Here is a 114252-nt window from a genome sequence, read left to right on the forward strand (position 1 = left end):
CCGCATAACGCGGTGCGTGGGAGATCGGCATGGTTACAAGACCGCTCGCTAGCGCCTCGCCTAGCGCGAATGATCTAGGCACCAGTGTGATCGCATCGCCGTCTGCGGCAAGCGAAAGGCACGCTGCGGTATTGAGCACGCGGTAGTGGGGGAACCCTGCCTTACGAAATGCTTCCTCCCGATCCGGTGCCATCGCTGACTGGTACAGCCGATCGAAGCCGGGCACGGCCCAGCGATATTGCAGCAGGTCGTCCATCGATCCGCCGTGGCGGTAAGCCGGGTGATCGCTCCGGAGCGCGACGACATAGGGCTCGTCAATAATTTCCCGGACCTTGAGTTGGCCGCGCGATGGAAGGCTGGCTACTGTCATCGAGTGATAGAACAGTGCGTGGACCTCGCGCCGGAGCAGTCGGACCGTGGCAACGTCGGGCGGCATCGTTTCGACCGTCACCCGGGCTTCGGGCTGCGATCGCTGCAAAGCAACCAAAGCAGGGGCGAGCGGCCCGTCGATCACTGCCGGGCCGGCGATCAGGCGCAGATGAGGATGGTGCGACAGTGTTTCCTCGCGAACCTGGTCGGAAAATGCCAGCAGCTCCTGCGCTTTCGCGGCGAGACGGTGGCCGGCTTCGGTCGCGACGACCTGCCGGGTCGATCGTTCGAACAGCGCCGTTCCGATCTCTGTCTCGAGTGCCTGGATCGACTTGGTCAGCGCCGAATGAGTCATCGCCAGATCCTCCGCCGCCGGCGAGAAGCTTTCGTTGCGATAGACCGAGAGGAAACGTCGCAAGCGGGTGAGGTTCAGTTCCATGTTCCAAAAACTACATAATATAGCCTAATTATTCAATTCAGAATTGAATTCTGTGACGGTAGCCAGCGGTCTGAAGGAGAGAGCCGCGATGCACGTTGATGAACTGATTGGAGTGAACATGGTGCCGATCATGCTCGGAGCGTTCGCGGCGGCTGCCGTACTGGAGCTGGCGGCGATCCGGTTTTTCAAGGCCCGCGGCGCGGTGCCGCTCAAGGATTCGCTGGTCTCGATCTTCCTCGGGTTGGCAAGCAACCCGGCCAATGCAGCGTTCGCGTTCATCACCTGGGGTGCCCTGTTCGCCGCACAGCCTTTCGCGATTGCCAAGATACCCAACACCTGGGCGGCATTCGCGCTGTGCTTCGTCTTCGACGACCTGCGGTTCTACCTCCACCACCGAATCGCGCACCGCGTGCGCTGGGGGTGGGCAATGCATGTCACCCACCATTCCAGCACCAACTTCAACCTCCCGATTGCGCTGCGCCAGTCGTGGATGAAGCATTTTACGGGCACGATGATGCTCAAGGTCCCATTGGTCCTGATCGGGTTCGATCCATACCTGGTGGTGTTCTGCGGGGTGCTCAATGCGACCTACCAGTTCTTCCTCCACACCCAGTCGATCGATCGACTGCCGCGATGGATCGAGTTTATCTTCAACACGCCGAGCCATCACCGCGTCCACCACGGTCGCAATGCGAAGTACCTCGACGCCAACTACGCCGGGACATTGATCATCTGGGACCGCATGTTCGGAACTTTCGTCGCGGAGGACCGCGGAGAGCCGGTCGATTTCGGGCTCGTCAAGAACCTCGAGACGCTCAACCCGGTGACGATCCTGACGCACGAATATGTCGGCATCGCGCGTGATGCGAGCCAGCGCGGGATCAGCCTGTGGCAGCGCTTGTGCTATATCTTCGCCCCGCCGGGCTGGAGTCACGACGGATCGCGCCAGACCTCCGAGGATATCAAGCGCGAAGCCGGGCTGCTCGGACCGCTCGTTGAACCGGGCAACGGGTTGAGCCGAACCTGATGCCCATGCACTACGCGTTTAGCGATGCCGCCGTGCTGGCGGCGGGAGCCTGGGGTGCCATCCGTCTATGGCCGCACGGCCACCGCCTCGCGGCGCTGGGCATGGCGGGGTTTTCTCTCGCGGCGGCGATTGGCGTGATCCGTTTCGGTAGCGGGGAGGTCGAGAGTTTCGCCGCGCTTCATACAACCGCTTCGCAGGTTCTCGGTCTTGCCGGATCAGCGGCGCTCGTCGGGTGTCTATCTATCGACTCGACGACGGGGCGTGCAGCAGGAGCCTTCGCCGCAGCCGTTGTAACGGCGACAGTGATCCATCGTTTCGCGCCGTTACTCATGGCTCCACTGGTGGTCGGGGCGATAACCGCTGGCGTGTTGTTGGGCACCTGGCGCGCCGCCCGCCGGAAGCAGCAGTGGTTCGTGCCGCTCGGTTTTGCAATCCTGCTGGTCGATATGCTGCTGGTCCGCCGCAATCCCATGTTGGGTGCGGACGTAGCATGGCACGGCTATCACCTGCTGATTGCGCTGGGTCTGTTACTGATCGCGCGCGGAATCGAGGGCGAGGCGCGCTCCATTTGACCTAGCGGTTCAGCCGTCCCTCGATCAGCCCGTCGACCAGGCTTGGATCGGCCAGCGTCGAGGTGTCGCCCAGCGACCCAAAGTCGTTCTCGGCGATCTTGCGCAGGATCCGGCGCATGATCTTGCCCGAGCGTGTCTTGGGCAGGGCAGGCGTGAAGTGGATGTGGTCGGGGGTTGCGATCGGGCCGATTTCCTTGCGCACCCATTGGCGCAGCTCTGCGGCGAGCTCGTCGCTGCCCTCCTCGCCTTCCATCAGCGTGACGTAGCAGTAGATGCCCTGTCCCTTGATGTCGTGCGGGAAGCCGACGACCGCCGCTTCGGACACCTTGGGGTGCAGCACCAGGGCGCTTTCGACTTCGGCGGTGCCCATGCGGTGGCCAGAGACGTTGATCACGTCATCGACCCGGCCTGTAATCCAGTAGTATCCGTCGGCATCGCGGCGACACCCGTCTCCGGTGAAGTACTTGCCCTCGTAGGTGCTGAAATAGGTCTGCACGAACCGGTCGTGGTCGCCGTAGACGGTGCGCGCCTGCCCTGGCCAGCTGCGGGTGATGCACAAGTTGCCTTCGGCCGCTCCTTCGAGGACCTTACCGTCGCCATCGACCAGCTGGGGGCAAACCCCGAAGAACGGCTTGCCCGCGCTGCCCGGCTTCATGTCGTGCGCGCCGGGCAGGGTGGTGATCATCACGCCGCCGGTTTCGGTCTGCCACCAGGTGTCGATGATTGGCAGCACGCCCTTGCCCACAGTGTCATGATACCAGCGCCAGGCTTCCGGGTTGATCGGCTCGCCCACGCTGCCCAGCAGCCGCAGCGATGAAAGGTCGTGCCGGGTCACGTAATCGGGGCCTTCGCGCATCAGTGCGCGGATCGCGGTCGGCGCGGTGTAGAACACGTTGACCTTGTGCTTGTCGCACACCTGCCAGAACCGGTCGTGGTCAGGGTAGTTCGGCACACTTTCGAACATCAGCGCGGTCGCGCCGTTCTGCAGCGGACCGTAGACGATATAGCTGTGCCCGGTGACCCAGCCGATATCGGCGGTGCACCAGAACACTTCGCCGGGGCGATAGTCGAACACATAGCGGAAGGTGGTCTCGGTCCACACTGCGTACCCTCCGCAGGTGTGCAGCACGCCCTTGGGTTTGCCGGTCGAACCCGAGGTGTAGAGGATGAACAATGGGTCTTCCGCGTTCATCGGTTCGCATGGGCAATCGCTGCCGACGCCTTGCGAGAATTCGTGATACCAGTGGTCGCGCCCTTCGGTCATCGACACCTCGCCGCCGGTGTGGCGGAACACCAGCACCCCTTTGACCGGCACTTTGGCGCACGCCGCATCGACGTTGGTCTTGAGCGGCACCTTCTTCGAACCGCGCAAGCCCTCGTCGGCGGTGAGGATCCAGTCGCTCTGGCAATCTTCCACCCGTCCGGCGATCGCATCGGGGCTGAATCCGCCGAACACCACCGAATGGATCGCGCCGATCCGCGCGCACGCGAGCATCGCCATCGCGCCTTCGGGGATCATCGGCATGTAGATCGTGACGCGATCGCCCTTGGCTACACCGAGCTTTTTCAGCGTATTGGCCATCGTCGCTACCGCTTCCTGCAGCTCGGCATAAGAGATCGTGCGAACTTCGCCATCGGGGCTGTCGGGTTCGAAGATCAGCGCGGCGCGTTCGCCATGTCCCGCGGCGACGTGGCGGTCGAGGGCGTTGTGGCAGATGTTGAGCACCCCGTCCTCGAACCACTTGATCGAAACCGGGTCGTAGCTCCAGTCCCCGATCTTCGTGGGCGCCTTTACCCAGTCGAGACGCTTTGCCTGCTCAGCCCAGAAGCCATCGGGATCGTCAATCGAGCGGGCATAGAGAGCTTGGTATTCGGCGAGGGTGCAGTTGGTCCCTTCGGCTGCTGCTGCGGGACGGGCAACGATGCTGTCATGCGCCGTGTGTTCTACGCTCATTTCCTGCTCCACTGTCAAACCGCTTATTGCAGCCACCGACCTTTGGCCGGGGCCCTTGTTCGATGCGCTGCCATCCCGTGCGCCCGGCACAGCTTATCGCACCATATAAGCGCCTCTCCGAAGAAATCGCCAGAGCGCAGTTGCGCGGCGCGAGCAAAGAAAATTCCTTTGACGGGAAAGGGAACGGGGCTGGCCAAACCCAGCCTCACCGCATTAAGAATGCAATCCGGTGGCGGGTCGTTCGCCATTTCAAAGCGCGTTCCGTCCCCAGTTCCCGAAAGAGGTCCGATGTTCTCCAGAACGATACGCTGCGTCTGTGCGATCCGCGCGATCGTTACTTTGGCTCTGGTTGCCGGTCTCGCGGCCCCGGCGATGGCGCAATACGATCCGCGCGCGGCGTTTGCGCCGTTCGACATGCACCAGGCGGTCAACGTCTATCGTTCGTCGAACGGATTGCCGGGGCCCGGCTACTGGCAGAACGAAGCCGATTACACGATACACGCGACGCTCGATCCCGATACCAAGGCTCCGTCGCTGGCCGGGTCGGAAGTGATCACCTACACCAACAACAGTCCAGACCAGCTGGCCAACCTGTGGCTCCAGCTCGACCAGAACGTCTATCGCGCGGACAGCCGCGGCACTTATGCCGGAGGGCGCGCGCGCCCTGCTTCGACCGATGGGTTCGTGATCGATTCGGTCGAGATCGAAGTTGGCGGCAAGTTCGTTTCCGCGCCGTTCCTGGTCAGCGACACACGTATGCGGGTGACCCTGCCGCAGCTGCTCGATGGCCACGGCACGCAAACAAAGCTGCGGATCGTGTGGCACTTCGACCTGCCGGGCAAGTGGGGCGGCCGGATGGGTTGGGGCACCGCCAAGGGCGGCACGTTCTATGACCTTGCGCAATGGCATCCGCGCATGGCTGTCTACGACGACATCCGCGGATGGGACACCGCACCCTACCTGGCGCAGGAATTCTACCTCGAATACGGCAATTTCGATTACTTCGTGACCGTGCCGAGCAACATGATAGTTGCCGGAGCGGGCGAGCTGGTCAATCCGCAGGAGGTGCTCACCGCCACCCAGCGTGCACGACTGGCCAAGGCGCGGACCAGCGATGCCACCGTGATGATCCGCACACCCGGTGAAGTGAGCGAGCCGTCGTCTCGACCCAAACAGGGCGGCACGCTGACCTGGCACTTCCACATGGCGCACACCCGCGATGTCGCGTTTTCGGCCTCGGCGGACTACGCCTGGGACGCGGCGCGGATCAACCTGCCGGGCGGAAAGTCGGCGCTGGCGATGTCGGTCTATCCGCCCGAAGCGGCTGGGCCGGACGGCTGGGCGCGCTCGACCGAATACCTCAAGGATACGATCGAGAACTTCTCGCGCCGCTGGTATCCGTTCCCCTGGCCCGTCGCGGTCAACGTCGGCGGCGTGCAGAGCGGGATGGAATACCCGGGTCTCGCGTTCGATGGTGCTGCCACGTCGAACAAGTCGCTGTTCTGGCTGACCGCGCACGAACTTGGCCACAGCTGGTTCCCGATGATCGTCGGCTCCAACGAGCGGCGCAACGCGTGGATGGATGAAGGCTTCAACACCTTCATCGACGTCTACGAATCGGAAGATTTCAACCACGGCGAATTCGCACCCAAGCGCGATGCCGAATATGCGCCCGGCGGTGGCAACCCGGTCGACGAGATCCTGCCGATCATCGAGGATCCCGACGCTCCGCCGATCCTGAGCCGGGCGGATACGATCGTCGAGAAGTATCGCCACCCGGTGACGTACTTCAAGACTGCGCTCGGCATGGTGCTGCTGCGCGAGCAGATCCTCGGCCCCAAGCGTTTCGATCCGGCGTTCCGCCGCTACATCGCCGCATGGGCGTTCAAGCATCCCAAGCCGGCGGATTTCTTCCGCGCGATGGAAAGCGGGGCGGGAGAGGACCTGTCGTATTTCTGGCGCGGCTGGTTCGCGCACAACTGGACGCTTGACCTGGGCGTCGATTCGATCGCCCCGGTCGATGGCGATGCGGCCAAGGGCACGCAGATCGTGGTCGGCAGCCACGACAAGCTGGTGTTGCCCGCTACGCTGCGGGTCGATTTCACCGACGGTACGCACACCGACTATCGCCTGCCGGCCGACAGCTGGATCAGGAACGATACGACCAGCGTGACGATCGCGTCCGGCAAGACCGTGACCAGCGCCACGGTCGACCCCGATCACAAGCTGCCGGACAAGGATCGCGGCAACAACACGTTCACTGTGAAGGGGAACTAGCCCCGTTCGGACTAGTATCCGGCGGCCAGCCCTGCCGGTCTGCGCCGGTCGTTGGCGCCTTCGAGCATCCCGGTCACGGGATCGATGCGGATCGCTTCGTCGGCGCCCCACGCGCTCACGTCGTGGAACTTGTAACCCATCGCCTCAAGCGCTGTGCGGGTCTTGTCGGTCAGGTAGCCGGGTTCGACCATCACGTTATCCGGCAGCCACTGGTGGTGGATGCGCGGTGCGTTGACCGATTGCTGCATATTCATGCCGAAATCGATCACGTTGATGATGCTTTCCATCGTGGTCGAGATGATCGTCGCGCCGCCCGGGCTGCCGGTCACAATGTAGGGCTTGCCGTCCTTGAGCACGATCGTAGGCGACATCGAGCTGAGCGGCCGCTTGCCCGGCGCGACGGCATTGGCCTTGCCTTGCACCAGCCCGAAGCCGTTGGGCACGCCGGGCTTGGAGGTGAAGTCGTCCATCTCGTTGTTGAGGAAGAACCCGGTGTCGCCCGCGATCTGGCCGATCCCGAACAGGTAGTTGAGCGTGTAGGTCACGCTGACCGCGTTGCGCTGGGCGTCGACGATCGAGAAGTGGGTGGTGTGGGTGCCTTCGACCGGTCCGGAGAGCCCTTTGACCTCGCTCGATGGGGTCGCCTTGTCGGGCTGGATCTCGGCGCGGATCAGCGCCGCGTGCTGCGGTGAAATCAGCTGCGCCACCGGGTTGTCGATGAACGCCGGGTCGCCCAAGTCGGTGTTGCGATCGGCGAAGGCATGGCGCTCAGCCTCGATCAGGTAATGCGAACCCTCGACCGAGGCGTACCCCAGCTTGCCCATCGGATAGCCCGACAGCACTTGCAGGATCTCGCACACTGTCGTCCCGCCCGAGCTCGGCGGCGGGGCCGATACGACGGTGTAGCCGCGATAGTCGCACTGGACCGGCTTTTCCCACCCGACCGTGTAGTCGGCAAAGTCCTCCATCTTGAACAGCCCGCCATTGGCCTTGCTGGCGGCAACCACGCGCTGCGCGATCGACCCCTTGTAGAACGCGTCGGTGCCGCCGTTGGCGATCAGCTTGAGCGTGGCGGCAAGTTGCGGCTGCACCAGTCGGTCGCCGACTTTGTATCGCTGGCCGTGGTTGAGGAAGATCGCCGCGACGTTGGGATACTTGGCGAAATCGTCCGCCCGCCGGTCCATGATCGCAACATCGCCTTTGGTCAGGACGAAGCCCTTTTCAGCCAGCTCGATCGCCGGGGCGATGACCTTGGAGAGCGGCATCGTCCCGAATTTCGCCAGCGCCGTATCGAGGCCCATCACGGTGCCGGGGGTGCCGACGCCGAGATAAGTGTTGATGCTGCGTCCGCGTACCACATTGCCGTTGGCGTCCTGGAAGATCGTGGCGGTCGCGGCGAGCGGCGCGCGCTCGCGAAAATCGAGGAACAGGTTGCGCCCGTCGGCCAGGTGCAGGGTCATGAACCCGCCTCCACCGATGTTGCCGCAACACGGGTGGACCACTGCCAGCGCATAGCCGACTGCGACCGCGGCATCGACTGCGTTGCCGCCTTGCTTGAGGATGTTCACGCCGACCTGCGTCGCAAGGTGCTGGGCGGAAACGACCATCGCCTTGGGGGCGGTGACCGGTTTGGCGGTGCGCCAGTCATCCGGATTGCCTTCGACCGCCGTGGTATCGAGCGCCGTGCTGGAAATCTGCTGGCCTTGTTGGGGCGCAGGTGCCGGGGCGGGGGCGACTGCCTGCTGGGCCGGCATGGAGGCGCATCCAGCCAGCAGGAAGGGCAGCACGAGGCTGCGAACGATCGATTTAGGCAATGTGCGACTCCACTCTAGGCTTGTTGGATCGCCTATTGCCGCGCCAGTGCAGCGATGTCCAACTGCTGCCATCGCAAAATTTGCTTTCGCCCGATTGCCTGCGAAGGGGTTGACGGCGCCGTTATGCGTGGCATCGCGCAACTGATCGGTCTTTGCACCGAATGACAGGCCGAACGGGCCGGAGAGAGGAATCGATCGATGAGCGCTGCGCAAAGCAACCCCGGTATGGACCCCGAGCTGTTCGAGCAGTTCATCGACCAGCTTGAGCGCTATGTCCGCGAGCGGCTGATCCCGGCGGAAAAGGACGTGATCGCCAACGATCGCATCCCCGACGAGATCGTAACCGAGATGAAGGACATGGGCCTGTTCGGGCTGACCGTGCCGGAAGAATTCGGCGGCGCGGGCCTCAATGTCTCGCAATATGCCCGCGTGGTGAAGACGATGGCCTATGCCGCGCCGGCCTATCGCTCGATCTTCTCGATCAACGTCGGGATGTTCAACTCGGCGATCAAGAACGGCGGGACCGAGGCGCAGCAGGCCGAGTGGTGGCCGCGCATCGCGGCGGGCGAAATCGCCTGTTTCGGGCTGACCGAGCCGGGCTCGGGCAGTGACAGCGCCGCGATGGCGACCACCGCGAAGCCCGATCCCAGCGGCAACGGCTGGATCCTCAACGGCACCAAGCGCTATATCACCAACGCGCCGCACGCTTCGGTCGGCCTGATCATGGCTCGCACCGAGAAGGAGAACCTGCCCAAGAACGCGCACGTATCCGCGTTTATCGTGCCGATGGATACGCCCGGCGTGTCGGTCGGGTCGCCCGATCACAAGATGGGCCAGTCGGGCAGCCACATCGCCGATATCATGCTCGACGACGTCCACGTGCCGGGCGAGGCGCTGCTCGGCGGCGAGACCGGCAAGGGCTTCGTGTTCGCGATGAAGAGCCTCGACAACGGGCGCATCTCGGTCGGTGCGGCGAGCACCGGCTACGCCCGCCGCGCGCTCGATTCCGCGCTGCGCTACGCGACCGAGCGCAAGGCGTTCGGCGAGCCGATCGCCAATTTCCAGCTGATCCAGCAGATGCTCGCCGAAAGCGAGACCGAGATCTATGCCGCCGAAGCGATGATGGCCGATGTGACCGCGCGCGCCGATCGCGGCGAGAACATCCTGCGCAAGGCGGCCGCGTTCAAGGTCTTCGCTTCCGAGATGTGTGGCCGGGTGGTCGACCGGGTGGTGCAGATATACGGCGGCGCGGGATACCTTGCGGAATACGACGCCGAGCGGTTCTTCCGCGATGCGCGCATTTACCGCATCTACGAAGGCACCACGCAGATCCTCCAGCTGCAGATCGCCAAGCACATGCTGCGCGACTTCGCGGCGCAGGCCTGAGCCAATGTACCAATTGCTCAGCGACCTCTCGATCATCGAGGTGTCGAGCTTCGTCGCGTCGCCCACCGCGGGCCTCTATTGTGCGCAAATGGGCGCGGAAGTCATCCGCGTCGACCACAAGGCCGGCGGGCTCGACTACGACCGATACATGCTCACCAAGGAGGGCTGGTCGCTCGCATGGGAGAACCTCAACCGGGCGAAGAAGTCGGTCGCGCTCGACCTGCGCAGCGGCGAAGGGCGCGAGCTGCTGCTCGAGCTCACCCGCAAGACGGGTCAAGCGATCACCAACCTTCCCGAACAGAGCTTCCTCAGCCATGCGGCGATGAGCGAAGGGCGGCCAGACATGGTCTCGGTGCGGATCATGGGTTGGCATGACGGTCGCCAGGCGATGGATTTCACCGTCAACGCGGCCAGCGGATACCCGCTGATGACCGGGCCGGCCGAGTGGGACCAGGAAACCGCGCCCCCGGTCAACCAGGTGCTGCCGGCGTGGGATTTCATTACCGGGGCGTATTGCGCGTTCGCGATGATGGCGGCGATCCATCACCGGACGATGACCGGGGAGGGCAGCGAAGTTCGCGTGCCATTGGGCGACGTCGGGATGGGCACGCTCGGCAACTCCGGCTCGCTCGCCGAAATGCTCTATCGCGGCGGCGATCGTCCGCGGCTCGGCAACGCGATCTGGGGCGCGCTGGGCCGCGACTTCATCAGCAAGGACGGCAAGCGGTTCATGGTCGCTGTGCTGACCACCAAGCAATGGCACGCAATGGTCGAGGCGTTCGATATCGCCGAGCCGATCGCTGCGCTGGAACGCGAGACGGGGGTCGAGTTCCCCCATTCGGACCACAACCGCTTCGTGCACCGCGACGCGCTGTTCGCGATCGTGCAGGGCGCGGCGGGCGCGCTCGACTATGCGGCGATTGCCGAGCGGCTGGCGGCTGCTGGCGCAACCTTCGAGCGTTACCGGACGATGTACGAAGCTTCGACCGATCCGGACCTCGTGACCAACAATCCGCTGTTCGGTCCGTCACCGAAAAACCCGAGCGGGTTCGCGTATCCGGCGACCCGCAGTTTCGCCAATATCCCGGGCCGTGAGGCTGGCGACCCGCTCCCCGCGCCGCTGCTGGGGCAGCATAGCGAGGAAGTGCTGGCCGAGCGGCTGGCGCTGTCGTCTGGCGCGATCGGCAAGCTGATCGATGCCGGAATCGTGGCGACGGCGCGAGCGTGAGGCTCTCCGGCGCGGCCTAACCGCCTGCGTGGCGCTCGACCAGCGCCGTCACCATCAAGGCAAACTGGCGTTGCAGGTCGTCGCGCAAGCGGCGTTCCTGCGCCAAGGCCAGCCGCGCGACGTGGCCGCTGATCTCGACCACCAGCATGGCGACCGCGAGCGCGGTGTGCCGGTCGAGCCCGCCAGCCAGTTGCGCGACATAGGGCGCGAGCAAATCGGCCAGCCGGCGGTTGTCGGCGACGTCGAGCGCGCGCAAGTCGTCGTCGGCCTGTGCCCCGGCCCACACCGCGATCGCTTCAGGGTGACCTTCGTAATGCGCGAAGAACGCCGCCACGAGCCGGTCCACCACCGGAGCGATGTCGTGCGCGCCTTCCCGCTCCGCCAGCGCCCGTTCCAGTTCCCCGACAAGCATCCTCCGCACCCGATCCTGGTTGCGCTCGACGAGATGACGCAGGATCACTGCCTTGGAGGGGAAATACTGGTAGATCGACGCGATCGGAACATCGGCCTGGCGGGCGATCTCACGCATCGAAAGATCGTCCGGATTGCTGGTGACAAGCAACCGCTCGGCCGCTTCGAGGATCGCTTCCACCCGTTTGCGGCTGCGGTCCTGCTGCGGCTTGCGCCGGGGGGCGATGGCATTGGTCATCGGCTTCAGGCGCCGGGCGTGTCGATGCCGAACACGCGCGCGCAACTGGCGTTGACGAACTTGCCAGCCGGATCGACCTGCTGCCGGACCGCGAGGAACCTGGCGGCGTCGGGATAGAGCGCGTGGACGTCGTCCGGCCCCAGCGTGTGCCGCTTGCCCCAGTGCGGTCGAGCGCCGTGGTCGCGCAGAACGGCTTCGAGCTCGGCGAAGATATGCTGCCATGCCATCGGCGCGTACTGGTGCACGCTGAGCGAAATGCACGGCCCGGCATGGAACGGGCTGAGCCAGATGTCGTCGCCCGCAACCGTACGGAATTCGAACGGGAACGCAAACGGCAGGCGGTGCTTGCGGACGTGGGCGATCGCTGCCTTGAGCGCGTCGATCCCGTTGGCGTAGGGGATCTCGTACTCCATCTCTTCGAACCGCACGGTGCGGTCCTGCGGGAAGATGCGCCACGCGGGCCCGGTGCGCGGCGGCTCGTCACTCACTGCCAGCGTCATCGCTTTTTGCAGCACCGGAATCGCGAACGGCAATGCCTTTGCGATATTGCAGGCGACGCGGAAGGCGGTCTCGTCGACGTCTGGGCGGTGGACATAAGGGCCATCGGGCTCGGCGAGGTCGAGCGTCTTGAGCAACACCTTGTCCGCCCACGGAAACACCCAGAATTCGATGTGGCGATGCGCCGCTACCAGTTCGTCCCACGCCTCCAAAACTTCGCCGAGCGACTTCTTCTCGATCTTTTCCGACAGGTGGTAGGCGGGCAGGACTTTCATCCGCACTGCGCTCGCCACCCCGACCATGCCGAGCGATAGTCGCGCGGCGTTGAACAGGTCCGGCCGGGCGTCCGCGTCGCAGGTCGTAACTTCACCGTTGGGCTTGACCAGCCGCATCCCGGTGACTTGCGACGACAGGCTGCCGAGCGTGATCCCGGTGCCGTGCGTGCCGGTGCCGACCGCGCCGGCGATAGACTGCGGGTTCACATCGCCCTGGTTGGCGAGCGAGAGGCCCATGTCCCACAGTTGCTCGGTTGCCTTGGCGATGCTCATCCCTGCCGGGATCCAGGCCGACTGGCGATCGGGTTCGACCTTGATCGCGCCTTCCATCCGGTCGAGCCGCAGCAAGGTGCCATCGGTCTCGCACAGCGGCATGAACGAGTGTCCTGCACCGGTGACGCGCACTTTTGCGGATTCGGCAACGATCTGCGCGAGCTCGGCTTCGTCGCGTGGTTCGGCAATGCGGCCAGGGGCGGCCGAGACGCTGCCCGACCAGTTGTGCCATGCGGTCATCGTCGCAGCCTCACATGAAGCACTGGCTATCGCCGCGATAGGTCGGCACGCGGTCGACGACCTGGCCGTTGCGGATCAGTGCCAGGGTGGAAAATCGCTCGCACAGTTCGCCTGCCTTCGCGTGACGGAATATCACCATTGCACCGATGGGCAGGTCGGTTCCCTGTGGCAGTACGACCGGGGTCTGGACCTCGCCGGAGCCTTCGTCGCGGACCAGCGAGCAACCCTCGGGCAGCCACGGCTGCGGCAGGCGGTCGGGGCCGTAGGGGCCTGAAGCGACGTAACCGCCCCCGGCGCAAGTCACCATCCCGGCTTTCGGGCGGCGCACCACGGGGAGCGCGAACCCGGCTGCCGGTTCGAGTTTGAAATTGCGGAAGTGATCGAATGTCGTCGGAGCATAGATGCCCGACCCCGCCGCGAGTTCGGTGACGCTGGGATCGGCTCCGGTGCTTTCGAAACTACCGGTGCCGCCACCATTGACGAAGCGCAGTTCGTGCCCCGCCGCGCGCAAGGCGTCCACCACCGCGCCGCGCCGCTGCGCGACTTCGGCGATCGAGCGCTTCTTCATCGCCCGGATCAGGTTGTTGCGCACGGTATTGCCCGGCACGGCATCCATCAGCCCGGCGATCTGCCCTTCGTAGCCCATCAGCCCGTCGAGCCGGAGATGGGGGTTGGCAGCGATCGCATCGGCCAGTGCAACTGCAGCGTCGGCGGACTTTATGGGCGAGCGGAAGACTCCGAAATACTGCTTGGGAAACTGCGAGCTGACGTCGAGGTCGATCGCTAGCGGGATGACCGTTCCGGCCGCTTCCGCCGCTTGCGCGATGAATGGCAATTGCCCGGTGTCGTCGACCATCAGGGTGATCGCACGGCCCATCGCCACTTGCTCGGCCACCAGCGCCAGATCGCTCGGTTCGACCGACGGATAGGCGACGACGATGTCTTCGAAGCCGAGATTGGCAAGCCACGCCGCTTCGGAGGGGGAGAAGCACAGCAACCCGCGAAACGCATCGTTGGCGAGCACGTAGCGAAGCATGGCGGTGCAGCGGATCGACTTCGACACCAGCCGGATCGGCATGCCCTTTGCGCGCGAGACCAGCCCGGCGATGTTGGCATCGACCCGGTCGAGATCGACGAACGCCGCCGGGAGCCGCTCCGGCGCAAGCGCATTGGCGTAGGTTTCGTAGAGGCTGAGCGTCGCTCGCTTGCGATCGGTATGGCTGGACACGGGGCTCGGCTCCTCTCGTTCGGTCGGACGGCGCGACTCGCCGCCCGCCAACCCGAAGGCTACCAGTCGATCAAAACATGATCAATGCTCAGCTTTTGCTATTGGCTGTTGAACTTCTCGCCCCGTTCGGCCTTTCCGCGCAGGTAGTCGCACACCGGCAAGCCGTACTTCTCGAGCCCGGCAACGATCGTATCGAGCCCGATGGTGTCGGCCCAGAACATCGGCCCGCCGGTGTAGAGCGGCCAGCCGTAGCCGTTGATCCACACAACATCGATGTCGCTCGCACGCTGGGCCATCTTCTCCTCGAGGATCTTCGCGCCTTCGTTGACCATCGGATACAGCAGCCGCTCGCGGATCTCGTCTTTCGAGATTTCGCGCTGCGCGGTGCCTTCCTTGGCGGCGAAGTCGGCGATGATCGCCTTAACATCGTCGGACGGCGTGCGGTTGCGAGCCGCATCGTAATCGTAGAAGCCCTTGCCGTTCTTCTGGCCGAAGCGGCCCGCGGCGCACAGCGCTTCGCGTACAGTGGTCACCTTGGTCGGGTCGCGATGCCAGCCGATATCGATACCCGCGAGGTCGGCCATCTGGAACGGGCCCATCGGGAAACCGAAGTCGAGCAGCACGTCGTCGACGTCCCAGTAGTTCGCGCCTTCCATGATCAGCGCATTGGCCTGCTGCTGGCGCGGGCTGAGCATGCGATTGCCGATAAAGCCCGGGCACACGCCGCTGACCGCCGCAATCTTGCCGATCGTCTTGGCGAGCTTCATGCACGTGGCGAGGACATCGTCGCGAGTCTTCTCGCCGCGCACGATCTCGAGCAATTTCATGACGTTGGCTGGCGAGAAGAAGTGTAGCCCGAGGACATATCCGGGACGCTTCGTCGCCAGCGCAATCTCGTCGACGTTGAGGTAGCTGGTGTTCGACGCGAGGATCGCGCCCTGCTTCACGACGCTGTCGAGCTTGGCGAACACCTCTTTCTTGACGTCCATGTTCTCATAGACCGCCTCGATCACCAGGTCGCAATCGGCAAGGTCGTCATACGAAAGCGTCGGCGTCAGCAGCCCCATCGCCTGGTCGACCTGCTCCATCGTCATGCGACCACGCTTGGCGGTATTTTCGTAATTCTTGCGCATCACGCCAGTGCCGCGATCGAGCGCGTCCTGCTGCATCTCGAGGATGGTCACCGGGATCCCGGCGCTGAGGAAGTTCATCGTGATCCCGCCGCCCATCGTACCGGCACCGATCACACCGACCTTCTTGATCGGGATCAGCGGAGTGTCGGCGGGAATGTCGTCGATCTTGTTCGCGGCGCGCTCGGCGAAGAAGTAGTGCCGCATGGCTGCGCTTTGCGTGCCCGTGACGAGTTTCAGGAACATCTCGCGTTCCTTCTTCACCCCTTCGGCGAACGGCATCTCGCCAGCCAGCTTCACTGCCTCGATCGCGGCGTTCGGCGCATCGAACCCGCGCATCTTGCGCCCGTTCTTGGCCCGGAACTGATCGAAGATGTCTGGGTTCTTGACCCCGTCCTGGTTGGCCGTCCCTTCCGACGAGCGAGGGACCGGCTGGCCGATCTTGCTGCGTGCAAACACAATCGCGTCGGCGGCAAGGCTTTCCTCGCTCACGATCTCGTCGACCAGCCCGATCGCTTGCGCCTTCCTTGCGGGGATCGGGTTGCCGATAGCGACCATCGGTAGCGCGGCTTCGGCGCCGATCACGCGCGGCAGGCGCTGGGTGCCTCCAGCGCCGGGGATCAGCCCCAGCTTGACTTCGGGAAGGCCCATCTTCGCGCTCGGCACGGCCACGCGATAGTGGCACGCGAGGGCGACTTCGCACCCGCCGCCGAGCGCAGTACCGTGGATCGCCGCGACGACCGGCTTATCGCCCGCTTCCATCGCGTCGAGCACTTCGGGCAGGCTCGGGCCAACCGGGGGCTTGCCGAACTCGGTGATGTCGGCACCGGCGAAGAAGGTGCGTCCGTCGCAGCGGATCACGATCGCTTCCACGCTGTCGTCTGCCAACCCCGCTTCGATCGCTTCTTTCAGGCCTGCGCGCACCGCCTGGCCGAGCGCATTGACCGGCGGGTTGTTCGAGATGACGACGAGCACTTCGCCGTCGCGCTGGGTGGAAATCGGGTTGGTCATCGGTCTTGCTCCTCAGGCGCGGCTGTCGGCCACGGCGGAATATACCAGGGTCTTGAGCTGGCGGCGGATCGGATAGACGCTGGAGGGATAGACCTGCGTCATGAAAACACACGTGATCTTCTCGACCGGATCGACGAAGAACGCGGTCGAATAGGCGCCGCCCCAATAGAACTCGCCCTTGCTGCCCGGCATCAGCGTTTTCGCCGGTTCGATCACGGTCGCAAAGCCAAGCCCGAAGCCGACCCCGGCATTCTGGCTTTCGGAGAACATGCTCTTTGAAAGCGCAGTCAGGTCCGCGCCGCCGGGCAAGTGGTTCGAAGTCATGAGTGCCAGCGTCTTGGGGCCGACGATCCGATTGCCGCCCAGCTCACCGCCGTTGACCAGCATCGTGCAGAACTTCTGGTAATCGGCGAGGGTGCTGACGAGACCGCCGCCGCCGCTGTCGAACCGGCCCTCCTTCGCGAGGCTGCTGGTCAACCCGGCGTCGAACATCTCAGGCGACTTGCCGGGGACATAGCGGAACGCGTCGACCAGCCGCTCGGCCTCGTCCGGGGCAATCCCGAACCCGGAATCTGTCATGCCCAGCGGTTTGAAGATATGCTCGGCGAAATAGTCGCCCAGCCGCTGGCCCGAAATGCGCTCGACCGCAATGCCGAGCACGTCGGTCGAGACCGAGTAGTTCCAGCTGTCGCCGGGCGCGAATTCGAGCGGCAGCTTGGCCAGCTCGGTGACGAATTCGTCGCTGTCGAGGTGGCGGCGCGCAAAGTCGAAATTGGTTTCGCGATAGACCGCATCGATGTTGGTGCGGTTCTGCAGCCCGTAAGTGAACCCGGACATGTGGGTGATCAGGTCGATGAAGCGCATCGGCGGGGCCGGAGTCCCGGGCATGAAAGGAACCGAGCCGCCGCCGCCGGCATAGACTTTGAGGTTCGCGAATTCGGGAAACACCTTGGTCACCGGATCCTCGAGCGCGATCTTGCACCGTTCGACCAGTTGCATGAACGCGATCGAAGTGACCGGCTTGGTCATTGAAGCGATCCGGAACAGCGCGTCGTCGCGCAACGCTTCGCGGTCGCGGCCCATCGTGCCGAGCTTGCTGTAGTAGGCCGGAGTCCCGTCGCGCGCGACCAGCAGCTGGGTCATCGGCAAGCGTCCGCTGTCGATATAGGCTTGCTTGACGAACGGCTCGATCCTCGCGAGGCGATCGGGGTCGAATCCCAGCTTGGCGGGATCGGTCAGCTCGAACACGTGGGGCAATTCCTTCCCTTGCTTGGGTGCACGTCGGGTGCATCGCGCGTTGCTGCGCAGTCCCATACCGATAATTCCGAAATTGGTGCAAGCGCAAGCGAGCAATGAACGCAAATCGCACATACCACACGTTCCGTTTCGGCGATTCGTCGCTTGCGCCGAGCGCTCGGGGCGATAGAGTCGGCGGCAAACAGAACGCGAGGATGCTGCAATGAACGACCAGGCGAGCGATCTCTCTGCCGAGAGCGGATGGAGCTTGCCTGACGGCTGGCCGGCGTGTTCGCGCGATGACTGCCGTGAGAGACTGACCGCGCCGGGCGAGCGGTTCGAGATGGAAACCGTTTCGATCCGCGGAGTTCCGACACGGGTATGGAAAAGCGCGCCGGCGAACCTGCGCGTACTGCTCGCGGTGGGTCGTAGCCACGGACAGCGCGAATTCACGATCTACGAGAGCGAGCGGGTTACTTACGACGCGTTCCATCGCGCGGTCGCGAAGCTCGCGCGCGAGCTGCAGGTGCGCGGGGTGCGCAAGGGCGACCGCGTGGCGCTGGCAATGCGCAACCTGCCCGAATGGCCGGTGGCGTTTTTCGCCGCAGTGTCGCTCGGAGCGATCTGTGTGCCGCTCAATGCGTGGTGGACCGGGCCGGAACTGGCCTACGGCCTCGCCGATTCGGGCACCCGGTTGCTGATCTGCGATGACGAACGGTGGGAACGGATTTCACCGCACCTTGCCGAAATTCCTTCGCTCGAACACATCCTCGTCTCACGATCTCCCGACGGTGGACCGGCTGCTCCGGCGGAAGCGCTTGAAAGCGTGATCGGTGCGCCGCCCAGCTGGAAGGGCCTGCCCGACGATGACTTGCCCGACGCAGACATCGTGCCCGATGACGAAGCAACGATCTTCTACACCAGCGGCACGACCGGCAATCCCAAGGGCGCGCTGGGCACGCACCGCAACCTTGCCACCAATATCCTGTCGAGCGGCTATTCGGCTGCCTGCGCGGCATTGCGGCGTGGGGAAACACCTCCGCAGCCGGTCCAGAAGGTCGGCCTGATGGTTATCCCGCTGTTCCACGTCACGGCCTGCTCGGCCAACCTGATGGGCAGCCTGGTGGCCGGCAACACGCTGGTGTTCATGCACAAGTGGGATCCGATCCGCGCGTTCGAGATCATCGAGCGCGAGAAGGTCAACGTCACCGGCGGGGTGCCGACGATCGCCTGGCAGCTGATCGAGCATCCCGAGCGAGGCAACTACGACCTCTCGAGCATCGAAGCGATTGCCTACGGCGGTGCGCCCTCGGCGCCCGAGTTGGTCCGCCGGATTTACAGCGAGTTCGGTGCGCTGCCCGGTAACGGCTGGGGCATGACCGAAACGATGGCAACGGTCACCAGCCATTCGAGCGAGGATTACCTCAACCGGCCGACCAGCTGCGGGCCGCCGGTCGCGGTCGCCGATCTCAAGATCATGAGCGAGGATGGGGCGCGCGAACTGCCCATCGGCGAAGTCGGCGAGCTGTGGGCACGCGGGCCGATGGTGGTGAAGGGATACTGGAACAAGCCTGAAGCGACGGCCGAGACCTTCGTAGACGGCTGGGTGCGCACCGGCGACCTCGCGCGGCTCGACGAGGAAGGGTTCTGCTACATCGTCGATCGGGCGAAAGACATGATCCTGCGCGGGGGCGAGAATATCTACTCGTCCGAAGTCGAAAATGTCCTCTATGACCATCCGGCGGTAACCGATGCGGCGCTCATCGGCATCCCGCATCGCACGCTTGGGGAGGAACCGGCAGCGGTTGTCCACCTTGCTCCCGGCACCAGCGCAAGCGAGGCCGAGCTCCAGGCATGGGTTGCCGCCCGACTTGCGAAGTTCAAGGTGCCGGTCCGGGTGTTGTTCAGCGACGAGACCTTGCCGCGCAACGCAAATGGCAAGATACTGAAAAAGGACTTGAAAGACCTATTCGCGACCTAGCGACAGGCGACAGGGAGAGGTAGGGGACGCTATGGCAACGGCAAGGCGGACGGGCGCGCACGCCGGCGGCGAGACCGCCCGGTTCGGCCAACGCCGCGACGACGTGATCCATGCCGCCTCGACGCTGATCAACGTCGTCGGCGTGAAGGGCACGACCTTTGCCGAGCTGGCGCGCGCGATCGGCCTCAACGCGACCAGCATCACCTATTATTTCGATCGCAAGGACAAGCTGGTCAGCGCGGTTTACGAGGCGACGCTCGACTGGCTGGAAGAAGCCGCGCGCGATGCCGCCGAAATGCCCGATCCCGCCGCACGGGTGCGCGCGTTCCTGCACGCGCATATCGCGCTGCGCTTGCGGGTCCGGGCGGGTGAACGCGGGCTGGTTACGGCGCTGTCGGAAATCCGCACCCTGGACGAAGACGTGCAGGCTCCGCTCCTTGCACAGTATGCGCGTATCGTGGAGATCGTGCGCGGGTTCTTCGGAGCCGAACGGTCCGGCTGGCGCAAGTCGCTCGATACCGCGCGTGCGCATATCCTGCTCGAGGCGATGTTCTGGTGGCCGGTGTGGTCGCCCAATTTCTCGACCCGGGACTTCGACAGGATCGAGGGTCGGATTTTCGATATTTTCGCGCATGGCCTGTCGGCGCGGGCTGGCGAATGGGAACCGGTCGCGCTCGACCGCAATGCCTGGCGCACCAGCAGCGGCGATGATGCCGATACGCTCGATGCGTTCATGCGCGCGGCCACGGTGCTCATCAACCAGCGCGGCTATCGCGGCGCGTCGGTCAATCGCATCGCTGCCGAGCTCAACCTGACCAAGGGCAGCTTCTACCACCATCACGAAGCCAAGGACGACCTCGTCGGCGAATGCTTTACCCGCAGCTACGATCGCCTGTCCGCGATCCAGCTCGCGGCAAGCAGGGCTGCCGGAAGCGGCTGGCAACGCATCGCCGGGGCGCTTGCCGAAGCGATCGACCTGCAGTTCCACGATCCGATGCCGCTGCTTCGCACCACCGCGCTGCAGGCACTGCCGGGGGAAGCGCGCGCAGGGGTCGTGCTGCGGTCGAACCGCCTGGCGAACCGGTTTGCCGGGATGCTGGCCGATGGCATCGCCGATGGATCGGTGCGGGCGGTCGATCCGCTGGTCGCCAGCCAGATTTTCATGCCCGCGATCAACGCCGCTTACGAAGCGCGCGGCTGGGCCGCGCGACATGGCGATCCGGCGTTCGCCACCCGGCTCTATGCGTGGACGTTGTGCGCCGGGTTCATGTCGGACCCGCCGGGAATCGACTGAGACCTGTCGCCGCAGCGCCAGCAGTAGACCGGCCAAGCAAAGGGCCCGGCGTCGCGAAACGCCGGGCCTTTGTGTTCGACCGATCAGGCCGAAGGATCAGTACTTGACCTTCAGGCCGAGCTGGAAGTTCCGCCCGATCCCGTTGCCGATGTACGGGTTGTAACCCAGCGGCAGGTAGGCCTGCGCCGGTGCCCGGTCGAAGATATTGCGCACCCCGCCGGTGATCTGCACGTCGGCAAAGGTGAACGGCAGCGTGTAGTTGGCGATCAGGTCCTGCTGGACGAATGAGCCACTGTTCTTGCCGTAGCTGCTGCCAGCAGGGACATCTGCGATTGCGAAGCACGGATCGGACGTACAGCGCTCGTCAAACACACTGGAGATGTAGGTGAGCGAATACCGCAGGTTGAGGCCACCACTGTTGAGGTTGACGTAACCGTTGGCACGCCACCGCGGCAGAGTGCCCGGATCGCGGAAGTAGTTGCCGTATCCGACGGCGTCGTACTTCGGCGACACAGGGTCCGTAATACCCGGAATATAGAAGGCATCGGTTTCGTACTTGAGGTTGAGCGACGCGTTGCCGCCGACCGAAACCCGACCGAAGTTCGTGTCGATGTCGTAATTGACGGCAAAGTCGATGCCGTGGATCTTGACCTTGGGCCCGTTGACCCATTCCGTATGGACACGAGCAATATCGAGGCCGGTGGTCGTGGCGTCGCACGTATTGCCTGAGAACGTAATCAGGCTGACCAGAGGTGCCGAGCAGTTGGCGAATCCCTTACCGTCAGAGCCTGGGACCACAGAGCTGGCGATCGCGTCAGCCGGGGTCAGCGTGATCTGGTCCTTGAAGTCAAACGACCAGTAGTCGACGCTTGCGGTCAGTCCGCCGGTCTCGAGGACGACACCGAGGTTGTAGGCCAGCGCGGTTTCCGGCTTGAGGTTCGGGTTGCCGTAGATATCGACCGACTTGTAGTTGCCGCCCGCTGCAGTGAGGCCCTGCAGCGCAGTGACGTAGTTCGGATCGACATTGCCGGCTAGCGGCCCGCGGAAGGTCGTGCCGATCGATCCGCGGAAGGTCAGGAAATCGGTCGCCTGGAAGCGCAGCGATGCCTTGGGATTGATCGTCGAACCGATCGGTTGGCCATAATCCTCGAATCGGATCGCGCCATCGAGCTCGAGATTGTCGAGGATCGGCAGCTGGAGTTCCGCGAACACCGCCCAGACCTTTTGCGACTGGTTCACCGGACGGGTGCCGCCAAGGAAGATGAACGGACCAACACCGTCGGTGGCCGTACCGACGCAGCTCGTATCCCCTTCGATGAAGCAGGGATTGACGTCGAGGTTCGATTCCTTGTTGATCGGCGTACTGGTGTACTTGTTCTTGCGGTACTGCGCGCCGAGCGCGAATTGCACCTCGCCGCCCGGCAATTCGAAGCCGGTGCCGCCGCTCAGGACGGCATCGAGCACGTATTGCTCTTCGCGCTGGAACGTGCCGTTGGGCACTTGGACCCAGTTCACCAGTTCGGGCGAGTTTTCGAGGCCAGGTACGTAATACGGGTTCAACGCTCCGTTTGCCGGATTGGTGGGCGAAGCAGAAGTGAACGGGTTGAACCACAGGCAGCCGCCCGAACCCGGGGTGGTCCCGCCGCAGTTCGGTCCGCCCAGACCGTTGAGCGCAGCCTGCATGCGCGACCCGATGACGCCGGGGGCATAGAATTCGCGCCAGTGCCGCCAGTATGTCCCGTCGATGTCCAGGGTCAGCTTGTCGTTGAGTTCGACCGTAAAGCCGTTGGTTACGCGCCAAGCGTTGTCATGCGCCGCACCGGTGCCCGCACCGCGCGGATCGGTCGGGTTGCCGGTGAAGCCAAACGGTCGCCAGTAGAGCGCAGCGATCGCGAGGATCGGGTCGGCCGTCGAACTTTGCGGCAAGCCCTGGCTTGTCAGGAATGCCGGGACGGCGGGGTTGTTCGGAGAAACCGAGAACGCCGCAACATAACCCGAGCCCTTCGGGCCCTGAGTCGGCGGGAAAGCCGGCGAATAGTTCAGGCTGGGCAGGTCGGTCTTGGCCCACAGCGCGCTGGCGTGCCATTGGACGGTATCGCTCAGGTCGGCTTCGGCCTGGGCATAGACCTGGTAGCGGTCCTCTTCCTCGGTGATGTTGTCGTAAGGAATGTAAGTGAAGCGACAGACCACCCCTGTCTGGTACCCGCCGAGGTCGTTACAGCCCTTGTCAGGTGCGTACTTGAAGGCCGGATAGGTGCTGCCATAAAACACACCGAACAGGCCAGGCGTCGCGAGCGCGGAATAACCTGACGCATTCACGTCATAGCTCTGAGAAGTATAGCTGCGATCGGTCGTCGCCAGTTCGGAGCGGTGCTGCCATCCGCCGCCGATCATGATGTTGACGTCGCCGAAGTTGTGACCCCACAGAACGCTCGCGTTGTGGTTCCCGCCCGAACCCTTGATAAAGGTCCAGTCGCCCGACACTTCGAGGCCTGTGAAGTTCTTGCGGGTGATGAAGTTCGCCACACCCGCGATCGCGTCGGAGCCATAGGTCGCTGCCGCGCCGTCCTTGAGGATTTCGACCCGCTGGAGCGCGAACATCGGGATGAGGTTGGTGTCGGCGAACCCGTCACCCGGCGACAGGATCGTACGCTTGCCGTTGAGCAGCACCAGCGTGCGGGTCGGGCCGAGGCCGCGCAAGTTGATCGAGCCGGCACCCTGGTAGGCCTGCGCGGTCGCGGAGAACTGGTTGGTGTCGCCCAGCACCGATCCGACCGAAGGCAGGTCCTTGATGAAATCGAGCGGTGACGTGATGCCCTTCTTGGTCAGATCGTCCGCCGTGGTGACGTCGACTGGCAGCGCGGCGTCTTCGGGAGTGCCGCGGATCAAGGTGCCGGTCACGACGATTTCCTCGCCGGCCTTGTTCGCCGGCTCGGTCGTGGCGTTTGCCTGGGTTGTCGAGTCAGTGGAGTCCTGAGCGAAAGCGTTGCTGGCTCCGAACAGGCCGACGGCGATTGCAAGGCCCGCGCACGAGCGGCGAAGTGTCGATTTGGTCATTGGTTCCCTCTCCTGTCCCAATGTCTATGTCTGTGATGGGCCCCGCGTCCATCGGGATACCCATTCCTCGAAAGTGGACGTTTGTTACGCTCTCAAGTCAACCCCGATCCTGCAAATCGGGGGGCAAATTTTGTCGATTTCCTCCGGCTCTGGCCAAAATGCCACGGTTTCGGGCTCGGAACCGGACCCGATTCCCGAAAACCGAATCGCGAGCGTTTGATCAGTAGCCTGAAAGCGAGGCGAAGCGATCGCGCATCTGGCTGCTCGATCCCCAGCTTGCTTCCAGGACACGGGCGCGCTTGAGATAGAAGCCGACATCGTATTCGTCGGTCATCCCGATCCCGCCGTGGAGCTGGATGCCTTCGCGGCTCATCCGGTGGAGCACGTCGTTGGCGGTCGCTTTGGCGATCGCCGCCGCGCGCGCCACGCCGAAACCGCTGTCGAGCGCTTCCAGCCCGGCTTCCACCGCCGAGCGCATTGTCGCAAGGTCGGCGAACAGGTCGGCCATGCGGTGCTGCAGCGCCTGGAAGGTCGCCAACACCTGGTTGAACTGGACGCGCTGTTTCAGGTAGTCGAGCGAGACGTCGAACACCTGCTGCGCCATGCCGAGCATCTCGCACGATGTCAGGATCCGCGCCCGGTCGAGCACGTCGTCGAGCAGGCTGTCACCGCCATCGGCAAGCCTTTCCGCCGCCGCGCCGTCGAAGGTCACTTGTGCATGGCTGCGCTGGTCGGTCAGCTCACGCCGCGAGAGGGCGACCCCGTCGCCCTTTTCGACCACGTAGAGCCCGTCGGCTGCGGCGACCACGAACAGGTCCGCTCCGTGCGCCTCGTGGACGAACGCCTTGGTCCCGCTGAGCTTGCCGCCTGAAACGGTCGTGGCGATCTTGCCGGGCGCATGGTGGGCGCCTTCATCGATCGCCAGCGTGCCGACCTTTTCGCCCGAAGCGAGCGCCGGGAGCCACTTGGCCTTCTGCTCGTCGCTGCCGCCCAGCACGATCGCGCTTGCAGCCAGCGTGGTCGCGATCAGCGGGCTCGCCGCGAGCGTCTTGCCCAGTTCCTCGACCACGAGTCCGACGGACATCCAGCCAAAGTCGCTGCCGCCGTAGGCTTCGGGCACGATGATCCCGGCCCAGCCCATTCCGGCCATCGCCGACCACGCATCGGCGAGATAACGCTCGTCCGGGTGGCTGTCGCGCATCTTGCGGAATTCGGTGACCGGGCTTTCGTTGGTTGCCCACTCGCGCGCCATGTCGCGCAGCATTTCCTGTTCTTCGTTGAGAACGGCCATTGTCGCGCCTCCCCCTTACTGGTGATCGAGCATACCAAGCACGCGCTTGGCGATGATGTTGTTCTGAATCTCGGTCGAGCCGCCGTAGATCGTGAAGGCCTTTCCGAACAGCCAGCCGCGCACGCCTGCGAGCTCTGCTTCGGTGAACCCTTCGCCTTCCCAGCCAAGGCCCTGCAGACCCATGATCTCGATCGTCAGCTCGGCACGCTCCTGGCCGAGCTTGGTGCCGAGCTTCTTGAGCACTGAGCTGATTTCGGACACGCCGCCCGAGGCTTTCGATTCCTCCGCCGCGCGTCGCGCGGTGAGCAGGAAGGTGTTCCAGCGGATTTCGTAGTCGGCGATCCTATCGCGCAGGACCGGGTCGGCGAGCTTTCCGTCGGCATCGAGCTCGCCATACTTGCGGGCGATATCGCTCACCGTGGGGCCCATCATCCGTGCCATCGAGCCGCCGCCGGAGATGTTGGTGCGCTCGTGCTGGAGCAGGCGCTTACCGATCGTCCAGCCCTGGCCTTCCGCGCCCACGAGGTTCTTCTTGGGCACCTTCACGTCGGTGAAGAAGGTTTCGCAGAACGGGCTGAGGCCGCTGATCATGCGGATCGGGCGTACTTCTACGCCGGGGCTGGTCATGTCGATCAGCAGGAAGCTGATGCCATTGTGCTTGTCGCTGCGGTCGGTCCGCACGAGGCAGAAGCACTTGTCCGCCCACTGGCCGCCGCTGGTCCAGGTCTTCTGGCCGTTGACCACGTAGTGATCGCCCTTGTCTTCGGCGAAAGTCTGCAGGTTGGCGAGGTCGGAGCCGGCGTTGGGCTCGGAGTATCCCTGGCACCAGCGGATTTCACCGCGACAGATCGGCGGGATATGTTCGTGCTTCTGCTCCTCGCTGCCGTATTCGAGCAGGGTCGGGCCGAACATCATCACGCCCATGCCGCCGATCGGGTTCCATGCGTTGGCCTTGGCGAGCTCTTCATTGAGGATCTTCGCCTGCTTGCGGGTCAGCCCGCCGCCGCCGTATTCCCTGGGCCAAGTCGGCGTGCCCCAGCCGCGCTCGCCCACCGCTTCGCGCCATGCTTTCTGTGCCGGGGTTTCATTGGTCGGCCCTTCGACCGACGCGAGGGCGTTGTTGTTGCCCTTGAGTTCGTCGGCGAAGTTCGCAGCGATGAACGCGCGCACTTCCTCGCGAAACGCGTCGTCGGTGGTTGCATCTTGCGGTTCGGCCAGGGTCGCCATGTCTTCTCTCCTCGTTTTGTCAGCGCACTGGGGCGCCGAATGTTCCATCGCGCTCGATCTGTTCGAGCGCCTCTGCTTCCAGCGCGCGCAGGCGGGCTACGTTCTCGCGGTGCATTGCTTCCGTGATAGGGTAGAACAACAAAAGCAGGCCGCCAATGGTCCACAAGGCCAGCGAAGTGGGCACATAATGTGCCAGCAGGCTTTGCGTCATCGCATGGGTTACTTGGGCCGGATCGACCTTGTGCGGGAATCCTGACCATTCGAGCACCATGCCGGCGGAAAAGATACCCATCGCCGCTGAAGCTTGCTGCATGAAGCTGTGTGCCGAGAAAAAGACACCTGCGGTGTGCTTGCCGGTCTTCACTGCGTGGTCCTCGACGATGTCGGCGATCATCGAACTGGTGTTGATCAGCGAGATCGCGACCATCGAACCGTAAACTGCGCCGATCACGAACAAAGTCGGGACGAGGGCAGGGTGCCCCGGAGGGAAGAACAGCCCGAAATAGGTGAGAACCAGTGACGAAGTACCCAGCGATACTCCGCCCAGCGCCATGATGATCGAGGTGTTGCGCTTGCCCATGCGCCGCGAAACCATCGGCGCGAGCGGAGCGGCGATCACCGCCGCGATCAGCGAATCGAACGTCAGCAGCGCCAGTTGCGGCGATGTCAGCTTGAACACGTAAGTTCCGATATACAGCGTCACCGCGCTGTAGAGCCCGATCGCGCTGTACTTGAAGACCCCAAATCCGAACACCGCGAGGAACGCCCGGTGGCGGAATGCCTCGAACATCTCGCTCACGTGCGCGGAAAGCGACATCTTGCCCGAATCGCCATCGACCTGGCGCATGTGCGGGATCCGATTGGCGGTCCCGAAACCGAATGTGAGAATGGCGATCAGGATAATCAGCGCGCCCGCGATTGCGAAGCGGGTATAGCCGGCAGGGTTGAGCTGGCCTTGCGGATAATCGGCGGTTGCGACGAAGAAGAACGCCAGGCTGAACGCGGTGAACCCGAAATTGCCAAGGTAACCGAACATGTAGCGCAGCGAAAACAGCCTGGTGCGCTCGTTATAGTCGCTGGTCAGCTCCGGGTTCATCGCCGATGCTGGGATTTCGAACATGCTGATCGAAATGCGGGTGAGCGATGCGACCGCGAAGATCCACAGCCCGCTTTGCAAGTGGCTCATGCCCGCCGGGGGAAACCATGTGAGTGCGAAGAAAAACGCGGTGGGGAGGGCGGACCCGAAGACAAACGGGTGGCGGCGCCCCCAGCGGCTGCGCGTCCGGTCCGACCAGCGGCCGATCAGTGGATCGACAACGGCATCGACCAGCAGGGTCAGCGCCACGGCGGCCGATACGATCGCCGCGGGCACCCCGATGACCTGATTGTAGTAGAGCAGCAGGTAGGCCGAGAACGCCGCGTTCTTGATCCCGACTGCTACTGCGCCGAAGCCATACGCGGCCTTCGTGCCGACTCCGATCGGCGGTGCCTGCGATGCAGATACGGTCAAGCGTCGGCCTCCGCCAAGGCAGCAATGTCCTCTACCGGATCACCGTAGAGCTCGATTGCCTGCGCGCGTCGGTTGAGCAGCGAGTAGTCGGGAAACACCGGGTCCTTCACGTCGCGATAGGCGCGCAAGTGCTGCTTCGCGACAGTGACCTTGTGGACCTCTGTCGGACCGTCGGCGATGCCCATCACCATCGATGCGATCAGGCTGCCGACGAACGGCATTTCGTTCGACACGCCGAGCGAGCCGTGGATGTGGATGCAGCGACTGGCGATGTCGTGGTAGATCTTCGGCGTCAGCGCCTTGATCGCGGCGATGTCCTTTCGGACCTTGCGATAGTCCTGGTACTTGTCGATTGCCCACGCGGTCTTGAGCACGAAAAGCTTGAACTGTTCGAGCTCGATGTAGCTGTCGGCGATGTCGAACTGCACGCCCTGGAAATCGGCGAGCGTGCCGGTGCGGGTCTCGCGGCTCACCGCGCGGCGGCTCATCCTGTCGAGCAACTTCTTGCAATTGCCGACCGTCCGCATTGCGTGGTGGACGCGGCCACCGCCGAGGCGGGTCTGCGAAATCGCGAAAGCACTGCCCTGTTCGCCGAGCAGGTGATCGGCGGGAACCCGCACGTTGGTGTAGCGGATATAGCTTTCCGCCCCTTCGCGCTGCTGGCCATAGACCCCGACGTTGCGGGCGATTTCGACCCCCGGCGTATCGACCGGCACGATGAACATGCTCATGCGCTGGTGCCGCGGTGCGTCAGGGTCGGTGACCGCCATCACGATCAGGAAGTCGGCGAACTTGCCGTTGGTCGAAAACCACTTCTCGCCGTTGATCTTCCAGTGGTTGCCGTCGAGCTCGGCGCGGGTGACGAAGTTGGTCGGGTCCGATCCGCCTTGCGGCTCGGTCATCGAGAACGCCGAGACGATCTCGTTTTCGAGCAGCGGCTGGAGATACCGTTCCTTCTGTTCGGGAGTGCCGTAGTGCGCGATGATCTCGGCGTTGCCGGTGTCGGGCGCCTGGCATCCGAACACGATCGGCGCGAACGTCGCCCCGCCGAGAATTTCGTTCATCAGGCCGAGCTTGACCTGGCCATAACCCTGCCCGCCGAGCTCGGGGCCCAGGTGGCAGGCCCACAGGCCCTGGTCCTTCACTTCTTGCTGCAGCGGGCGAACCAGCGCATTGCGCCGCTCGTTGGTCACGTCGTAGGGGTGGATGCCGAGATGGCCGAGCGGTTCGACCTTGTCCTCTACGAAGCTTTCCATCCAGTCGAGTTTCGCCTGGAATTCGGGATCGGTCTCGAAATCCCACGCCATTGATGTCTCTCCCGCATGGACGCTTTGTCGCGCCTCAGCGAATCGACCATACCCGTTTTCCGAAAAGCCTCAAGATCAGACGGTCGAGCCGCCGTCGACCACCACCGTTTGCCCGGTCATCCAGCTTGCCGCAGGGCTGCACAGGAACACCGCCATGCCGGCGATGTCGTCGGGCTCGCCCAGCCGGCCCATCGGGGTGCGCGCGATCGCGGCCTTTTCCGCCTCGGGGTTCTCGTAGAGGGCACGGGCGAATTCGGTCTTCACCAGCCCTGGCGCGATGCCGTTGACGCGGATGCCGTGCTTGCCGTTCTCGACCGCGTAGTTGCGCACCAGCTGGATGTCGGCCGCCTTGGTGATGGCATATGCGCCGAGAATCGGGGTGCCGCGAAGCGCGCCGATCGAACTGATTACCACGATTGCTCCGTCGCCCTTTGCGCGCATGTCGGGCAGCGCGAGCTGGATCAGCCAATGGTTCGAGATGATGTTGTTCGAAAGCGTCTTCTGGAACACCCCGTCGTCGATGGTATCGAGCGAACCGTAGTGCGGGTTCGAGGCGGCATTGCACACGAGGATGTCGATCGGGCCGAAGGCACCGTGGGTCTTCTCGACCAGCGATGCGAGTGCTTCCTTCGACGAAATGCTGGCGGCAATGGCGATCGCGCTGCCTTCGCCGCATTCGGCGTTGATCGCGCTGGCGACTTCCTCGCAGGTGTCCTGGTTCCGGCTCGAGATGACGACTTTCGCGCCGCGCTGCGCGAGCCGTTCGGCAATTGCTCGGCCGATCCCGCGCGAGGACCCGGTAACGATAGCGACTTTGCCGGTGAGATCGAACGGATCGGACATCATGGCTCTCCCTGTTGTTTGGAAGATACCATGTGTTCGAAACGGGTCGAGCGCAAGCCCGTCAGGCGGCGACGACTTCCTGCTCGATCTTGCCGAAGATCGAATGGCCGTGTTCGTCGCGCATCTCGATCGCCACGGTATCGCCGGGAGACATGAACGGTGTGCTCGGCTTTCCGTCGCGGATCGTCTCGATCATGCGGATTTCGGCGATGCACGAATAGCCCGCGCCGCCTTCGGCCACCGGCTTGCCCGGGCCGCCATCGGCACCCTTGTTGCTGACCGTGCCGGAGCCGACGATTGAGCCGGCGGTAAGGTTGCGGGTCTTGGCTGCATGGGCGACGAGCTGGGCGAGGTTGAAGGTTGCTTCCTGCGCGGCATTGGCGCGGCCGAACGGTGCGCCGTTGTAATCGACCAGCAGCGGCAGGTCGATCACGCTGCCTTTCCACGCATCGCCCAGTTCGTCGGGTGTCACAGCAACGGGTGAAAATGCGCTCGCGGGTTTTGACTGGAAGAACCCGAAGCCCTTGGCGAGTTCCCCGGGAATGAGGCCGCGCAGCGACACGTCGTTGACCAGCATCAGCAGCTTGATGTGCCCGGCGGCATCCTCGGCCGAAACGCCCATCGGCACGTCGTCGACGATACAGGCGATCTCGCCTTCCATGTCGCAACCCCACGCGGAGTCTTTCAGCGGGATCGGATCGCGCGGATTGAGGAAGCCGTCGCTGCCGCCCTGGTACATCAGCGGGTCGTGGTAGAAACTTTCGGGCACTTCCGCACCGCGTGCCTGCCGCACCAGCTCGACGTGGTTGATATACGCCGATCCGTCAGCCCACTGGTAGGCGCGGGGGAGCGGGCTGGCCGCGTCATGCTCGTGGAACCGTTCGCACGGCACGGTCTGGTGTTCGACGTCGCGATAGAGCGCTTCGAGCTGCGGAGCGAGCTGCGCCCAGTTGTCGAGCGCGTGCTGCATGGTCGGAGCGATGTTGTCTGCCGCGCAGTAGCGGGTCACGTCTTTCGAGACGACCACCAGCTTCCCGTCGCGTCCGTGCTTGAGCGATGCGAGTTTCATGACGTCTTGTCTCCGGCTTAGGTTTCTGGGGGAGTGTCGGGCTGGTTGGCTGGGTGCGCACGCGCGAATTCAGGCCGCGCAAGGCAGGCCTGCTCGATCGCTTCGATCCGCGGCATCGCCGAGAAATCGAACCCGAAGCGGCGAGCATTATAGACTTGTGGCAGCAGCACGACTTCGAAGAAGCCGGGCGCGTCGAACAGGAAATCGCCGGTGCCCAGCTGTTCCAGCCGGGTTTCGACCGGCACCAGCGTCTTCGCCAGCCAGTGCAGGTACCACGCAGTGATCGCGTCCTGGTCCCGCCCGTATTCGTTCTTGAGATATTGCAGCACCGGCAGGTTGAGCGGGGCGTGCAGTTCGGTGGCGATGGCGTATGCCAGTTCGCGCGCGGTGAAACGATCCTCGACTTCGGAAGGCAGCAGCGGCCGGTCGGGATAGGCTTCGTCGAGCCATTCGAGGATCGCCATCGATTGCGCCCGGTCGCGCCCGTCGGCTTCGAGCATCGGCACCCCGCCGAACGGATTGCGCGCGCGGAACGCTTCGCCCTTCTGCTCCGACTGGAGCAGGTTCACCGGCACGACTTCGTAGTCGAGCCCTTTAAGGTTGAGCGCGATCCGCAGGCGATAGCTGGTCGAGCTGCGGAAGTAGGCGTGGAGCTTCATGTCCTCTCCCTTAGCAATGGTTTCAAATGAAACCAACCCGCTCTTGCATAGCGCGTGTCAGAAGGCTGCGATGCCCGTGATCGCTCTCCCGAGGATCAGCGCGTGGACGTCGTGCGTGCCTTCGTAGGTGTTGACCGTCTCGAGGTTCACCATGTGGCGGATCACCTGGTACTCGCCCGAAATGCCGTTGCCGCCGTGCATGTCGCGCGCCATCCGCGCGATATCGAGCGCCTTGCCGACATTGTTGCGCTTGACGATGCTGATCATCTCCGGCGCGAACGCGTGCTCGTCCATCAGCCGCCCGACGCGCAGCGATGACTGCAGGCCCAGCGCGATCTCGCTGGTCATGTTGGCGAGCTTGAGCTGGTAGATCTGTTTCGAAGCCAGCGGCACGCCGAATTGCTTGCGATCGAGGCCGTACTGGCGCGCGGCGGCAAGGCAGAACTCCGCCGCGCCCATCGCGCCCCAGCTGATGCCGTAGCGCGCGCGGTTGAGGCAGCCGAACGGCCCCTTTAGCCCCTGGACCTCGGGCAGCAGCGCGTCGGCGGGCAGCTTGACCTCGTCCATCACGATCATCCCGGTGGTGCTGGCGCGCAAGCTGAGCTTGTGGCCGATCTTGGGCGCGGACAGACCCGGCATCCCCTTTTCGAGGATGAACCCGCGAATGCCGCCGCCGTGCGCTTCGCTCTTGGCCCAGACGACGAACACATCGGCGAACGGGGCGTTGGAGATCCACGTCTTCGAACCGGAAATGACGTATCCGTCGCCGTCCTTCTTCGCGATCGTCTTCATCGATCCGGGATCGGAGCCGGCGTCCGGCTCGGTCAGGCCGAAGCAGCCGATCAGCTTGCCGCTGGCGAGGCCGGGCAAGTATTTGCGCTTCTGCTCTTCCGAGCCGTATGCATGGATCGGATACATCACGAGGCTCGACTGGACCGAGGCCATCGAGCGATAGCCAGAATCGACCCGCTCGATCTCGCGCGCGATCAGCCCGTAAGCCACGTAGCTCGCACCCGCGCCGCCATATTCCTCGGGCACGGTCGCACCGAGCAACCCCGCCTGGCCCATCAGCGGGAACAGTTCGGGGGCATCGAGCTCCTGTTCGAACGCTTCGATCACGCGCGGCTGGAGTTCGGATTGCGCGAAGGCATGTGCCGCGTCGCGGATCATGCGTTCGTCTTCTGTCAATTGCCCATCGAGTGCGAACGGGTCTTCCCAGTTGAACGGTGTCATGGCGCGGCCTTTGGCACGGCAAAGGAACCCGGCGCAAGCAGGGAACGCGCAAATCGCGCGAGCGGCTGGTCAATTGTCAGGGTGGGCCGGTCAGGCCGGTGCGTGCTGGAGCACCTCGTGCATGATCGAGATGATGCGGTTCGGCGGGCACGGCTTGGAACACGCAATCGCTTGCGGATAGCGCGCGGATACTTCGGCAGGCGAGACCTGCCCGGAATGGAAAATCACCGGGACGTCGGCCGCGATCAGGTCTTCTGCTAGCGCATATGATTCGCCGTCCTGCAGTCGCACGTCGAGGATCGCGAGGTCCGGCTTGTGCTGGGCGATCGAGGCGCGCGCCGACTGGAGCGACACGAACGGGCCTTCGACCTTGAAACCCGCTTCTTCGACCGTGTTGCACAGGTCCACGCCGACGATCAGTTCGTCTTCGGCAACGAGCACACACGGTTGGGTCATCTGATACTCCTGCGAACGGTCTTCCTTTATGCGACCCGTTAACGCGCGAGATCGGGCGGGGTTCCCGTCAGGTGGCGCCGAAGCGAGCGCGGAACGCCTCGATATCGCCGTCCGCGAGCATTTGTGCCTGTTCGACCCAGCCGTCGCGCCGGATACGGCCTTCGAAGCGGCCGAGCTGCGCATCGATGCGGTCGATCTCGGCATCGTCCCACGCAGCGATCTGCGCGAACCGGGTCACGCCCAATTCTCCGAGCAGCGTTGCCAGCTTCGGGCCAAGCCCCTTGATCATCGTCAGGTCGTCCGCGGCAACGGCAGCGGTCGCTTCAGCGGCAGGTTCGTGCGCATGGGCCGCTTCGTCGGCTTCGAGCTGTGCATCTTCGACCGCAGCGGCGATCGCTGCCCCCACTCCGGCGAGCCCTTCGGGCGCAGCGGGCGGGATCGGCACTGGGTCCTTGTGCGCGGCAGGGGCTGCGTCGATCAGCGCCTGGTTGCGCGCAGCCGGTGCAGCGCCTTCATCGAGGGTATCGCGCCGGTCCGTCTCGACGCGGGTCCGGCGGGTGGCCATGAACACCCACCAGGCCACCACCAGCGCGATGACCAGCGCCACCACCGCCAGCAGCCAGTTCTCGGCCAGCACTTGAGTCATTTATCGTCACTCCTGTCAGCCTCGGGTTCTGCCGGTTCGAGCTTGCGACGAAACAGCACCCGGTCTTCCGGCCCGAACCCGAATTGCCAGATCACCCATCCGTATACCCCAAGAATGGCCGGGATGCCGAACGCCAACTCGGTCCATTCGGGAAGGCGGGTGAACAGCCACCCGACTGCTGCGGCAGGGGCTGCGGCATAGACCAGCGCCCAGCGCCAGTTGTTGATCGGTTCCTGGAGGATCCGGGCAAGCACCCGGCTCTTGACCAGTGATGCGAGACCGAGCGCGAGCATCAACGAAAGCGCGGCCCCTGCAGCCTTGAAATTGTCATTGAGGCCCAATCGATCGACCAGCAGCATTGCAAACACCGTCAGCATCGCCTGCAGCACGATCGTGAGGACCGAGATCGACAGGTTGCGCGCCCGCGCGACGTAAATCAGCGCTGCTTCCGATACGACCGCCGTTGCCGCCACCACTTCGGCGGCGAGGAGGAAAGCCAGCGCGCCTGTCCCGCCGACGAAAGTCGGGCCAAACAGGCCCATTACCCCTTCGCCGGGGATGCCCAGTGCAAGGGCAATGCCGGCTTGCGCGGCAGTGATCCAGAAGCCCACCTGGCAGACCTGCCGCGCGATCGCGCCATAGTTCTTGTGCTTGAGGTTGCGGGTAATCACCGGGCCGAGGATCGGCTCGAAGCTGGTCTTGAGCTTTTGCGGCAGCGAAGCGACCTGCTGCGCGCCGTAGTAGATGCCGACCGCTTGCGGCGCGGCGAACAGGCCGAGGATGAACAGGTCGATCCGCCGGGTGCCCCATTCGATCGCGTCGGCGGTGGCGAGCGGAAGCGCTCGCGTAGCCAGACGGACCATGTCGCGCGGGTTGGGGTGCCAGCCGTGCGGCAGGCCATAGGTCCGGATAAACGCCACCAGACCGGTCGCCAGTCCCGCATAGACCGATGCGACGTAGGCGAGGATCAACCCCGATTGCGGGCTCACGAACCACAGCACTCCGGCGAGAATCGAGATCGTCCAGGGCTCGACGACCGCTCGCGCGCGCACCGTGGTCGCGATGTCGTAGCGATAGGCCTGCGCTGCCAGCACGATCTCGGTCAGCGCGAAGGCGGGAATGGCCAGCACCACCATGCGGTCGAGCCATGTCGCGTCGCCGCTCGGGAACAGGGGGAAGGGGACGAACCAGAAGAACGCGGCTGCAACGCTCGACAGGACCAGTGCGATCAGCAACCCGTCGAACACGAGGTGGGTCTGATCGGCGTCGCTGTCGGACAGCCGCTGCGCCAGCCCGCGCTTTTCGCCCAGCGAGCACATCATGGCCGCCAGTTCGGCAACGACCAGTGCCGAGGCAAAGACACCGAGCTTTTCGGCTCCATAGAGCCGTCCGGCGATAAAAATGAACGGTAGCCGCGCAGCGAGCCGCAGCAGGAAACCGAAGAAGTTGGTCCGCCCACCTTGCGCGAGCGTGGCCATGTCGGAGTGCGATGCGGGATCGGTCACGCAGGCGTTTCCGCAGTCAGCGGGCGGGACAACAGGGCGGAGACCACTTCGCGGGTCGGTGCTCCCTTGAGCAAGCGGTCGACGGCCGTAGCGATCGGCATCGAGATTCCGTGGCGCGCGGCCAGCTCGATCAGCACCGGCGCGGTGTGCGCCCCTTCGGCCACGGTCTTGCGGTCGACCATCAAGGCTGCGGGGTCCTGTCCTTCGCCCAGTGCCTTGCCGAGGCTGAAATTGCGGCTCGAAGTAGACGAGCACGTCAGCACCAGGTCGCCAAGCCCGCACAGTCCGGCGAGCGTCTCGCGCTCGGCACCCAATGCATCGCCGAAGCGGACCATTTCGGCATAGCCGCGCGCGATCAGCGCGGCGCGCGCGTTCTGGCCCAACTTCAGGCCGTCGACCACGCCGCACGCGATCGCCAGCACGTTCTTGACCGCGCCGCCGATTTCCGCACCGACCACGTCGTCCGAATAGTAAGGGCGAAACGCTGGACGGGCGATTTGCGGTGCCAAGCGTTCCCACTGTTCCTCGCTGCCCGAACACGCGAGCGTGACAGCTGTCGGCAATCCGGCGGCGACTTCGTGCGCAAATGTCGGGCCCGACAGGATCGCAATCGCGCTGCCCGGTTTCGCCTCAGTGGCAACTTCGTTCATCAACCGCCCGCTGTTTGCCTCGATCCCCTTGCTGCACAGCACGAGATCGCGCGGGGTTGCCGGCATCGAAGACAGGACGGTGCCGAGGTGCTGCGCTGGCGTGACGGCCAGCACAGTGTCGAGCGCCGCAAAATCACCGAGATCGCTGGTTGCATGGATGCTCTCGGCAAGCCGCGCGCTTGGCAGATAGAGGCTGTTGGTGTGCTGCGTGTTGATTTCCGAAACCAGATCCGTCTCGAACGCCCAGACCAGCACATCGCGCCCGTCGCTGGCGAGCATCTGCGCAAGCGCCGTGCCCCATGCGCCCGCGCCGAGCACGCCGATTTGCCTCACCGCACTCATCCCTTCACTCCGGCACCGCGGACGGGCTCGGCCTCCGGGTCGAGCGGCCAGCGCGGACGTGCGGCGACATCGAGCGGATCGCTTTGTCCGCTCGCCAATCGTTCGCATCCGGCCCATGCAATCATCGCGGCGTTGTCTGTGCACAACGCAGGTGGCGGGGCGGTGAACGGCAGCCCGCGATCGTCGGCCAGCGCCTGCAGGGCCGCGCGCATCGACGCGTTTGCCGCTACGCCGCCAGCCACGACCAGCGCGGTGACCGGTCCCATCGCATCGAGCGCGATGCCAAGCCGATCGGTGACACAGTCGATCGCGGCTTGCTGGAAACTCGCGGCGATATCGGCGGCGGCATATTGCCCGCTTTCGTGCGCGCGCAGGACTGCGCTCTTGAGACCGGCGAACGAGAAATGTGGCTCTCCGCTTCCGACGAGCGGGCGGGGCAGGGGGATAGCCGCGCAATCGCCTTCCTTGGCCAGCTTTTCCACCGCCGGGCCGCCCGGGAAACCGAGGCCGAGAATCTTGGCGGTCTTGTCGAACGCTTCGCCCAGCGCATCGTCGATCGTGGTGGCGAACCGGCGGTATCGGCCGACGCCATCGACCCGCAGCACCTGGCAATGCCCGCCGGAAACGAGCAGCAGCGCGTAGGGGAATTCGAGCGCGGGATCGGCTAGCCGCGGGCTCAAAGCGTGTCCTTCGAGGTGGTTGAGCGCCATCAGCGGCACGTCGGCGGCCATCGCCAGCGCCTTGGCGCTGACCAGCCCGACCATCACCCCGCCGATGAGGCCCGGCCCGGCGGTGGCGGCGATTGCGTCGAGATCGGTGAGCGCAATCCCCGCTTCGTCGAAAACCGCTTCGATCATCGGGGCAAGCCGCTCTGCGTGCGCGCGCGCGGCAATCTCCGGAACCACTCCGCCATAGGGCGCGTGCGCCTCGTCCTGGCTCGCGATTCGCTGCGCCAGGATACGCCGGTCGCTTGCGACCAGCGCTGCCGCCGTCTCGTCGCAGCTCGATTCGATTCCCAGGACCACGCCCATCCCGCTTCCACTTAGTCCTTTGCTTGGGTAGGGCAAGCGCCAGCCCATGAACGACACGGTCCGTCCCCATCCGAAGTTGCGCCTTGGAACGCGCCGTTCGCCGCTCGCTCTGGCGCAGGCGCACGAGGCACGTGCAAGGCTGTGCAAGGTGCACGGGTGGGACGAATCGGCGGTCGAACTGGTCCCGGTGGTCGCCAGCGGCGACAAGGTGCAGGACCGGCCGCTCGCCGAAATCGGCGGCAAGGCGCTGTGGACCAAGGAACTCGACGAGTGGCTCCACGATGGCCGGATCGACGCGGCAGTGCATTCGATGAAGGACGTCGAGACGCTGCGCCCCGATTTTCTCGTCATCGCTGCAATCCTGCCGCGCGCCGATGTGCGCGACGTGCTGGTCGGGGCCGAGAGCCTTGCCGCGATCCCGCAAGGTGCCCGCGTGGGCACGAGCGCCCCGCGCCGTGCCGCGCAGATGCTCCACGCGCGGCCCGATTGCACTATCGTGTCGTTTCGCGGGAACGTCGCGACCCGGATGGCCAAGCTCGCGCAAGGCGAAGCAGACGTGACCCTGCTCGCCGCTGCGGGCCTCGCGCGGCTGGGCGAGAGCGCATCGGGTCATCCGCTTGAAGTGGATGAGTGGCTCCCCGCCCCGGCGCAGGGGGCGATCGGGATCGAATGCCGTGCCAGCGATGCTCAGGCGCGCGCATGGCTGGCCGCGATCGATCACGCGCCCAGCCACGCGGCGGTGCTTGCCGAGCGCGCCTTGCTCGAGGGGCTCGGCGGAACATGCCACAGCCCGGTCGCGGTGTTGACCGAAGCGGACGGCAATGAACTGGCGATGCGCGCAGCGATCTTCAGCGCCGACGGGGCTGAGCGGGTTATCGGCGAAGCGCGCTTCGCGCCCGACGACCTGGCAGGACCAAAGGCACTGGCTGTCGATCTGCTCGCCCGGTCGGGCCCGGCAGTCAGGTCGCTCTTCACCGGCGCGCCATGAGCCGAAAGGTCGTGGTCTTGCGCCCCGAGCCCGGGCTATCCGAAACGCTGTCGGCAGCACGGACGGCTGGTCTCGAGGCGATCGGCTCGCCGCTGTTCGAGATCGAGCCGGTCGCGTGGGACTTGCCCGATCCCGCCGAATTCGATGCGCTGCTGGTGGGCAGCGCCAACGTGTTCCGGCACGGTGGACAGGGGTTGGAGCAGCTGAGGGCACTGCCCGTGCACGCCGTCGGAAAACGCACTGCGCAGGCGGCCCACGATGCTGGATTTGAAGTGTCGAGCGTCGGCTCGGGCGGGTTGCAGCAAGTGCTGGACGGTCTCTCTGCACCGCTCCGATTGCTTCGGCTGGCAGGGGCGGAACGCGTCACCCTGACACCTCCAGCAGGCATCACGACCTCGGAAAAAGTGGTCTATCGCGCGGCTCCGTTGCCGCTGGAGGACAATGCGGTCGAGATCCTCTCGAGCGGCGATGCGGTTGCGCTTCTGCATTCGGGCGCGGCTGCCCGCCGGCTCGCCGCCGAATGCGAGCGCGTCGGCCTCGCGCGCGGTTCGATCGCATTGGCCGCGCTTGCGCCACGTATCGCCGAGTGCGCTGGCGAAGGGTGGAAGAGCGTGCAGGTCGCTCCACAAACCGATGATGCGGCTTTACTGGCCATGCTCGCCGACATCTGCCATTGATTCGCAAACTTCGAGGCCGCAAAGGCATATCCGGGTCCGCAGAACGGAAGGTAATGAACGCGTTTTCGTCAGAAGGTCGCAGTGGCGGCTCGTTGAAGCCGGTCATCATCGCCGTGCTCGCCGCGTTCGCGCTGGGTGCATCGCTGGCGGGGTATCTTGCGTGGAAGGGATATATCCATCCGCCGAGCAACAGCGGAAGCAGCGCGGATATTGATTTCACTCCGCCTTCGCCCACTGCCGACGCCGCTGTGCCGCAAAAGCTGACCGGACCGTCTCCTGCGGCCTCGCCCAGCGCCGCTCCGACACCCGATGCCAGCGCGACGGCCGCCGCCAAGGCAGTCCAGCAGGTTGCCGAACAGCAAGGCGGGATCGACCAGCGGCTGGCCGCGGCCGAGCAGCGCATCACCAAGCTCGACCTCCAGGCGCAGGCAGCCGCCGGCAATGCCGCGCGCGCGGAAGGCCTGCTGATCGCGTTCGCCACCCGCCGCGCGCTCGAACGCGGCGCACCGCTCGGCTACCTCGAAGAGCAGCTCAAACTGCGCTTCGGCGACGCCAAACCCAATTCGGTGCAGACGATCATCGAGTTCTCGCACAATCCGGTCACGCTCGATGTGCTGATCGCGCAGCTGCAGGGGCTCGGCCCCAAGCTGGAAGACAACTCGAGCGAACCGTTCTTCACCCGCGTGAAGCAGGAACTGTCCGACCTGTTCGTGATCCGCCGCGAGACGACGCCGTCGCCGCAGCCGCAGAAGCGGCTCGAACGCGCGCGGTTCTTCCTCGAGAGCGGGCGGGTGGACAAGGCGATCGGCGAAGTCGAGCAATTGCCCGGCGCAGCATCGGCCAAGGACTGGATCGCCAAGGCCCGCCGCTACGAGCGGGCGCAGCAGGCGCTCGACCTGATCGAAACCTCTGCCGTGCGCGAACCGCGTTTGTTGCGCGACGGGAACGGCAAGCTGGTCGAACAGCCGAGCCCGGCGGACGCGGAGACCACCCCGTCCAATTGATCCGGGATAGGGCCTAGGCCTGCAGCAGTTCAGGCAGCGTGCCCGACATTCCGCGCGCTTCGTCCATGAAGAACTGCTTGAGCGGCGCGAACCGCTGGACACCGCCCATCCCGAACCGGCGGAGCGCCGAAGCAGTCTTGCCGGGTACGCCGAACAGCCGGGTGAGCCCGTCCGTCGCGCCCATCACCATCAGCGAATCGAGCGCGCGCCAGTCCTCGTACTTCTTGAGCATCTGGGCATCGCCAAGGTCGAGCCCGAGGCGCTGCGCCTCGCACAGCACCTGCACCAGCGCACCGACGTCGCGCAGGCCGAGGTTGAGGCCTTGTCCGGCGATCGGATGCATCCCGTGGGCCGAATCGCCCACCAGCGCGAGCCGCTCGCCGGTGATCTTGGCGGTATGCTGGAAGCTCAGCGGGTAGGAAGAACGACCCGAGTTGAGCGAGACTTCACCCAGCAGGTCGCCCATCCGCTTGTAGATTTCGGCGACAAACGCCCGGGCGGGCAGCTTGAGCGTGCCCGCAGCATCCTTCTCGTCGACCGTCCATACCAGTGCGCTGCGGTGCTGGCCCCCAGGGCCGTCGAGCATCGGAAGCAGCGCAAACGGTCCGTCGGGGTAAAAGATCTCCCATGCGACGTTGTCGTGCGACTTGCTGTGGTCGAGCCCGACGATGATCGCGCGGTGGCTGTAGTCCCACTGCGCCATCGCCAGCCCTTCCTCCTCGCGCGTCGGCGAGCGGCGGCCTTCCGCGCCGACCAGCAACGCGGCCACAAGCGTGCGCCCGTCGGCCAGCGTGGCGGAAACGCCGAACCCGTCGCGGTGGCGGCTGACGACGTCGACCGGGGCGTGCCACGAAATCAGCGGCTCGGCCCGCGCCGCTTCGAACAGCGCGAGGCGCAGCTCGCGGTTGGCGAACATCCGTCCGAGCGACCCTTCGTGCGGTTCGGGCGTGAAATCGAGCAGGCCGGGCTTGAGCTGATCGCTGACCATGATCGACGCGATCGGGCAGCCATGCGGCTCGAGCCGGTCGGCGAGACCGATATTGGTGAACAGGTTCCAGCTCGCGGTGGAAATCGCGCTGGCGCGCCCGTCGAAGCTGTCGGCGGTCAGCGAAGCGGGATCTGCGCGGTCGACCACATGGCTCGAAAAGCCCTTGCGCGCAGCTGCCAGCGCGAGGGTCATGCCCACCAGGCCGCCGCCAAGGATCAGCAGGTCGCGCTTGTCGTCCATGACCCAGCGCCCTAGAGCGGGTCGCGCGATGCGCGCAAGGACAATGCCCCGCCTGCTTGCGTTTTTTGTGCTGCTGAGCGCGGTGCTTGCGCTCGTCCAGCCCGGCGTTTCGCGCGCGCAAGCGGTCCCGCACCCCAACCATATCGAGGCCGACCTCGGTGCCGCGTCGTCGCAACCCGGCGGGCCGGTGCACATGGTGCTCCACTTCGTACCGGAGGATGGCTGGCACGGATATTGGTCGAATCCGGGCGATGCCGGCTACGGGATGCAGCTCGACTGGAAGCTGCCGCCCGGCTGGACAACAGGCGTGCCGCAGTATCCGGTGCCGCAGCAGCTCGAAATCGGCGGACTGATGAACCACGTCTACGAAGGCCCGTATGCGGTCCTTGTCGATCTTGTGCCGCCGCCGGGGGCGAAGGTCGAAGGCGCGCAGATCGGGCTCGAGGCGCACTGGCTCGCGTGTACCGATTCGATTTGCGTGCCGGAGGAGCGGACATTTTCGCTGCGCCTGCCGCAAGTGACCGTCGCTTCGGCGGACTATCCCAAATGGCTGGCGACAATCCCGGCTGAGCTCGACCAGGGCGGAACTTTTATGATCGGCGACAAGGCGCTGCGGATCGCCTTGCCGCTGCCTGCGAGCCTGCCGCTGCCCGATCCGCACGTATTCACCGACCAGCGCGACCTGGTGGCTTATGCCGCGCCGCAGCTATTCCGGCGAGACGGCAACGCGCTGGTGGCGGAAATCCCTCTCGCCCAGACCGTCGCCAAGCCGGACAAGGTGAGCGGGATCCTCTCGCTTGGCGACGGCAACGGGGTGCGCTTCACCGCCTCGCCCGGTGTTGTCCCGGCTGGCGGCGAAGTACTGACCCCCGATACTGCGCCCGCTGCGACCGGCCCGTTGTGGATCCTGCTGCTGGCGGCGCTGGCTGGTGGGCTGATCCTCAACGTGATGCCGTGCGTGTTCCCGATCCTGAGCCTCAAGGCATTGAGCCTTGCGCGCGCCGGCGAAAGCGATGCGCAGGCTCGCGCCGACGGGATCGCCTACACAGCAGGCGTGTTGCTGGCGACGCTGGCGCTGGGCGCGTTGATGCTGGGCCTGCGGGCGGCGGGCGAAAGCGTGGGCTGGGCGTTCCAGTTGCAGGAGCCCGGCGTGGTCGTCGCGCTGCTGGTGCTGGCGGTGGCGATCACCGCCAACTTTGCCGGACTCTACGAACTACCATCGCTGTCGATCTCGCGTGGCGGGGAGCAGGCAGGCGCGTTTGCAACCGGGCTGCTCGCGGCATTCGTTGCGACCCCGTGCACCGGTCCGTTCATGGCTGCCGCGATGGGCGCAGCACTGCTGCTGCCAACGGCGGAGGCGATGCTGCTGTTTGCGGCTCTTGGCCTTGGCCTTGCCTTGCCGTTCCTGCTGCTCGGTTTCGTTCCACCACTGCGCCGGATGCTGCCCAAACCGGGCAAGTGGATGGAGACGTTCCGCAAGGCGATGGCTGTGCCGATGGGCCTGACCGCGCTGGCGCTGGTCTGGCTCGTCTGGCGGCTCACGGGTATGAAGGGGCTGGCTTACGCCGTTCTGGCCTTGCCGATCCTGCTGGGCGCGCTTGCGGCGATCGGCGTATCGCAGCGAAAGGGAAAGTCGATCGGTGGTGTTGCAGCGATTGCCACGCTCGTCGCAATTGGAATGGTAGTCGGCCTTCCAAGAGGCGCTCCACCCGAGCCATCTGCGGTCGGCGAGATCATACCTGCCAAGCCCTTTTCCGAAATCGCGCTCCAGACTGCGCGCGCCCAAGGCAAGCCGGTGTTCGTGTGGTTCACCGCCGACTGGTGCCTGACCTGCAAGGTCAACGAGAGCGTCGCGATCGAGCGCGAGGAAACCCGCGATGCATTCAACAAGGCAGGCGTGGTCGCGCTGGTCGGTGACTGGACCCGGCGCGATCCGGAAATCACCCGCTTCCTGACCGCACACGGAGCCGCCGGGGTGCCGCTCTACCTGTGGTATGCCCCGGGCAAGGATGCCGAGGTGCTGCCGCAAGTGCTGACCCCGGGGATGCTGGTCACACTGGCGGGGTCGGCTCGGATTTCGGCACCGGGATCGAGCCGCTCTCCGGCGAATACTTCAGCTCCGGCTGACTAGCATCGCCATCGTCGGTCGCTTGTCGGCGGCACCATTCGATCAGCTGGCCGGGCATGGTGCTGGGATTGAGTACCACCGTGCTCGCGCCGGGGATCGTCAGTTCGACCTTGTGCGAACCGGTCAGCACGTCGAGCGCGGGATCGAGCGCGGGGTAGGCACCCTGCCACAGCCAGCCGCGCCCGTTGTCGTGCGTATCGATCGGAAACCGCTCGACATGGCCGTTGCCGATCAATGCCATCATCGCCTTCGCATCCGGGTCGGTTTCGGCGAAGCGGGTCAACTCGATTGAACGATCGGCAGCCTTGCCGGTGCAGGCAAGCGCAACCAGCGGTGCCTTGCCCGGTTGGCCATAGACCAGCCGACCCCGCTCCTTGCTTTCGGCCCATACCGCCCCGGTGACGTCGGGCACGGCCTTGAGCACGTGCGGACCTTGCGCTTTCCCATCGAGATCGACTCGCTCGACGTAGTGGTCGGTGGCCGAAGGGCGGCACCCGGCGAGGGCGACGGCCCCGGCAATGACAGCAATGGCGAGAGCAGATTTGCGATCCATCTGCGCGCGCTATGGCACCGCCGCGCGGGCGGGTAAATTGCCTGCTACCCCGTTTAGCCCCGATAACTGGCCATGATGTCGCGCCGCAGCGGTTCGTGGTTTTCGCTGCGCGAATAGAACATGTGCCCGCCGGGATACATGAACAGCTTGACCCGGTTCTTGACCCCGAAATCGGGCATCTGTGCGAGGATCAGCATCGACCCGTAGTAGGGGCACGACAGGTCATCCCAACCATGGACGATGTTGACCGTCATCTTCGGGTCAGCGGCAATCGCGCGGCGCAAGTCGCTCACCGGCGTATCCGAATGATCGCTGTCCCATTGCGAACCGACCTTGTAGGACAGCGCGTTATACGGCGCATCGACGTCCCAGCCGACTTGCCGGGTCACGAAATCGACCATGGCGGAAGTCGTCGGTCCGATAATCGTGACCAGTAGCGGATCGCTGTATTCGGGATAGGCGCTCGCCGGGAACGGGTCGAACGAGGTGTAGTTCGAATCGTAGACCGATCCGATCAGCCCCTGGCTGCGGCGAATCTCGCGCAGGTACGTGTCGATATCGACCCTCCCGTTGAGTTTGCGCACAAGTGTCGGATCGAGTCCGGTCAGTTCCGCAACTTTGGCCGACAGGCGATCGGTCGCCGCCTTGTCTTTCGGCCCGGCGAGGAAATCGGTGACGAACTGGCTGCGGACATACTGTTCGACCGGTCCCATGGTGGAATCGTTGAGTGGCTTGCCTTCGCGTTCGAAGTGGCCCGCCGCCATCGACGGCAGGTTGATCATCCACGGCAGCGGCGAAAGTGCATCCTCCTCCCCGATCGCGGGCGGATCGAGATAGGGCGAAACCATCGTCATCCCGCTGATCCCCACGCCGACTTGCGTTTCGAGGTAATAGGCGAGGCGCGGCACGCGGTAACCGCCATAGCTTTCGCCAACGAGGTACTTGGGGCTCGTCATCCGCTTGTTGCGCAGCAGCCAGTCGTAGACCACGCGGCTGAGGTAATGGATGTCGCTGTTGGCGGTGAAGAAGGCCTTCTTGGCGGTCTCCGGATCGGTCTCGCTACGCGAGAACCCGGTGCCGATCGGATCGATAAACACGAGGTCCGTGAAGTCGATCCAGGTTCCCGGGTTGTCCTGTAGCACCGGCGGGTCAGACGGACTGTCGCCCTTTGCGCCGAACGGGATCCGTTTGGGTCCGATAGCGCCGAGGTTGAGATATACCGAAGATGCACCCGGCCCGCCGTTGAATGCGAAAGTCACGGGTCGCGATGCCGGGGCGGCACCGGGCACGGTGTAGGCGGTATAGACCACTTCGCCGATGGTCTTGCCCTTGTCGTCCTTGACAGGGATCGCGCCGACCGTGGCGGTATATGTGATCTTGCGTCCACCGACCGTAGTGGACTGGGTGATCGATTTGGGCGCGGGGAACGGCTTGAACTGGGTCTCCTTGGCATCGGACTTCTCGCTCGCTTTGTCCTTCGCAGCATCTTGCGCCATGGCGTGCGGAACGGTGATGCCCAGGCCCAGCAGCGCGGCCAGGCAAACGGCGAGAAAGCGCCTCATATCGAAAACCCCTGTTCAAACCGGCTCCTCGTTGACCGGTTGCGCGAGAAACTACCCAATTGGGATGCTGGGACAAGGGGAACTGGCGGCCGCGCATGCTGCTGGTCGAAGGGAAGAGGCAGTCGGTCGATTGCCTGCCGTCAGGCGATTCGTGATTGACTCGTGGGTCAGCGGCCCCACTTCCGCTGCGACTTGCCGTAGCGCATCTTGCGGGTGCCGGGGCGACCCTCGGTCGCGCGGCCGACGATGGGGGCCTTCTTGTCCTCCAGTCCGAGTTCTTCGTTCTCGAGCCGGCGAATCTCGTCGCGCAGGCGGCCGGCTTCCTCGAATTCGAGGTCGGCGGCGGCGGCGCGCATCCGCTTTTCGAGGTCCTCTATGTAGGCGCGGAGGTTGTGCCCGACGAGGTTGTTGCGTTCCTCGTCGCCGGTATCGACGGTGACGCCGTCCTTGCTCGCGGTGTGCGCGACGATGTCGGCGATCTGGCGCTTGATCGTTTGCGGGGTGATCCCGTGTTCCTCGTTGTACGCCTGCTGCTTTTCGCGCCGCCGCTCGGTTTCGGCCATTGCGCGTTCCATGCTGCCGGTGATGCGGTCGGCATAGAGGATGACCTTGGAATCGACGTTGCGCGCGGCACGCCCGATGGTCTGGATCAGCGAGGTTTCCGAGCGCAGGAAGCCTTCCTTGTCGGCATCGAGGATGCACACGAGCCCGCACTCGGGAATGTCGAGCCCTTCGCGCAACAGGTTGATCCCGACCAGAACATCGTAGACGCCCAGGCGCAGGTCACGGATAAGCTCGATGCGCTCGAGCGTCTCGACGTCGGAGTGCATGTAGCGCACACGCAGCCCCGCCTCGTGCATGAACTCGGTGAGGTCCTCGGCCATGCGCTTGGTCAGTGTGGTGACGAGCGTGCGATAGCCCGCCTGCGCGGTCTTGCGGCATTCCTCGATGCAATCCTGCACCTGGTCCTCGACCGGGCGAATCTCGACCGGCGGATCGATCAGGCCGGTCGGGCGGATAACCTGCTCGGCGAACACCCCGCCTGTTTGTTCCATCTCCCAGCTCCCCGGGGTGGCCGAGACGGCAAATGTTTGCGGGCGCATCGCGTCCCACTCGTTGAACCGCAGCGGGCGGTTGTCGATGCAGCTCGGCAAGCGGAATCCGTATTCGGCGAGCGTCAGCTTGCGGCGATGGTCCCCGCGCGCCATTGCGCCGATCTGCGGCACCGTCTGGTGGCTTTCGTCGACGAACAGCAGCGCGTTTTCGGGCAGGTATTCGAACAGCGTCGGCGGTGGCTCGCCCGGCAGTCGACCGGTGAGGAAGCGCGAATAGTTCTCGATCCCCGCGCAGGAACCGGTCGCGGCAATCATCTCGAGGTCGAAATTGGTGCGCTGTTCGAGCCGCTGCGCCTCGAGCAGGCGGCCCTCGGCCTGCAGCTCCTCGAGCCGGTGCGCCAGCTCGAACTTGATCGCCTCCATCGCCTGTTTCATCGTTGGGCCGGGCGTGACGTAGTGCGAATTGGCGTAGACCCGCACCTTGTCGAGACTGGCCCCCTTGCTGCCCGTAAGCGGGTCGAATTCGCTGATTTCCTCGATCTCGTCGCCGAAGAAGCTGATCCGCCAGGCCATGTCTTCATAGTGGCTGGGGAAAATCTCGAGGTTGTCGCCGCGCACCCGGAAGGTGCCGCGCTGGAACGCGGCATCGTTGCGCTTGTATTGCAGCGCGACGAGCTTGCGGATGAGCTCGCGCTGGTCGACCGTTTCGCCGGTCTTGATGTCGAAGATCATCGCCGAATAGGTTTCGACCGAGCCGATGCCGTAGAGGCACGAAACCGAGGCGACGATGATAACGTCGTCGCGTTCGAGCAGCGCGCGGGTGGCCGAATGGCGCATCCGGTCGATCGCTTCGTTCACCGAGCTTTCCTTCTCGATATAGGTGTCAGACCGGGGGACGTAGGCCTCTGGCTGGTAGTAGTCGTAGTAGCTGACGAAATACTCGACCGCGTTGCTGGGGAAGAAGCTCTTGAATTCGCCGTAGAGCTGCGCGGCGAGGATCTTGTTCGGCGCGAGCACCAGCGCGGGGCGCTGCAGTTCCTCGATCACCTTGGCCATCGTGAAGGTCTTGCCGCTGCCGGTAACCCCGAGCAGCACCTGGGTTTGTTCGCCATCCTGCGCCGCGCCGACCAGCTCCGCGATTGCGGTCGGCTGGTCGCCAGCGGGCTGGTAGTCGCTCACCAGTTCGAACCGCTTGCCCGGCATCGACTTTTCCGGCCGCGCGGGCTTGTGCGGCGTGAAAGCAGATGAAGTGTCGGGCTCTTCCAGTCCCCTGCGGATCACAAGCTCGGCCATGTCCCATGATATGGGCGAACCAATGGCGGGCGGCAAGCGCTTGCCGGATCGAACGGCCCCGTCGAGCGTTCAAGCTGCGTACGGACGGGATTCAGGAGCGACTGAAATGAAGCGTCCCGTTCTTTTTGCATTTGCCGCCGGATGTGCATCGCTGACCCTCGCTGGTTGCGCGAACGGTTATGGAAGCGGCCTGGGCTATGCCTACAGCACTGATTACAATGGATATGGGCCGCAATCCTATTACGGCTATTACGACGGCTATTACGGCCCGATCTACGACGGGTATTGGGGAAGCGACGGATACTTCTACTACCGGCCTAGCTCCCGTGAAAACGTATATAGCAGAGCGGAGCGCAGCCATTTCAGCCGTGAGCCAAGAAGTGGTGGGGACTGGCACGAGTGGCGTGGGCAACTGCGTGCTCGACATGGTGACCAGATGCCTCATTTTCGCGCACCAGCTCGGCGATCCAGGTCCCGAACGAAAGACGGCGGTTGAGAGGTCCGGTCTTGGCTTCGTGCAGGTCGGGCGTTAGCTAGCAGACATCATTGCCGGAAGGGGGATACCTGCCAATGCGCCTGATCGCTGCCGCCCTGCCGCTTGTTGCGGCGTTTGCCCTCTCGGCCTGCAACAGCGAGCCCAAGCAACCGAAAACACCCGAGCAGGTCATGGCCGAAGCGGGCAAGCTGGCGAAGCCCCAGCCGGGCAAATACGAAACCAGCGTCGAGCTGATCGACTTCTCGGTGCCGGGCCTGCCGCCGCAGCGGGCCGACATGATGAAGCAGCGGATGCGCAACGTGGTTGGCCAGGGAGAGACCTATTGCCTCACCAAGGAAGAGGCCGATAAGGGCTTCGAGGAAATGGTCCGCAAGCTTGGCGAAGGCGAGGGCGGGCTCAAATGCACCTTCGACAAGTTCGACGTGAATGGCGACGCGCTCGACGCTGCGATGACCTGCACCGGACAGCAGGGAATGACCTCCGCGATGAAGATGGACGGCACGGTCTCGACCACCAGCACCTCGATGCACATGGACATGACGCAGAAGGCCGCCGCGATTCCCGGCGGCGAAATGCACATGGAATTGAAGATGGATTCCAAACGCATCGGCGCGTGTTCATGACAGCTAAATGAAACTTCGGCACAATTGTTGCGTTTTTATGGCACCGGTCATTAGGCGCAGCGGATGGGCGAAGTGGCTTCACGGTTTCGGAACTTGCAGCTCGCGGAAACGCGCGCCGAAGTCCTGCGCCGGCTGGAGCTGGCTGCCGAACCGGCCCCGCGCGACATCGGCGGGCCGTCGTGGCGGCTTATGCTGGGCGAGTTGTCGGCGCTGGCCGAGCCGATTCGCCGCCAATTCCGACACACCGAGATCGCGCGAACCGCAACGCCGCGCACGGTCATGCTGCTGCCCGGTTTCGCCACTCACCCGATCCGGATGCGCTACCTCGCGCACCAGCTCGAACGCGCCGGGCACACCGTCAAGCGCTGGGGGCTTGGGTTCAACCTCGGTCCGAGCGTGGAGAATCTCGCGCTGCTGGAAGGCCGGCTCGAATCCCTCGCGGCCCGCGCCGGTGAGCCGGTCTATCTCGTCGGCTGGAGCCTTGGCGGACTGTTCGCGCGCGAACTCGCCAAGCGGCGGCCCGAGCTGGTGGCCAAGGTCGTTACGATGGGGTCGCCGTTTTCATACAATCCGCGGGCGAACAACGCCTGGCGCGCCTATCACCTGGTCGCCGGGCACCGGGTCGAGGAACCGCCAGTCCAGGCCGACCTTGCCGCCAAGCCGCCGGTCGAAACGGTTGCGCTGTGGAGCCCGCGCGACGGTATCGTCCACCCGCGCGCGGCGCGCGGCCTGCCGGGCGAGCGTGACCGCGAAGTGGCGCTACGCTGCACCCATCTCGGCTTTGCGTGGGATCCGGAAGCTGTCGCTGCGATCCTGCGGGAGCTTGAGCCCTCCTGACCTGCACAATCGATTGATTGTGCAATTGCACAAAAACGCGTTATCCTTCTCTTCGAGCAACCGATTCTTCCGGAAGGAGATGGATGAGCGGCGCGGCCGACACGTTCGATGAAATGCACGATCCGTCCGGCGCAGTCCGAGCGGGCTACGCCGAATACTGCAGATGGTTCGACGAACAGCCCGCCGATCTCCTGAAGCGCAAGGACCAAGAGGCCGAAGCCTCATTCCGCCGCACCGGGATTACCTTCAATGTCTATGGCGAGCACGACGCGGAAGAGCGGCTTATCCCGTTCGACATGGTTCCGCGGATCATCACCGCGAACGAATGGCGTCGTCTGACGCGCGGGATCGAACAGCGGGTGAGCGCGCTCAACGCCTTCATCCACGACCTTTACCATCGGCAAGAGATCATCCGCGCGGGCCGGCTGCCAGAGAGACTGCTCGCCAATAACGACGCGTGGCTATCCAACATGGTCGGTTTCACCCCGCCGGGCGGGGTCTATACCCACATCGTCGGCATCGACCTGGTGCGCACCGGCCCGAACGATTTCTTCGTGCTGGAGGACAACGCGCGCACCCCCAGCGGGGTCTCGTACATGCTCGAGAACCGCGAAACGATGATGACGATGTTCCCCGAACTGTTCACGCGGGTTCCGGTGAGCACGGTGTCGGACTACCCGCGCCGGCTCGCGCGCAGTCTCGCTGCGTGTGCGCCCTCTGCGACGACCGGCAAGCCGACCGTCGCGGTGCTGACGCCGGGGATCTACAACAGCGCCTATTACGAACACGCATTCCTTGCCGACCAGATGGGTGCCGAGCTGGTCGAGAGCGGCGATCTGCGAGTGGTTGGCGGGCGCGTCTGTATGCGCACAACGCGGGGGTTCGAACCGATTGACGTGCTTTATCGCCGGGTCGACGACGATTTCCTCGATCCGCTGTCGTTCAATCCCGACAGTATGTTGGGCGTGCCCGGCATCATGGATGTCTATCGCTCGGGCGGGATCACCATCGCAAACGCTCCGGGAACCGGGATTGCCGACGACAAGGCGATCTATTCGTTCATGCCCGAGATCGTCGAGTTTTACACCGGCGAGAAGCCCTTGCTGCCCAATGTCGAGACCTATCGCTGCGCCGATCGCGAAACGCTGAAATACGTTCTCGACAACCTCGAAGAGCTGGTGGTCAAGGAAGTCCATGGTTCGGGCGGCTACGGCATGCTTATCGGCCCGACTGCCAGCAAGAAGGAAATCCGCACGTTCCGCGCCAAGCTGGAAGCCAATCCGCAGAACTACATTGCCCAGCCGACGCTGGCGCTTTCGACTTGCCCTGTGTTCACCCGGAAGGGCCTTGCCCCGCGGCACGTGGACTTGCGGCCCTTCGTGCTGGTCTCGCCCGACAACGTCGAGATCGTGCCCGGCGGGCTGACCCGCGTCGCGCTCAAAAAGGGATCGTTGGTGGTCAACTCGTCGCAAGGCGGAGGCACCAAGGATACCTGGGTGCTGAAAGACTGATGGCGGGGATGCGACCATGTTAGGGCGGACCGCCAACGGGTTGTTCTGGATGTTCCGCTATCTCGAGCGGGTGGAGAATACCGCGCGGCTGCTCGACGCTGGGCTGCGAATGGCGCTGACCCGCGATGTCATCTCGGCCGAGGACGAATGGCGTTCGGTGATTGCCACGCTCGGGCAAGGCGCCGGATTCGAAGCGAAATACGGCATCTACACAGGAACGCAGGCGTGGAATTACATCCTGCGCGACAAGGACAATCCGGCCTGCCTCCACGCGTTGATGCGCACAGTGCGCACGAATGCGCGCGCGGTGCGGACCGCGATCAGCAGCGACCTGTGGACCGCGGTCAACGAAGGATGGATGAAGATCGACGAGGCGCTCTCGCGGCCCGTCACGCAAAGCGCGGTGGGCGACGTGGTCAAGATGATCAAGGGTGTCGGAACGCTGGCGCACGGCGCGTTCGGCAATTCGATGCTGCGCGATGCAGGTTTCCATTTTGCGCGCGCGGGTACCTTCGTGGAGCGGGCGGACAGCACCGCGCGCATCCTCGACATGAAGTATTACCTGCTGCTTCCCTCGGTGAGCTACGTGGGTTCGAGCCTCGATGCCGGACAATGGGACCAGTTGCTGCGCTCGGTCTCGGGTGATCGCGCGTTCCGCTGGCTCAACACCGGCAAGGCCGATGCGCGCGGGATCGTCGAGTTCCTGATCCTCGACCAGCGCTTCCCCCGGAGCCTCGCCTACAGCCACACATTGCTGCGCGAGAGCCTGACCACGCTCGCGCGGCTGCATGGCAGCGATGGAACCAGCAGCGAGCTGGTTTGCCAGTCCGCCGCGATGCTCGACGAGCTGACGATCGACCAGGTGTTCGATGAAGGGCTGCATGAGTTCCTGACCGGCTTCATGTTCCGCAACGGCGAGATCGCAGACGCGATCGCGCAAGACTATCGCTTCCTGGATTAGGAGACCCGAGCCATGCGCCTCTCCGTCCGTCATACCACCAGCTACCGGTTCAAGGAGCCGGTGATCCATGCGCTCCAGCGCCTGCGCCTGACCCCCAAGGAAACGCAAGGGCAGGAAATCATCGACTGGAACATGACGCTCGAACAAGCGCATATCGAACTCGAGTACGAGGACCAGCATCACAATCACGTGACGCTGGTGGCGGTCGAGCCGGGAACGAGCGAGGTCCATGTGACCTGCACCGGCAAGGTCGACACCCACGATCATGCCGGTGTGATCGGGCGTCATGCGGGCCACCTGCCGCTATGGAGCTTCCTGTCGCAGACGAGGCTGACGCGTCCGGGACCAAAGTTGAGAGCGATGCTGCGAGGACTCGAGAGAGAGGTCGATGGCAGCGTCGATTTCCTCCACGCGTTGTCGAGCGAGATCCACCGACAGGTGCGCTACGAGACGGGGCGGACAGGGGTTGCCACGACCGCGGAAGAAGCGGTCGAGGCCGGGCACGGTGTGTGCCAGGACCATGCTCATATTTTTATCGGTGCTGCGCGCTCGCTGGGGATACCTGCGCGCTATGTCAGCGGCTACCTGATGATGAACGACCGCATCGACCAGGAGGCGACCCACGCCTGGGCCGAGGCCCACGTAGATGGTTTGGGATGGGTCGGGTTCGATATTTCCAACGGGATCAGCCCCGATCCGCGATACGTCCGCGTGGCAACGGGGCGCGACTATCGCGATGCAGCCCCGATCACCGGGATCAGCTTCGGGTCGGAGAGCGAAGGCTTGCACGTTGACGTGGCGGTCGAACGGCAGCAGGTGGAGCAATGACTCGGCCAACGATCGGTGCGTGCTGAGTTGACAACGACAAACGGTCCGGAGGCGCCGAATTCATGACCTATTGCGTGGGATTGATGCTCGACAAGGGCCTGGTCCTGATGAGCGACACCCGCACCAATTCGGGTGTCGACAACATCTCGGTGTTTCGCAAGTTGGTCCACTGGGAAGTGCCTGGCGAGCGGATCGTAGCTGTGATGACGGCGGGCAACCTTGCCACCACGCAGGCTGTCATCAGCCAGCTCGAGGAGCGGACCAAGACCCCGGACGAGCGGCGCAATTCAGTGTTCGATGCGCCGACGATGTTCCAGGTGGCGACCGAGATCGGGCGGCTGTTGCAAGAGACGATCGAGGATCGGCAGGAGGTAAACGGGCAGAACGGGCAGGGCCGGTTCACTGCCACGATGATCGTCGCGGGCCAGATCAAGGGCATGGAACCGCGCCTGTTCCTGATCTATCCCGAAGGCAACTTCATCGAGGCGAGCTGGGACACCCCATTCTTCCAGATCGGCGAGACCAAGTACGGCCGCCCGATCCTGATCCGCGCGTACGACCGCACGATGAGCTTCGAGGATGCGGTCAAGCTGCTGATGGTCAGCTTCGATTCGACGCTCAAGGCCAATCTCTCGGTCGGTATGCCGCTCGACGTGATGGTGATCGAGCGCGAGGCCTATGCACCGCGTCACGAACAGCGCATCACCCAAGAGGACGAATACTTCCAGATGGTGTCCGCTGGTTGGGGCGATTCATTGCGGCAGGCGTTCAACGCGCTTCCCGATTTCACCTTTGCCAAGGGTAAGTAAAATCCCTTAGGACAAGCGCTTACGCGCGATTGCGGATGCGGGATTGCCCGTAATTCCACTCCATTCCGGATGAATTTTTGCGACGGTAATCGCTGAACATCAGAGTTGTTGTTGCTCCATTCCGGAAATGGATCGAATTAACCAAGACCGGTCCTGACGCCATGCTGCGCGGCATGACCCAACGCCAGATCATTCATATCGTCGAACCCGATGTCCGCATGCGCGCCGAATGTGCCCGGCTCGTGTTCGGGCTTGGCCACCACGCGGAAGTCTATGGCGACATCGACGAACTGCTGGCCCACCCGCCGCAAGGGGGGACCATATTCCTGCGCGACGATGCCGAAGGCGCCCCCGCCTTGATCGAGCAGCTCGCCGAGGCCGGTATCTGGCTTCCCGTCGTCGCGATGCACGAGGATCCGCAAACTCACCGGGTCGTTGCCGCAATCAAGGCCGGCGCTCTCGAATATCTCGCGCTTCCGCTCGAAGGATCGCGCTTCGCCGGTCTGCTGGAGCGGATCGACAGCGAATCGAGCGAACATGCCGAGGCCCGCCGAAGGATGATCGATGCGCGCCAGCGGATCGCCAGCCTGTCCAACCGCGAGCGCGAGGTGCTCGACTGGCTGGCGCAAGGGTCGAGCAACAAGGCGATCGCCCGCGAACTCGACATCAGCCCGCGCACAGTGGAAATTCACCGGGCGAACATGATGACCAAGCTCGGGGCAGCGCATTCGGCCGAGGCAGTCCGCATGCGGCTCGAAGCGCAGGTTCCGGACACGGGCACCTGACGCCCGGCGGTCCTCAACGACAGTAGCCGCCCCCGCCCAGTTCGACATGGAAGTGATCGTGGTGCGCGGCGTTGTAGCCAGGGCCGAGCACGGTGCCGAACCGCTTGCACGCGCTGGCATGGACCACCCGCAGGAATTCGCGCTCCTTTTCAGTCCCGTTCCAGCCGCCGGCGACCGTGATCCGCCGTCCGTCTGCCAGCACGAATGCGGATACGTCGATCGCCTCTGCGCGGGCATGTGCCGAGCGCCGGGAAGAACCGGCGACGTTGCGGCACGAATAGCTGCCGAAAGTCTCGATCCGGGCGAGCGGGCTGCCGAATTCGATCCGCGCGGCGCGATCGATCCCGTAGCGCGCCCAACCGGCAAGCGTGTCTGCCAGCGGGCAGGCGACCGGGCCGAGGTTGGCGAGCGTGAACCGCCGGTCGTCGCCCTGGAGCGAGGCAAGCGTGACGCTGTCGAGCGTCGAGCACCCCGCGCCATAGTATTTGTCGGGCACGGGGTTGAAGTCAGTGCCATCGCGTCCGAGGCTGGCGAGGCACATCCGCTCGTTCGAACTCGGCGCCCAGTTGCCGGTGACGCTCGGGGCAGGACGGGCAGGCGCGCGGCTGTCGGGAATCAGGTTCCCGCACCCGGCAAGGGTGGCTGTCATCGCCAGCAAGGCAAGTCGCGTGCGCATGGCGCACAGTCTCGCCGGTTATGGTTAACAGTGCCCTAATGCGCCGGTTAGAGCGCAGTTCGCCGACTGATCAGCCAGATCGCCAGCCACGACGCGGCAAAACCCGGGATGATTTCGTAGACGCCGTCGCCGCCCAGGAAGCTGGTATCCCAACCTAGCGCGATCCACGCGATCACTACCAGCGCGCCGGTCGCAAGGCCGGCGACGGCACCCGCGCCGGTCATTCGCTTCCAGGTCAGCGAAAGCACGATCAGCGGCCCGAATGCCGCGCCGAACCCGGCCCACGCATGAGCGACGAGCCCAAGCACTTCGCTGTTCGGGTTTCCCGCAATCGCGATCGCCGCCATCGCCACCAGCGCGACGCACAGCCGCCCGATATTGACCGCTTCGCGCTCGCTTGCGTTCTTGCGCAGGAACAGGCGGTAGAAATCCTCGACCAGCGAACTGGAGGACACCAGCAGTTGCGAGCTGATCGTGCTCATGATCGCTGCCAGCAGCGCGGCGTAGAGGAACCCGGTGATGAGCGGGGTGAACAGCAGGTTGGCGAGCACGACGAAGATCGTTTCCGGATCGTCGAGCACCAGCCCGTTTCGCGCCATGTAGGCCCGGCCCGCGATGCCCACGCCGATCGCGCCCATCAGGCACACGAACATCCAGCTCATCGCGTAATTGCGCGCGGTTGCCACTTCGCGCACCGAGCGGACCGCCATGAACCGCACGATGATGTGCGGCTGGCCGAAATAGCCGAGGCCCCACGTCACCGCCGATAACCAGCCGATCGCGGTCAGCCCGTAAGTCAGGCTGAGGAACCCGTCCTGCGGCACGGCGGCGATGCTTGCGCCGTTGGCTCCGCCGGGGCCGAAGATCACTACCAGCGGCATCAGCACCAGCGCGAGCAGCATGATCACGCCTTGCACGAAGTCGGTCAGGCTGACCGCGAGGAACCCGCCGATCATCGTGTAGGCCAGCACCACCAGCGCGGTGATCCAGATCCCCGCCGAATAGTCGGTCATCCCCGAAATGTGGATTGCCCCGCTGAATGCGGTCTCGAACAGCTTGCCGCCGCCGACCAGACCAGCTGCAGTGTACACCGTGAAGAACAGCACCACGATCACTGCGCTGGTAATCCGCAGCGCCACGGCCTTTTCTGGGAAGCGATTGGCGAGGAATTCGGGAATGGTCAGCGAATTGTCGAGCTCTTCGGTCTGCTGGCGCAGCCGGGGGGCAACGACGATCCAGTTGACGAACGCGCCGACGAACAGGCCGATGCCGATCCACGCCGAGACCAGCCCGGTGGCGTAGAGCGCGCCCGGCAGGCCGAGCAATAGCCAGCCCGACATGTCGCTTGCCCCGGCGGAGAGCGCCGCCACGGCCGGGTGCAGGTCGCGTCCGGCGAGCAAATACCCTTCCGAAGAGTCGGTCGATTTGCGCCACGCGTAGAGCCCGATGCCGAGCATCAGGAGGAAGTAGAGGGTGAGTGAAACGATGATCCCTGTCTGCATGGCGCGGGTGCCTAACAGGAGAGGTTGGCGCTGGCCACCGCAGTCTCGGGCTGCGGACCCTTACCAGCCCAGCGCGGATTGCAGAGCCTGTGTCGGATCTTCGAGATCGAGTCCGTGCTCGCGCACCCAATTGTCGTCGAAATAGGTGTCGGCATAACGTTCGCCGTCGTCGCACAGGATCGAGACGATACTGCCCGTTTCGCCCCGCCGCGCCATGTCTTGCGCCAGCTGCGCGACCGCCCACAGGCTGGTGCCAGTCGATCCGCCGACCTTGCGCCCGAGGCGGGCCGAGAGCAGCCGCGCGGCGGCGACGCTCTGGGCATCGCTGACCGGCATCATCGCATCGACCACGGCAGGCAGGAAGCTCGGCTCGACCCGCGGACGACCGATTCCCTCGATGCAGCTGCCGCATTTTTCGATCGTCGTGACCGAGCGGTCGGCCCAGTGCCGGTGGAACACCGATCCTTCGGGGTCGGCGACCATCAGCTGCGTCGCGTGGCGGCGATAGCGGATGAAGCGCCCGATCGTGGCAGAGGTGCCGCCGGTCCCCGCACCGCAGACGATCCAGCGCGGGATCGGGTGCGGTTCGAGCGCCATCTGCTCGAAGATCGTCTCGGCGATGTTGTTGTTGCCGCGCCAGTCTGTCGCCCGTTCGGCATAGGTGAACTGGTCGAGGTAGACACCGCCGCATCGGTCGGCCAATTGCTGGGCGACGGCATAGACTGTGCCGGGATCATCGACGAAGTGCGCCTTGCCGCCGTAGAACTCGATTGCCGCGATCTTCGCCTGCGCGGTGCTGCGCGGGACCACGGCGATGAATTCGAGGCCGAGCATCCGCGCGAAATAGGCTTCGGAAACCGCGGTCGATCCGCTCGACGCCTCGACGATCGGCGTGGTCGCCCCGATCCGCCCGTCGCACAGCGCGTAGAGGAACAGCGAACGCGCCAGGCGGTGCTTGAGACTGCCGGTAGGGTGGCTCGCCTCGTCCTTCAGGTAGAGCTGGACGCCCGGCAGCGCGGGCAGGGCGACCGGCACCAGGTGGGTGTCGGCCGAACGGTTGTAGTCGGCCTCGATCGTGCGGATCGCCTCGGCGGTCCACGCACGATCGGCGGCGGAGTTGGTCTGCTGGTGAGCGGCGCTATCCATGCGCGGGGGATAGGCCCGGGCGGCGCGAGGTCAAGCCGGATCGCGGCCGTGCCGGGCTAGCCGAGGCTGGCGAGCAGTTCGTCGATCTGGCCGAGGCGTTCCTTGCCGAAGAACATCTCGCCCTCGATGTAGAACGTCGGGATGCCGAATGCACCGCGCTCGACGACGTTAGCGGTGTTGTCGGACAGCGTCTGCTTGACTGCGTCGTCCTGCGCCTTCGCTGCAAGCTCCGCCGGATCGAACCCTGATGCCGCGATCACTTGAGCCACGCCATCGCTATCGGCGGGATCGAGGCCGTCTTCCCACAGCGCGTGCAGCAGCCCTTCGATCAGCGGCGTTGCATCGCCCTGGCCTTGCGCAGCGATCAGCATTCGCAGCAAGTCGACCGATCGGAACGGGAAGGCCGGGTTCATCCGGAACTTGTCGAACCCGTGACGCTCGATGAAACGCTGCATCTCGAGCTGCGCGTAGGCGGTCTTGCCCTTGATATCCGCGTCACGGATGAACGGCGGGGCATTGCCGGTCAGCTTGTGCATTCCGCCGAGCAGCGCGGGTATCACGACGATCTCCGCCCCATGGCGCGCGGCGATTTCGCGTAGCGGCCACCACGCGAGGTATCCGTTGGGGCTGATGAAATCGAATACGAAGTCGATTTTGGCGGTCATGTCAGAAGCTCTCCGTCCACGGGCGCAGGTCAATCTCATGGCTCCATGCGGAGCGTGGCTGGTGGTGCAGCCACACGAAATTGCGGGCAATCTCGTCGGGTTTGAGGATGCTATCGGCTTCGAGCAACGGAGTGACATCGTCGACCCGCGAGCGGGTGAACACCCCGTCGATCGCTCCGTCGCAGATCACGTGCGCGACGTGGATCCCTTGCGGCCCCAGTTCGCGCGCCATTGATTGCGCCAGCGCGCGCAGGCCCGCCTTGGCCGCGGCAAAGGCGGAGAACCCGTCGCGCCCGCGCAGCGAAGCGGTCGCACCGGTGAACAGGATCGTGCCTTTCCCGCGCGGCACCATCACCCGCGCGGCTTCACGCCCCGCGAGGAACCCGGCGAAGCACGCCATCTCCCACACCTTGGTGAACACCCGCGCGGTCGTCTCGCGAATGCCGAAGCGCACGTTGGCACCGATGTTGAACACCGCCACTTCGAGCGGGCCGATCTCGGCCTCGATCCGGTCGAACAGCGCAACGGTTTCTTCTTCCGAGCGGGCGTCGACGCCGAACGCGTGCGCAATCCCGCCATCGGCGCGGATCGCGTCGGCCAGGGCGTCGAGTTCGGCGATATGCCGTGCCCGGCGGGTCAGCGCGACAGGGTGGCCTTCGGCGGCAAACGCTCGCGCGACCGATCCGCCGAGGCCATCGCCCGCGCCGATCACCAGGCACACGCCCTTGGTTGGAGTCTCGCTCACCGCTGGCCTCTCCTTGCTCGCTCGGGCCGGACTATGGACCGGGCTTGACAAAGGGGCAATGCGACTGTGCCGGATGTATTACCAGCGGATGATCGCGGGACCGGCGAACCGCCCAAGCAGCCCAAGCAGCACGACCGGGATCACGTGCCAGATGCCGAGGTGGAACAACTGGTCGTCGGGGCACGCGAGGCCGTAAGCTGCCATGCCCAGCGCGCCCGATGCGACGCCGAGATAAAGCCCCGCCAATTTCGGTGCGACCGGTGCGCCGCGCCGCAGCCACCAGCCCAGCGCCACCGCGATCAATGCCGCCGATGCGCTGCCCCAAGCCACGCAATGCAGGTCGATCGAGCTCTGGTAGAGCGCCGGATGCGTGGTCGGCGGAGCGAGCCAAACGAGGAGTGCGGACAGCGGCAACAACGCGAGCGCGGCCATCGCCCACTTCGGGTTATCGTGCGTGCTGCCGACCCGCGGGCTGGCCATCGCGATCACCGCAGCGGCAGCCGAGCTGCCGACGACCAGCATCAGCCCATCGGTGATCAGGAACAGCTCGGACACCTGCCCATGCGTTAGCCCCGCGCGGAACCCGGCGAGCAGCCACACCGCGGCGACCGTTGCGGCGAAGGCCGCCGCGACCAGTCCGGCACCGGCGCGCCAGCGCAACGGGCGAACAGGGTTGAGATCATCGACCAGGCTATCGATCAGGGAAGGGGTGTTGCTCATATCTCAGTTCGCTTTTTCGACGATGGCGGCGAGCTTCTTGAGCCCGCGATGGACGTTGACCTTGACCAGCGATTCGCTCTGGCCGGTGAGGCGCGCGGCTTCGCTGACCGATTGCCCTTCTATCTTGACCAGCCGGATTGCAGTTGCCTGGCCGTCGGAGAGGTTCTCGAACAATCGCTCGAGGCTGATCTGTGCGGCGACGGCTTCCTGTTCGCCAGGTTGCGACGGCTCGACGCCTTCGAGGTCGGTTTCCTGCGCGCGGTAGGCCTTGCGCAAGTGATCGACCCAGCGATAGCGCGCGATCGCGGCAAGCCACGGCAGGAACGCGCGCTCGGGATCGTAGCTGGCCCGCTTGCGGTGAAGGCTGAGGAGGACTTCCTGCACGAGGTCGTCCAACTGGCATGGTGGAACGCGGCGCTGGAAATAGCGCTTGAGCCAGCTCTCGCACGCGCCAAGCAGCGCGTGATAGGCGGTGCGGTCGCCGCCTTGGCTCGCCCGCATCAGGCGTGACAGCGTCGCTTCGTCGGCGATCATCGCGCCAGTCCCCTCGCGAGAAGCGGGTCGAGTGCAAATGCCCCGCTGCCGCGCACCACTAGCACGAGTGCCAGCGCCGCCCATAGCGAATGCACCGGCCACCACGCATCGGGATAGACGAACACCTGGATCACCATCGTCATGCCGAGCAGCCCCAGTGCGGATAGCCGGGTGGCGAGGCCAAGCACGAGCAGGATCGGCAGGAATGTCTCTCCCAGCAGCGAAAGATGCGCCGCAAGGTCGGACGGCAGCGGCACGCCCGAATACTCGGTGGCGAACAGGTAGCGGGTGGCATCGCTCAGGTGCAGCCAGGTGCCTTCGACGACCTTGGTCCGGCCCGAACGCCAGAACACCCCGGCGAGCGCGAGGCGGACGAGCAGCAGCGTGGCTGCTTCCGGCCAGCGCGAACCGGCGATGGCCGTTGCGCGGTTCCAGTGGCGAACGAGCGTGCGCATCGGCTCAGCGCTTGATCGGGGTCAGCGAGCCGTTGCCCTTGGGCGTGCTAATCTTGGTGCAAGTCCCGGCGGGCACGAGCTTCCACGAATTGCCCTGGAAGTCGCGGGTCGAGGTGCCCGCGCAGCTGGTGCCGGGTCCGGCAGCGCAATCGTTGTGACCGGCTTTCGCGACGCCGTAGCACTTTTCCATCTTCGGTTGTGCGGCGCTGGCCTGGCCGGCGAGCGCAAGGCTGGCTGCTGCGGTAGCGATTGCGAGAACGGGCAGGGTCTTGGGCATCGGGCATTCCTTGCAGTGAAGTGTCGATTGCCCCGGAGTTCGTTCGCACCCCGCCATCCGGTTACACCCGCACCGAATTTCCAGGCGATGTAACCGAGCCGGACCTCCTGCCGAACCAGCCCGTGCCGACCCCCGGCAAGCAAACCTCTTTTTGGGAGAATTCCACATGACTTCGATCCGTACCGGCGCCAGCATCGCCGCTTCTGCCGCCCTGTTCGCGCTGTCTTCGATGGCGGGCGCGGCAACCCCGCCAGCCGGCAGCACCGGCGCGGCAGTCGGCGCGAAAGACACCGTCCACTGCTACGGCGTGAACAGCTGCAAGGGCATGGCCGACTGCAAGACCACGATGAATGAATGCAAGGGCATGAATTCGTGCAAGGGCCACGGCTTTAAGGCGATGGCTGCGGGCGCGTGCCTGACCAAGGGCGGGACCATCGGCGACATCGGCTGACGGCGCTGCCGTAGCCGCCGGGCGGCCTGCCAGACCTTGCCCCCGAGGGCGGGCCGCCCACTGCCCTTTTTGCACGGTACGCCTCGATGACCGCTAGCACTCAATCATTCACAGGCTTCGGCCTCGGCCTGCGCCGCCCGCATTACGCTGAGTTCATGGCAGGCGAAGTGGCGGTCGATTTCGTAGAGATCATTTCGGAAAACTACATGGTCGATGGCGGCCGCCCGCTCGCGACGCTCGACGCGGTGCGGGCGCACTATCCGGTGGCGATGCACGGCGTTTCGCTGGGCATCGGCAGGGCCGACGGGCTCGACCGCGATTACCTCATGCGGCTACGCGCGCTGGCCGACCGGATCGAGCCGCTGTTCGTCTCCGACCACCTGTGCTGGACCGGGATCGACGCGCATTCTTCGCACGACCTGCTGCCGATGCCTTACACCCGCGAAGCGCTCGACCTGGTGTGCGGCAATATCGGTCAGGCGCAGGATGCGCTCGGGCGCGCGATGCTGTTCGAGAACCCGTCGAGCTATCTCGCCTTTCCCGAAGACGAGATGGCCGAGCACGAATTTCTCGCCGAGATGGCGCGGCGGACCGGGTGCTTCCTGTTGCTCGACGTCAACAACGTGTTCGTCAACGCGCACAACCACGGGTTCGACGCGGGCGAATACCTCGCCGGGCTTCCGATCGATCGAGTGCGCCAGATGCACCTGGCCGGGCACACCCCGGGCGAGATCCTGATCGACACGCACGACCGCGCGGTGTGCGACGGGGTATGGGCGCTCTATGCACGGGCGGTCGCCCGTTTCGGTCATGCGACAACGATGATCGAGCGCGACGACGCCATTCCCCCGCTGAGCGACCTGCTCGCCGAGCTCGACACGGCCCGCCGGGTCGCTGCCGATGTAGAGCGGCGCGCAGCATGACGCTCGCCGCCACTCAGCGTGCGTTCATGGCGCAGGTGCTCGATGAAGACGCGCCGCTGCCGCGCAGCTGGAGCGACCATGCGCGGGCCGGGATGGCGATCTACCGCAACGCCTATCGCGCCCGGTTGATCGACGCGCTTGCCGAGACATTTCCCGCGACCCGCCACTGGGTGGGAATCGAAGCGTTCGAACGTGCAGCGGCGCATCACGCGATCATCCATCCGCCCGGTGGCTGGACGCTCGATAGTGCTGGCTCCGGGTTCGACGAGACGCTGGCACAGTTGTTTGCGGGCGATCCCGAAGTGGGGGAACTCGCGTGGCTCGAATGGCGGATGCACATGGCCTTCGTCGCGCGCGATGCAGTGCCGCTCGACCGGAAAGGTTTTGCGGCGTTGCTGTCGGCGCAAGGCGATGCAATGGACCTGCGCCTGACCCCTATGCCGGGGCTCGCCGTGCGGCGGGTGGTCGCGGATATCCCCGCAATCTGGCGCTCCGCGAAGGCCGGGGAGGCGCCGGCAGGCGAAGTGCCGATGTTAGCCGAACCGGGCGGGCTGGTGGTGTGGCGCGACGGGTTCCAGCCGGTGTTTCGCGCCACCAGCGCACTCGAAGCTGACTGCCTTGCTCACCTGCGCGACGGGGCGACGTTCGGTGCGATCTGTTCCCTTGTGGCCGTCGCGCTCGATGACGAAGCACGCGCAGCCGAACAGGCCGGCGCGATGCTGGCCCGCTGGATCGACGACGGAATGCTCGCGGCCCCGGTAGGCTAACGAGCACCAATCATGCGGCTTCCTTGCGCTTCGCCTTCTTGCGCTCGTGCGGGTCGAGGATCGCCTTGCGCAGGCGGATCGACTTCGGCGTCACCTCGACCATTTCGTCGTCGTCGATGTAAGCTATCGACTGTTCGAGCGTCATCACCGTCGGCGGGGTGAGGCGGATGGCGTCGTCCTTGCCGGTCGAACGGAAGTTCGTCAGCTGCTTGGACTTGAGCGGGTTGACCTCGAGGTCTTCGGGCTTGGCGTTTTCGCCGATGATCATCCCTTCGTAGACCTTCGCCTGAGGGCCGAGGAAGAGCACGCCGCGTTCCTCCAGCGCGTTGAGCGCGTAGCCCACCGCATCGCCGGTGGCATTGGAGATCAGCACGCCGTTGGGCCGCCCTTCGATCGCGCCCTTGTGGGGGCCGTATTTCTCGAACAGGCGGTTCATGATTCCGGTGCCGCGCGTGTCGGACAGGAATTCGCCGTGGTAGCCGATCAGCCCGCGGCTGGGGGCGGAGAACGTGATGCGGGTCTTGCCCGCGCCGCTCGGGCGCATTTCGGTCAGCTCGGCCTTGCGGCGCTGCATCTTCTCGACAACCGTTCCCGAGAACTCGTCGTCGACATCGATCACGACCTGCTCGTACGGCTCCATCCGCTGGCCGTCTTCCTCGCGGAAGAGCACGCGGGGGCGCGAAATGCCCAGCTCGAAGCCTTCGCGGCGCATCGTTTCGATCAGCACGCCCAGCTGCAGTTCGCCGCGCCCGGCGACTTCGAAGCTGTCCTTGTCGTGCGCTTCGGTTACCCGGATGGCGACGTTGGTTTCGGCTTCACGCATCAGGCGGTCGCGGATCATCCGGCTGGTGACCTTGTCGCCCTCGCGCCCGGCGAGCGGACTGTCGTTGACCGCAAAGCGCATCGACAGCGTCGGCGGGTCGATCGGCTGCGCCGCGATCGGGTCGGTCACTTCCGGCGAAGCGATGGTGTTGGAAACCGTCGCCTTTTCGAGGCCCGCGAGCGCGATGATGTCGCCTGCCTTGGCACTTTCGACCGGCACTCGCTCAAGCCCGCGAAAGCTCATCAGCTTGGTCGCACGCCCCGTCTCGATCACATTGCCCTCAGCGTCGAGCGCGCGGATCGGATCGTTGATCTTGAGTTTGCCCGACTGGACTCGCCCGGTGAGCACGCGGCCCATGAAGCTGTCGCGATCGAGCAGGGTGGCAAGGAAGCTGAACGGCGCGTCTTCGTCGAGGCTGGGCGCAGGCACATGCGCGACGATCCGCTCGAACAGCGGGGTCAGGTCGCCGCTGCGCGCGTCCTGGTCCTCGCTCGCATAGCCTTCGCGGCCCGAGGCATAGAGCACCGGGAAGTCGAGTTGCTCGTCGTTCGCGTCGAGGTTGACGAACAGGTCGAAGACTTCGTCGAGAACTTCCTGCGGGCGACCGTCGGGGCGGTCGATCTTGTTGACCACCACGATCGGACGCAGGCCGAGGCCGAGCGCCTTTCCGGTGACGAACTTGGTCTGCGGCATCGCCCCTTCGGCGCTGTCGACCAGCAGGATCACCCCGTCGACCATGCTGAGGATGCGTTCCACCTCCGCGCCGAAGTCGGCGTGGCCGGGCGTGTCGATGATGTTGATCCGGGTGCCCTGCCATTCGATCGAGGTCGGCTTGGCAAGGATGGTGATCCCGCGCTCCTTCTCGAGGTCGCCCGAATCCATCGCGCGTTCTTCCACCCGCTGGTTGTCGCGGAAGGTGCCCGACTGGCGGAAAAGCTGGTCGACAAGGGTGGTCTTGCCATGGTCGACGTGGGCGATGATCGCCACGTTTCGAAGCGAAGTCATAATAGGTTCTCGAAGCTGTCAGATAACGCGGCGTCTATTTCATCGCGTTTGCCGCGCGCCCCTAGCGGAGCGGGGCGCAGGCGGCAAGGTGCGGGCTGTGTCATACGGGCAACAGACGGTGTGCATTCCAATTTCATATGATACCATCGCTTGAGCGCGCACTGTGCAGTGATACATCGCCTGTGGGAATGTATGGAGTAAGCATCTCACCTTGCCGGACAATTCGGATGTGTGTGTTGCCAATGAAAGAGGAACCCCGACAATGAATTTCATCGCCTCGCCGTTCGCGAGCCGCTGCCGCATCGCCTTGCTGGCCGGAGCTGCCGTCGTCGCTTTCCCGACGATCGCTTCCGCGCAGGACCAGGCCGACTCGAATTCCGCCAATGCCTCACAGGCGCAGAGCCAGGATGACACGAGCGCAATCGGCAACGAGATCATCGTGACCGCAACCAAGCGCGCGCAGACCCTGCAGGACGTGCCGGTGGCGGTCTCGGTCACCACCGCCGATACCATCGAGCGCGCGCAGATCCGCGACGTGTCGGATCTTACCAGCGTGGTCCCGTCGCTTTCGGCGAGCCAGAGCCAGAGCCAGTTCGCGACGACCTATTCGATCCGCGGGTTCGGCACGAGCGGCAACAACATCGGCCTCGAGCCGTCGGTCGCGGTATATGTCGACGGGGTCTATCGCAGCCGCGCGATCGCGCAGATCGGCGACTTGCCCGATATCCAGCGCATCGAAGTGCTGCGCGGGCCGCAGTCGGCACTGTTCGGCAAGAACGCCAGCGCCGGTGTGATCTCGATCGTCACCAAGGCTCCGAGCTTCACCCCCCACGGCAGTGTCGAGGCGAGCTACGGCAACTACAACGACGTCGTCGCCAAGGCTTACCTGACCGGGCCGATCAGCGACACCGTCGCAGCCTCGATCGCGGGCGGATACCACCGCCGCGACGGTTACCTGACCAACGCCTACAACGGCGACGACATGAACAACCGCAACCGCTGGTTCGCCCGCGGTCAGGTGCTGTTCGAGCCGTCGAGCGATTTCAGCTTCCGCCTGATCGCCGACTACGACCGGATCGACGAGAAGTGCTGCGGCGTGGTCAACCTGCGCCCGTCGGCCGCGACGCTGGCGATCCAGGCGCTCGGCGGGATGGTCAACGACTATCGCACTCCGTTCGCCGATGTGGTCTATTCGGACGTGGTCCCGACCAGCAAGGTCGAGAACTGGGGCGTGTCGGGCCAGGCCGACTACACCATGAATTCGCTCAAGCTGACGAGCATCACCGCCTATCGCCAGTCCAGCCTCAACGCCGACCAGGATGTCGATTTCACCAGCGCCAAGCTGGCGACCGGGGCCAACATCGGCCAGGCGAAGATCAAGACCTTCACGCAGGAACTGCGCCTTGCGAGTGATTTCGACGGGCCGGTCAACTTCCTGCTCGGCGGTTACTTCTTCGACGAGAACGTCGATGACCATGACCAGATCGTCTACGGCAGCGACTTCCGCAACTATGTCGACCTGCTGATCCGTGGCCTTACCGCCAATACCCAGAGCGCCGACAGCATCGAGGCAACCTTCGGGGCACCGCCCAATACTTTCTGGCAGGCCGGGCAGGGCTTCTTCAACAACATGAAGCAGCATGACCAGGCGTGGTCGGTGTTCGGCAACGTCGACATCCAGCCGATCGACAACCTCACGCTGACGCTGGGCATCAACTACACCCACGACGCGAAGGACGTGACCACTAACTCCTACAGCACCGACCTTTTCAGTGCGGTCGACATCCCGGGTGCGATCAGCCAGATCAACGCCTACTACACTGCGTTGACTGTCGGCCAGTACCTGTCGTTGCCTGCCGGTACGCTGGCGAGCCCGGCGCAGATCGCCTATTTCCAGTCGGTCTCTCCGACCGGATACAACGCTATCGTTCAGGGCGTCAGCGCGCAGACGGCACCGCTGATGGGGTTCCAGGCGCTGCAGTTCCTGCCGCCGTTCCAGAACATCCCCAACGCAGTGGAAGACGGCAGGACCCGCGACGGCAACGTGAGCTACATCGCGCGCCTCGCCTACGAGTTCAATCCGCACCTCAATGCCTACATCTCGTATTCTTCGGGCTTCAAGGCATCGAGCTGGAACCTCTCACGCGACAGCCGACCGAGCCCGGCGGCCTATGCCGCGTTGGTCAATCAGGGGCTGGCGGTAACCAACCTGGTGCCTGGATCGCGCTTCGCCGATCCGGAAATCGCGGAGAACTACGAGCTCGGGATCAAGGGCAACTGGGGCCTCGCCTCAGCCAACCTGACGTTCTTCAAGCAGTCGATCCGCAACTTCCAGACCAACACCTTCACCGGCACCGGGTTCATCCTCGCCAACGCCGGCAAGCAGTCGACCTTCGGTGTCGAGTTCGACGGCATGGCGCGCCCGACGGACGAGTTGACGCTGGAAGTGGCGGTGACCTACCTCGACCCGAAGTATGACAGCTTCGTCGCCTCGCCGTTCGGCGACCTTTCGGGCACCGAGATCGGCAACATCTCCAAGTTCGTCGCCAACTTCGGCGCGACCTGGGACCAGCCGATCGGCGACGATCACCTGATCCTGCGCGGCAACTTCCGCTATGCCGCCCCGGTGCAGGTCGAGCCGGGCCTGCTGGCGTTCATCACCACGAACACCAACGGTACCCCGAACTACGATACCGCTCGTGCGGCCGCACGTCCGTTCCGGCGAGAGGACGACGACCTCAACGCGTCGCTAACCTACTCGTTTGCCAACGGACTGGACCTGATGGTGTGGGGCCGCAACTTGCTCGATCACCGCAGCATCACCGATATCTTCGATTCGGTGGCCCAGTCGCAGTCGATCTCGGGCTACGTGAACCAGCCGCGGACCTACGGGGTATCGGCGCGCTTCAAGTTCTGACGCGACCGAACGCAAATTCGAAACGGGAAGGGGCCTCGCATCGCGGGGCCCTTTTTCATTGCCTTCGCTATTGGCTTGTGATTCAATGACTTCATCAGTCGTATCGAATTGGGGGATTTGCGATGAACTGGATGATCCTGCCTTTCAAGCGCTATGCCGAGTTTTCCGGCCGTTCGCGGCGGATGGAATACTGGATGTTCACGCTGCTCAACGTGATTGTGGTAGGCGTGCTGTCGGTGATTGTCTTCGGCTCCGCCGGAATTGCCAATCTGAGATCGGATGAAGGAAACCCCGGAGCCGTGCTCGGGTTGTTTTTCGGCGGGTTCGGCTTGCTCATCCTGTTCTGGATGGTGATTGTCCTGATCCCGTCGATCGCGGTGACCGTGCGGCGCCTGCACGATCGCGATATGAGCGGGTGGTGGTACCTCGGTTTCGCCGTAGGCGGGATGATCCCCTACATCGGTTTCCTGATCTCGATCGCCTTCCTGGTGATCATGTTTCTGCCGGGCACTCCCGGTCCGAACCGCTTCGGTCCCGATCCGAAGGGTGCGACCGACGTGGAAGTGTTTTCCTAAAGCGCCCGCAGCGCCTGCGCCGGTTTCGCTCTCAAGAGTGGGAGCGCGCCGGCCAACGCAAAGGCGATCACCAGCGCGAGCCCTGCGCCGAGCACGCCGAACACCGCGCTCCAGCCAGGTAGCCAGTCGAATTCGAACAACCGAGTCACGACGAGCCACGCGCCGGTGAGGCCAAGCGCCAGCGCGACCACCGCCAGCACTGCAGCGAGCGCGGCGTACTCGGCGAACGCCATCGCCAGCACTTGCCTCCTGCTTGCGCCGAGTACCCGCAGCACGACCGTGTCGTAGGTCCGCTGGGCGCGTGCGGCGGCGATTGCGCCGAGCAGCACGGCAAGCCCTGCCAGCACCGCCACCGAAGCCGCAGCCAGCGTCGCCAGCCCGACTTGCGAGAGCAGCGTGCGCGCCTGTGTCAGCACCGGGCCGGTCTCGATCACGCTGCTCGAGGGAAATGCGCTCACGAGGTCGTGCAGCAGGCGGCGCTTGTCCGCGCCTTGGCCCAGCCGGATCGTCGCGGCGAGGTTGTGCGGCACGTCGCGCAAGGTGTTGGGGCTGAACACCAGCACGTAGTTGAAGCCCATCGATTGCCAGTCGATCTTTCGCAGCGATGCGACCCGTGCTTGCCGCTCGACGCCGAGCACGCCGATGGTCAGGTAGTCGCCCACCCGGAGTCCGATCGCATTGGCGAGATCAGCATCGACGGAGACCTCGGGCGGGCCGCTGTAGTCCGGCCCCCACCACGTGCCGGCGGTGAGCGAGTTGCCCGGCGGCACTTCGTCCGAATAAGTCAGCCCGCGCTCGCCGCGCAGCGCCCATGCACCGTCGGGGATATTGTCGCCCAGGCTGGCGACCCGGGTCTCGTTACCTTGCGGCCCGTAGGCGAGGATCGACCCGCGCATCGCGGGCACGGTGCGGGTTTCGCTGCCCGGTGCATCGCGTTCGACGAGCTTGGCGAAATCGGCGGCGCGCTCTTGCGGCAGGTCGAGCACGAAATAGTCTGGGGCCTTTGCGGGCACACGCTTGGCGATGGTCCCGTCGATGCTCGTCTGGACAGCCGCGAGCAGCACGAACGCGCCAAGCCCGAAGCCGAGCGCGGTCACCAGCATTGCGGTCGCCGCACCGGGCCGGTGAAGGTTGGCGAGCGCGGCGCGGGCGATCGGGTTGGTCGGGCGGGGCAGGCGTGCAGCACCCTTGCGGATCGTCCAGCCGAGCAGAGCTAATAGCGCCAGGGCCGCTGCCGCTCCGCCGATAAACCCGGCAGATAGCCACGGCTGCTTGGCGGTTAACATCGCGATGCCCGCAATCGCCAGCAATCCTCCGATGACGGGTACCAGCGCTGCCTTGTCGCGCGCCAGCGGAGCAACCCGCGCGCGCATCAACGCCATCGCCGGGAATCGCCGCGCGCGCATCAGCGGCGGTGCGGCAAATACCAGCGCGACCAGCAGGCCATACGCCAGCGCGAGCAGCAACGGCCCGGGTGCAAACGCGATGCCTGTGCCGACCGGCAGCAGCCCTTTCAGCGCGCGGGCGAGCAACGGGGTGATCGCGACCCCTGCGGCAATCCCGGCAAGGCTGCCCACCAGCGCCGCCGTGCCGACCTCCAGCGCGTAGATCCGCGCGATATCGCCGCTGCTCGCGCCGAGCACCTTGAGCGTAGCGATCGACTGGCGGCGCGCGTCGAGATAGCTCGAAACCCCACCTCCGATCCCGATCCCGGCGATCACCAGTGCTGCGAGCCCGACCAACGTGAGGAATTCGCCCATCCGGCCCACGAACCGGTCGGTCCCCGGCGCACCGTTGTCGCGGGTCTTGATGTCGAACCCCGCATCGGGAAACTCGGCCTTGAGCGCGCGCTTGGCCGCTTCGGGATCGGTGCTGCCGGCAAACGCTATATTGGTCTTGGTGCGATACATCGCGCCGGGCGCGGTCAGCCCTGCCTTTGCGGGAATGCCCGCATCGACGATCACTGTCGGGCCGAGCTGGAAGCCTTCGCCCAACCGGTCGGGTTCGTTGCCGAGGATGCCGCCAACCGTGAGCCGCGTGGTCCCGACCGAGAAGCTGTCGCCCGGGGACAGGCCCAGCCGGTCTGCTGCCCCTTGCGCCAGCCATGCTTCACCTTGAGGCGGCGCGCCGACGACTTTGCCGCTGGCGAGGGTTGCCTTGCCATAGAGCGGCCAGCGCGCATCGACTGCCTTCAATTCGACCGGTGCGGCTGCCGTGGCCGTGCTCGCCATCGCCTGCATCCGTATGCCGCTCGATACAGTGCCGAGCTTACCGAGCGCAGCCATCTCGCCAGCATTGGGCGCGCGTTGCCACAGCGAGACCTGCATATCCCCGCCGAGGAACTCGCGGCCCCGGTCGGCGAGCTGGGTCTCGATCGAATGGGTCAACGTGCCGATCGCGGCGAGCGCCATCGTGCCGAGGAACAGGCACACCAGCAGCAGCCGCAAGCCCTTGAAGCGCGCCGAGAGGTCGCGCCGGGCGATCGCCCATGCGCCGGACCAGCCCAGCTCAGCCATGCGTGTCGCTCGCGATCCTGCCATCGGCGAGCGTCACCACCCGCTCGCAGCGCGCGGCGAGTTCGGCATCGTGGGTAATCACCAACAAGGTCGCACCGGTTTCCGCGCGCCGGGCGAACAGCAGGTCGGTGATTGCTTCGCCGGTCGCCGCATCGAGGTTGCCGGTCGGCTCGTCGGCAAAGATCAGCGCAGGGCGCGGAGCGATCGCGCGAGCGATAGCGACCCGCTGCTGTTCGCCGCCCGAAAGCTGGGTCGGGTAATGCGACAGCCGGTGACCGAGCCCGACCGCTTCGAGCTCCGCTGCTGCGCGTTCGCGCGCGGCGGACATCCCGGCCAGTTCCATCGGTGTCGCGACGTTTTCCAGCGCGGTCATCGTCGGTAGCAAGTGGAACGCCTGCAACACGATCCCGATGCGCCCGCGCCGGGCGCGCGCCAGGGCATCCTCGTCGAGCGTGGCAAAATCGGCACCTGCGACCTCGAGCGAGCCGCCGGTCGCGCGTTCGAGCCCAGTCAGCACCGCCATCAGGCTCGACTTGCCCGAGCCCGATGGGCCGAGCAGCGCGACGACTTCGCCGTCCGTCACTATCAGGTCGATACCCTTGAGGATTTCCACCGGCGCGGCGGTGCTTCCGAGGGTCAATGTGAGATTGCGGGCGCAAATTGCGGGGGAAGGGCTTGTCACACCGCGGCGATGGCATAGGTCTGGGGCAGCGACAAGGAGGCTGGTCGATGGAATTTGGCAAGTGGTCGATTGGATTGGCGGCGGCACTGGCCCTGGCCGGGTGCCAGCAGCAGTCCGCGCCCGCCCCGCAACCGACCGCATCCGCTGCATCGACCGACGTTGCCAGTGCCCAGGTGTCCGGCCCGGTTCGCCGAATCCTCGCGTTCGGCGATTCGCTGTTCGCCGGATATGGCCTCGCCAGCCCGCTCGAGAGCTATCCCTCGCAGCTTCAGGCTGCGCTGAGGCAGGAGGGGGTCAACGCGCAAGTGGTCAACGCAGGCGTGTCGGGAAACACCACTGCCGACGGGCTGCAGCGGCTCGACTTCACGCTCGAAAGCATGGCGAAGAAGCCTGACCTCGTCATCCTCGAGCTTGGCGGCAACGACCTGCTGCGAGGGCTTCCGCCAAAGGAAACCAGGGCCAACCTCTCGGCGATGCTGGAAAAGCTCAAGGCGCTCGACATTCCGGTGCTGCTGATGGGCATGCGTGCACCGCCCAACGGCGGTCCCGAGTTCCAGAAGGCGTTCGACGGCATCTATCCGGATCTTGCGAAGCGGTTCGGCGTGAAGCTGGTGCCGTTTTTCATTGGCAGCATATACGACAAGCCGCAGCTGCTTCAGGCCGACCATATCCATCCGACCCGGCAAGGCGTCGAAGCGCTGGTGGCGGCGACCAAGGCGCAAGTGACGGCGGCGATCCCGCCAGCCACCAAATAGCCCGATGCACTTGCGCGCACCCGCCATCCTCGTCGCCGCGCGCTCGCACGGCGAAACCGCAGTGGTCGCGCGGATGCTGACCGAGGAATTCGGGCTGGTCGCGGGTTACGTCGCGGGCGGACGCGGGCGGCAGCTGCGCCCGGTGGTAATTCCCGGCAACCTCGTCGAGGTGGAGCTTCGTTCGAAGAGCGACAGCCAGCTGCCGTTTGCCCGGCTCGAACTGTGCGAGAGCCGCGGGCCGTGGCTCAGCGAGCCGCTGGCCTCCGCGGCGATCGGCTGGACTTGCGCGCTCACCGCTACTGTCCTGCCCGAGCGCAATCCCTATCCTTCGCTCTATTCGGCGCTCGCGGCGACGCTCGACGCGGTGTGCCATGCGCCATCCGCGCGCGGGTGGTTGCGCGCGCTAGTCGCGTATGAAGCGCTGGTGTTGCGCGAGCTCGGCTACGGCGGCGCATCGCCAGCTGAGGAAGCCGAACTTGGCGTGCTGCTCGAAATCTTTGCCCGTCAGGCAGCTCCGCTCGAACGCTACCTGCTTGCCGACCGACGCGGCGATGTTATGGCCGCGCGCACGATGCTGGGCGAACGGCTGGAACGGATCAGGGCATGAAGATTGCGGTGCTTCCCGGTGACGGGATCGGACAGGAGGTGACTCGCGAGGCGGTGCGCGTGCTCGATGCACTCGGTCTGCCCGGGCTGTCGCTCGAATATGCCGATGTCGGGGCCACCGCGTGGCGCGCGCACGGCCATCCGCTGCCGCCAGCGACGCTGGAGATTGCGCGGGCATCGGATGCAATTCTGTTCGGCGCGGTCGGCGATTTCGACTGCGACCACCTCGAGCGGCACTTGCGGCCCGAACAGGCGATCCTCGGCCTGCGCTCGGAACTCACGTTGTTCGCCAACCTGCGTCCGGCAAAGACGTTCGACGGGCTGGAGGCGATGAGCGCATTGAAGCCCGAGATCGCCCGCCAGATCGATATGCTGATCGTCCGCGAGCTCAACGGCGACGTCTATTTCGGCGACAAGGCGATCGACACGCTGCCCGACGGCCGCCGCCGCGGGTGGGACATGATGAGCTACACCGAGGACGAAGTGCGCCGCATTGCGCATGTCGGTTTCCGCGCGGCGCAGGGGCGCAACGGGCGGCTGTGTTCGGTCGACAAGGCCAATGTGCTCGAAACCAGCCAGTTGTGGCGCGATGTCGTGATCGAAGTCGCCGCTGAATATCCCGATGTCGCGCTCGAACACATGTACGTCGACAACGCGGCGATGCAGCTGGTGAAGGATCCGGGCCGGTTCGACGTGATCGTGACCGGCAACCTGTTCGGTGACATCCTGTCGGACCAGGCGAGCATGTGCGTCGGTTCGATCGGGTTGCTCGCCAGCGCCGCGCTTGGCGACCGGCAAACCGATTACGGGACGTTCGGGCTCTACGAGCCGATCCACGGCAGCGCGCCCGACATCGCCGGGCAGGGCAAGGCCAACCCGACAGCGACGATCCTTTCCGCCGCGATGCTGCTGCGCCATTCGCTCGGCCTCGAACGGCAGGCGGCGCGCATCGAGGCAGCGGTTGCAAGAATTCTCGCTGAAGGTGTCCTTGGATGGGACCTTGGCGGAACCGCCGCTACCGCACAGATCGGCGACGCGGTAATCGCCCGGTTGTGAACCTTGAGCTTGCCATTGTCCTGCCCACGCTGAACGAGCGGGGCAACCTCGCGCCCCTGATCGAGCGGATCGATGCGGCGCTGGGCGAAATTGCGTGGGAAGCGATCATCGTCGACGACAACAGCACCGACGGCACTGCCGATGCGGCGCGCGAGATCGCACAAGCCGATCTCCGCGTGCGGGTGATCCAGCGCTTCAACCGCCGCGGCCTTGCGTCAGCCGCGATCGAGGGAATGTGCGCGACAGCCGCACCGTTGGTCGCGCTGATGGACGCCGATCACCAGCACGACCCCGCGCTGCTCGTCGAAATGGCCGCAGCGGTGCGGGCGGGCGAATGCGACGTCGCGGTCGGCTCGCGCTTCGTTGCTGGCGGCAGTGCGGCGGGGCTTTCCAGCCAGACCCGGGAAAAGGGATCGATGCTCGCCAACCGGCTGGCGCGCAAGGTTACCGGGGTCGAACTGACCGACCCGATGAGCGGGTTCTTCGTGACCCGCGCCGAACTCCTTCGCGCGGCGGCACCGCGCCTGTCGGGCATCGGGTTCAAGATCCTGCTCGACCTGCTGGCGACCGCCGACCCGAGCCTGAAGGTCAAGGAGTTCCCGCTCCAGTTCGCCGAGCGCCTGAGCGGCGAAAGCAAGCTCGACAGCGCAGTGACGTTTGAATTCCTGGTCGGCCTCTACGACCGCAGCTTCGGCCGCGTGGTGCCTTCGCGTTTTGCCCTGTTCGGCACTGTCGGCGCGGCCGGCGTGGCAGTGCACCTGACGGTGTTGACGCTGCTCTATCGGACGTTGGGCGAAGGATTCGCGTTGGCGACCGTGTTTGCCACGATCGCCGCGATGACGTTCAATTTCTGGGTCAACAACTGGCTGACCTATCGTGACCAGCGCCTGAAGGGTCTGGCCGCGATAATGCGCGGTTGGCTGGGGTTCTGCGCGACTTGCGCGGTCGGGGCGCTGGCCAACGTTGCGGTGGCCACCTTGCTCCAGGCCCGCGGCGTCTATTGGGTGATGGCGGCGCTGGCCGGGATCCTCATCGGATCGGTGTGGAACTACGCATTGTCGAGCCGGTTCGTGTGGGGCCGTTACTGACTGCTTTCTATTCCGACTCGGGTTCCGCGGGGCCGGGTACCACCCGCAACAGGAAATAGCCGATCAGAACCGAAACCAGCGTGCCGGTGAGCACGCCGAGCTTGGCCTGCTCGAACAGGTCAGGGGTGTCGGCAAACGCCATCGTGCCGATGAACAGGCTCATCGTGAAACCGATCCCGCATAGCGCGGCGATGCCCCATAGCTGGAGCCAGCTGGTGCCGTCGGGCAGCTTGGCGATGCCGAGCCATCTGGCTCCGGCCACCGCGCCCATGATGCCCGCTTGCTTGCCCAGCACGAGGCCCGCCGCAATCGCCAGCGGTAGCGGGGCGAGGAACCCGTCGAGCCCGATTCCGCGCAGGTCAACGCCAGCGTTGGCGAACCCGAACAGCGGCACCACGAGGTAGGCGTTCCAAGGCGCGAGGCCGTGCTCGGCACGCGCAAGCAACGGCTTGTCGTCGGCAGTGCGCATCGGGATTGTCAGCGCCGCGACGACACCGGCGATAGTGGCATGGATCCCCGAATTAAGCACGCACAGCCACAGCACGACAGCACCGACCACGTACGGCCACAGCCGGTCGACCTTGCGCATGTTGAGCACCGCGAGGGCTGCGGCGACCAGCACCGATGCGATCATCCAGATCGCCTTGACCTTGACGGTGTAGAACAGCGCGATGATCGCGACCGCGCCGATATCGTCGACGATTGCGACTGTCAGCAGGAACAGGCGCAGGCGCTGCGGCACGCGGTCGCCCAGCAGGCCGACGATACCCATCGCGAAGGCGATGTCGGTCGCCGCCGGGATCGCCCATCCGCGATCGAGCCCGGGATCGTCGCGGACCAGTGCGACGAAGATGATCGCCGGAAGCGCCATGCCGGCAGCAGCGGCCAGCACCGGCAGGCGGCGGGCTTGCGGATCGGCGAGGTCGCCTTCGACCAGCTCGCGCTTCACCTCCAGCCCGACGACGAAGAAGAACACCGCCATCAGCCCGTCGTTGATCCACAAATGGAGCGTGTCGAGCTTGACCACCGGAGTGAACGGCAGGACCGAATGAAACAGCGCGTGGTAGCCGTGCGCGAAGGGCGAATTCGCTAGCACGATCGCGGCCACGGCCACGAAGATCAGCAGCAATCCCTCGCGCGCGTCGGACACGAACAGCGCCTTCACGGGGGCCATCGCGGCGGCTTTCACGGGTTCGAGGGCGGCGGCGAAGAGGGGGCGATCGTCAGTCATTCGTTTGAGTATTGGCCAATGCCGATCGCCGTTGCAAGGCCGCTACGACTTGGTTATCACTTCGATCGGTGATCGGGGGAAACCATTTTGACTTTAGAGGGATTTAGCGCGCTCCAGTGGATCGTCATGGTCGAGCACGAACTATTGCTGTTCGCAGGCGTGTTCTTCCTGCTCGGATCGCTCGACGAGCTTGCTGTGGACCTCGTCTGGCTGTGGCTCAAGGTAACCGGAAGGGCGCGTACCCGAACTCTTTCCGGCAGTGAGATCGAGGCTGCTCCGCTTTCCGGGATTGCCGCTGTCTTCGTGCCCGCATGGCAGGAGGCGGAAGTCATCGGTGCGACCGTGCGCCATGCTTGCAATGCCTGGCCGCATGACGAATTGCGGCTCTATATCGGGTGCTACCGCAACGATATGCAAACCGCAGAAGCGGTGATTGCAGCCGCCGCGGGCGACCCGCGATTGCGACTGGTGATCCACGACCGCGACGGGCCGAGTTCGAAGGCAGATTGCCTCAATCGTCTTTACCGGGCGCTGATCGAGGACGAGCGGCGCTCGGGCAGTTTGGCGCGGATGGTGGTGATCCACGATGCCGAGGATATGGTCGATCCCGCCGCACTCGGGCTGCTCGATGCCGGAATGGCCCGCGCCGAGCTGGTCCAGCTGCCGGTCCTGCCCGCGGCCTTGCCGAACTCTCGCTGGATCGCGTCGCATTATTGCGAGGAATTCGCTGAGGCGCATGCCAAGGGGATGGTGGTGCGAGAAGCGCTCTCTGCCGGATTGCCGACTGCCGGCGTCGGCTGCGCGATCGAACGCGGGATGCTCTCGCAGCTGGCGGAAGTTCGCTCGCAGGACGGGCCGTTCGCGGCCGATTGCCTGACCGAAGACTACGAGCTGGGTCTCGGCGTTGCCGAACTGGGCGGCCGCGCCCGGTTCGTGCGAAGTCGTGCACCCGACGGGCAGCTGGTGGCGACCCGCGCGGTATTCCCTTCGGACCTGGGCGCATCGGTGCGGCAAAAGACCCGCTGGGTTCACGGGATCGCGCTGCAATCGTGGGAACGGCTCGGATGGGGAACGCGACCAGTCGAGATGTGGATGCGGATGCGCGACCGACGGGGGCCGCTCACCGCGCTGGTGCTGGCGGTGGCCTATGTCCTGCTGGTGCTGATCGCGGCGACCGAAGCAGCGCGATTGCTGGGCGCCCCGATGCCGACCGACACTTCGCCGCTGCTGCGCGTCCTGCTGTGGGCCAACCTTGCCGGGTTCGCCTGGCGCGCCGTCTGGCGCTTCGGCTTTACTGCGCGCGAATATGGCGTGGCGGAGGGGTTGCGCGCAGTGCTGCGCATTCCGGTGGCGAATATCATCGCGATCATGTCCGGCCGCCGTGCGCTTGCTGCCTATGTGCGGTCCTTGCGCGGCCAGATGGTTGCATGGGACAAGACCAGCCACGTGATGCACCCCGCCCTGTCGCAGACTGGGAGGGCTGCATGATGCCGACCCGAAGCACCGCCGGAACTCGCCGCGGCCAGCCGCTGGGCGTCTTGCTGGCGCTCATCGTCGGTTGGGCCGCCATTCGGGTCGTGACGTGGCAATCGCCGTTCCCGATCCTCGCTCCGCTCAAGGCCTACGACGCCCCGATTGCTCATGCCAATCGGTCGACTGACGAGAGCACACCGGTTTCGGCGCCTGTCCTGGGTGCTGCTGCGGATACTCCGGCGGCCCCTCTCGCACCCGGATGGTCCACGCGCGCGCTGCCTGCATCAGTTCCCGGGGCGCTTTTGCCTGCTTCCACCGGTGACACGACAAACCGCGACTCCACGAGTACGGCAGCAGCCCAACAGCTGCTGTTCATGGCCGGGATGGCCTATGTCCCGGTTCCGCCAGAGCTGTCCTCGGCGCTCGCCAGCGCGAGCCGGTCGGCCAATCCGGGCAAAGCCCGCCAGGCTCCGCAAAGGGGGTTGTCCGGCAACCCCGCGCTCGACCGATGGCGGCTCGATGCGTGGTCGTACTATCGTGCCGGCAGCGGGGTTCCGCCAGTGGTTGCAGGCGCGCCATACCCTGCGACCTACGGTGGCAGCCAGGCCGGCGCGGTGCTGCATTACACGATCGATGGCAGCGCGCGGCGGCCGGAGCTCTACTTGCGCGCGACTGCAACGCCCGATCAGCCGCGCCAGTCCGAGGTGGCGATCGGGTTCGGCGCGCGACCGCTCGCGAAAGTGCCGCTTCGGGCGCAAGCCGAGCTGCGCGCCTTCAACCAGTCGGGTCGCACCGAACTGCGCCCTGCCGTTGCTGCTGTAACCGAGATCGCGCCGGTCAAGATTCCGCTGGAATTTGTCGGTGAGGGCTACGCCCAGGCCGGCTATGTCGCGGGCAGCTTTGCGACCGGTTTCGTCGATGGGCAGCTGCGTATCGAACGACCGGTGATCACAGGCGATGCGGCTCGCTTCCGGCTCGGTGGCGGCGCGTGGGGCGGGGGCCAGAAAGGCGCTGCTCGGCTCGATGTCGGACCATCGGCTACGCTCGATTTGAGCGGCGGCCCGGTTCCATTGAGGCTCTCCGCGGACTATCGGATTCGAGCTGCGGGCGATGCGATGCCGAAATCGGGAGTTGCGATCACGCTTTCATCGGGATTTTAGGATGGCACGCCTTCCAAGTTCGATCTGCTTAGTTTAGGGATCGCTAATGGACGTCTATCTCCCGATCGCAAACTTGTCGGTCAACGGGGCTGTGATCGTCCTGCTCGGCGCGATGACCGGCATCCTGTCCGGCCTGTTCGGGGTCGGTGGCGGTTTCCTGACGACCCCGCTGATGATCTTCTACGGCATTCCCCCGACTGTCGCAGCGGCCTCGGCCACCACCCAGGTGACCGGGGCCAGCGTTTCGGGCGTGATCGCACACAGCCGTAGGGGCGGGGTCGATTACCAGATGGGCGCCGTAACGGTCGTGGGCGGTATTCTTGGCGCCGGGATAGGCGCGTTGCTGTTCAACTTCCTCGAATCGATCGGCCAGATCGATACCGCGATCAGCGTGCTTTATGTTGTACTGTTGGGGACGATCGGCGTGATCATGGCGCGCGAATCGTGGACCGCTATCCGCGCCAGTCGATCGGGCGAGAGCCGTCCGCGCGCGGCCAAGCGCCGCCATCACCCGCTGGTCGCCAGCCTGCCACTGCGCTGGCGGTTCTATCGTTCGGGGCTCTACATATCGCCGCTGGCACCGCTGCTGCTGGGGATGTTCGTAGGTATCCTGACGATGCTGATGGGCGTGGGCGGCGGGTTCATCCTGGTGCCCGCAATGCTCTACATCCTCGGCATGAGCGCGGGGGTGGTGGTCGGCACCAGCCTGTTCAACGTGATGTTCGTGACAATGGTCTCGACCATGATGCACGCGCTCACGACCAAGGCGGTCGATCTCGTGCTCGCGGCGCTACTGCTGCTCGGTTCGGTCACCGGCGCGCAACTCGGTTCGATGCTGGCGCAGAAGGCCAAGCCCGAATCGCTGCGCTTCATCCTTGCCGCGATCGTCCTGCTGATCGCGCTGCGGATGCTCTACGGCCTCAGTGTCCGGCCGGACGAGATCTATACGGTGATCCCGCTGTGAGGGTGCGGCTGGCCTTCCTGCTGGCGGCGTTTTTCCTGCTGACCGGTGCGCGCGACCCGATCCTGGTGCCCGAGGTCAGCCAGCACGATATCCAGGTCCGGCAAGGCTTTACCGGCACGAACCTGTTGCTGTTCGGCGCGATTCTCGATCCGGCAGGCGCGCGCAACACCGGCGGTTACGACATCGTGGTTGTCCTCAAGGGCCCGACCGAAGCCGTGCGGGTGCGTGAGAAGAAGCGCGTGGGCGGCATCTGGGTCAACGCGGACAGCACCGATTTCCGCTCTGCGCCGTCGTATTTCGCGGTCGCCTCCTCGCGTCCGATCAAGGACATCGTCGATCCGCGAACTGCGGCGATCTACGAACTGGGGACGAACTATATCCAGCTTTCGCCGTCGGGTTCGATCGATCCCAAGGAGCAGGCCCGGTTCAATTCGGGGCTGGTCGCTTTGAAGCGCCAGGAAGGGCTCTACAAGGAAGAAGACCACGGCGTGAAGCTGAGCGAAGGGGTGCTCTACCAGGCCCGCCTGTCGCTGCCTTCGAGCGTCCAGACCGGCACCTATACCGCTGAAACCTTTGCTATAACCAATGGACGGGTAGTTGCCTCGGCGATCGCCAATGTCGACGTGCGCAAGGTCGGTTTCGAACGCTTTATCGAGCTGTTCGCGCAGATCTGGCCGTTCTCCTACGGCCTGTTGGCGGTGGCGATCTCGGTCGGGATGGGCTGGATGGCCGGTCGGCTGCTCGCGATAGGATAATCGAGCTTTCAAACCGTTGACGCGATTTTAACCGCGCAAAGCCTAGGTTCCCCGCAGAATTCTAACGGGGGAATGGGTCCGCAATGACCGACATGGGAAACCAGAACTTCGACAAGGCCGCACCGGTCGCTGGCACCGGTAGTTCGGGCAACGCGAGCGACAATGCCATGCAGCCGATCGGCGTGGTGCTCGAGATCGCCGGTTCGGGCTCGCAGATCGCGCTCGATATCCAGCGGATCAACGAATGCATGGGGGACGACGATCCCTCGATCGCGCTTGCCGGGCAGGTGGGTAGCCAGGTCAAGATCCGGGTTGGCGATTCGTGGCTGCTCGCGAGCGTTCGCAACCAGCGGCAGGATCGCCGCCAGGGTGGCGGGATCATCGCCAATATCGACTTCCTCGGCGAAGGGATGGAAGAAAAGGTGACCGGGCGGATCCACTCGTTCCGCCGCGGCGTCACCCGCTATCCGGTGCCGGGCGCACTGATCTATCCGGCGACCACCGCCGACTTGCGCCAGATTTATGCCTCCGACGGGCGCAGCTCGATCCAGATCGGCACCGTCTATCCGACCAAGGATATCCGCGCCGGGCTCTATATCGATGCGATGCTGGGCAAGCACTTCGCGCTGCTGGGATCGACCGGTACCGGTAAGTCGACCAGCGCTGCGCTGATCCTCCACCGGATCTGCGAAGCAGCGCCCGACGGCCACATCGTCATGATCGACCCGCACGGCGAATATTCCGCCGCGTTCAAGGACACCGGGCTGATCCTCGACGTCAGCAACCTGCAGATGCCGTACTGGCTGATGAACTTCGAGGAGCACTGCGAAGTGCTGCTGACCAGCACCGGCAACGATCGGCAAACCGATTCCGATATTCTCGCCAAGTGCCTGCTGCGCTCGCGTGCGAAGAACCGGCTGGCCGAAACGATGGGCAAGATCACTGTCGATTCGCCGATCCCCTACCTCCTTTCGGACCTCGCCAACGAGATCCAGAACGAGATGGGCAAGCTCGATAAGTCGACCAACTCCGCGCCGTACATGCGGCTCAAGACCAAGCTCGACGAGCTCAAGGCCGATCCGCGCTACCAGTTCATGTTCTCCGGCATGCTGGTGGGCGATACGATGGCCGATTTCCTCGGCCGCATTTTCCGTATGCCGGGCGAGGGCAGGCCGATCTCGATCATCGACGTGTCGGGCGTGCCGTCGGACATCACCAGCACGGTGGTTGCGGTGCTCAGCCGACTGGTGTTCGACTTCGCGATCTGGGGCCGCGAGGAAAAGACGCGCCCCGTGCTGTTCGTCTGTGAAGAGGCGCACCGCTACGTGCCGAGCGAGAAGAACGCCGACAATTCCAGCGTCGGCCGCATCCTCAGCCGTATCGCCAAGGAAGGTCGTAAGTACGGTATCTCGCTGGGCCTCATTACCCAGCGTCCGTCGGACCTTGCCGAAGGCGTGCTGTCGCAGTGCGGCACGATCATTTCGATGCGTCTCAACAACGACCGCGACCAGGCGTTCGTGAAGGCGGCGATGCCCGAAGGCGCGCGCGGCTTCCTCGATTCGATCCCGGCGCTGCGCAACCGCGAATGCATCATCTGCGGCGAGGGTGTCGCAATCCCGATCCGAGTGGCGTTCGACAACCTCGAAGAGAACAAGCGCCCGGCGTCGGAAGACCCGAGCTTCGTCGAACTTTGGCGCGAGTCCGGCGGCGAGGAAGAGCGCGTCCACCGCATCGTCCAGCGCTGGCGTTCGCAGGGAACGTAATTGGTTTTGCGCGCGCCCATCCGGGCGAGCGTCCTCGGTGCTGTTCCCTTCCCCCGGATCAAGTCCGGGGTGCGGGGCACCTGCGGGCAGCCGGTCGGCCTTGCGGTCTGCTGGTCGCAGCCCGATCTCCAGCTACGTTCCGCGTGTATCGCCGTAGAGGTGAATGTGGAGCCGGTCGCTCATGCGGAAGCCGTGCCCCACACATAGCGGGGCGAGCCACTGCTCGCGTTCGTGCAAGGTCGCGCTGTCGGTGCCTTCGGGCATTAGGAAAATCCGCAACGGGTTCATGTGATAGCTGCGCGCCAGCGCCAGCACTTCATCGACGTCGCTTGGCGCGGCGATCACGAATTTGAGGAACGCACGCGGTTCGCTCGCCCAGTGGTGCAGCCGCTCGGGGATCAACGCGAGCTCTGCCGGATTGCCGCTGTGCGCCAGTTTGGGGCTGACGTTGTATTGATCGACATGGACATCGAGCCGCGCGGGCGGGGCGACGGTGCCATTGGTCTCGATCTCGACCGTGTGATCGGGCAGCAGCGCGACGAGCTCGGCCAGTGCGCCCGCCTGCAGCAATGGCTCCCCGCCGGTGATGACCAGCCGTCGCGGTGTGAACGCGGCAATCCGCTCGGCGACTTCAGCCACCTCCAGCGTCACCTGGTTGGCCTTGCGTGCGAAGTCCACGCCGTCGCGGTGCGGGCGATTGTCGCCCTCGAATCGCCAGGTGTAGGCGGTGTCGCACCACTCGCAGGCAAGGTTGCAGCGGCTGAGCCGCACGAAAGTGCACGGCTGCCCCGCGCTTGGTCCTTCGCCTTGCAGAGAGGCAAATACCTCCGGCTCGCCCGGAGCCTGCGTGGCGAGGACTAGCGGCACCTCATCCAAGCCGCGCCAGCGCCGCCTTAAGCCGTTCGGCCTCCGCGCTGTGGTGCGCGTGGTCGGCGCGGGCCTTTTCGACCGCTTCGGGCTTGGCGCGTTCGATGAAGTTCGCGTTGTTGAGTCGCCCTTCGAGCGACTTGGCTTCCTTCTCCGACGCGGCGAGCGCCTTTTCGAGACGGGCCTTTTCGGCATCGAGATCGATCACGCCTTCGAGTTGTAGGGCGATCGTGGTGTCGCCGACTACAATTTGAACACCCCCACTTGTCACGGCTTGAGCGCTTCGAGTCTCGACCAGGTCAATTCGCGCCATCTTGCTGATGTCATGCCAGTTTCTCATGACAAGCCTCGCGGACTCGCCGCTCTCTGGGAGGATTCGACATTCCATTCGCTTGCCGGGCGGAATGTTCATTTCATTCCGAGTTGATCGTACTTGCCTGACGGCCTCGATAATTAGTTCTACTTCGGCTTTCGCCGCCGGATCGGCTGCCGCCTCCAGTTCCGGCCACTTGGCGACGATCAGGTCATAGGGCCGCGCGCCTTGCGCATGCCACAGTTCCTCGGTGATGAACGGCATGAACGGGTGCAGCATCACCAGGATCTGGTCGAGCGTCCACCCGGCGACCGCCTTGGTCTCGTCGTCGATCGAACCTTTGATCAGCTCGAGGTACCAGTCGCAGAAGGTGTCCCACACGAAGTGGTAGATCGCGTTGGCGGCGGCGTCGAAGCGCAGTTCGGCCATCGCCTTGTCGATCGCGGCGAGCGTATCGGCGACTTCGCCGATAATCCACTTGTTGACCGCCGAAGTCGCAGCGGGCGGAGCGATCGACTGCGATGCACCGATCCCGTTCGCCTGGCAGAACCGCGTGGCATTCCAGAGCTTTGTCGCGAAGTTGCGGTATCCCTCGACCCGCTTCTCGTCCATCTTGATGTCGCGGCCCTGGCTTTCCATCGCCGCCATGAAGAAGCGCAGCGCATCGGCGCCATACTTGTCGATCAGGCCCAGCGGATCGACCACGTTGCCCTTCGACTTCGACATCTTGCTGCCGTCGTCGGCGCGCACGAGGCCGTGGAGATAGAGCCGCGGCCACGGCACTTCGCCCATGAAGTGCATCCCCTGCATCATCATCCGCGCATCCCAGAAGAACAGGATGTCGAAGCCTGAGATCAGCAGGCTGTTGGGATAGTGGCGCTTGAGCAGCTCGGTCTCGTCGGGCCAGCCGAGCGTTGCGAACGGCCACAGAGCGGAGGAAAACCACGTATCGAGCACGTCCTCGTCGCGCTTGAGTTCGACACCGGCACCGGCTTGCGCCTGCGCTTCCTTTTCGCTCTCGGCGACGTAGATCGCCCCGTCCGGCCCATACCACGCCGGGATCCGGTGGCCCCACCACAGCTGGCGGCTGACGCACCACGGCTGGATGTTCTCCATCCAGTTGAAGAAGGTCTTTTCCCAGGTCTTGGGGACGATCTCGATCCGCCCGTCGCGCACCGCCTGCATCGGGCCCTGTGCCAGCTTTTCGGCATCGACATACCACTGGTCGGTCAGCATCGGCTCGATCACCACGCCGCCGCGGTCGCCGAACGGCTGCATGATGGTCTTGTCCTCGACCATGATCATCAGGCCTTCGGCGTCGATGTCGGCCACCACCCGCAGCCTCGCCTCGTAGCGGTCGAGACCGCGATATTCGTCGGGCACGAGGTTCATCGTGTCGATTTCGGCAGCGGTCGCGGTTGCTTCCCCGCGTGCGATGGCGAGCGCTTTGGCGGCTTCCTCCGCATAGGGCGCGCCATCGGTCCGCATCGCCGCGACTTCGTCCATCAGCCGGTACATCGGGATGCCATTGCGCTGCGCCACGCCATAGTCGTTCTCGTCATGTGCACCGGTGATCTTCACCGCGCCCGAGCCGAAATCGGGATCGGGGTAGTCGTCGGTGATGATCGGGATCAGGCGGCGGTGCTCCTTCGGCCCCACCGGGATCTCGCACAGCTTGCCGACGATCGGCGCGTAGCGTGCATCACCGGGATGCACTGCAACCGCACCATCGCCCAGCATCGTTTCGGGCCGGGTGGTGGCGATCGAGATGTAGTCGCGCTCTTCCTCGAGCACGACGTTACCGTCCTCGTCGCGTTCGACGTAGGTGTAGGTTTCGCCGCCCGCGAGCGGATACTTGAAGTGCCACATGTGGCCCTGCACTTCGCGCGCCTCGACCTCGAGGTCGCTGATCGCGGTCTTCAATGCCGGGTCCCAGTTCACCAGTCGCTTGTCGCGATAGATCAGGCCCTGATTGTAGAGGTCGACGAACACCTTGAGCACTGCCTTGGTGAAGTGCGGGTCCATCGTGAACTGCTCGCGGCTCCAGTCCATCGAACAGCCCAGGCGGCGCAGCTGGCGGGTGATCGTGCCGCCGCTCTCCGCCTTCCATTCCCACACCTTGTCGACGAACGCTTCGCGCGAATAGTTGGTGCGCTTGTCCTGGGCGAGCTCCATCTGCCGCTCGACCACCATCTGCGTGGCGATGCCCGCATGGTCGGTGCCGACCACCCACAGCGCATCCTTGCCGCGCAGCCGCTCGTAACGGATCACCACGTCCTGCAGCGTGTTGTCGAGCGCGTGCCCGATATGGAGGCTGCCGGTCACGTTGGGCGGCGGGTTGACGATCGTGAACGGTTCCGCGTCAGGGCGCTCGGGACGGAAGGCCCCGGACTGCTCCCAGTGGCGGTACCAGCGCGCCTCTATGGCGGAAGGATCGAAAGTCTTGGCAAGTTCACTCGTCATCGTGGCAGCGCCTTTGCCAGCGCCTGCCGCCGGGTGCAACGCCTGCTTTTCGCCGTTGTGACGGGGCATTGCCGCGCTTGTCGCGCCGCCGATTTGCCCTCATACGCGTATCCACATGAACGACGGGGCAGAATTTTCCATCGAGGAGGGCGAGCGCGGCCAACGGCTGGTGCTGCGCGGCGCCTACCTTGTCTCGACGATCGGCGCGATCGACCAGGACCTGCGCGCGCTGGTCGGGCCGTATGCGGCGATCGACCTGTCGGGGGTCGAGGAAATCGACACTGTCGGCGCGTGGGTGGTGATGGACCTCGCTCGGGTGACCAGCAGCGAAGTCGTTGGTGCGAGCAACCGCGCCAAGCGCTTGATGGGCGCATTGCATGGCATTGCCGAAGAAGCGAAAGAACTGCCCGAGCAGCCGCCGTTCTTCCAGCAGGTGTTCGCCACCGTGGGCGAAAAGGTGTTCGCGGGGTTCGACGGGGTGCTTTACGCCCTCTCGTTCCTCGGCGGGTTCGTGATGGCGATGGGTTCTTTGCTCCGCCATCCCAGCCGTTTCCGGGTGACCGCGCTGGTTCGCCAGTTCGAGCTTGTCGGGGTCAACGCACTCGGGATCATCGGCCTGATGAGCTTCCTCATCGGGATCGTCATTGCGCAGCAGGGGGCAGTGCAGCTCGAGCAATTCGGCGCCGAATCGCTCACCGTAAACCTCGTCGGGCGGATTACCCTGCGCGAGCTGGGCGTGCTGATGACCGCGATCATGGTCGCGGGCCGCTCCGGCTCGGCGTTTGCCGCACAGCTCGGCACGATGAAGCTGACCGAAGAGATCGACGCGATGCGCACGATCGGCATTTCGCCGATGGAAGCGCTGATCGTCCCGCGGGTCATGGCGGTAACGCTGATGATGGTCCTGCTGGGCTTTTATTCGTCGGTCGTCGCGATCATTGGCGGGGCGACCGTGTCCGACGTCTCGCTGGGCATGCCGTTCACCACTTTCCTGATACGAATCAAGGAAGTGGTGCCGATCACCGATTTCTATGTCGGGATGATCAAGGCACCGGTGTTCGGCCTGATCGTGGGGCTGACGGGCTGCTTCCAGGGGATGCAGGTCGAGGGCAACTCCGAAGACGTCGGCCGCCGCACGACCAAGGCGGTGGTGATTGGCATCTTCGTGGTGATCGTGCTCGATGCGTTCTTCGCGGTGTTCTTCACCCAGATCGGGTGGTCGTGATGACCGCGCAAGAAGCCACCGTACAGCCGCACGAGGGGAGGGCACACGCGCGGTTTCGCGGCGAATACCCGATCATCGTTGAAGGGCTGACCAACAGGTTCGGCGAGCAGGTGGTCCACGAGAACTTGTCGCTCAAGGTCCGCCGGGGAGAGATCCTCGGGGTGGTCGGCGGCTCGGGCACCGGCAAGTCGGTGCTGATGCGCTCGATCATCGGGCTGCAGATTCCCGACGAAGGCGAGATCGAAGTGTTCGGCCAGTCGATCACCGGCCACGCCCCCGATGAGGTTCTGGGCCTGCGCGACCGCTGGGGCGTGCTGTTCCAGGGCGGGGCGCTGTTCTCGACCTTGACGGTGGGCGAGAACGTGCAGGTCCCGATCAAACAGTTCTTTCCCGATATCGAGCCCGGCCTGCTCGACGAGATCGCCCGCTTCAAGGTGATGCTTTCGGGCCTGCCGGGCGACGCCACGGCGAAGTATCCGGCGGAGCTTTCGGGAGGCATGAAGAAGCGCGCCGGCCTTGCGCGGGCGCTGGCGCTCGACCCCGAACTGCTGTTCCTCGACGAGCCGACCGCCGGGCTCGACCCGATCGGCGCGGCGGCGTTCGATCGGCTGACCCGCGAGCTGGCCGATACGCTGGGCCTGACTGTATTCCTCATCACCCACGACCTCGATACGCTTTACGAGATTTGCGACCGGGTGGCAGTGCTGGCCGACAGGCGGGTGATCGCGATCGGCACGATCCCCGAGCTTATCGAAAGCGACCATCCGTGGATCGAGGAATACTTCAACGGTCCGCGCGGTCGCGCGGCGAAGGCCAGCCACGTGCGCGCTCGCGAAAACGGCAAAGCGATGGACAGCGCCCCGGACAAGCGGGCATAGGAAGGACCCAATGGAAACACGGGCCAATCATATCTGGGTCGGGGCGGTCACCCTGTTCCTGCTCGCAGCTGTGGCGGTGTTCTTCGTCTGGCTCGCCGGAATCAACAAGGGCAGCCAGAAGGATTACGACATTTTCTTCAAGCAGTCGGTCGCCGGCCTTGCCAAGGGGTCGGAGGTCAGCTTCGCCGGCGTTCCCTCGGGCCAGGTCAGCCAGATCCAGCTGTGGCACAAGGATCCCGAATTCGTCCGCGTGCGGATCAAGATCGACGACGACGTGCCGATCCTCGTCGGCACTACCGCGACGATCCAGGGCTCGTTCACCGGGGTTTCGACGATCCTGCTCGACGGTGCGCGCAACGGCGCTCCGCCGATCGATTGCGACACCACCGCGTGCCCCGAAGGCGTTCCGGTGATCCCGCCCAAGCCCGGCGGGTTCAGCGAACTGCTCGCCAACGCGCCGCTGCTCCTCGAACGGCTGGCGACGCTGACAGAGCGGCTGACCGAGCTGTTGTCGGACAAGAACCAGGCCTCGATCGCCGGAATCCTCGCCAACACCAACAAGATGAGCGCCGACCTTGCCAGCGCCACCCCCGACGTGAAGCGGACGCTGGCCGAACTGCAGGTGACCTTGCGGCAGGGCAGCGAAGCGCTCGATTCGTTCCAGACGGTGATGAATTCGACCAACAACCTGGTGAACAAGGACGGCGAGAACCTCGCCGACCAGCTGCGCAAGACGCTCAAGTCGGCCGACGAGGCATCAAAGGCGCTCACCGCCACGCTCAACGACACCCAGCCCGCCGCGCGCGAGCTGTCCGAAAGCACGTTGCCCGCCGCCGATGCCACGCTGCAGGACCTGCGCAAGACCAGCAAGGCGCTGCGCGAGATGACCGAACAGCTCAAGCAGCAGGGTGCCGGCAGCCTGATCAGCGGCAAGCAACTGCCCGACTACAAGCCGCAATAGAGGATGGCCCACGTGAGGAACTCGCCCATGACCAGCCGCATCGCCCGCCTCGTCGCCGCGTTCGCTCCGGCGTTGCTGCTGGCCGGGTGCGTCAGCCTCGGCGGGGCAAAGCCGCCCGCAAGCCTGCTGACGCTAACCCCCGTTACGCTCGCGCCCGCCGGGGCGACGATCAGCGGCAGCGCCGCGCAGGCGTTGGCGGTGGCCGAGCCCGAGGCAGCGGCCAAGCTTGCGGTCACCCGCGTGCCGGTGCAGGTCGACGCGACCAGCATTGCCTATCTCAAGGGCGCGCAGTGGGTCGACCAGCCCGCCCGGCTGTTCCGCCACCTGCTCGGCGAGACGATCCGCGCGAAGACCGGCAAGGTCGTGATCGACAGCGACATTCCCGCGATCACCCCGGCCAACCAGTTGCGCGGGACCCTGACCGAATTCGGCTACGACGCGCAGTCGCAGCAGGCGGTGGTGACCTACGACGCGATCCTCGACGTGCACGGCAAGGATGTGCAGACGCGCCGCTTCACCTCCGAAGTGCCCGTTGCTTCCCCCGATGCCGGCCCGGTCGGCGCGGCGCTCAACGAAGCGGCCAACAAGGTCGCTGCCGAAGTCGCCGATTGGGTGGGGTAGGGCGGCTACCCTGGGAGCAAAGCTGCCTGTCTGCTATCGACCCGATTGCGGACGCATTAGATTTAAGTCAGGTGGATCACAAATGTTGGGGGGCCAGTTGTGAATCGATCGGCACTTGTCTGGTTTGCAGTTGGAGCGGGTGTTGCTGGAGCAATCTCCACCTTGTCTACCTATGTGCTTTCCAAGCGTTTCGGAACGGACCTTGTCGTGATTGTCTATGAGCCGCCCAACGCACGAGACAAAGATTGGGACTCAATGTCGAACGAGGGAGTTGCCGACAACAATCTTATCGCTGCGCGGGCCGTGCGGGAGTGCGGCGTAACGAAATTCAATTCATCGACGGTGTTTGACGGCCCAAACTTCACCGAGTTTGCTCTGGATCCATATTCAACAAGCGAACTGAACTGCATTTTTGGCAAAGCTTACAAGGAACACCTTCCTCTGATCATAGAAGACAGGAACAAGCATCGGGATACGGAAGTGGTCTCGGCCACTGCCTCGGTTCCTGACCACGATACCGCACGTCAGGGTGAGCATGAACTGAATGGCAAGTAACCACCCCATTGCGGACCATGGCCCGACTTGCGAATTCACGATATCTCCAGACAACCTTCAAGCATCGCTGTCCTGCGTGACCTAGATCGTTCCCGTCGGGCCGGAATGGCCATCAATGGGGAGAATTTGCGATGACACAGTCGATCGAAGTCCGCCGGTTCGAAACGCCGGATGACAGGCTGGACATGAAGGCCGCGGGCGGCATTTCGGTGGTCCAGATGGGCACCGGCAACGCCGGAATGCACGCGGTGTTCGCACCGGGCTGGACCTGGGAAAAGGACGAGAAGCCGCTGATCGGGTGCCCCGACGCCTGCCCGACCCACCACACCGGCTTTTGCATTGCCGGCACCCTCGTCGTGCGGATGACCGGCAGCGGTGAGGAGACCGAGATCAAACCGGGCGACTTCTTCGAGATCCCGCCGGGTCACGATGGCTACGTTAAGGGCGATGAAGCGGTCGAGCTGATCCTGTTCGCCGCGCCCGACCACAGCCACTAGGTCGCGAGCGTTAGTCCGCCCCGGCCGCCCGTGCGAATTGCGCCGCCTGCATGAACGCAGCGGTGCGGCGGGCGTGGCGGGCGGCGGCTTCCTCGTCCTCGCCCCACAGCTCGGCCTGCCAGCGTTCCTCGAGTTCGGCTGCCGCCCACAGTGCCTCGAGGTCGGCATCGGGCTCCAGCGCCGAAAGGCCGATGGTGAGCGATGCGCTGAGCGAGGTCATCGCTTCGAGCGGGGCCAGCACCAGCGGATCGAGTGCTTCGAGCCGCTTGCGCAAGGCGTCCAGCGTCGCTTGCGGCTGCGGGTGGTGGACGATCCCGCTCACCCGCACCATACGCACGCCTTCGCGCGCTTCGAATGCGGCCACGATCGGTTCCCACACCGCCTGTTGGCGTTGGAGCAGCGGCGCGTCTGGGTCCGCACGGTAGCAGAGCGTATCGGTCTCGGCGTAAGCGAGCAGCTTGTTCGCGATCGCTTCGCGGTCGCCGGCGACCACATCGATCGCGTAGTCGGCGATGTCGCGCAGCGGGAAGTCCGCCGCGCCGATCTCCTCGCCCGCCGCGCGCCATTCGCCCGCCAGTAGCTCGGCTAACGCCTTATTCGCCACGACCTGCGGTTTGCCGCCTTGCGTGCGGACCGGACGTCCGTCGAGCGCGACCTGCCACCCGCCGTCGACCTCGCCAAGCGAGACCTCTTTCCAGAAGCGTTTCATTCGGGCGGGGTCCGCCACCTGCGCGCCAGCACTTGCGGCATCACGAACGTATCGAACAGGCCGAGCGGGATGAACACGTAAGCGACCATCTTGGGCAGGTCGATCACACCTTCGTTGACCAGCAACCCGATCACCACCAGCGCCACGCCGCTGACGCGGATGGCGTTGATCGCGAAGAACCGCGCGCGGGCCTTGTCGTCGTCTTCCTGGCTCATTGCAGCAAATCCCCCAATTCGGCGCAGTCGGCGGCAATCGCGGCGGCCCCTGCGCGGGTCAGTTCGGCCGGATCGTGATAGCCCCACGCCACCCCGATCGCGCGCACCCCGGCGGCGCGGGCCATCTCGATATCGAAGCTGGTGTCGCCGATCATCACCGCTTCGCTTGCCTGCGCGCCCGCTTCAAGCAGCGCCGCCTCGAGCATCGCCGGGTGCGGCTTCGACGGGTGGCGGTCGGCGGTCTGAAGCGAGACGAACAGCTCTGCGATCCCGTGCGAGGCAAGGCATGCGGTCAAGCCCCGGTCGGACTTGCCGGTGGCGACCGCGAGCTGCCAGCCATCCGCGTGAAGCGATCGGAGCAGCGGCTCCATCCCGGCGAACAGCGGCTCTTCCAGCCGGCCCGCCTCGCGGGTGGCGCGATAGGCAGCCTTGTAGGCCTCGACCGCAGCGGATTGCTTCATCGGGTCGGCATCGGGGGCAAGGCTGCGGATCGCTTGCGGCAGGCTGAGGCCGACGATGCGGCGCACCCGGCCCCGGTCGGGCGCGGGCAGGCCCGCTTCGGCGAAGGCGGTGTCCATCGCGTCGCACACGGCGGCCTGTCCGTCGACGAGCGTGCCGTCGCAATCGAACACCGCCAGCCGGGTCACTTTGCCAGCGTCCGGATCAACTGGGCGAGGGCCGGGCTGCCGTTGGCCTCCAGCCCGTCGGCAATCGCCGCGCGGTCTTCGGCGGTCTTGTTCTGCGAAAGCTTGAGCGTGGGCCGCCAGGCGAGCACTTCCATCTCGTAGCCGACGATCGCGCCGAGCAGCTTGCGCCATATGTCGGGTGGGGTCTCGTCGGCGCTCCATTGCTCGCCGCCGAGCCGCCCTTCGTGGCGCAGGATGAGCGCGTGGAGCAACCCTTCGAGCCCCTCCGACGCCATCCGCCGCACGCGGCCCTCCAGCTCGAGCGCAACGTAGTCCCACGTCGGCACTGTGCCGCGCTCGGCATACCAGCGGGGGGAGACGTAGGCGTCGGGCCCGTTGATCGTGATCAGCGCGGTCTCGCCGTCGAGGTGCTTGGCCATCGCGTTGCCGCGCGCCAGATGGAACTGCACCGCGCCGTCGCCGGTCGAGAGCAGCGGGGTATGCGCCACGCGCGGGCCGTCGGGCGTGGTCAGGAACACCATCCCGAAGCCGATCTCGTCGATCAACGCTTCGAGCAGGGCGCGGTCCTCGCTGCGGAAGGCGGGGTTGGGATGCATCAACGCTTGCCCTTGGCAGGTGCCTTGCGGGCCGCGCCGCGCCCGCGCCGTGCGGGCTTCGATTTGCGGACCTGCTTGGCGTGCTGGCGCGCGGCCTGTTTCTTCTGTTCTTTGGTGCGTTCGGGCGGACCTTCGGTCGGTGCGGCATCGGACAGCGCCTCGTCGAAACCCATCTGCTCCATCGTTGCGGCGAAATGCTCGGGCAGCTGAGCGGTCACGTCGAGCTTTCCGCCTTCGGGATTGTCGATGATCAGGCGGCGCGCGTGCAGGTGCATCTTGCGGCTGACGCTGCCGGTGAGGAACGCTTGCTGCCCGCCATACTTGCCGTCGCCCACGATCGGGTGACCGATCGCCGCCATGTGCGCGCGAAGCTGGTGGGTGCGCCCGGTCAGCGGCTCCAGCTCGACCCACGCGGCCTTGTTGCCCGCGCGGTCGACCACGCGGTAGCGGGTCTTGGCCGGCTGGCCGCCTTCCTCGTCGACGTGCATCTTCTCGCCGCCGGTGCCCGGCTGTTTGGCGAGCGGCGCGTCGATCATGCCTTCGGTGACCTCGGGGCGACCCACGACGAGCGCCCAATAGACCTTCTTCGCGCTGCGACCGGAAAACCGCTTGGAGAAGAACGCCGCGCTGCCCGGGGTGCGCGCGACCAGCAGCACGCCGCTGGTATCCTTGTCGAGCCGGTGGACCAGCCGCGGGCGCGGTTCGTCGCCCGATACGAATGCGTCGAGCAGCCCGTCGACGTGATTGTGCGTCTTGGTGCCGCCTTGCGTGGCGAGCCCGGGCGGCTTGTTGAGCACGATCGCCGAGCGGGTCTGCTCGATCACCATCGCTTGCGCTTCTTCGACCTGCTCCGCACTCAATTCCTTGCGCTGGCGCGGCTTGCGGTGCGGGGCTTCGCCTCCGGGTGGCACGCGCAGCACCTGCCCTGCGGCGAGCCGGTCCTCGGGCCGGGCACGCTTGCCGTCGACCCGCACCTGCCCGGTGCGCGCCCAGCGACTGACGGTGCCGAAACCCACCTGCGGCAAGTGGCGCTTGAACCACCGGTCGAGCCGCACCCCGTCGTCGTCGGGCGCGACCGTGAACTGGCGTACCTCGGACGTATCGGTTTGCGTCATCCCACGACCCGCATGGTGATCAGGCCGAGATAGAGCCCGGTCACGCCCGCGAGCACCGACACGGCCGCGTAAGTCACCGCGGTCATCGGCTGGCCGCGTTCGATCAGCAGCATCGTCTCGAGACTGAAGCTGGAGAAGGTCGTGAACCCGCCGAGCAGGCCGACCCCGATGAACAGCCGCCAGCTCTCCCCGTGGCTGCCGTGGCGCGCGAGGTATCCCGCGAGCAGTCCCATCGCGAGGCTGCCGAGCACGTTCGCCGCCAGCGTCGCCCACGGAAACGCAGTGACCACGTTGGGGCCGAGCCAATGGGTCATGAACCGGCCCAGCTGGTACCGCATGACAGCGCCGGTGCCGCCTCCGGCGAAGACGAAGGCGGTGGCAGTGAAGGGGGAGGGAATGCTCATCCTCGCGCCCTTAGCGGCCTGCGCGCGTGCTGCAAACCTCCTGCAAAACCTTGCAAACCGGCGAATCTGTCGCTATGCGCCCCCTGTTCGAACCGCTCCGGGAACGGATGCGGATCGTTTCTCGTTGAATTACAAAGGCGTTACCCCGCGCCGGACGCGGGTTTTGCGCCATTTGCTGTGAGGTGTTTTAGTTTTATGCAGATCATCGTTCGCGATAACAACGTCGACCAGGCCCTGCGCGCGCTCAAGAAGAAGCTGCAGCGCGAGGGGGTGTATCGCGAGATGAAGCTGCGTCGCCATTACGAAAAGCCGAGCGAAAAGCGCGCCCGCGAAAAGGCCGCCGCTGTCCGCCGCGCCCGCAAGATGGAGCGCAAGCGGATGGAGCGCGACGGGATCAAGTAAGCCAATTGGCTTGAACCCACGGCAACGATAAGGCATCGGGGCGCGGAGCAATCCGCGCCCCTTGTCGTTTCAGGGGTCGCCAAAAGAAAAGCCAGGACCACCCATGACCGAAGTCACCCGCGTTCCGCTCCAGCCCATCGCCAAGGGCTCGCTCACCAAGCTGTGGCTGGGCATCATCGTGGCCGTGCTGGTCGCGGCTGGGGTCGCCTGGGCGGCGGCACCCAAGGGTATCCACCTTGAAACGCTGACGGCCGGGTCCGGCCCGCACCCGACGACAGACGACGTGGTGTTCGTGCAGTACACCGGCAAGCTCGACGACGGGAAGGTGTTCGACCAGTCGCGCCCGCTTCCGCCGTTCGTGAAGGGCATCTTCCCCGATGGATCGCCGATGTTCATGGGCGAAGGCGAGACGATCAAAGGGTTCCAGCAGGGCCTCGAGCGGATGCAGAAGGGCGGACATTACGAGCTCTACATCCCGTCCGACCTCGCCTATGGCGCAACGCCGCCGCAGGGCGCACCGATCCCGCCGAATGCGAACCTGACGTTCGACATGACCGTGGTCGATATCATGAGTAAGGCCGACTTCGACCGGCGTGTAGCGGCGATCCAGCAGATGATGCAGGCGCAGAAGCAACAGGGCGGTGTCGGAGCAGCCGGGCAGTAGCCCTGCCACGCGACCTCTCGCGCTAACAGCCTCACACTGGTAAGCTTTCCCCTCTTGGGGAGAGCCGAATGACCGATACCGACACCGGCGGGCAGCCGCATTCCGACTGGGCGCTGCGCCCGTGGGTGCTGGGCGTGCTGCTTGCGCTCGCGGGGCTGCTGATCCACTTTGCCGGAGACGGCGACGGGCCGGGCACCAAGGTCGGCTGGCGCGCTGCCCTGATCGCGTTCCTGTTCTTTGGACCGATCGCGTTCGCGTTCCTCGTCGAGCGCGAGCGCTGGAAGGGTCCGCTGGCGTTTGCGCTTGGCGCGGGCGTTGTGATGGCGGGGCTTGCCTGGCGCGCGGTCGGGGGCGGAGACGCCTATGCCGACCCGCAATTCGGCTTCATGGCCGGGGTGATCGCGACGGGCCTTGCGCTGCCGCTCTACCAGGCAGGGTTCCATCGGCTGCGCTTTCGCACGCCCTACCGCGCACTCCACAATGTGGCGTGGAACGATGCCATCAGCGGCGCCGGGGCACTGGCGTTCGTCGGCGCGGCGTGGATCGCGCTCGCGCTGCTGAGCCAGCTGTTCCTCCTGCTCAAGATCGAATTCCTGCGCGACCTGATGCGCGAGGACTGGTTCGGCTGGACATGGTCGGGCGCGACCTTTGGCGCGGCGCTGGGGGTATTGCGCAACGAGTTGAAGATACTCGGCACACTCCAACGTGTGGTAATGGTGGTGCTTTCGATCCTCGGGGTGCCGATGGCATTGGGGCTGGCGGTGTTCCTGCTAGCGATGATCGTTTCGGGGCCAGATGTGCTGTGGGAAGCAACCCGCAGCGCTACGCCGATCCTGCTGAGCTGCGCGGCGGGCGCATGGGTGCTCGCCAACGCGATCGTGCGCGACTCGGACGAGGAGGCAAGCGGCAACCGATTGCTGCGCATCGCCGGGCTGGTGCTCGCGCTTTGCGTCTTCCCGCTGACGGTGTTCGCTGCCGTTTCGCTCGGCACACGGGTGGCGCAGCACGGCCTTTCGCCCGAGCGCCTGTGGGGCCTCGTCTCGATTGCTGTTGCCTGCGCCTACGGCCTTGCATGGTTGGTCGCGGTGGTGCGCGGATGGAAGGGCGGCAAGTGGATGGACCGACTGCGCGATGCGAACCTCCACCTTGCAGCCGGGATCAGCGTGATCGCCCTCCTGCTCGCATTGCCGATCCTCGATTTCGGGGCGGTTTCGGCCAGCAACCAGGTCGCGCGGCTCGAAAGCGGCAAAGTCAGCGCGGACGATTTCGATTACACTGCGCTGCGGTGGGATTTCGGCGACGCTGGACGCCGCGCTCTCGTAAAGCTGGCCGATGGCAAGGGTGATGTCGCGAAATTCGCAAAGGAAGCGCAAGCGCAAAAGAGGCGACCCTATCGCTACTTTACTCCGAGAGAGGCGAGCAACTTTACCCTGCGTGTGCAGCCAGCCGATCCTGCACTGGAAAAGCTGGTGCGCGATTACCTGCGGACCAACCCGTGGTCCTGCAACGTGAATTGCGTCGCGATCGAGACTGGCAAGGCCAACGATGGCAAGCGTATCGTCGCAATTGTTCAGGGGGTCGACTTTGTGCAGGTAACCTTGCCAGTCGTTGCGAAGGAGCCGTCGAAGGTGTTGGCTGCGAAAGCGTACGAAGGCCCCAGCCTGAAGGCAGGCAGCAAGGTCGAAATCCGCGATGTGCAGAAGCGCTACATCTTCGTCGACGGAAAACCGCTCGATCGTCCGCTCGACGACGACTGAACCGCTTGAAGCGATGCCCGCCCGCCGCTAACGGGCAGGCATGTCCGTAGACAGAGAAACCGTGGCGAAAATCGCCAGTCTCGCGCGCATCCGGATGGATGACGCCGCGCTCGACCGCATGGTCCCCGAATTCAACGGTATCCTCGCCTGGGTCGAACAACTCGGCGAGGTAGATACCAGCGGCGTCGAGCCGATGACCGCGGTGATCCCCAACCACCAGCGCCTGCGCGACGACGTGATCGATGCCGACCCGCTGACCGGTGGCGGCATCCGCGACAAGGTGCTGGCCAACGCCCCGGCCGCAGAACACGGCTTCTTCGGCGTTCCCAAGGTGATCGAATAGACATGACCGAACTGACAGACCTGGGCGTCAAGGCGATCCGCGACGGGGTTGCCAGGGGCGAGTTTTCCGCGCGCGAAGTGGCCGAGGCGTTCAACGCCAACGTCGCCGCCGCGCAGGATGCGCTCAACGCATTCATCGTCGCGACCCCTGAAAAGGCGCTCGAAGCCGCCGATGCGGTCGATGCCGCGCGCGCCAGGGGCGAGCAGCTGGGCAACATGGCCGGGGTGCCGATCGGCATGAAGGACCTGTTCGCCACGGAAGGGACGCAGACCACCGCCGCGAGCCATATCCTCGAAGGGTTTACCCCGCAGTACGAAAGCACTGTCTCCGCCAACCTGTGGAAGGCGGGCGCGGGGATGCTCGGCAAGCTCAACATGGACCAGTTCGCGATGGGTTCGTCGAACGAGACGAGCTTTTTCGGCAATGTCGTCAACCCGTGGCGCACAAAGGGCGGCAATGCCGCGCTCGCGCCAGGCGGTTCCTCGGGCGGCAGCTCGGCTGCGGTGGCCGCGCGGCTGTGCCCGGCGGCGACCGGTACCGACACCGGCGGATCGATCCGCCAGCCGGCCGCGTTCACTGGCATTACCGGGATCAAGCCGACCTATGGCCGATGCAGCCGCTGGGGCATCGTCGCGTTCGCCTCCAGCCTCGACCAGGCCGGGCCGATGGCGCGCGACGTTACCGACTGCGCGATCATGCTGGAAGCGATGGCCGGGTTCGATCCGAAGGATTCGACTTCGCTCAACCTTACCGTACCCGCATGGGAAGACGGGCTCGATGCCGACATGAGCGGTCGCCGGGTAGGCATCCCGAAAGAATACCGGATGGAAGGGACCGACCCCGAAATCCTCGAATCGTGGGACAACGGGATCGCCTGGCTGAAGGACGCCGGGGCTGAAGTGGTCGAGGTGAGCTTGCCGCACACCAAGTATGCGTTGCCCGCCTATTACATCGTCGCGCCTGCCGAAGCCTCATCCAACCTCGCGCGCTACGACGGCGTGCGTTACGGCCTGCGCGACTTGCCCGAAGGCGCGAACCTGCAGGAAATGTACGCCGCGACCCGCGCCGAAGGATTCGGCGACGAGGTCAAGCGCCGCATCCTAATCGGCACTTATGTGCTGAGCGCGGGCTTCTATGACGCATATTACAACCAGGCGCAGCGCGTCCGCACGCTGATCAGCCAGGATTTCAAGGCCGCGTTCGAGCATTGCGACGTGATCCTTGCGCCGACCACGCCGACCCCCAGCTTCCCGCTGGGCGACAAGGCCGACGATCCGCTGGCGATGTACCTCAATGACGTGTTCGCCGTGCCGGCAAGCCTCGCCGGGCTGCCCGCGATGAGCGTGCCCGCCGGGCTTACCAAGAACGGCCTGCCGCTCGGCCTGCAGGTCATCGGCAAGGCGTTCGACGAACAGGGCGTGCTCAACGCAGGATTGGCGATCGAACACCGCGCGGGCTTTGCCGCAAGACCGGAGAAATGGTGGTGAGCACTTACCGCATCCACGGCGCGACGGGCGAATGGGAGGTCGTGATCGGCCTCGAGGTCCACGCGCAGGTCACCTCGAACGCCAAGCTGTTTTCGGGCGCGTCGACCGCGTTCGGGGCGGAGCCGAACAGCCAGGTCTCGCTCGTCGATGCGGCGATGCCCGGGATGCTGCCGGTGCCCAACCGCGAGTGCATCCGCCAGGCGGTGCGCACGGGCATGGCGATCGAAGCGCAGATCAACAAGTGGAGCCGGTTCGACCGCAAGAATTACTTCTACGCCGACCTGCCGCAGGGTTACCAGATCAGCCAGCTCTACCACCCGCTGGTGGGTGAGGGCTCGCTGCTGATCGAGGCCGACGAGAAGGCCGGGATCCCCGAAGACAAGCGCATCGGCATCGAGCGCATCCATGTCGAACAGGACGCGGGCAAGCTGATGCACGACCAGCATCCTTCGATGTCCTACGTCGATCTCAACCGCAGCGGCGTGGCGCTGATGGAAATCGTCAGCCGCCCCGATATGCGCTCGCCTGCCGAGGCCGGGGCATACATCCGCAAACTGCGCTCGATCCTGCGCTACGTCGGCAGTTGCGATGGCAACATGGAGCAGGGCTCGATGCGTGCCGACGTCAACGTCAGCGTGCGCAAGCCGGGCGAGGAATTCGGCACCCGCACCGAGACCAAGAACGTCAACTCGGTCCGCTTCGTGATGGCGGTGATCGAGCAGGAAGCGCGCCGCCAGGTCGACCTGATCGAGGACGGCGGCACGGTGGTGCAGGAAACCCGGCTCTACGATCCCGACCGCAACGAAACGCGCTCGATGCGATCGAAGGAAGACGCGCACGATTACCGCTATTTCCCCGATCCCGACTTGCTGCCGCTCGACCTCGACGACGACTTCCTAGTCGAATGCCGCGAAAGCCTGCCCGAACTGCCCGACGCGAAAAAGCGCCGCTATGTCGAGGGGCTGGGCCTCAGCGAATACAATGCCACCCAGCTGACCGCCGAAGTTGAAGGTTTCAAGCGCTTCGAGGAACTGCTCGACGTGGCGTCTTGCGCGCTGGGCAAAAGCGAACAGGATATCGCTACGCAGGTCGCCAACTGGACGTTGTCGGTCGCCCCGGGCGTGATCAACGCGCTGGGTGACGAGGCCAACCTCGATCACAACACCGCCGCCGCCAGCGCTGCTATCCTCAAGATGCAGGACGCGGGCGAAATCAGCGGCGGTCAGGCCAAGGAGATCTACGAGATCGTCCTCAAGACCGGCCGCGAACCCGCTGAAATCGCCGATACCGAGGGCCTCAAGCAGGTCAGCGACACCGGCGCGATCGAGGTCGCGATCGACGCGATCATCGCTGCCAACGCCGACAAGGTCGAGGAATACCGCCGCGGGAAAGACAAACTGTTCGGCTTTTTCGTCGGCCAGACGATGAAGGCGATGCAGGGCAAGGCGAACCCGGCGGTGGTCAACCAGATCCTCAAGGACAAACTGGGCTGACCGCCAGCGCGCCCACCAGCAAGATCCTCCCGCTCGAAGGGCTGCGCGGGGTGATGGCGTGGTGGGTGGTGCTCGGCCACCTGTCGCTGGCGCTCGACTGGCAGCTGCCGGTGGTCGACCGCAACGGCCTCGCGGTCGAGGTGTTCATTGTCCTGTCGGGATTCGTGATTGCGGGCCTGATCGACCGGCGCAGCGAACCGTTCTTGCCCTATATCACCCGGCGCGCGTTCCGCATTGCGCCGCTCTACCTCGCGGTGCTGCTGGTGTCCGCCGCGCTGCTGCCGGTGCAGCTTGCAGCGTGGGAAGCGCTGCCGGCGACCGCGCGTAACCTCGACCGGATCGAGCTGGTCCGCCTGGCGCTCGCCAACCTGCCGGCGCACATGGCGGTGCATTTGCCGCTGGCGCAGGGGCTAGTGCCGCATCGCGTTCTACCGGAAGCGGCGTTCACGATCCTCGGGCAGGCGTGGAGCATCTCGCTCGAGATGCAGTTCTACCTGCTCGCGCCGCTGGCGATGTGGGCGCTTCGCAAGTGGGACCGGATCGCGCTGCTGGCGGTGGGGAGCGCAGTACTGGTTGCGATCGGCCCGTATTTCTCTGCCGGGTTCATCGGCAACAAACTGCTGCTGTTCGGCGTCGGCATCTGCGCGAGCAAGGCCAGCGGCGGCAACGCGCGCGGCCGGTGGCTTGCTGCTGCAATGGCGCTCGCAGCGGGCGCTGTCTGGCAGGACGGACCGTGGGAAGTGCTGCCGCTGGCGATCATCGGCTTGGTGCTGGCGGCATCGCTGTGGGAACCCGCGCCACTGCGTCCGCTGGCGCGGCTGCTGGGCGGACAGGCGCTCGCTCACCAGGGCGAGATTTCGTATTCGACCTATCTCGTCCACATGATCCCGCTCTACGGCTCGGCGGCGCTTTGCGCGTCGCTCGGCATGGGTGGCGCGGGAAGGGCGGCGCTGGTCGCGCTGGCGACGATCGGCGGGACATACCTGATCGCGCTGGGCACCTATCGCTGGATCGAGCACCCCGCGCGCGAATACGGCACCCGACTGGCCCGGAGGATGCGAGCCGCGCCGAAGGCTTCCTGACGACATACGAAAGGGCGCCGGGATCGCTCCCGACGCCCCCTTCGGTGATCCTATTAGGCTTGCTTAGCCCTGGCGCGTGCCGTTCATCGCCATCGAGCCAAATGCACCGGCCTTGATTTCGCCGGTCAGCGTGTCGCCATCGACGGTCGCAGTGCCTTCGAGCTTCATCGGCATCGGCACGGTCATGTTCATCGTCCAGGTCAGCGTGTTGCCGTCGATCTTGCCGTCCTCGACGTCCATCGAGCCAAGCGTACCGGCGTTGCTGCCGGAAAAGGTGCCGTCACCGTTGTCGACAACGGTGAAGGTACTCTTCTGGTCACCCATCGGGCTCTTGGTTACGCAATCGTAGGTGCCGCCAACGGACATCGCATTTCTCCTCTCGAAACCGGGCTTGGTTGCCCGCGGTCAATCGCCCTTGCTGACATGGCTGTCAACACCGCTGTCGCTACCGGCAGGCTCGCGCACTTCGACCGGCAGGCCGAGCTGCTCAAGTTGCGGGGCGACCTTCTTGGCATCGCCGACCACCACAAACACCAGGTCGCTGCCCTTGAGGTCGGCCTTCGCCGCGGCATCGAGCTGACTAGCGGTGAGTGCGGCATATTTCGCGCCGAGCGTCTCGTAATAATCGTCAGCGCGGTTCTTCTCGATGATGTTGACCATGCCATTGAGCACGCCGCGCGAGGTTTCGAACCGCCCGGGCAATTCGCGCACGTTGCCGTTGACGAGCCGGGTCAGCTCTTCCGCAGTCACCCCTTCGCCGAGGTTGGTATAGGCATCGAGGTCCTTGCGCAGCGCGACGATCGAATCGCCGGTGCGGTCGGCCTGGACCGGGGCGTATATCGTGAAGGTCGCGAGGTCGACCGGCTGCGAGATCGTGCTGCGCACACCGTAGGACCAGCCCTTCGTCTCGCGAATGTCCATGTTGATCCGGCTGAGGAAGCTGCCGCCGAACACCTCGTTGGCGGCATCGAGCACCACAAGGTCGTCGGTTCCCTTCTCGGGCAGCACGCGTCCGGCATAGATCACCGACTGCGGCGAAGCAGGGCGATCGATCAGGATCACGCGGCTCTTCTGCTGCGGGATCGTGGCGGTGAAGTCCTTGGCCGGAGCAGGGCCGGCGGGATTCTGCCAGCTGCCGAAACTCGCCTCGAGCAACTTTGTAACCTCTGCCAGCGTGGTGTCGCCCACGACGAATACCTTCGCGCGGTCTGGCCGCAGCCAGGTGTCGTGGAACTGCATCAGGTCTGCGCGAGTCAGCTTGGCGACGACATCAGGATCGCCCGATCCGCTCGGCGGGATGCCGTAGGGATGGTCGCCGTAGATGAGCGGCATCAGCGCCCGCTGCGCGATCGCGCCGGGATTGTTGAGTTCGTTCCTGATCCGCGTGAGTTGCTGGGTGCGGACACGTTCAAGGTCGCTTTCGCGGAACGCCGGGTGGCGGATATAGTCCGCCAGAAGGTCGAACGAGGCGGCAAGGTTCGGCGCGAGCGCGTTGAGCCCGAAGCTGGTCTGGTCGAGGTTGGCATAGCCGTCGAGCGTCGCGCCGAGCCGCTCCTTGGCGATCGCCAGCTGGGTCGGGTCGAGGTCGGTGGTGCCTTCGTCCATCGCCTGCAGCATCAGCGATTGAAGGCCCAGCTTGTCGCGCGGATCGGCCGCATAACCGGCGTCGAAATCGACCTTCACCGTTACTGCTGGCACGGCATCGCGGCGGGCGAAGAACACCTGCATCCCGTTGGACAGCGTCGCGCGCTCGATCTTGGGGAATTGCAGCGGCTTGATCTGGCCGATTTCGGGGACCTTCGACCGCTCCGCTTCGCTGGCGAAGGCAACACCGGCTTCGCTATCTGGAGCCATGAAATAGGCCGGATGGCGCGCGGGTACGTTCTTGCCGTTGGCACCCGCCAGCGGGGCCGGGCCCCAACCGCCGCGATCCTCGCCGCCCGCCTTGCGGGTGCCGGGCTCGATCGTCAGCTCGAATGCCGGGCGCTTGAGGTATTCGGCGGTAATCGCCTTGACCTTTGCCGGGGTCAGCGCGGCGGCGGCCTCCAGCTCGGCTTTGTAGTGTGCGGGATCCCCGTTGTAGAGCAGCCCCTGCGCGAGCGTCGGGGCCTTGCCGTTGAACCCGCCGAGGTGGTCGAGCCCGCGGATCTGGCTGGCGGCATAAACCGTGGTCGCGCGCTGGAGCTCGTCGGCGGTCGGACCGTTGGCGATAAACTTGGCGATTTCGGCATCCAGTGCCTTGCCCAGTTCCTCTTCGCTCACGCCGGGCTTCGCGTCGGCATAGATCACGAACTGACCGGCCTGCGCGAAGATGTCGGCGCTGGCCGAAACCCGCACGGCGACTTGTTGCTGGCGCACCAGCGCGTCGTCGAGCCGCGAGCTGGCGAGCCCGCCGAGCACGGTCGCGCCCATCGTGAGCGGGATATAGTCGGGGTTGTCGAGCCCGGGGATCGCCCACATGCGATAGACCCGCGGGGTGGCGATCTTGTCGTAGATCGTCTTGTCGAGCGTTGCGGGCAGGGTCGGCACCGGTGCGCTCACCGGCTCTACCTTCGGGCCGGCTGGGATCGCGCCGAACCACTTGATGACCTTCTCCTTCGCCGTCGCGAGATCGACGTCGCCCGCCAGCACGAGGATCGCATTGTTCGAGCCGTAGTGGTCCTTGAACCACCCCTTCACGTCGCTCAGCGTCGCGCCCGAGAGGTCTTTCATCGAGCCGATCGTCGAGTGATGATAGGGGTGTCCGACGGGGTAGAGGTTCTCCAGCTCCTCGTATTCGACAAGACCGTAGGGCTGGTTGTCGCCTTGGCGCTTCTCGTTCTGGACCACGCCGATCTGGTTATCGAGCTTGTCCTGCGTGACTGCGCCGAGCAGGTAGCCCATGCGGTCGCTTTCGAGGAACAGCGCGGTATCGAGCGCGGCGGTCGGAACGGTCTCGAAATAGTTCGTTCGGTCGAACCAGGTGGTGCCGTTGAAGTCGGTCGCGCCCACCTGCTGCAGCGGTTCGAAGAAGTCGCCCGGCGCGTGCTCGCTGCCGTTGAACATCAGGTGCTCGAACAAGTGCGCAAAGCCGGTCTTGCCCTTGGGCTCGTTCTTCGATCCGACCCCGTACCACACCGAAACCGCCACGACCGGTGCGGCATGGTCGGTGTGGACCAGCACGGTCAGGCCGTTGTCGAGCTTGAAGCTTTCGTAGGGGATCGAGACCGCGTCGATCAGCTGCGAAACCGGCGCCGGTGCGGGCGCGCTGGCCAGTGTCGAGTGGTCGTCAGCGGGCGCATCGGCGGCAAGGGCCGGTGCAGCGTAGACGGTGGCAAGCGAAAGCGCGAGTAGGCTGGTGGCCGCCGAACGGCGGGCGATACGGAAGTTCATGAGAGGTCCCCAATTCATGAAGCGATTTTAGTCCAGCGCGCAGACTAGGCGAGAGCTGCGCGCGGGGCACCGCTTTTCGACGAACGACATATCCCGCCATGCAGGTGAGGAGGGTCGAGGTTACTGACCTTGTGGAACTGCTGCGGCGGGTAGCTCGGCACGCACCGGAGCCGGGATCGAGGCGGCGGTGATCCCGCGCGCGCCGTGGCGGACCACGTGCGGCGTGACGACGATGTAGAGCTCGGTTCGAGAGGTGGTCTTCTTGTCGGTGCGGAACGCTTGCCCGAGCACCGGGATGTCGCCCAGCAGCGGGATCTTGGTCTTGGTGGTCAGGGTCGAATCCTGCGTCAGCCCACCGATGATGAAGCTCTCGCCGTCGCGCACCGAAGCGGAGGTTTCGGCCTCGCGCTGGCTGATCGTGGGATAGCCTTGCGAGAAGCCCGAGACGCTCGAGACCACGCAGAACACGTGGCTGGTCACGTACCCGTCCGAACTCACACGCGGAGCGATCTGCAGCGTGACGCCGACGTTGACGTATTGCACCTGCTGCGAAACCCCGTTGACGCCCGACAGGGTGATCGCGGTGAGGATCGGCAGCGCGTCGCCGGTGATGATCTTGGCGGTCGATCCGCTTTGTGCGGAGATCCGCGGGCGCGAGACGATCTTGCCGTTGCCCTTGGAAACCTGCGCGTAGATCGCCGCCTGGAGCGAGGTGCTGGTCAGGTGGCCCCCGACGACCTGGAATGCATCGTTCTGGTGGCCACCGTCGCTCGGCGGAATGCCGTAGGGAATGTATTGTCCCGACTGGAGCGTGGCGACCGCGATCTGGCCGCTGGCGTTGGTGAAATCGATCCCGACTGCCTTGGCCCCGGTCTCGGTCAGTTCGACCAGTTCGGTTTCGAGGATCACGCTGTCGACCGGCACGTCGATCTTCTTGATCATCGCCTTGAGCTCGGCGATGTGCTCGGGGGTGCCCCGCAACCATACCGCGTTGAGGCGGCGGTCGATCGCGATCGAATCGTTGACAGATTCGCCTAGCGGCTGGTCCGAATTGTCGCTTTGCTGCGGCTGGAAGTTGCTCGAATAGTTGTTGCCGGTGAGGCTGTTGGAACCGAACGCCGGTTCGCGCGGGATGAACGTGTCGTTCGGTTTGACCGTCGAGCCCTGGGTCAGCATGCCGACTACTTCGCTGACGTCCGCATATTTGAGCGGCACCAGCTCGTAATGGTCGCCCCAGTTGAGACCGGGCGGAGGCGTAGCTGCAGCCTGGGCTGGACCATTGTCATTGCTGGTTACGGAATTGCTTTTGAGCGGTTCGGTCGGCGTCAGGATCAGCGAGACGCGGTGGGCGTTTTCGGCAACGGTCGCGGCGTGGAGCCCGGTCTTGCCGGTGACGATCACTCTCAGATTACGGCCGTCCTGATGAAATTCGACGTCGCGCACCAGCGCGGTCTCGGTGTTTGCCAGTGTCGCTCCGCCCCCGCGCCGAGCGTCAGCAAGGACGAGTTCGACGCGTGGTCCATCGTTTGTGGCGAGCGTAAAGACTGGCAGGATGCCTTCGACATCGAGCGTCAGCCGGGTTTCGTCCGCTCCACCATCGACCAGCTTGGCCTGCGAGACGAGCACCTGGCTGGGCTGGGCATCTGCAGCGGTGGCGACAAGGATCAGGAGACTGGCCAGCAAAGCGACCAGCAACGCCGGAATGGGGCGGGATTGCATCAGCATCGTCGGACTTTGGAGAAGCGCAAGGCTAACCGCAAGAACCAAGCACGGCGGGACAGCAGATTGCTGCCCCGCCGCTGGCTATCCGGTCAGGCCGGACTGGTCAGCAAATGCCCTGGAGGCTTGCTGCGCCGAAGGTGCCTAGGAACGAATACTGGCCCCCGGATCCTCTTGACGCCGTGCGATAGAACCAGTCCATGAATGCCAGATCCTGCGTGTTGTAGGTGTAGCCATTGCCGGCAACCGGGAAGCTGGTGCCCGACAGCGGATCGCCCACTTCGAGGTTGTTCTGGCAACCGCTCACCTGGCCAACATGGCCCCACGAAGGGGTCAGGTCATAACTGCCGCCACCGGCTACCGATGCCTGGACGAAAGGATCGTCGAGCCATTCGGTGATCTCGTGGCTCCACACGCTGATGTCGGATGTACCGGAGAAAATTCCGGGATCGACGTACGCGCCGGTGGCGTAAGTCTGCACACCGCCGCTGACGGCAATCGCGTTGTGATAGCCGAGGATGCAGCACTGGCCGTTCTGCGATTCGACGATGTTGTAGCTCAGCACGATCGGCAGCTGCGTCGGCGTCGCATATTGCGCGATGATCGACTGGATAGTGCTGTCGAACGTGTTGATGCTCACCGCGCCAAGAGTCGTCTTCGTGCCGTTCGGGCAGCTCACGTTGTAAGTCTGGCCGCGCAGCGAGACGTTGACCACGATCGGTGTTGCGACCGATGGCGAAAGGCGAACGCCGTACCCGCTACCGACGACGGAAGCGAAATTGGCCCGCTGGAATGCGCTGGCCAGCTGGTCGTTGTAGTTGAAGCCGTTCGAGTTGAAATTCGCGTTCTGGAACAGCGGCGAATTGAAGAAGCGATCTGCGACAGAAACCGTGTCACCGCAAGCGGACGGCTTGGTCGGATCGTAGACGTTCTTGCCCATGGTCGCGACGAGAATGATCGGGACATAGGTGACTGTGGTCGAAGTGTTCGGGAGGGAGAATGGGTCCGCGCCGACCATCGAGAGATTATAGGTATTGCCGTCGGTCGGCGAAGTGATGCTGCCGGTCCAGTAGGGGATCGTAGCGGTTCCGCCGCCACCGCCGCCACCGCCGCCACCACCGCCGGGCTTGCCTTTGGCACTCCCCCCGGTGCTTTTGGCATTGAGCGATTGCGCGATCATCCGCTTCTGCACGGCGGTGAATTCCGGAAAGCTCGAATAGCCGTACCACGAAGCGAACGGCTGGCCCGGGTTTTCCCTGATCTGGTTGGGTTCGATGCGGATCCGCTGGCTCGGCGGAGCCTGGTGGAACCGGATCGGTCCAAAGGCCGGATTGACCGGATTGGCCATTGCCGTCGGTATGACAGGTGCAGTTCCGACACAGGTAAGTGCAGCCGCGACAGCGAGTGCTGTGCGGGCGAACGACGTGAGTCTCATTACGCGAGTCCCCTTGCTTTATGTGAGCAGCCCCATAGCCGCTGCAAACAAGGTGGACCCTTTTTTCGAAATAAATCAATAGGGCAGTATCCGCACCCCCGCCCAAATTGGCACACCGGCGAGCGTCCTTGCAGAGCAATTCACCAATCGTATTTTGTTACTTAAGATACTGTAGGCAATTCGAAAATTTCAAAATGAAGGACGATTTGTGTGTTCGAAATTAACGAACACGAATATTTGCATGTGCGGTGAAGCGTTGCTTTTGGTCGGTGAAACGATCAGCGCTGGTGGGAATATACTTTCGGATCAACGGCATATTTCTCCACGTCTGCCCAAAAGAAGTGCACCGGCTTAAGTTTGTGCTGGCTGAACAGCGCCGCCTGGTCGGTGAAATGCACGTTGTCGGGCCGAGTCGTCGCTGCGCCAAACGGAACGATCGATTGCGACGACACCGGTTTTCCGGGTGCCCATTCGACGAACATGATGAAGCTGTCGCCGTGCTTGACTGCCAGCCGCCCGTCATCGCCGACATTCCAGCTGGTCGCCGCGCGCAAGGTGTCGCTGCCACCGTCCATCGGCAGGTCGACCGCGTAAGGTCCAGGGCCGCGCCGGATCCGCAGCACGTCGGACAATGGGGGATCGAGCCGCCCGAAGTACTTCAGCAGATGTGCGCTTGCATGGTCGAGCAGTTCGCGCGCAGGCGGCAGGGGTTCTCGATCGTAGCTTGCGACCATCGGTTCGAACATTACGAGGTCTGCCAACGCATCCGCGGGACCCTTGCCGTCGCTGTCTAGATCCCATTCGCCCATCAGCTTTTGCGCCTGCGCCAGGCGGGGGTTGTCCCTCACGTCGAGCGCCGCGATCGCGTCGAGCACTTGCCTGACGTAGCCCGCGCGCTCCCATCCCGTGTCGTACTTGATCCGCTTGAGCTCGAGTGGACCGATCGGGTCGGTCGCGTCGAGCAGTTTCTCTGCCCGCCGGGCGCGGTTGGTCATCCGCAGCTCGACGCCCATCTGTGGGGGCACGGAATCGGGGGACAGGTCGCTCTGCTTGCCCGCTGCGTGGAACGGCGTGTTGTTTGAATTGAACAAGAAGCCCGACTTCGGATCGAAGTAGTGCGGCAGGCTGTCGTATGGCACGAGTTTGTGCCAGATCAGGTCGCTGCGATCGCCCGGCAGCACGCCGCGCCAGTCCGGCCCTGCTTTCCGTAACGGGATCGAGGCGTTGTACCAGTAAGCGATGTTGCCCGCCTTGTCGGCGTAGATGAAATTGGTCGACGGGATCGCGTGGCGCGCAAGGATCGCGTGCCATTGGTCATACGTCTTCGCCTTGTTGAGGTCGTAGTAGGCGTCTAGCTGGGCGATAGATCCCATCCCGCCGTAGCGGAACGCAAATGCGCCATTCTTGTTCTCGATCACCGGTCCGTGGATGCTGGCATAGACTGTCTTGTCTATCGGCAGGACGAGCGGGCCGAAACGCACCGGCAAGCGCACGCTGCGCTTCTCGAGCGGCAACCACTTGCCGTCCATCCGGTATTTCGTGCCATCGGCATTGAGCACCAGCTTGTAGATGTCGGTCATGTCCGGGCTGTTGACGGTGTTGGTCCAGCCGAGGTCCTCGTTGTGGCCGAGGAACGGGAACGGGCTGCCGGGGAATGTCGCTCCAGCGAAGTGCCAGCCCTCATCGCTCTGGACCACCAGCTCGTACCACGCCACCGGGCCGGTCCACGGCTGGTGGCTGTTGGAGACGAGGCGGGTCACTCCGTCGCCTGAGCGCGCGGGTGCGACGGCGAAAGCGTTCGATCCGTTGAGGTTGGGCTCACCTGAAGGCTTGGGGCTGCTGGCGGGCGCGTTGCCGAGCGCAGGGCCGTGTTCGAGCGGTAGCGGCGTCCCGGCCACCAGCGGGCCAATCGTGTTGCCCAGTCCGAAGAAGAACGGCTGGCGCAGCGCGAACCCGGTGGCGATGTCGCGCCCGTCGACCGGGAACAGGTTGGCCAGCTTGATCTCGCGCGGGTGGGCCTTGGCATAGTCGTTGAGACCGGTGGCGTAAGCCTCCAGCAGCGCGCGGGTGTCGGGCCGCAGCGTCATGTACTGCCGGTCGGCCGTCCCGCGCGCGTCGAGCAGGGCGAGGGCATAGTCGACCTTCGCGCCATCCTCGCCGGCAATCGCGCCGTAGCGGCCGCGGGTCATCGCCAGCACGTCTTGCAGGGTAGAGAAATCGTCCTGCGAATGCGCGATCGCGACGCCGTAGGCGACATCTGCGTCGGTGTGGCCATGGATGTGCGGCACGCCGAATTCGTCGCGCACGATCTCCGCGCGATAAGCGTGCGGGGGCGGGGCTTTGCCCGGGGTGGCCACCAGCGGCTCCCACGTCATCAGCGCGATCAAGGCTGTAAGGCCAACCACAACCACGAGCCAGCTCGTGCGGACGATCCATGTCTTCATGCTACCTGCGGCCCCTCTCTTATGCGGGCCTTGGCGACCCGTCTGTCGTTTCGTCCGTCAGCCTTTCGCTGCCGCCTGCAGCTTGACCGGTGCACTCTCCTTCATCGCAAACATTGCCAACAGGCCGAGTAGCGAAACCACGGTCAGATACCACGCAATCGACATTGCTGAACCGGTCACGTGGAGGATCCATGTGACGACGAGCTGGGTCGAACCGCCAAGGAAGGTCACTGGCAACGCATAGACGAGAGCGAAGGCGCGGGCACGCACTGCTTTCGGGATGCTCTCGCTGATTGCCGCGTAAAGCGCGCCTGACGACATTGCAGCGAAAAACGAGAGGATGAGGTTGGCGCCGATGAAGCTCGTCGTGTCCCGCGAAGTCGTGAGCCACAGGAAGCACGGGACGACTAGGATCGTAAACAGCAATTGCGGCCACACCATCAAGAGTTTGCGCCCGAAGCGGTCGCTCAAAAGGCCGCCGATCATGATGGAAACAATGCCGATGCCATTGTTCGCGAACTCGCCCAACAGGGAAAGGGTGGAAGACAGGCCCAGCGTGTCCTGGCCATAAGTGGCCATGTAGTTGAAGATATAGGTCGCAATGGTTCCGCTGCCGATGATGATGAGGCCGCAAACGACCGGTCGAAGATAGGAGCGCAAGCCTTCGCTGTCGTCGACCACGGCGGTATCGGCCTGATGGATCGTCTCGGGCAGGGTCCGGCGGATGTAGAGCGCCACCGGTACGATCGTGACGCCGAGCATGAGCGCAATCCGCCAGCCGTAGGCCGACAGTTCCGCATCGCTCATCACCATGCTCAGGATCACCCCGACGCCGGCACCGGCAGTCGCGGCAATATTCTGGCTCGTGCCTTGCCAGCTCATGGTGTAGGCCCGCCGCAAATCTTTGGCGCTTTCCATCATGTAGATGGTCGCGGAGCCAACTTCACCGCCGAGCGCAAAGCCCTGTAGCAGCCGCGCGATCACTGCGAGGATTGGTGCGGCGATGCCGATGGCGGCATACCCGGGGGTGAGCGCGAGCAAGGCAATCCCAAGCCCCATCATCGACATGCTGATGAGCATGGCCGGTTTGCGCCCATGCCTGTCGGCATATCCGCCGAGGAAGAAGGCGCCGATCGGACGTGTGATGAATCCTGCACCGAACGTGGCGAGCGATCCCATCAGGCTGAGGAATGCGCTCTCGGACGGGAAAAATGTGTGGCCGATCTGAATCGCGAAAAATGCGAATGTGACGAAGTCGTAGAATTCGAGGCCGTTGCCCAGCGTTGCAGCAACGATCGCCTGACGGCGCTGTCGAGGAGTGAGTTGGTCAACCGGACCGTCTGGCGGTGCTTCCTCGACAGGTATTTCCATGTCTACTTGTCCCTTGCGGCTCGACCCGGAGATCGGACGATGCCTTGTCCGGCACCGAATGCCTAGGAAAAATACGGGAAATTGCCGAAATTTGATCTGTGCCACTGTCAGGTGCGCAACCGACCCCTATATGCGAGTAACACACTTGGTAGAGACACCCCTTGTGTTGCAGAAAGGCAACACTATCTTCGACGGGAAAGGATGAGGGACACCCACTCATGAATCTCGAAAAATTCACTGACCGCGCCAAGGGCTTCATCCAGAGCGCGCAAACCGTTGCGATCCGCATGAACCACCAGCGGATCACCCCCGATCACTTGCTCAAGGCCTTGCTGGAAGACAGCGAAGGTATGGCGGCTGGCCTGATCACCCGTGCAGGCGGCAATCCGGCGATTGCGGTGCAGCAAGTCGATGAAGCGCTGGGCAAGATCCCGGCGGTCTCGGGTTCGGGGGCGCAAGCGACCCCGGGTCTCGATAACGATGCGGTGCGCGTGCTCGACCAGGCCGAACAGGCCGCGACCAAGAGCGGCGACAGCTACGTTACCGTCGAGCGGCTGCTGCTCGCACTGACGCTGGCGACGACCAGCAATGCCGGCAAGGCGCTGAAGGCAGCGAACGTCACTCCGCAGGCGCTCGAAGAGGCAATCACCGAATTGCGCGGCGGACGCCAGGCGCACTCGGCGGGCGCGGAAGACGCCTACGACGCGATGAGCAAGTACGCGCGCGACCTCACCGAGGCGGCGCGTTCGGGCAAGCTCGATCCCGTGATCGGTCGTGACGAGGAAATTCGCCGCACCGTGCAGATCCTTGCGCGCCGCACCAAGAACAACCCCGTCCTCATCGGCGAACCCGGCGTCGGCAAGACCGCCATCGCCGAAGGTCTCGCGCTGCGTATCGCCAACGGCGATGTGCCCGACAGCCTCAAGGATCGTAAGTTGATGGCGCTCGACATGGGCGCGCTGATCGCAGGCGCGAAGTATCGCGGCGAATTCGAGGAACGCCTCAAGGCGGTGCTCGACGAAGTGAAGGGCGCAGGCGGTGAAATCATCCTGTTCATCGACGAGATGCACACCCTGATAGGTGCCGGCGCGAGCGAAGGCAGCATGGATGCCGGCAACCTGCTGAAGCCCGCGCTCGCGCGCGGTGAGCTGCACTGTATCGGTGCCACTACGCTCGACGAATACCAGAAGTACGTCGAGAAGGACGCCGCGCTCCAACGCCGGTTCCAGCCGGTGTTCGTCGGCGAGCCGACCGTGGAAGACACGATCTCGATCCTTCGCGGCCTGAAGGACCGCTACGAGCTGCACCACGGCGTGCGGATTACCGACGGTGCGATCGTCGC

The 114252-nt window shown here is 64.8% G+C and carries 100 protein-coding genes (2 of these 100 cut by a window edge); 47 read left to right on the plus strand and 53 right to left on the minus strand.

From position 1 onward, the window contains the following. Window positions 1-808: the 5' portion of a LysR family transcriptional regulator gene (locus CJO11_RS10805; RefSeq protein ID WP_095012713.1), read on the minus strand. Its footprint begins 77 nt before the window's first position; only the first 808 of its 885 coding nucleotides appear in the window; its start codon is at window positions 806-808; its stop codon lies beyond the left edge, outside the window. Between the two features lie 88 nt (window positions 809-896). On the opposite strand from CJO11_RS10805, the gene CJO11_RS10810 reads away from it, so the two are divergent. Together CJO11_RS10810 and CJO11_RS10815 are read left to right on the plus strand one after the other, a co-directional pair. After that, complete coding sequence (locus tag CJO11_RS10810; RefSeq protein WP_205651066.1) at window positions 897-1835, plus strand: sterol desaturase family protein; 939 nt, start codon at window positions 897-899, stop codon at window positions 1833-1835. After that, a complete protein-coding gene (locus tag CJO11_RS10815) occupies window positions 1835-2407 on the plus strand; it encodes a hypothetical protein (protein WP_095012715.1) in 573 nt (190 codons plus the stop codon). Before CJO11_RS10810 ends, CJO11_RS10815 begins: the two co-directional genes overlap by 1 nt. 1 nt (window position 2408) lies before the next feature. On the opposite strand, the gene acs is transcribed toward CJO11_RS10815, so the two are convergent. After that, window positions 2409-4361, minus strand: a complete 1953-nt coding sequence (gene acs / locus CJO11_RS10820) for an acetate--CoA ligase (protein ID WP_095012716.1) — start codon at window positions 4359-4361, stop codon at window positions 2409-2411. 288 nt (window positions 4362-4649) lie between these two features. On the opposite strand from acs, the gene CJO11_RS10825 reads away from it, so the two are divergent. Continuing rightward, window positions 4650-6638 (plus strand): M1 family metallopeptidase, encoded by a 1989-nt coding sequence (locus CJO11_RS10825; protein WP_169829186.1) that lies wholly within the window; start codon window positions 4650-4652, stop codon window positions 6636-6638. Between the two features lie 11 nt (window positions 6639-6649). Here the strand turns inward: CJO11_RS10825 and ggt are convergent, their stop codons facing one another. Next, a complete protein-coding gene (gene ggt, locus CJO11_RS10830; RefSeq protein ID WP_095013366.1) occupies window positions 6650-8392 on the minus strand; it encodes a gamma-glutamyltransferase in 1743 nt (580 codons plus the stop codon). A 258-nt stretch (window positions 8393-8650) separates the two neighbouring features. Between ggt and CJO11_RS10835 the strand changes: the two genes are divergently transcribed. Both CJO11_RS10835 and CJO11_RS10840 read left to right on the plus strand, forming a co-directional pair. Next, window positions 8651-9838, plus strand: coding sequence for an acyl-CoA dehydrogenase family protein (locus tag CJO11_RS10835; protein WP_240504471.1), 1188 nt, complete (start codon window positions 8651-8653; stop codon window positions 9836-9838). Between the two features lie 4 nt (window positions 9839-9842). Beyond that, window positions 9843-11066 (plus strand): CoA transferase, encoded by a 1224-nt coding sequence (locus CJO11_RS10840; RefSeq protein WP_095012718.1) that lies wholly within the window; start codon window positions 9843-9845, stop codon window positions 11064-11066. Between the two features lie 16 nt (window positions 11067-11082). On the opposite strand, the gene CJO11_RS10845 is transcribed toward CJO11_RS10840, so the two are convergent. From CJO11_RS10845 to CJO11_RS10865, 5 genes are all read right to left on the minus strand, one after another. After that, on the minus strand, window positions 11083-11715 hold the full coding sequence (locus CJO11_RS10845; RefSeq protein WP_095012719.1) for a TetR/AcrR family transcriptional regulator: 633 nt from the start codon (window positions 11713-11715) through the stop codon (window positions 11083-11085). 5 nt (window positions 11716-11720) lie between these two features. Next, window positions 11721-13001 carry a D-arabinono-1,4-lactone oxidase gene (locus CJO11_RS10850; protein ID WP_095012720.1) on the minus strand — a complete coding sequence of 427 codons (1281 nt, stop codon included), beginning with the start codon at window positions 12999-13001 and terminating at the stop codon, window positions 11721-11723. Window positions 13002-13011: 10 nt separating this feature from the next. After that, a complete protein-coding gene (locus CJO11_RS10855; RefSeq protein WP_095013368.1) occupies window positions 13012-14229 on the minus strand; it encodes an amino acid deaminase/aldolase in 1218 nt (405 codons plus the stop codon). Between the two features lie 98 nt (window positions 14230-14327). Then, entirely contained in the window at window positions 14328-16370 is a 2043-nt protein-coding gene (locus tag CJO11_RS10860; protein ID WP_095012721.1) for a 3-hydroxyacyl-CoA dehydrogenase NAD-binding domain-containing protein, read from the minus strand. A 12-nt stretch (window positions 16371-16382) separates the two neighbouring features. Continuing rightward, entirely contained in the window at window positions 16383-17618 is a 1236-nt protein-coding gene (locus tag CJO11_RS10865) for a serine hydrolase domain-containing protein (RefSeq protein ID WP_420823138.1), read from the minus strand. Between the two features lie 211 nt (window positions 17619-17829). Here CJO11_RS10865 and CJO11_RS10870 point away from each other — a divergent pair, with 211 nt between their 5' ends. Together CJO11_RS10870 and CJO11_RS10875 are read left to right on the plus strand one after the other, a co-directional pair. Then, complete coding sequence (locus tag CJO11_RS10870; protein WP_095012723.1) at window positions 17830-19587, plus strand: class I adenylate-forming enzyme family protein; 1758 nt, start codon at window positions 17830-17832, stop codon at window positions 19585-19587. Between the two features lie 31 nt (window positions 19588-19618). After that, on the plus strand, window positions 19619-20881 hold the full coding sequence (locus tag CJO11_RS10875) for a TetR/AcrR family transcriptional regulator (RefSeq protein WP_095012724.1): 1263 nt from the start codon (window positions 19619-19621) through the stop codon (window positions 20879-20881). 96 nt (window positions 20882-20977) lie between these two features. On the opposite strand, the gene CJO11_RS10880 is transcribed toward CJO11_RS10875, so the two are convergent. The 14 genes from CJO11_RS10880 to tsaD all read right to left on the minus strand — a co-directional run bounded on the left by CJO11_RS10880 (window position 20978) and on the right by tsaD (window position 37707). Next, window positions 20978-23938 carry a TonB-dependent receptor gene (locus CJO11_RS10880; RefSeq protein ID WP_095012725.1) on the minus strand — a complete coding sequence of 987 codons (2961 nt, stop codon included), beginning with the start codon at window positions 23936-23938 and terminating at the stop codon, window positions 20978-20980. Window positions 23939-24158: 220 nt separating this feature from the next. Then, complete coding sequence (locus CJO11_RS10885) at window positions 24159-25229, minus strand: acyl-CoA dehydrogenase family protein (protein ID WP_095012726.1); 1071 nt, start codon at window positions 25227-25229, stop codon at window positions 24159-24161. A 15-nt stretch (window positions 25230-25244) separates the two neighbouring features. Continuing rightward, window positions 25245-26456 carry an acyl-CoA dehydrogenase family protein gene (locus CJO11_RS10890; protein ID WP_095012727.1) on the minus strand — a complete coding sequence of 404 codons (1212 nt, stop codon included), beginning with the start codon at window positions 26454-26456 and terminating at the stop codon, window positions 25245-25247. A gap of 19 nt (window positions 26457-26475) precedes the next feature. Beyond that, entirely contained in the window at window positions 26476-27966 is a 1491-nt protein-coding gene (locus CJO11_RS10895) for an MFS transporter (RefSeq protein ID WP_095012728.1), read from the minus strand. Further along, a complete protein-coding gene (locus CJO11_RS10900) occupies window positions 27963-29273 on the minus strand; it encodes an acyl-CoA dehydrogenase family protein (RefSeq protein WP_095012729.1) in 1311 nt (436 codons plus the stop codon). Before CJO11_RS10900 ends, CJO11_RS10895 begins: the two co-directional genes overlap by 4 nt. A 75-nt stretch (window positions 29274-29348) precedes the next feature. Next, on the minus strand, window positions 29349-30119 hold the full coding sequence (locus CJO11_RS10905) for an SDR family NAD(P)-dependent oxidoreductase (RefSeq protein ID WP_205651067.1): 771 nt from the start codon (window positions 30117-30119) through the stop codon (window positions 29349-29351). Between the two features lie 58 nt (window positions 30120-30177). Beyond that, window positions 30178-31185 carry a fumarylacetoacetate hydrolase family protein gene (locus tag CJO11_RS10910; RefSeq protein WP_095012730.1) on the minus strand — a complete coding sequence of 336 codons (1008 nt, stop codon included), beginning with the start codon at window positions 31183-31185 and terminating at the stop codon, window positions 30178-30180. Between the two features lie 17 nt (window positions 31186-31202). Further along, window positions 31203-31844: a maleylacetoacetate isomerase gene (gene maiA, locus CJO11_RS10915; protein ID WP_095012731.1), complete on the minus strand. Its 642-nt coding sequence runs from the start codon at window positions 31842-31844 to the stop codon at window positions 31203-31205. 57 nt (window positions 31845-31901) lie between these two features. Next, window positions 31902-33077: an acyl-CoA dehydrogenase gene (locus CJO11_RS10920; protein ID WP_095012732.1), complete on the minus strand. Its 1176-nt coding sequence runs from the start codon at window positions 33075-33077 to the stop codon at window positions 31902-31904. Window positions 33078-33167: 90 nt separating this feature from the next. Beyond that, window positions 33168-33533, minus strand: coding sequence for a response regulator (locus CJO11_RS10925; protein ID WP_240504472.1), 366 nt, complete (start codon window positions 33531-33533; stop codon window positions 33168-33170). Between the two features lie 67 nt (window positions 33534-33600). After that, on the minus strand, window positions 33601-34179 hold the full coding sequence (locus CJO11_RS10930; protein WP_095012734.1) for a hypothetical protein: 579 nt from the start codon (window positions 34177-34179) through the stop codon (window positions 33601-33603). Continuing rightward, the gene (locus CJO11_RS10935; RefSeq protein ID WP_095012735.1) at window positions 34176-35657 is read right to left on the minus strand and encodes a lipopolysaccharide biosynthesis protein; all 1482 of its coding nucleotides are present in this window, start codon (window positions 35655-35657) and stop codon (window positions 34176-34178) included. The genes CJO11_RS10930 and CJO11_RS10935 overlap by 4 nt, the downstream gene beginning before the upstream one ends. A 23-nt stretch (window positions 35658-35680) precedes the next feature. Further along, on the minus strand, window positions 35681-36676 hold the full coding sequence (locus CJO11_RS10940; RefSeq protein WP_095012736.1) for an NAD(P)H-dependent glycerol-3-phosphate dehydrogenase: 996 nt from the start codon (window positions 36674-36676) through the stop codon (window positions 35681-35683). Further along, on the minus strand, window positions 36673-37707 hold the full coding sequence (gene tsaD / locus CJO11_RS10945) for a tRNA (adenosine(37)-N6)-threonylcarbamoyltransferase complex transferase subunit TsaD (protein WP_095012737.1): 1035 nt from the start codon (window positions 37705-37707) through the stop codon (window positions 36673-36675). The genes CJO11_RS10940 and tsaD overlap by 4 nt, the downstream gene beginning before the upstream one ends. Window positions 37708-37753: 46 nt before the next feature. On the opposite strand from tsaD, the gene hemC reads away from it, so the two are divergent. Genes hemC through CJO11_RS10960 form a run of 3 tightly spaced genes read left to right on the plus strand, consistent with a single transcriptional unit; the run spans window position 37754 to window position 40376 of the window. Then, window positions 37754-38695: a hydroxymethylbilane synthase gene (gene hemC, locus CJO11_RS10950; protein ID WP_095012738.1), complete on the plus strand. Its 942-nt coding sequence runs from the start codon at window positions 37754-37756 to the stop codon at window positions 38693-38695. Beyond that, on the plus strand, window positions 38692-39372 hold the full coding sequence (locus CJO11_RS10955; protein WP_095012739.1) for a uroporphyrinogen-III synthase: 681 nt from the start codon (window positions 38692-38694) through the stop codon (window positions 39370-39372). The genes hemC and CJO11_RS10955 overlap by 4 nt, the downstream gene beginning before the upstream one ends. Window positions 39373-39425: 53 nt before the next feature. Then, complete coding sequence (locus CJO11_RS10960) at window positions 39426-40376, plus strand: mitofilin family membrane protein (RefSeq protein WP_095012740.1); 951 nt, start codon at window positions 39426-39428, stop codon at window positions 40374-40376. Window positions 40377-40389: 13 nt separating this feature from the next. Here the strand turns inward: CJO11_RS10960 and CJO11_RS10965 are convergent, their stop codons facing one another. Beyond that, on the minus strand, window positions 40390-41604 hold the full coding sequence (locus tag CJO11_RS10965) for an FAD-dependent monooxygenase (RefSeq protein WP_095012741.1): 1215 nt from the start codon (window positions 41602-41604) through the stop codon (window positions 40390-40392). A 43-nt stretch (window positions 41605-41647) separates the two neighbouring features. On the opposite strand from CJO11_RS10965, the gene CJO11_RS10970 reads away from it, so the two are divergent. Then, window positions 41648-43735, plus strand: coding sequence for a protein-disulfide reductase DsbD family protein (locus tag CJO11_RS10970; protein ID WP_095012742.1), 2088 nt, complete (start codon window positions 41648-41650; stop codon window positions 43733-43735). Here CJO11_RS10970 and CJO11_RS10975 read toward each other — a convergent pair. The 3 genes from CJO11_RS10975 to uvrB form a co-directional block, all read right to left on the minus strand. Further along, entirely contained in the window at window positions 43656-44285 is a 630-nt protein-coding gene (locus CJO11_RS10975) for a hypothetical protein (RefSeq protein WP_095012743.1), read from the minus strand. The two genes, CJO11_RS10970 and CJO11_RS10975, sit on opposite strands and share 80 nt — an antisense overlap. Window positions 44286-44338: 53 nt before the next feature. Continuing rightward, entirely contained in the window at window positions 44339-45847 is a 1509-nt protein-coding gene (locus CJO11_RS10980; protein WP_095012744.1) for a S10 family peptidase, read from the minus strand. Window positions 45848-46014: 167 nt separating this feature from the next. Next, complete coding sequence (gene uvrB / locus CJO11_RS10985) at window positions 46015-48195, minus strand: excinuclease ABC subunit UvrB (RefSeq protein WP_095012745.1); 2181 nt, start codon at window positions 48193-48195, stop codon at window positions 46015-46017. Window positions 48196-48301: 106 nt separating this feature from the next. On the opposite strand from uvrB, the gene CJO11_RS13305 reads away from it, so the two are divergent. The 8 genes from CJO11_RS13305 to CJO11_RS11025 all read left to right on the plus strand — a co-directional run bounded on the left by CJO11_RS13305 (window position 48302) and on the right by CJO11_RS11025 (window position 55045). Beyond that, window positions 48302-48691, plus strand: a complete 390-nt coding sequence (locus tag CJO11_RS13305; RefSeq protein WP_169829187.1) for a hypothetical protein — start codon at window positions 48302-48304, stop codon at window positions 48689-48691. 74 nt (window positions 48692-48765) lie between these two features. Beyond that, window positions 48766-49314: a DUF3617 domain-containing protein gene (locus CJO11_RS10995; protein WP_095012747.1), complete on the plus strand. Its 549-nt coding sequence runs from the start codon at window positions 48766-48768 to the stop codon at window positions 49312-49314. A 63-nt stretch (window positions 49315-49377) separates the two neighbouring features. Beyond that, a complete protein-coding gene (locus CJO11_RS11000; RefSeq protein ID WP_095012748.1) occupies window positions 49378-50151 on the plus strand; it encodes an esterase/lipase family protein in 774 nt (257 codons plus the stop codon). 83 nt (window positions 50152-50234) lie between these two features. Then, the gene (locus tag CJO11_RS11005) at window positions 50235-51662 is read left to right on the plus strand and encodes a circularly permuted type 2 ATP-grasp protein (protein WP_095012749.1); all 1428 of its coding nucleotides are present in this window, start codon (window positions 50235-50237) and stop codon (window positions 51660-51662) included. Between the two features lie 16 nt (window positions 51663-51678). Beyond that, window positions 51679-52623, plus strand: coding sequence for an alpha-E domain-containing protein (locus CJO11_RS11010; protein WP_095012750.1), 945 nt, complete (start codon window positions 51679-51681; stop codon window positions 52621-52623). 12 nt (window positions 52624-52635) lie between these two features. Continuing rightward, complete coding sequence (locus tag CJO11_RS11015; protein WP_095012751.1) at window positions 52636-53451, plus strand: transglutaminase family protein; 816 nt, start codon at window positions 52636-52638, stop codon at window positions 53449-53451. A 62-nt stretch (window positions 53452-53513) separates the two neighbouring features. Further along, a complete protein-coding gene (locus CJO11_RS11020; RefSeq protein ID WP_095012752.1) occupies window positions 53514-54260 on the plus strand; it encodes a proteasome-type protease in 747 nt (248 codons plus the stop codon). Between the two features lie 173 nt (window positions 54261-54433). Beyond that, complete coding sequence (locus tag CJO11_RS11025; RefSeq protein ID WP_095013370.1) at window positions 54434-55045, plus strand: response regulator transcription factor; 612 nt, start codon at window positions 54434-54436, stop codon at window positions 55043-55045. 13 nt (window positions 55046-55058) lie between these two features. Here CJO11_RS11025 and CJO11_RS11030 read toward each other — a convergent pair whose 3' ends face one another. From CJO11_RS11030 to CJO11_RS11070, 9 genes are all read right to left on the minus strand, one after another. Continuing rightward, window positions 55059-55694: an extensin-like domain-containing protein gene (locus CJO11_RS11030; RefSeq protein ID WP_240504473.1), complete on the minus strand. Its 636-nt coding sequence runs from the start codon at window positions 55692-55694 to the stop codon at window positions 55059-55061. Window positions 55695-55768: 74 nt separating this feature from the next. Further along, window positions 55769-57223: a sodium/proline symporter PutP gene (gene putP, locus CJO11_RS11035; protein WP_095012754.1), complete on the minus strand. Its 1455-nt coding sequence runs from the start codon at window positions 57221-57223 to the stop codon at window positions 55769-55771. Between the two features lie 60 nt (window positions 57224-57283). Continuing rightward, the gene (locus tag CJO11_RS11040; RefSeq protein ID WP_095012755.1) at window positions 57284-58369 is read right to left on the minus strand and encodes a PLP-dependent cysteine synthase family protein; all 1086 of its coding nucleotides are present in this window, start codon (window positions 58367-58369) and stop codon (window positions 57284-57286) included. 56 nt (window positions 58370-58425) lie between these two features. Beyond that, on the minus strand, window positions 58426-59034 hold the full coding sequence (locus tag CJO11_RS11045) for a 2-hydroxychromene-2-carboxylate isomerase (RefSeq protein WP_095012756.1): 609 nt from the start codon (window positions 59032-59034) through the stop codon (window positions 58426-58428). 1 nt (window position 59035) lies between these two features. After that, window positions 59036-59779 (minus strand): SDR family NAD(P)-dependent oxidoreductase, encoded by a 744-nt coding sequence (locus CJO11_RS11050; protein WP_095012757.1) that lies wholly within the window; start codon window positions 59777-59779, stop codon window positions 59036-59038. A gap of 78 nt (window positions 59780-59857) precedes the next feature. Continuing rightward, the gene (locus tag CJO11_RS11055; RefSeq protein ID WP_095012758.1) at window positions 59858-60499 is read right to left on the minus strand and encodes an NrsF family protein; all 642 of its coding nucleotides are present in this window, start codon (window positions 60497-60499) and stop codon (window positions 59858-59860) included. Between the two features lie 3 nt (window positions 60500-60502). Continuing rightward, window positions 60503-61033 carry a sigma-70 family RNA polymerase sigma factor gene (locus CJO11_RS11060; RefSeq protein WP_095012759.1) on the minus strand — a complete coding sequence of 177 codons (531 nt, stop codon included), beginning with the start codon at window positions 61031-61033 and terminating at the stop codon, window positions 60503-60505. Then, window positions 61030-61488 carry a DoxX family protein gene (locus CJO11_RS11065; protein WP_095012760.1) on the minus strand — a complete coding sequence of 153 codons (459 nt, stop codon included), beginning with the start codon at window positions 61486-61488 and terminating at the stop codon, window positions 61030-61032. The genes CJO11_RS11060 and CJO11_RS11065 overlap by 4 nt, the downstream gene beginning before the upstream one ends. A 4-nt stretch (window positions 61489-61492) precedes the next feature. Beyond that, entirely contained in the window at window positions 61493-61765 is a 273-nt protein-coding gene (locus tag CJO11_RS11070) for a BufA1 family periplasmic bufferin-type metallophore (RefSeq protein WP_095012761.1), read from the minus strand. 166 nt (window positions 61766-61931) lie between these two features. Between CJO11_RS11070 and bufA2 the strand changes: the two genes are divergently transcribed. From bufA2 to CJO11_RS11085, 3 genes are all read left to right on the plus strand, one after another. After that, complete coding sequence (bufA2, locus tag CJO11_RS11075) at window positions 61932-62216, plus strand: BufA2 family periplasmic bufferin-type metallophore (protein WP_095012762.1); 285 nt, start codon at window positions 61932-61934, stop codon at window positions 62214-62216. Window positions 62217-62302: 86 nt separating this feature from the next. Beyond that, window positions 62303-63139 carry an MNIO family bufferin maturase gene (gene bufB, locus CJO11_RS11080; protein ID WP_095012763.1) on the plus strand — a complete coding sequence of 279 codons (837 nt, stop codon included), beginning with the start codon at window positions 62303-62305 and terminating at the stop codon, window positions 63137-63139. After that, window positions 63136-63906, plus strand: coding sequence for an HvfC/BufC N-terminal domain-containing protein (locus CJO11_RS11085; RefSeq protein ID WP_095012764.1), 771 nt, complete (start codon window positions 63136-63138; stop codon window positions 63904-63906). Before bufB ends, CJO11_RS11085 begins: the two co-directional genes overlap by 4 nt. A gap of 10 nt (window positions 63907-63916) precedes the next feature. Here CJO11_RS11085 and typA read toward each other — a convergent pair whose 3' ends face one another. Continuing rightward, a complete protein-coding gene (typA, locus tag CJO11_RS11090; protein ID WP_095012765.1) occupies window positions 63917-65734 on the minus strand; it encodes a translational GTPase TypA in 1818 nt (605 codons plus the stop codon). Between the two features lie 262 nt (window positions 65735-65996). Between typA and CJO11_RS11095 the strand changes: the two genes are divergently transcribed. Together CJO11_RS11095 and CJO11_RS11100 are read left to right on the plus strand one after the other, a co-directional pair. Beyond that, the gene (locus tag CJO11_RS11095; protein ID WP_095012766.1) at window positions 65997-68651 is read left to right on the plus strand and encodes a TonB-dependent receptor; all 2655 of its coding nucleotides are present in this window, start codon (window positions 65997-65999) and stop codon (window positions 68649-68651) included. Window positions 68652-68773: 122 nt separating this feature from the next. Then, window positions 68774-69226, plus strand: coding sequence for a DUF805 domain-containing protein (locus CJO11_RS11100; protein WP_095012767.1), 453 nt, complete (start codon window positions 68774-68776; stop codon window positions 69224-69226). On the opposite strand, the gene CJO11_RS11105 is transcribed toward CJO11_RS11100, so the two are convergent. Together CJO11_RS11105 and CJO11_RS11110 are read right to left on the minus strand one after the other, a co-directional pair. Beyond that, window positions 69223-71742 (minus strand): ABC transporter permease, encoded by a 2520-nt coding sequence (locus CJO11_RS11105; protein ID WP_095012768.1) that lies wholly within the window; start codon window positions 71740-71742, stop codon window positions 69223-69225. The genes CJO11_RS11100 and CJO11_RS11105 overlap by 4 nt on opposite strands. Then, window positions 71735-72424, minus strand: a complete 690-nt coding sequence (locus CJO11_RS11110) for an ABC transporter ATP-binding protein (protein WP_240504474.1) — start codon at window positions 72422-72424, stop codon at window positions 71735-71737. The genes CJO11_RS11105 and CJO11_RS11110 overlap by 8 nt, the downstream gene beginning before the upstream one ends. 47 nt (window positions 72425-72471) lie before the next feature. On the opposite strand from CJO11_RS11110, the gene CJO11_RS11115 reads away from it, so the two are divergent. Genes CJO11_RS11115 through CJO11_RS11130 form a run of 4 tightly spaced genes read left to right on the plus strand, consistent with a single transcriptional unit; the run spans window position 72472 to window position 75929 of the window. Continuing rightward, window positions 72472-73179: an arylesterase gene (locus CJO11_RS11115; RefSeq protein ID WP_095012769.1), complete on the plus strand. Its 708-nt coding sequence runs from the start codon at window positions 72472-72474 to the stop codon at window positions 73177-73179. A 4-nt stretch (window positions 73180-73183) separates the two neighbouring features. After that, window positions 73184-73786, plus strand: coding sequence for a DNA repair protein RecO (recO, locus tag CJO11_RS11120; protein WP_095012770.1), 603 nt, complete (start codon window positions 73184-73186; stop codon window positions 73784-73786). Then, a complete protein-coding gene (gene leuB / locus CJO11_RS11125; protein WP_095012771.1) occupies window positions 73783-74841 on the plus strand; it encodes a 3-isopropylmalate dehydrogenase in 1059 nt (352 codons plus the stop codon). The genes recO and leuB overlap by 4 nt, the downstream gene beginning before the upstream one ends. Next, window positions 74838-75929: a glycosyltransferase gene (locus CJO11_RS11130; protein ID WP_240504475.1), complete on the plus strand. Its 1092-nt coding sequence runs from the start codon at window positions 74838-74840 to the stop codon at window positions 75927-75929. Before leuB ends, CJO11_RS11130 begins: the two co-directional genes overlap by 4 nt. A 7-nt stretch (window positions 75930-75936) precedes the next feature. On the opposite strand, the gene nhaA is transcribed toward CJO11_RS11130, so the two are convergent. Beyond that, on the minus strand, window positions 75937-77160 hold the full coding sequence (nhaA, locus tag CJO11_RS11135; protein ID WP_169829188.1) for a Na+/H+ antiporter NhaA: 1224 nt from the start codon (window positions 77158-77160) through the stop codon (window positions 75937-75939). Between the two features lie 87 nt (window positions 77161-77247). Here nhaA and CJO11_RS11140 point away from each other — a divergent pair, with 87 nt between their 5' ends. From CJO11_RS11140 to CJO11_RS11160, 5 genes are all read left to right on the plus strand, one after another. Beyond that, window positions 77248-78648 carry a glycosyl transferase family protein gene (locus tag CJO11_RS11140; protein WP_095012772.1) on the plus strand — a complete coding sequence of 467 codons (1401 nt, stop codon included), beginning with the start codon at window positions 77248-77250 and terminating at the stop codon, window positions 78646-78648. Then, complete coding sequence (locus CJO11_RS11145) at window positions 78645-79793, plus strand: hypothetical protein (protein WP_095012773.1); 1149 nt, start codon at window positions 78645-78647, stop codon at window positions 79791-79793. The genes CJO11_RS11140 and CJO11_RS11145 overlap by 4 nt, the downstream gene beginning before the upstream one ends. A gap of 46 nt (window positions 79794-79839) precedes the next feature. Then, window positions 79840-80757, plus strand: coding sequence for a sulfite exporter TauE/SafE family protein (locus tag CJO11_RS11150; protein ID WP_095012774.1), 918 nt, complete (start codon window positions 79840-79842; stop codon window positions 80755-80757). Further along, window positions 80754-81512: a TIGR02186 family protein gene (locus tag CJO11_RS11155; RefSeq protein ID WP_095012775.1), complete on the plus strand. Its 759-nt coding sequence runs from the start codon at window positions 80754-80756 to the stop codon at window positions 81510-81512. Before CJO11_RS11150 ends, CJO11_RS11155 begins: the two co-directional genes overlap by 4 nt. A gap of 83 nt (window positions 81513-81595) precedes the next feature. Further along, window positions 81596-83275, plus strand: coding sequence for an ATP-binding protein (locus CJO11_RS11160; RefSeq protein WP_095012776.1), 1680 nt, complete (start codon window positions 81596-81598; stop codon window positions 83273-83275). Between the two features lie 132 nt (window positions 83276-83407). On the opposite strand, the gene CJO11_RS11165 is transcribed toward CJO11_RS11160, so the two are convergent. After that, window positions 83408-84142 carry a 7-carboxy-7-deazaguanine synthase QueE gene (locus CJO11_RS11165; RefSeq protein WP_095012777.1) on the minus strand — a complete coding sequence of 245 codons (735 nt, stop codon included), beginning with the start codon at window positions 84140-84142 and terminating at the stop codon, window positions 83408-83410. 1 nt (window position 84143) lies between these two features. Further along, a complete protein-coding gene (locus CJO11_RS11170; protein ID WP_095013374.1) occupies window positions 84144-86918 on the minus strand; it encodes a valine--tRNA ligase in 2775 nt (924 codons plus the stop codon). A gap of 115 nt (window positions 86919-87033) precedes the next feature. On the opposite strand from CJO11_RS11170, the gene CJO11_RS11175 reads away from it, so the two are divergent. The 6 genes from CJO11_RS11175 (at window position 87034) to CJO11_RS11200 (ending at window position 91655) form a co-directional block, all read left to right on the plus strand. Continuing rightward, window positions 87034-88143 carry an MlaE family ABC transporter permease gene (locus tag CJO11_RS11175; RefSeq protein ID WP_095012778.1) on the plus strand — a complete coding sequence of 370 codons (1110 nt, stop codon included), beginning with the start codon at window positions 87034-87036 and terminating at the stop codon, window positions 88141-88143. After that, window positions 88143-89021 (plus strand): ABC transporter ATP-binding protein, encoded by an 879-nt coding sequence (locus CJO11_RS11180; RefSeq protein ID WP_095012779.1) that lies wholly within the window; start codon window positions 88143-88145, stop codon window positions 89019-89021. Before CJO11_RS11175 ends, CJO11_RS11180 begins: the two co-directional genes overlap by 1 nt. 10 nt (window positions 89022-89031) lie before the next feature. Then, complete coding sequence (locus tag CJO11_RS11185; RefSeq protein WP_095012780.1) at window positions 89032-89982, plus strand: MlaD family protein; 951 nt, start codon at window positions 89032-89034, stop codon at window positions 89980-89982. Between the two features lie 27 nt (window positions 89983-90009). Beyond that, window positions 90010-90603 carry an ABC-type transport auxiliary lipoprotein family protein gene (locus CJO11_RS11190; protein WP_095012781.1) on the plus strand — a complete coding sequence of 198 codons (594 nt, stop codon included), beginning with the start codon at window positions 90010-90012 and terminating at the stop codon, window positions 90601-90603. A 99-nt stretch (window positions 90604-90702) separates the two neighbouring features. Further along, a complete protein-coding gene (locus CJO11_RS11195) occupies window positions 90703-91158 on the plus strand; it encodes a hypothetical protein (RefSeq protein WP_150125021.1) in 456 nt (151 codons plus the stop codon). Between the two features lie 131 nt (window positions 91159-91289). After that, entirely contained in the window at window positions 91290-91655 is a 366-nt protein-coding gene (locus CJO11_RS11200; protein WP_095012783.1) for a cupin domain-containing protein, read from the plus strand. A 10-nt stretch (window positions 91656-91665) separates the two neighbouring features. Here CJO11_RS11200 and CJO11_RS11205 read toward each other — a convergent pair whose 3' ends face one another. The 6 genes from CJO11_RS11205 to crcB are packed head-to-tail and all read right to left on the minus strand — an operon-like array spanning window position 91666 to window position 95341. Further along, the gene (locus CJO11_RS11205; RefSeq protein WP_095012784.1) at window positions 91666-92364 is read right to left on the minus strand and encodes an ATP12 family chaperone protein; all 699 of its coding nucleotides are present in this window, start codon (window positions 92362-92364) and stop codon (window positions 91666-91668) included. Then, window positions 92361-92579, minus strand: a complete 219-nt coding sequence (locus CJO11_RS11210) for a hypothetical protein (RefSeq protein ID WP_095012785.1) — start codon at window positions 92577-92579, stop codon at window positions 92361-92363. The genes CJO11_RS11205 and CJO11_RS11210 overlap by 4 nt, the downstream gene beginning before the upstream one ends. After that, on the minus strand, window positions 92576-93226 hold the full coding sequence (locus CJO11_RS11215) for an HAD-IA family hydrolase (RefSeq protein ID WP_095012786.1): 651 nt from the start codon (window positions 93224-93226) through the stop codon (window positions 92576-92578). Before CJO11_RS11215 ends, CJO11_RS11210 begins: the two co-directional genes overlap by 4 nt. Beyond that, a complete protein-coding gene (locus CJO11_RS11220) occupies window positions 93223-93822 on the minus strand; it encodes an FMN-binding negative transcriptional regulator (RefSeq protein WP_095012787.1) in 600 nt (199 codons plus the stop codon). The genes CJO11_RS11215 and CJO11_RS11220 overlap by 4 nt, the downstream gene beginning before the upstream one ends. Further along, the gene (locus tag CJO11_RS11225; RefSeq protein WP_095012788.1) at window positions 93822-94937 is read right to left on the minus strand and encodes an RluA family pseudouridine synthase; all 1116 of its coding nucleotides are present in this window, start codon (window positions 94935-94937) and stop codon (window positions 93822-93824) included. The genes CJO11_RS11220 and CJO11_RS11225 overlap by 1 nt, the downstream gene beginning before the upstream one ends. Further along, window positions 94934-95341, minus strand: a complete 408-nt coding sequence (gene crcB, locus CJO11_RS11230) for a fluoride efflux transporter CrcB (protein WP_095012789.1) — start codon at window positions 95339-95341, stop codon at window positions 94934-94936. The genes CJO11_RS11225 and crcB overlap by 4 nt, the downstream gene beginning before the upstream one ends. A gap of 195 nt (window positions 95342-95536) precedes the next feature. Between crcB and rpsU the strand changes: the two genes are divergently transcribed. From rpsU to CJO11_RS11265, 7 genes are all read left to right on the plus strand, one after another. Beyond that, on the plus strand, window positions 95537-95743 hold the full coding sequence (rpsU, locus tag CJO11_RS11235; protein WP_095012790.1) for a 30S ribosomal protein S21: 207 nt from the start codon (window positions 95537-95539) through the stop codon (window positions 95741-95743). Window positions 95744-95846: 103 nt separating this feature from the next. Beyond that, complete coding sequence (locus CJO11_RS11240) at window positions 95847-96407, plus strand: FKBP-type peptidyl-prolyl cis-trans isomerase (protein WP_095012791.1); 561 nt, start codon at window positions 95847-95849, stop codon at window positions 96405-96407. Window positions 96408-96475: 68 nt separating this feature from the next. Next, window positions 96476-98164, plus strand: coding sequence for a DUF4153 domain-containing protein (locus CJO11_RS11245; protein ID WP_095012792.1), 1689 nt, complete (start codon window positions 96476-96478; stop codon window positions 98162-98164). 40 nt (window positions 98165-98204) lie between these two features. Then, complete coding sequence (gatC, locus tag CJO11_RS11250; RefSeq protein ID WP_095012793.1) at window positions 98205-98507, plus strand: Asp-tRNA(Asn)/Glu-tRNA(Gln) amidotransferase subunit GatC; 303 nt, start codon at window positions 98205-98207, stop codon at window positions 98505-98507. 2 nt (window positions 98508-98509) lie between these two features. Next, window positions 98510-99994 carry an Asp-tRNA(Asn)/Glu-tRNA(Gln) amidotransferase subunit GatA gene (gene gatA, locus CJO11_RS11255; RefSeq protein ID WP_095012794.1) on the plus strand — a complete coding sequence of 495 codons (1485 nt, stop codon included), beginning with the start codon at window positions 98510-98512 and terminating at the stop codon, window positions 99992-99994. Then, window positions 99985-101487 (plus strand): Asp-tRNA(Asn)/Glu-tRNA(Gln) amidotransferase subunit GatB, encoded by a 1503-nt coding sequence (gene gatB, locus CJO11_RS11260; RefSeq protein WP_205651068.1) that lies wholly within the window; start codon window positions 99985-99987, stop codon window positions 101485-101487. The genes gatA and gatB overlap by 10 nt, the downstream gene beginning before the upstream one ends. Before the next feature lie 41 nt (window positions 101488-101528). Further along, window positions 101529-102569 (plus strand): acyltransferase family protein, encoded by a 1041-nt coding sequence (locus tag CJO11_RS11265; RefSeq protein ID WP_276271137.1) that lies wholly within the window; start codon window positions 101529-101531, stop codon window positions 102567-102569. Between the two features lie 63 nt (window positions 102570-102632). On the opposite strand, the gene CJO11_RS11270 is transcribed toward CJO11_RS11265, so the two are convergent. The 6 genes from CJO11_RS11270 to CJO11_RS11295 form a co-directional block, all read right to left on the minus strand. After that, a complete protein-coding gene (locus tag CJO11_RS11270; protein ID WP_095012796.1) occupies window positions 102633-102935 on the minus strand; it encodes a hypothetical protein in 303 nt (100 codons plus the stop codon). A gap of 39 nt (window positions 102936-102974) precedes the next feature. Continuing rightward, window positions 102975-105941 carry a M16 family metallopeptidase gene (locus CJO11_RS11275; protein WP_240504477.1) on the minus strand — a complete coding sequence of 989 codons (2967 nt, stop codon included), beginning with the start codon at window positions 105939-105941 and terminating at the stop codon, window positions 102975-102977. A 120-nt stretch (window positions 105942-106061) separates the two neighbouring features. After that, window positions 106062-107666 carry a secretin N-terminal domain-containing protein gene (locus CJO11_RS11280; RefSeq protein WP_095012798.1) on the minus strand — a complete coding sequence of 535 codons (1605 nt, stop codon included), beginning with the start codon at window positions 107664-107666 and terminating at the stop codon, window positions 106062-106064. A 100-nt stretch (window positions 107667-107766) separates the two neighbouring features. Continuing rightward, window positions 107767-109095: a hypothetical protein gene (locus CJO11_RS11285; RefSeq protein ID WP_150125022.1), complete on the minus strand. Its 1329-nt coding sequence runs from the start codon at window positions 109093-109095 to the stop codon at window positions 107767-107769. Window positions 109096-109373: 278 nt separating this feature from the next. Continuing rightward, window positions 109374-111539 (minus strand): penicillin acylase family protein, encoded by a 2166-nt coding sequence (locus CJO11_RS11290; protein ID WP_095012800.1) that lies wholly within the window; start codon window positions 111537-111539, stop codon window positions 109374-109376. Window positions 111540-111596: 57 nt separating this feature from the next. Further along, window positions 111597-112910, minus strand: coding sequence for an MFS transporter (locus CJO11_RS11295; protein ID WP_095012801.1), 1314 nt, complete (start codon window positions 112908-112910; stop codon window positions 111597-111599). Window positions 112911-113128: 218 nt separating this feature from the next. On the opposite strand from CJO11_RS11295, the gene clpB reads away from it, so the two are divergent. Beyond that, a protein-coding gene (gene clpB / locus CJO11_RS11300) for an ATP-dependent chaperone ClpB (RefSeq protein WP_095012802.1) crosses the window boundary here: on the plus strand, window positions 113129-114252 show its 5' portion. 1456 nt of this gene lie beyond the right edge of the window; the window shows 1124 of its 2580 coding nt (coding positions 1-1124); its start codon is at window positions 113129-113131; its stop codon lies off the right edge, out of view.

Source organism: Tsuneonella mangrovi, from assembly GCF_002269345.1.
In the GTDB taxonomy this organism is placed as follows: Bacteria; Pseudomonadota; Alphaproteobacteria; order Sphingomonadales; family Sphingomonadaceae; genus Tsuneonella; species Tsuneonella mangrovi.

Excerpts from the sequence above, each read along its gene's own strand:
- CJO11_RS11015 (WP_095012751.1), top strand. The coding sequence starts at position 52,636 with ATGCGCCTCTCCGTCCGTCATACCACCAGCTACCGGTTCAAGGAGCCG.
- CJO11_RS10930 (WP_095012734.1), bottom strand. The coding sequence starts at position 34,179 with ATGACTCAAGTGCTGGCCGAGAACTGGCTGCTGGCGGTGGTGGCGCTG.
- ggt (WP_095013366.1), bottom strand. The coding sequence starts at position 8,392 with ATGCCGGCCCAGCAGGCAGTCGCCCCCGCCCCGGCACCTGCGCCCCAA.
- CJO11_RS10935 (WP_095012735.1), bottom strand. The coding sequence starts at position 35,657 with ATGGCCACGCTCGCGCAAGGTGGGCGGACCAACTTCTTCGGTTTCCTG.
- hemC (WP_095012738.1), top strand. The coding sequence starts at position 37,754 with ATGAACGACACGGTCCGTCCCCATCCGAAGTTGCGCCTTGGAACGCGC.
- CJO11_RS11245 (WP_095012792.1), top strand. The coding sequence starts at position 96,476 with ATGACCGATACCGACACCGGCGGGCAGCCGCATTCCGACTGGGCGCTG.
- CJO11_RS11175 (WP_095012778.1), top strand. The coding sequence starts at position 87,034 with ATGAACGACGGGGCAGAATTTTCCATCGAGGAGGGCGAGCGCGGCCAA.
- CJO11_RS10925 (WP_240504472.1), bottom strand. The coding sequence starts at position 33,533 with ATGACCCAACCGTGTGTGCTCGTTGCCGAAGACGAACTGATCGTCGGC.
- CJO11_RS11240 (WP_095012791.1), top strand. The coding sequence starts at position 95,847 with ATGACCGAAGTCACCCGCGTTCCGCTCCAGCCCATCGCCAAGGGCTCG.
- putP (WP_095012754.1), bottom strand. The coding sequence starts at position 57,223 with ATGCAGACAGGGATCATCGTTTCACTCACCCTCTACTTCCTCCTGATG.
- CJO11_RS10840 (WP_095012718.1), top strand. The coding sequence starts at position 9,843 with ATGTACCAATTGCTCAGCGACCTCTCGATCATCGAGGTGTCGAGCTTC.
- CJO11_RS11280 (WP_095012798.1), bottom strand. The coding sequence starts at position 107,666 with ATGCTGATGCAATCCCGCCCCATTCCGGCGTTGCTGGTCGCTTTGCTG.
- CJO11_RS10905 (WP_205651067.1), bottom strand. The coding sequence starts at position 30,119 with ATGATGTCCGATCCGTTCGATCTCACCGGCAAAGTCGCTATCGTTACC.
- CJO11_RS11010 (WP_095012750.1), top strand. The coding sequence starts at position 51,679 with ATGTTAGGGCGGACCGCCAACGGGTTGTTCTGGATGTTCCGCTATCTC.
- CJO11_RS11055 (WP_095012758.1), bottom strand. The coding sequence starts at position 60,499 with ATGAGCAACACCCCTTCCCTGATCGATAGCCTGGTCGATGATCTCAAC.
- CJO11_RS11275 (WP_240504477.1), bottom strand. The coding sequence starts at position 105,941 with ATGAACTTCCGTATCGCCCGCCGTTCGGCGGCCACCAGCCTACTCGCG.
- CJO11_RS10890 (WP_095012727.1), bottom strand. The coding sequence starts at position 26,456 with ATGGCGACCCTGGCCGAACCGCAAGATGCAACCACCGACGACGCGTTT.
- CJO11_RS11295 (WP_095012801.1), bottom strand. The coding sequence starts at position 112,910 with ATGGAAATACCTGTCGAGGAAGCACCGCCAGACGGTCCGGTTGACCAA.
- CJO11_RS11030 (WP_240504473.1), bottom strand. The coding sequence starts at position 55,694 with ATGACAGCCACCCTTGCCGGGTGCGGGAACCTGATTCCCGACAGCCGC.
- CJO11_RS11170 (WP_095013374.1), bottom strand. The coding sequence starts at position 86,918 with ATGACGAGTGAACTTGCCAAGACTTTCGATCCTTCCGCCATAGAGGCG.
- uvrB (WP_095012745.1), bottom strand. The coding sequence starts at position 48,195 with ATGGCCGAGCTTGTGATCCGCAGGGGACTGGAAGAGCCCGACACTTCA.
- CJO11_RS11205 (WP_095012784.1), bottom strand. The coding sequence starts at position 92,364 with ATGAAACGCTTCTGGAAAGAGGTCTCGCTTGGCGAGGTCGACGGCGGG.
- gatB (WP_205651068.1), top strand. The coding sequence starts at position 99,985 with ATGGTGGTGAGCACTTACCGCATCCACGGCGCGACGGGCGAATGGGAG.
- typA (WP_095012765.1), bottom strand. The coding sequence starts at position 65,734 with ATGACTTCGCTTCGAAACGTGGCGATCATCGCCCACGTCGACCATGGC.
- CJO11_RS11060 (WP_095012759.1), bottom strand. The coding sequence starts at position 61,033 with ATGATCGCCGACGAAGCGACGCTGTCACGCCTGATGCGGGCGAGCCAA.
- bufA2 (WP_095012762.1), top strand. The coding sequence starts at position 61,932 with ATGACTTCGATCCGTACCGGCGCCAGCATCGCCGCTTCTGCCGCCCTG.
- CJO11_RS11150 (WP_095012774.1), top strand. The coding sequence starts at position 79,840 with ATGGACGTCTATCTCCCGATCGCAAACTTGTCGGTCAACGGGGCTGTG.
- CJO11_RS11040 (WP_095012755.1), bottom strand. The coding sequence starts at position 58,369 with ATGGATAGCGCCGCTCACCAGCAGACCAACTCCGCCGCCGATCGTGCG.
- CJO11_RS11005 (WP_095012749.1), top strand. The coding sequence starts at position 50,235 with ATGAGCGGCGCGGCCGACACGTTCGATGAAATGCACGATCCGTCCGGC.
- CJO11_RS11160 (WP_095012776.1), top strand. The coding sequence starts at position 81,596 with ATGACCGACATGGGAAACCAGAACTTCGACAAGGCCGCACCGGTCGCT.
- leuB (WP_095012771.1), top strand. The coding sequence starts at position 73,783 with ATGAAGATTGCGGTGCTTCCCGGTGACGGGATCGGACAGGAGGTGACT.
- CJO11_RS10880 (WP_095012725.1), bottom strand. The coding sequence starts at position 23,938 with ATGACCAAATCGACACTTCGCCGCTCGTGCGCGGGCCTTGCAATCGCC.
- CJO11_RS11180 (WP_095012779.1), top strand. The coding sequence starts at position 88,143 with ATGACCGCGCAAGAAGCCACCGTACAGCCGCACGAGGGGAGGGCACAC.
- CJO11_RS10810 (WP_205651066.1), top strand. The coding sequence starts at position 897 with ATGCACGTTGATGAACTGATTGGAGTGAACATGGTGCCGATCATGCTC.
- CJO11_RS10970 (WP_095012742.1), top strand. The coding sequence starts at position 41,648 with ATGCCCCGCCTGCTTGCGTTTTTTGTGCTGCTGAGCGCGGTGCTTGCG.
- CJO11_RS11100 (WP_095012767.1), top strand. The coding sequence starts at position 68,774 with ATGAACTGGATGATCCTGCCTTTCAAGCGCTATGCCGAGTTTTCCGGC.
- CJO11_RS11220 (WP_095012787.1), bottom strand. The coding sequence starts at position 93,822 with ATGCATCCCAACCCCGCCTTCCGCAGCGAGGACCGCGCCCTGCTCGAA.
- CJO11_RS10885 (WP_095012726.1), bottom strand. The coding sequence starts at position 25,229 with ATGGCCGTTCTCAACGAAGAACAGGAAATGCTGCGCGACATGGCGCGC.
- CJO11_RS11020 (WP_095012752.1), top strand. The coding sequence starts at position 53,514 with ATGACCTATTGCGTGGGATTGATGCTCGACAAGGGCCTGGTCCTGATG.
- CJO11_RS11115 (WP_095012769.1), top strand. The coding sequence starts at position 72,472 with ATGGAATTTGGCAAGTGGTCGATTGGATTGGCGGCGGCACTGGCCCTG.
- CJO11_RS11225 (WP_095012788.1), bottom strand. The coding sequence starts at position 94,937 with ATGACGCAAACCGATACGTCCGAGGTACGCCAGTTCACGGTCGCGCCC.
- CJO11_RS10955 (WP_095012739.1), top strand. The coding sequence starts at position 38,692 with ATGAGCCGAAAGGTCGTGGTCTTGCGCCCCGAGCCCGGGCTATCCGAA.
- CJO11_RS10975 (WP_095012743.1), bottom strand. The coding sequence starts at position 44,285 with ATGGATCGCAAATCTGCTCTCGCCATTGCTGTCATTGCCGGGGCCGTC.
- CJO11_RS11070 (WP_095012761.1), bottom strand. The coding sequence starts at position 61,765 with ATGCCCAAGACCCTGCCCGTTCTCGCAATCGCTACCGCAGCAGCCAGC.
- CJO11_RS10850 (WP_095012720.1), bottom strand. The coding sequence starts at position 13,001 with ATGACCGCATGGCACAACTGGTCGGGCAGCGTCTCGGCCGCCCCTGGC.
- CJO11_RS10860 (WP_095012721.1), bottom strand. The coding sequence starts at position 16,370 with ATGACCAACCCGATTTCCACCCAGCGCGACGGCGAAGTGCTCGTCGTC.
- CJO11_RS10815 (WP_095012715.1), top strand. The coding sequence starts at position 1,835 with ATGCCCATGCACTACGCGTTTAGCGATGCCGCCGTGCTGGCGGCGGGA.
- CJO11_RS11025 (WP_095013370.1), top strand. The coding sequence starts at position 54,434 with ATGACCCAACGCCAGATCATTCATATCGTCGAACCCGATGTCCGCATG.
- recO (WP_095012770.1), top strand. The coding sequence starts at position 73,184 with ATGCACTTGCGCGCACCCGCCATCCTCGTCGCCGCGCGCTCGCACGGC.
- rpsU (WP_095012790.1), top strand. The coding sequence starts at position 95,537 with ATGCAGATCATCGTTCGCGATAACAACGTCGACCAGGCCCTGCGCGCG.
- CJO11_RS11085 (WP_095012764.1), top strand. The coding sequence starts at position 63,136 with ATGACGCTCGCCGCCACTCAGCGTGCGTTCATGGCGCAGGTGCTCGAT.
- CJO11_RS11290 (WP_095012800.1), bottom strand. The coding sequence starts at position 111,539 with ATGAAGACATGGATCGTCCGCACGAGCTGGCTCGTGGTTGTGGTTGGC.
- CJO11_RS11145 (WP_095012773.1), top strand. The coding sequence starts at position 78,645 with ATGATGCCGACCCGAAGCACCGCCGGAACTCGCCGCGGCCAGCCGCTG.
- CJO11_RS10910 (WP_095012730.1), bottom strand. The coding sequence starts at position 31,185 with ATGAAACTCGCATCGCTCAAGCACGGACGCGACGGGAAGCTGGTGGTC.
- CJO11_RS10980 (WP_095012744.1), bottom strand. The coding sequence starts at position 45,847 with ATGAGGCGCTTTCTCGCCGTTTGCCTGGCCGCGCTGCTGGGCCTGGGC.
- tsaD (WP_095012737.1), bottom strand. The coding sequence starts at position 37,707 with ATGGGCGTGGTCCTGGGAATCGAATCGAGCTGCGACGAGACGGCGGCA.
- CJO11_RS11190 (WP_095012781.1), top strand. The coding sequence starts at position 90,010 with ATGACCAGCCGCATCGCCCGCCTCGTCGCCGCGTTCGCTCCGGCGTTG.
- CJO11_RS11200 (WP_095012783.1), top strand. The coding sequence starts at position 91,290 with ATGACACAGTCGATCGAAGTCCGCCGGTTCGAAACGCCGGATGACAGG.
- CJO11_RS10845 (WP_095012719.1), bottom strand. The coding sequence starts at position 11,715 with ATGACCAATGCCATCGCCCCCCGGCGCAAGCCGCAGCAGGACCGCAGC.
- CJO11_RS11095 (WP_095012766.1), top strand. The coding sequence starts at position 65,997 with ATGAATTTCATCGCCTCGCCGTTCGCGAGCCGCTGCCGCATCGCCTTG.
- CJO11_RS10875 (WP_095012724.1), top strand. The coding sequence starts at position 19,619 with ATGGCAACGGCAAGGCGGACGGGCGCGCACGCCGGCGGCGAGACCGCC.
- CJO11_RS10870 (WP_095012723.1), top strand. The coding sequence starts at position 17,830 with ATGAACGACCAGGCGAGCGATCTCTCTGCCGAGAGCGGATGGAGCTTG.
- CJO11_RS11105 (WP_095012768.1), bottom strand. The coding sequence starts at position 71,742 with ATGGCTGAGCTGGGCTGGTCCGGCGCATGGGCGATCGCCCGGCGCGAC.
- CJO11_RS10900 (WP_095012729.1), bottom strand. The coding sequence starts at position 29,273 with ATGGCGTGGGATTTCGAGACCGATCCCGAATTCCAGGCGAAACTCGAC.
- CJO11_RS10920 (WP_095012732.1), bottom strand. The coding sequence starts at position 33,077 with ATGACACCGTTCAACTGGGAAGACCCGTTCGCACTCGATGGGCAATTG.
- gatA (WP_095012794.1), top strand. The coding sequence starts at position 98,510 with ATGACCGAACTGACAGACCTGGGCGTCAAGGCGATCCGCGACGGGGTT.
- CJO11_RS10825 (WP_169829186.1), top strand. The coding sequence starts at position 4,650 with ATGTTCTCCAGAACGATACGCTGCGTCTGTGCGATCCGCGCGATCGTT.
- CJO11_RS11210 (WP_095012785.1), bottom strand. The coding sequence starts at position 92,579 with ATGAGCCAGGAAGACGACGACAAGGCCCGCGCGCGGTTCTTCGCGATC.
- crcB (WP_095012789.1), bottom strand. The coding sequence starts at position 95,341 with ATGAGCATTCCCTCCCCCTTCACTGCCACCGCCTTCGTCTTCGCCGGA.
- gatC (WP_095012793.1), top strand. The coding sequence starts at position 98,205 with ATGTCCGTAGACAGAGAAACCGTGGCGAAAATCGCCAGTCTCGCGCGC.
- CJO11_RS11185 (WP_095012780.1), top strand. The coding sequence starts at position 89,032 with ATGGAAACACGGGCCAATCATATCTGGGTCGGGGCGGTCACCCTGTTC.
- nhaA (WP_169829188.1), bottom strand. The coding sequence starts at position 77,160 with ATGACTGACGATCGCCCCCTCTTCGCCGCCGCCCTCGAACCCGTGAAA.
- CJO11_RS11000 (WP_095012748.1), top strand. The coding sequence starts at position 49,378 with ATGGGCGAAGTGGCTTCACGGTTTCGGAACTTGCAGCTCGCGGAAACG.
- CJO11_RS11065 (WP_095012760.1), bottom strand. The coding sequence starts at position 61,488 with ATGCGCACGCTCGTTCGCCACTGGAACCGCGCAACGGCCATCGCCGGT.
- CJO11_RS10995 (WP_095012747.1), top strand. The coding sequence starts at position 48,766 with ATGCGCCTGATCGCTGCCGCCCTGCCGCTTGTTGCGGCGTTTGCCCTC.
- CJO11_RS10940 (WP_095012736.1), bottom strand. The coding sequence starts at position 36,676 with ATGAGTGCGGTGAGGCAAATCGGCGTGCTCGGCGCGGGCGCATGGGGC.
- CJO11_RS10965 (WP_095012741.1), bottom strand. The coding sequence starts at position 41,604 with ATGGACGACAAGCGCGACCTGCTGATCCTTGGCGGCGGCCTGGTGGGC.
- CJO11_RS11285 (WP_150125022.1), bottom strand. The coding sequence starts at position 109,095 with ATGAGACTCACGTCGTTCGCCCGCACAGCACTCGCTGTCGCGGCTGCA.
- CJO11_RS13305 (WP_169829187.1), top strand. The coding sequence starts at position 48,302 with ATGAAGCGTCCCGTTCTTTTTGCATTTGCCGCCGGATGTGCATCGCTG.
- CJO11_RS10960 (WP_095012740.1), top strand. The coding sequence starts at position 39,426 with ATGAACGCGTTTTCGTCAGAAGGTCGCAGTGGCGGCTCGTTGAAGCCG.
- bufB (WP_095012763.1), top strand. The coding sequence starts at position 62,303 with ATGACCGCTAGCACTCAATCATTCACAGGCTTCGGCCTCGGCCTGCGC.
- CJO11_RS10835 (WP_240504471.1), top strand. The coding sequence starts at position 8,651 with ATGAGCGCTGCGCAAAGCAACCCCGGTATGGACCCCGAGCTGTTCGAG.
- CJO11_RS11045 (WP_095012756.1), bottom strand. The coding sequence starts at position 59,034 with ATGACCGCCAAAATCGACTTCGTATTCGATTTCATCAGCCCCAACGGA.
- acs (WP_095012716.1), bottom strand. The coding sequence starts at position 4,361 with ATGAGCGTAGAACACACGGCGCATGACAGCATCGTTGCCCGTCCCGCA.
- CJO11_RS11270 (WP_095012796.1), bottom strand. The coding sequence starts at position 102,935 with ATGTCCGTTGGCGGCACCTACGATTGCGTAACCAAGAGCCCGATGGGT.
- maiA (WP_095012731.1), bottom strand. The coding sequence starts at position 31,844 with ATGAAGCTCCACGCCTACTTCCGCAGCTCGACCAGCTATCGCCTGCGG.